The organism is Mesorhizobium temperatum (assembly GCF_002284575.1).
Taxonomy (GTDB): domain Bacteria; phylum Pseudomonadota; class Alphaproteobacteria; order Rhizobiales; family Rhizobiaceae; genus Mesorhizobium; species Mesorhizobium temperatum.
In genome coordinates this window covers 1-113,556 of the sequence record NZ_NPKJ01000048.1, presented here as the reverse complement: position 1 = coordinate 113,556, position 113,556 = coordinate 1, and the positions used below count along the sequence as shown (strand labels likewise).

Here is a 113,556-nt window from a genome sequence, read left to right as displayed (position 1 = left end):
GCGAAACTCGCCCCGGGCAGCGCGACTACGACATCACCAGAAACTTGCTCCGTCAGCTCGATCTTGGCCGTTTCGACCAAAGCGGCCAGCGCGTGCCCGTAACGATGCTCGACGATGTGGATGAAGCGGTCGACCAGGTCGGTGCGTTCCGCCTCGTAGCGGATCTGGCGCAAATGGGTCATCGCCCTGGCGGTGTAGACCAGATTGATGCGTTGCCATGTCGCCAAGTCGATGAAGTAGCTGGCCGGCAAGTTGCGCTTGCCGTCCTTGGTCGGCGAGAGGTAGCCGAGTTGCGGCATCACATGGGTGATGCTCAACAGCCGATCGAAGTCGGTGCCGCCGATGTGGATGCCTCGGCTCGCCAGGATGTCGTCCTTGCGATCGAGGGAGCGGGCGCGCTGCGGCGAGACCCGCACGATCGAGAAGTCGGACGTGCCGCCGCCCATGTCGACGATCAGCGCCAGTTCTTCCCGCGTGACCTTCTGCTCGTAGTCGAGCGCCGCCGCGATCGGCTCGAACTGGAAGGCGATATGCTTGAAGCCTTGGGTGCGGGCCGCGTTTTCGAGTTCACCTTCGGCCTTGGCATCGGCCTCGGCATCGTCGTCGACAAACGGCACGGGACGACCGAGCACCACGCTTTCAACCGTGTCGTCCGCATCCTCTTCCAGCCTTTTCCTGAGATGGCCGACGAACAGACCAATGATTTCGGTGAAGGCGATCGATCGGGACTTGATGCGCGTCTTTTCATGGACAAGCGAACTGCCGAGCACGCTCTTCAGCGAGCGCATCAGGCGACCTTCGATGCTGTCGGTATAGTTGGCGATGGCGCGGCGCCCAAAATAAGTGCGGTTGTCCTCGAAATTGAAGAACACGGCGGTCGGCAGTGTGACCTCGCCGTCTTCCAGCGCCACCAGCCGTGGCTGCCCGTTCCTGACCACGCCCACTGTGGAATTCGAAGTGCCGAAGTCGATACCGCCGAAAGCTGATCGCATCGTGAAGCCTGTATTCTGATTGTGGGGGAGCGACAGCTCGTGTCCGGTCGGTCGGGGTCGCGGTCTAACCCATGAGCCCCAAAAGGGGAACAACCTTTCGCAAGGGGCTAGTCCTTTCGGAAGACCAGTCTTCCTAGCCAGCCGGTCAGCATGGCCAGCGATACAGCGAAGACGCCGTAGAGAAAGGAATAATCGTGGGCAACGCGGAAGATCGACTGTTCGAAACCGGACTTGCGGATTTCGAGCTGGGCGGAGCTTTCCTTGATGAACAGGCCGCTCTTGAACAGGAATGCACGGGCCTTGTGGGTGCCGACTGGAACGTTGGGGGCAAGCCGGACGGTGGCACGGAACAGGTTCTGCGACAGGAACTGCACGCCTCCGACATTCTCGCTGTAGAGGCCGGTCGCCGTTTTGCGCTCGCGCAGCGCCGCGGTGAATTCCTGGATTGTCGCCGGACTGTCGCCATCGTCGGCCGGCTGCATGTAGATGTTGGCGGCGCCGAGCGACAATTGCTTGTAGCTGTTGGGGTCGGTTACGTCCTGCAGCGGTCGCGTCGTCGCCACAGAATAGGACACCGGCACATTCTCGAAGGTCTCGGACTCCAGATTGATCCAGATGCCGAGCACCCGGTCCTTGCGGCGCACGACGACCGGCCGGGCCGGACCTTCAAGCACGACGATGATGTCGTAGCGCCCTTGGCGCGCGACAAGCGGGTCGGCATTTTCCAATGAGCCGAAAATGGTGAGATCGGCACCGGAAAACCCGGCAGTGATTGAGACATGGTCGGTGGACAGGCCGATCTGGATGTTTTCGGTAACCGGCGTCTGCGCTTTTCCCGGTGACGAGGCGGCGAGCAGCGACAGCGAGGCAACGGCCAAGAACGCCCTCAAGCCCGCCATCAGGTCGGATCCACGCCGGATAGGGAATAGAGGTTGGGCGGCGTCACGAATAGGTCGATGGCGAGCCGGATAGCAACCGCCAGCACCAGCAATGCCAGCAGCGCCCTGAGCTGCTCGCCACGCAGCCTTTGGCCGGCCTTGGCGCCGTATTGCGCGCCGGCGACGCCGCCCGCCATCAACAGGAAGGCGAGCATGACGTCGACTGTCTGATTGGTGGTGGCATGGACCAGCGTGGTGTAGGCCGAGGTGAAGATGATCTGGAATAGCGAGGTGCCGATGACGACGTTGGTCGGCACTTTCAAGAGATAGATCAGCGCCGGTACCATGATAAAGCCGCCGCCGACGCCCATGATCGACGACAGGAAACCGATGCCGGCACCGAGGCCGAGCACCGGGATGACGCTGACGAAAAGCTTCGAGGCCCTGAACCGCATCTTCAGCGGCAAGCGGTGGATCCAATTGTGCTGGCCGGATTTCTTCAGCACTGGCGCCGCGCCGCTGCGCGTGGCGCGCAGCGCATTGACGCTCTCGACCAGCATCAGCCCGCCGACGGTGCCGAGCAGCACGACATAGAGCAGCGAGATGAACAGGTCGAGTTGGCCGAGCCGCCGTAAGAAGCCAAAGACAAAGATGCCGCCGGTTGAGCCGACGATGCCGCCTGCCAAAAGCACACCGCCGAGCTTGAAGTCGAGCGTGCCGCGCTTCACGTGCGACAATGCGCCGGAGAAGGAGGAGGCGATAACCTGGTTGGCGCCGGTGGCGACCGCGATCGCCGGCGGTATGTTGTAGAAGATCAGCAGCGGCGTGATAAGGAAGCCGCCGCCCACTCCGAACATGCCCGAAAGGAAACCCACCGCCGCGCCCATGGCCAGCAGCACGAAGATGTTGACGGAAATTTCCGCGATCGGGAGATAGATGCCCACCCGTCAGTCTCGATCAGTTTGCCTCTCGACGAATGCAACCGTTGCGGGCATTTCGCGCCAAGAAGCCTATCTCGTTCTTGCGCCGGCCGGGCGGCGAAGTCAAACCTCGCCACGCCGCCGAAACAAAAAACAACTCAATCAGTTAACAGGCAAATGTGTGGCAAAGGCGTCGCGGAAACGACGCATCTGACGTTATTTGCGCGCAAGCAGCGCCTTGACCAGTTTTTCGTCGAGCGCGCCCGTCGGCTTCAAGTCGTTGTCGGTCTGGAAAGCCATGATGGCATCCTCGGTTTTCTGGCCCATCACGCCGTCGGCATTGCCGGCCTCATAGCCGTTCTTGTTGAGAATGCGCTGGATGTTCTGAACGACCTTCTTCATGTCGACGCTGGCGGTCGTCTGCGGCGTGCCGTCCTGCCATGATTCGGGAATGTCGGCCGAATTGGCCGCAGGATCGAGCGGCTTTGCCTTCCACAGTTCGGCGGCGGCGCGTGCGCGTTCGAGCTGCTCGGGCCTGAGCGCCTTGGCGATCTCGTCGCGCTTTGCCGCCGCATCCTTGTCGCCGGTCTTGGCAACGAGCGCGAACCATTTGTAGGAATCTTCGAGATTCTGCTTCATGCCGACGCCCTTCGCCGCCAGGATGCCGAGATTGAACTGGCTGTCCTTGACACCGAGATCGGCGGCCGCCTGGAACCAGTGCGCGGCCGATTCATTGTCGGTCACGCCGTCCGCAGCCATGGCAAAGAGCACGGCGAGATTGTGCATGGCGCTGGCGTTGCCCTGCTCCGCGGCGAGCTGGTACCAGGTCTTCGCCTTCTTGACGTCGCGCGCGACGCCGGTGCCCTTCTCATAGAAGTTGCCGATGCGGTATTCTGCCGGTGCGAACCCGAGTTCGGCTGATTTCTCGTACCATTTGGCGGCCGCTGCCATGTCTTGCTTGACGCCGCGCGATTCGGCGTAGCGCGAGCCGATCTCGAACAACGCCTTGGCGTCGCCGCCGGCCGCTGCGTCACGCAAGGCAGCCGGGCCGGCATCGGTTGGGATGTCGATCTTGGCAGTGGCCGCCGCCGTCGAAGCATCCGCAGGCGTGACCGTGCCGGTCATCTCCTGGGTCGCGGGGGTGGTGGCCGGCGCTGTGGCCATTGGCTCGGCGTCCGCAACCGTGGGGCCCGCAGGTGTCGACGCTGTCACGTTCGCCGCCGGATCGGTCGGCGCCGTTGGAGTGATGAGCGCAGGAACAGGCTCAGCCTCGGGTCCGGTGTCCATCGGCGTTTCGGGGTCAGACGGCGCGGCGAGGGCGGTCCGTGACGGCATGTCGTCCTCGGCTACCGATTCGGACGGCTCTGCCTGCCGGACGGCGCGGGCTGGCGCGCTGTCCTGTGCTGCAGTTAGCGCGTCCGTCTTCGGCTCGCTGGCTGTACCGGCCGACGCGGTTTCCGCTGGCTGCGCGGCCACGATCGGCGACGCATCGTTGCTCGCCATTTCGACGGGGTCGGAGACAAAGGCCTTGCCCAATTGCAGGCCGGCGAGCGCCAGCATGACTGCGGCGGCTGCCATCAGGATCGGCTTGCGTCGCGCCTTGAGCAGGTCGCCGATCCTGAGCGCCTTCACTGGGCCGCTCATCGTCGATTGCCGCTTGAGAGCGTCGGCTTCGGCAGCGGCCGCTTGCGCCGCGCGTCTGGCTGCGGCGATGAAGTCGGATTTCGATGCATCGGCATTGCCGGCCCTGACCGGCGGTCCGCGTTCGTCGCGCACGCGCTTCATGATGGCGTTGAGGTCGGGTGGGCCGGAGCCGGGCTCCAGCGGCCGGTTGGCAACCTTCGGATCCAGCGGCTCGTCGAGATCGGCGCTCGGTATCTCGACATCAGGCGCCGAGCCGGCAAGCGGTGGAACGTCTGCCTCCTTCTTACCCTTGAAGACGCGCGCCAGTCCGCCGAGCATCGACTTCCGGCCGCCGGGCTGCTCACTTTTCTCCGTCACCGTATCCGAACCAAGCGCCGCCATGGCCGCGGCCGCAGCGGCTTCGGCCGGCGTGCGCGGTTCGCTACGCGAACCTGGCTCATTGCGCATGATAGCAGCGGCGCGGCTGTCAAGGTCGGCCATGTCTCCAGTCAGCGGCAATGGCTGGTCGATATCCATCGACGGCGCGTCCTGGACCGCGATCTTGGAGGCTCGTGCCGCCCGCGCGCGCACCGGCGCAGCAGGCTGCGTGAACTCGCTCGCGGCTTCGGTCGGCTCGCCCGTTTCCAGCGAGCCCAGTCGGTCGACGATCTTGAGCAGCGTGTCGTGGATGGCCTCGAAGGTCCTCGAATTGCGCTCGTCGGAACGGCGCGTCAGTGCTTCGAGCGTCTTCAGATCCTGGGCGAGGCCGGAGACGGCCGCCGTGTTGGCACTGGAGCCGGCCAGCGAACGGACGGCGCTCTCGGCTGCCTCGCGCGCAGCGCTGAGGATGGAATCGCGGGTGTCAGCCAGCGACTTCTCGATTTCGTCGAGACGAGGGCTGATGTCCTCGAATTCCGGCAATGGCGTGCCGGGCTTCGAAAGATGCGCCGACAGACCCGCGACTTGCGCCTCCAGGCTGCGGATCAGGGCCGGGTCGATGCCGGCGACTTGTGCCGCCGATGAATCCAGCCGGCTTGAAATATCTTCGAGGCGGCCTTCCAGGCCACGGATCGCCGCTTCGCTTGCGGAATCGGGAACGCGCGTTTCCATGCGCTGGGCCAGCGCGCTGAAGCGGGCGTCGATGGCGTCCATGATGCCGGCGCCGTCGATCTGCGGCATGCGCTGGTCCAGCCTGTCGACGACTTCGTCCAGCCGGCGCTCAAGATCACGAAACAGCATGTTGCCTTGTTCGATCGCGTCGCCTTGGCGGCGCTCCATCATTCCGGACAGCACGTCGAAACGTTGCTCCAGCCCCTGGAAGATGTAGTCGGCATCCGGCATGGCCGGCGCCCGGTCGATCTTGTCGGCAATGAGCGCGATCTGCTTGTCGAGACGCTCCATCGCCTGCTCCGGCAAATTGGCCCGGCCGGCAAGATCGTCGACCCGGCTCGACAGCATGTTGAGGCGGTCGATGACCTCGCCGCTGGGGTGAACTTGCGTGACTTCCTCGATCTGCTGGGCAAGCGAGGCGATCCGCTTCTCGATGCGTTCGAAGAGTTCGGGGTCGAACGAATTAGCCTGCGCGGCGACGGTGGATGCGACGATAGCGCGGGAAATCTCGTCCAGCCGCTCGTCGATCATACCGAATGTGCTGCTGCCGCGATTGTCCTGCTGCCTGGCGAAATGATCGACGGCGCTGGCAAGCGTGCGGACCTTCTCTTCGATCGACCGCAGCGACAGCGACTCCGGCAAATTGTTGACGGCGTTGCTGATCTGTTCGAGCCGGTCGGTCAGCATCGAAAGACCGGGTGCGTCCGACCGCTTGCGCTGATCGGCATCGACACGATCCTCGAACGCGGTCCAGCGGCGGTCGAAATCGTCCCAGCGGCGGCCGACCGCCTGCACGCTCTCCTCGCGCGCCAGCGTGTCGAGCGCGGCCTTGACCTGCTCCAGTTCGAGCCGGAGCATGTTGACGCTCCTGTCGTCGCTCCTTTCCGCCAGAGTCTGGATAGCGCCGGAAAGCCGCTCGAACTCGACGCCGAGTTCGGCGCTGCCTTTGCCGCCTCCCGATTGACCTCCCGGCTGGGCGCTTGCCTGGAAAGCCCGCTCGATGTCCTTGCGCAGCGCTTCGAATTCGCGCTGCAGGCCGGCGGTCATCTGGTGGCGCAGTTCCTCGCGCAGGCCGCGCAATTCGCCGGCGATCTTGCCAACCACGGCGACGCCGTCTTCTTGGCCGCGCACACGGTCGATATCGCGGGCGATCGCCTGGTAACTCTGGTCTAAGGCAGCCGGCTCCGGGCTTTTCGGTGGCTGCGCCGGGCGCGGATCCTCATAGGGCCGGGCGCTGGCATAGCGCGGCTCCGCGCTCGGCCGGCGCGGATCGGGACGCTCGCTCAGGTCCTCGCGCGTCCGCTCCAGCCGCTGCTCCAGCGTTTCCAGGGAACGGTTGAGCTGTTCAAGCGTGGTGTGCGGCCTGCGCTGCCTGCCGGCGTTGAGTGTATCGAGATAGGACCGCTTGCTGTTCATCGATGCGCCCGTTCAGAATTACTGCTGGCTTATGACCAGTTTCCCAAAGCCCTGCCGGAAACGAAGGCGGCCGCGCGGCTTGCTGCGGTGGAAGACGAGCTTCCCGGGTTTCACCCACGCTCCGAAAAACCGTGAAAAATTCGCTACAGGATAAACACGGGTAACCGACATGCGCACATTTCGCCCAACGTGGTAAACAACGCGTTAACTAAGCTTAAGAAGTTACAACGTTGTTGGCGGGCCGCCTAAGCGCCGCCGGGCCATGCGCTGGCGGATGCGGCAAAAAGTTCCTCCCCCACAACGCCCTTGCTTCGTGAGGCGGCTATCGGTATAGAATTGACGTAAACGTAAAGGTGCACAGACTGTGCCGTTTGCGATTTGTTTGTTGAAACCACGAGTGGAAGCACGCCCCCGCTTCCGCTCAGGCGACGCAAGGTCCGGGACCGCGGCGCCACCAGATGGGGAAAGCCAGTGACCATGAAACTTGTTTCGCCCGGCGAAGCCGCGGCCAATACCAATGACATGTCTGACAAAGCAGGCGAGGATCTTGTCCGCATCGGCGAGATGGCCAAGAAATACGGAGTAACGCTGCGCACGCTGCGTTTCTACGAGGACAAGGGTCTTCTCACTCCGCAGCGCGACGGCTCGACCCGTCTCTACACGCGACGCGACAAGGCGCGGCTGAAGCTGATCCTGCTCGGCCGCAAGGTCGGATTCTCGCTGCGCGACGTCAAGCAGATGATGGATCTGTATGACCCGACTGGCTCCAACACCAAGCAGTTGCGACTGGCGCTCGACAAGTCGGAGAAGCAGCTTGCCCGTCTGCAGAAGCAGCGGGCGCTGATCGACGATGCCATCAACGAGTTGAGCAACTCGATGGCGGCGGTGCGTCAGATGTTGATCGAACGTTCGGCGCCGCAGGCCAGCGCCGCCGGATAATTCGGCCTCGCCGGCTTCCGGTGAACGGCCTTCTGACGAACGAGAGCCGCGTGGCGTTGGCCGCGCGGCTCTTTCTGCCTTCCGGCTGCGTCGGGATGAATACATTTCAATCGTTCCGCACTGGTTTCAATGGTGTAGCGCCGCTACGCTCGCGGGTGAGGCCCCGGGAAAAATTTGCCACATCAAAAATTGACGTTTACGCAAACGTCAACTTTTGCTATCCCGACCTGAACATTGGTCCGCATGCTGTCCCTGATTCATTTTTTGGGGCTTGATTTCGGAGCCAAGGCCGCATGGTGGAGGAAACGCATGCCGATCTACAGGGCGCCGGTCCAGGACACGCTGTTCGTGCTGAACGAGGTACTGGGCTACCAGCGCTATTCCAATCTTCCCGGATTTTCCGACGCGACGCCGGATGTGGTCGAGGCCATCCTCGCCGAAGGCGCCAAGCTCGCCGAAAATGTCATGCAGCCGCTGAACCGCGTCGGCGACATGGAAGGCTGCGTGCGCCATGACGACGGTTCGGTGACGACGCCGAAAGGCTTCAAGGAGGCCTTCGACCAGTATCGCGATGGCGGCTGGATGGGGCTGGCCGCACCCGTCGAATTTGGCGGCCAGGGTCTGCCTTACGCGGTGCATACCGCTGTTTCCGAATATATGGTTTCGGCCAACATGTCGCTGATGATGTATCCCGGCCTGACGCAGGGCGCGATCGCGGCGATCATTACCCATGGCACCGACGAGCAGAAGGCGACATGGCTGCCGAAGCTGGTCGGGGGCATCTGGACCGGCACCATGAACCTGACCGAGCCGCATTGCGGCACCGATCTCGGCCTGCTGCGCACCAAGGCGGTTCCGAATGGCGACGGCACCTACAGGATCTCAGGCCAGAAGATCTTCATCTCGGCCGGCGAGCACGACATGTCGGACAACATCGTCCACCTGGTGCTGGCCCGCATCGAGGGCGCACCGGAAGGCGTGAAGGGTATTTCGCTGTTCATCGTGCCGAAGCTCAAGCTCGATGCATCCGGCCATCCGGGCGAGAAGAACACCGTCTCCTGCGGCTCGATCGAGGAGAAGATGGGCATCCATGGCAATTCGACCTGCGTCATGAACTATGACGAGGCGCAAGGCATGCTGCTCGGCGACGCCAATGGCGGGCTGAAGGCCATGTTCACGATGATGAACGAGGCCCGGCTCGGCGTCGGCCTGCAAGGGCTCTCTCTGTCGGAGGTCGCCTACCAGAACGCTGTGTCCTATGCCAAGGATCGCCTGCAGGGCCGCTCGCTGTCCGGGCCGAAGGCGCCGGACAAGAAGGCCGATCCGATCATCGTCCATCCCGACATCCGCCGCAGCCTGATGACCATGAAGGCCTTCAACGAGGCCGGCCGCGCGCTGGCGCTGTGGACGGCGATCAAGTCGGACATCGCGCACCGTGCCAGTGACGACAAGGACCGCCAGGCCGCCGACGACTACACCGGGCTGATGACGCCGGTGGTCAAGGGCGTGCTCACCGACAAGGGTTTCGACCACGCGGTGATGGCGCAGCAAGTGTTCGGCGGCCACGGCTATATCGAAGAACACGGCATGAGCCAGTTCGTGCGCGATGCCCGCATCGCCATGATCTACGAGGGCGCCAACGGCATCCAGGCGCTCGACCTCGTCGGCCGCAAGCTGGCCTTGAATGGCGGCCGCGCCGTGCAGGCCTTCTTCAAGCAGGTCGGCGAGTTCTGCGAGGAGAACCGCACTGACGAGAAGATGGCGCCCTTTACCAAGGCGCTGAAGAAGGGCCTCAACGATCTGCAGGCGGCGACGATGTGGCTGATGCAGAACGGCATGGCCAAGCCCGACAACGCCGGTGCCGCCTCGACCGACTACATGCATCTCTTCGGCCTGGTGGCGCTGGGCTATATGTGGGCGCAGATGGCCAAGGCAGCCGGGGCGAAATTGGCGAATGACGCCAATGGTTCTTCGGCCTTCTACGACAGCAAGCTGGTGACGGCGCGCTTCTTCATGGAGCGGATCATGCCGGAGACGTCGGCGCACCTCGCCCGCATCTCCAGCGGCGCGGACACGCTAATGGCGCTGCCGGCGGAAGCGTTCTAAGCTCGACGTTCCCCTCCCCCTCGAGGGGAGGGTGGCCCGAAGGGCCGGGAGGGGTCCTGCGTGCAGTGCGCCGACCTCTATTCTGGTGACATGCCTTGGGAGGAGAATAATCGCAATGCCGTGGCATATGGCGCAGGTTGTAAAAGATAACATCGAGCACGCTACCGGCGACCCCACCCGGCCGCTTCGCGGCCACCCTCCCCTCGAGGGGAGCGTTGGTGCGGGAGAAATAGCATGACCAACCCCGCCGAAATCCTCGGCCTCCCCAAACCCGCCTGGGCGGCGGACGAGGTCGGCATGCTCTACGACATGGCGCACCGCTTCATGTCGGAGGAGATCGCGCCGCGCTATGACGAGTTCGAGAAGAACGAGATGGTCGACCGCGAGTGCTGGCTGAAGGCAGGTGCGGCCGGTCTGCTCTGTGCCTCGATGCCGGAGGAATATGGCGGTTCGGGCGGGACATTCGCGCATGAGAGCGCCATCATCGAGGCGATCGGCCATGTCGGCGTCGATGGTTTCGGCATCGGCCTGCATAATTCGATCGTCGCCCCTTACATCCTCCACTACGGCTCGGAGGAGCAGAAGAAGAAATGGCTGCCGAAACTGGCGACCGGCGAGTTGATCGGCGCCATCGCCATGACCGAGCCCGGCGCCGGCTCCGACCTGCAGGGCGTCAAGACGCGAGCCGAGAAGGATGGCAACCAGTATAAGGTCAACGGCTCGAAGACCTTCATCACCAACGGCCAGCTCGCCAATTTCATCATAATCGTCACCAAGACCGATCCGGAGAAGGGCGCCAAGGGCACTTCGCTGATCGTCGTCGAGACCGACGAGGTGGAAGGATTCGAGCGCGGCCGCAACCTCGACAAGATCGGGCTCAAGGCCAACGACACGTCGGAACTGTTCTTCAACGATATGCGCGTGCCGACCTCCAATCTGCTCGGCCACGAGGAAGGCCAGGGCTTCGTCCAGCTGATGCAGCAATTGCCGCAGGAGCGGCTGCAGATCGGCACCGGCGCCATCGCCATGATCGAGCGGGCGCTGGCGCTGACCATCGACTACGTCAAGGAGCGCAAGGCCTTCGGCAAGGCGATTATCGATTTCCAGAACACCCAGTTCAAGCTGGCCGAACTGAAGACCGAGGCGACCATCGGCCGGGTCTTCTACAATGACTGCGTCGCCCGCCATATCAATGGTGGTCTCGACCCGGTGACGGCCTCGATGGCCAAATACTGGCTGTCCGACCTGCAGGGAAAAGTCGTCGACGAGTGCCTTCAATTGCATGGCGGCTATGGCTACATGAATGAGTATCCGATCGCCCGCATGTTCCGCGACGCCCGCGTCCAGCGCATCTACGGCGGCACCAACGAGATCATGAAATTGCTCATTGGACGGAGCCTTTAGGAGGTCGCATGTCGAAGCATTTGGCCGAGCTGCGTTGGAAACCGGGTCCAGGGGACGATTTCCTGTCCGGCCGCTATTCTCGGGTCCATGAATTTCATTTTGATGGCGGCGCCGTCGTCTCCGCTTCCGCATCGCCGACGGTCGTGCCAGCACCTTTTAGCGACGCAAAGAACGTTGATCCGGAAGAACTGTTCGTCGCCTCGCTTTCTTCTTGCCACATGCTCTGGTTCTTGGACTTTGCAAAACGTGCCAAGCTCAATGTTCGATCTTATCACGATGAAGCCGAAGGCCTGATGGCCAAGAATGCTGAAGGGCGCACGGCCATCACACATGTCACCCTTCGCCCGCTCGTCGAATGCGACGCGGACGTAGCTATGATCGAGAGCATTCACCACAAGGCGCACGACGCCTGTTTCATCGCCAATTCGGTGCGGACCGAAGTGGTGGTCGAACCCCGATTCTAGATCACAGGAGATCACCAATGGCCGAAGCTTATGTCTATGACGCCGTGCGCACGCCGCGCGGCAGGGGCAAGAAGGATGGCTCGCTGCACGAGGTGCCGGCAGTACGGCTCGGCGCCAAGGTGCTCGAGGCGATCCGCGACCGCAATGGGCTGGATACCGGCACCGTCGACGACATCATCTTCGGTTGCGTCGACCCGGTCGGCGAGGCGGGGTCTGTCATTCCGCGCGCCGCCGCCTTCGAGGCGGGCTACGACACGAAAGCGCCCGGCATGCAGATCTCGCGCTTCTGCGCCTCGGGGCTGGACGCCATCAATTTCGGTGCAGCCAAGATCGCGCAAGGCGCCGATGAGATTGTCATCGCCGGCGGTGTCGAATCGATGTCGCGCGTCGGCATGGGCGCATCCGGCGGCGCCTGGTTCATGGACCCCTCGGTTGGCCTGCCGGGCTGGTTCGTGCCGCAAGGCATCTCGGCCGATCTGATCGCCACGAAATACGGCTTTTCGCGCGACGACGTCGACGCCTATGCGGTCGAGAGCCAGAAGCGTGCTGCGAAAGCCTGGGGCGAGGGCCGCTTCAAGAATTCGGTGATCTCGATCAAGGATCAGAATGGCCTGACCATCCTCGACCACGATGAGCACATGCGGCCTGCGACCGATATGCAGTCGCTGGCGGCACTCAACCCGTCGTTCGTCATGCCCGGCGAAATGGGCGGCTTCGATGCCGTCGCGGTGCAGAAGCATCCCGAGGTGGAAGAGGTCAACCACGTCCACCACGCCGGCAATTCGTCCGGCATCGTCGACGGCGCGGCGGCCGTTCTGCTCGGCTCGAAGAAGGCCGGAAAGGCGATCGGCCTGAAGCCGCGCGCGCGCATCCGTGCATTCGCCAATATCGGCTCGGAACCGGTGCTGATGCTGACCGGTCCGGTAGACGTGACCGAGAAGCTGCTGAAGCGCGCCAGGATGAAGCTGTCGGACATCGATCTGTTCGAACTCAACGAGGCTTTCGCCTCGGTGGTGCTGCGCTACATGCAGGCTTTCGATATTTCGCATGACAGGATCAACGTCAATGGCGGCGCCATCGCCATGGGCCATCCGCTCGGCGCCACGGGCGCGATGATCTTCGGCACGGTGCTGGACGAACTGGAGCGCCGGAACCTGAATACCGCGCTGGTGACGCTTTGCATCGGCGCAGGCATGGGCACCGCAACGATCATCGAACGCGTCTGACGGGAGAGAGACCGATGAGCTACACCAATTTCACCCTCGACATTGACGCCGATGGCATCGCGCTGATCACCTGGGATATGCCCGACCGGTCGATGAACGTTTTCACCGAAGAGGCGATGCTGGAGCTGAATTCCATCGTCGACAAGGTGGCGAGCGATGCAGCAATCAAAGGCGCGGTCATCACCTCCGGTAAGGATACGTTTTCCGGCGGTGCAGACATCACCATGCTGCAGAAGATGCTGTCGAAGTTCGCAGCCGCCAAAGCCAAGGACCTGGACAAGGCGACCAAGATGCTGTTCGAAAATGCCGGTTATATGACCGGCCTGTTTCGCAAGCTGGAAACCTCGGGCAAGCCGTGGGTATCGGCGATCAACGGCACCTGCATGGGCGGCGCGTTCGAACTGTCGCTCGCTTGCCATGGCCGTGTCGCGGCTGATTCCGACAAGGTCAAGATGGCGCTCCCCGAAGTGAAGATCGGCATCTTCCCGGGTGCCGGCGGCACCCAGCGCGTGCCGCGGCTGACCGACCAGCAGCAGGCGCTGCAGATGCTGACCTCCGGCCAGACGCTGTCACCGCAGAAGGCCAAGTCGATGGGCCTGATCCACGAGATCGCCGAGCCTGCGAAGCTGGTCGAGACCGCCAAGGCAATGATCAAAAATGGCTTAAAGCCGGTGGCGCCGTGGGACGAGAAGGGCTTCAAGCTGCCCGGCGGCCCGATCTATTCGGTGGCCGGCGCCAATCTGTGGCCACCGGCAATCGCCATCCTGCGTCACGAGACCTATGGCAACTATCCGGCTGCCGCCGCCATCTTGAAATGCGTCTATGAAGGCCTGCTGGTGCCGTTCGACACCGCCTTGCGCATCGAGCAGCGTTATTTCACCGAGATCATGCAGACCAGGGAAGCGGCGGCGATGATCCGCTCGCTGTTCGTGTCGTTGCAGGAACTGAACAAGGGTGCACGCCGCCCGGCCGGCGTGCCGGAAACCAAGTTCAAGAAGATCGGCGTGCTCGGCGCCGGTTTCATGGGCGCCGGCATCGCCTATGTTACGGCCAAGGCCGGCATTCCGGTGGTGCTGCTCGACCGCGACACGGAAGCTGCCGCCAAGGGCAAGGCGCATTCGGACAGCCTGATCTCGGATCAGGTCAGGAAGGGCCGCGCCAAGCCGGAGGACAAGGACAGGCTGCTGTCGCTGATCACGCCGACGGCCGACTATGCCGACCTCGCAGGCTGCGACCTGGTGGTCGAGGCGGTGTTCGAGGATTCGGGCGTCAAGAAGGACGCCACCGAAAAGGCGGAGGCCATGCTGAAGCCGGCGGCGGTCTTCGCGTCGAATACGTCCACCATCCCGATCACGTCGCTGGCGAAGAATTCGGCGCGGCCGAAGAATTTCATCGGCATCCATTTCTTCTCGCCGGTCGACAAGATGATGCTGGTCGAGATCATTTTGGGCAAGAAGACGGGCGACAAGGCGCTGGCCACCGCGATCGACTTCGTCCGCGCCATCAAGAAGACGCCGATCGTCGTCAACGACACGCGCGGCTTCTACGTCAACCGCTGCGTGCTGCGCTATATGTCGGAAGCCTACAAGATGCTCATCGAGGGCGTTCCGGCGCCGATGATCGAGAATGCGGCGAAGGCCGCCGGCATGCCGGTCGGTCCTTTGGCGCTCACGGACGAAACGGCGATCGACCTCGCGCAGAAGATCATGAAGCAGACCATGCGCGATCTCGGCGAAAGCGCGGTCGACCCGAAGCAGATGGCGCTGATCAACACGCTGGTCGATACTCATGGCCGCTTTGGCCGCAAGAACGGCAAGGGTTTTTACGACTATCCGCAAAAGCCTGCGAAGAAGAAGTTGTGGCCGGGCCTGAAGGATTTCTATCCGCAGTTGGCGCCTGAAAAGGTCGACTATGAGGAACTGAAGCAGCGGCTCCTGGTCACCATTGCATTGGAGGCGGCCCGGGTGATGGAGGAGGGCATTGTCACCGATCCGCGCGAAGCCGATGTCGGCTCGATCCTCGCCTTCGGCTTCGCGCCCTTTACCGGCGGCGTGCTGTCCTACATCGACGGCATCGGCGCAAAGAAATTCGTCAAGATCGCCAAGGGTCTGCAGAAGAAGTACGGCGCCGAGTTCAAGGCGCCGAAGCTCCTGCTCGACATGGCGGAGAAGGGCGAGACTTTCTACGAACGCTTCGATCCCTATGCCAGGAGAGAGGCCAAGAAGGCGGCGTGACGCCGCCTTCTTGGTGGACAAGATCGCGGCCACCGGTTAGAACAGAGAAGGTATTTTTTCCTGTTCTGAAGGAGAGCAAAAGTGCTCTCGCATGACCGCGTATGGGCCGCCATCGATGCTCTCGCCGAGCGCTATTCGCTCTCGGCCTCGGGGCTGGCGAAGCGCGCGGGCCTCGATTCTACCGCCTTCAACAAGTCGAAGCGGTTGTCCTCGGACGGGCGGCCGCGCTGGCCATCGACCGAGTCGCTGGCCAAGATCATCGAGGCGACGGGCGCCTCGCTCGACGAATTCACGGGACTGGTCGAAGGCCGGGGCAAGCCCGTTCCCGGATCCCTGCCCGCACAGAGGTCTTCGGTGCCGCTGCTCGGCTTCGCCCAGGCCGGCGCCGGCGGCTTCTTCGACGATGCCGGCTTTCCCGCTGGGCAGGGCTGGGACCTGATCGAGCTACCGGCCCGGGCGACCGAAACCTCCTATGCGCTGCAGGTCCAGGGCGATTCCATGCTGCCGCTCTACCGCAACGGCGACGTGCTGATCGTCGAGCCGGGCGCTGCCACCCGCAAGGGCGACCGGGTCGTCGTCAAGACCAATGCCGGTGAGGTGATGGCCAAGGTGCTGGACCGTCAGACGGCGAAGTCGATCATGCTGGTCTCGCTCAATCCTGATCACCCGGACCGCGACATCCCCATGCGCGATGTTGACTGGGTGGCGCGGATTGTCTGGGCAAGCCAGTAAGGCCGCCGGTGCGCCCGCTTCATGCCGCCGCTGCGGTGTTGACGATCCTAGCGATGGGGGCCGCGATCGCCGCCGGTGGCCGCGCCGTGCTGCATAGCGAACACGGTCGCGTCGCAGCTCAGGCGCAGGCCGGCATGGCGGCGCAATCCGAAGTGCCTGCCGCCGCCGCGATTCCTCAGCCCAAGGTGGCAAGGCCGGAGGTGCATTCCAGGGCCATCGATCCTGAGGTCGTCGCGCCGCCGCAGCTTCAGCCCGAAGAGCTTGAACGGGTCGAGCCGCGCGCGCCGCTGAGTGACCTGGCGCTGGCCAGACCGCCCAAACCGCCGAAATTGAAAATGCCCGACGACTGGAACGGGACAAAACTGTTCCAGCCGGTTGCGCCGGCCGCCGGTGTGATCGAGGCCAAGGGCTACTCGGTCGCGATTTCGGGTATCGACATCGTCAGGGAAGACGAGACTTGCGCCGACGGCGGCAAGTCCTGGACGTGTGGCAGCCGGGCGCGAACGGCGTTCCGTGCTTTCCTGCGCGGCCGGGCGGTGGTTTGCGCGGTGCCGCCCGAAGGCGGCCGCGACCTGATCGCCGCTGAATGCCGCGTTGGCAACCAGGATGTCGGTCAGTGGTTGATCGAAAACGGCTGGGCGCGCGCAGCCAAGGGTGGCCCTTACGTCGAGGCCGGCGAGAAGGCGCGTACGGCGAGGAAGGGCATTTTCGGGCCGGCGCCCAGTCTCTCCGGCCTGCCTCCGGCACCAGCCCCTGTCGCGGCAGCGCAGCCGACGCAGCCGATTCTCGATCCGTCGGCGACGGCTACGCCGCCAACCGAGACGACGGCTACGCCGCCAGCTGACCAGCCAGCGCCTTCTGAATGAGCGCGCGCGTTTCTGCGATGCCGTAGAGCGCGGCGAAGGAACCGAAGCGCGGGCCGCGCTCCTGTCCGATCAGCACCTGGTAGATCATCTGGAAGAAGGCGACGGAGACGCCCGGTCCGCCTTCCGGGCTCTGCTTCGAATGGTCCTGATAGCGTTCGATCTTGCGCGCAACGTTGAGGGCGGCATTCTGGATCACCTCGCCATCGGCATCTGGCGGCAACGCGGCGAGCGCCTCGGAGAGTTTCGTCAGCGCCTCGCGCTCGACCGCGTCGGCGGCCCGGTACACCTTGGCCGGCTTCACGAAATCGTCGAAATAGCGGATCGCATACTCGGCCAGCCGGTCGAGCTCGGGATGGGTCTTCGGCGTCACGCCTGATGTGTGGCGCGAAATGAACCCCCACAGCACGTCCTTGTTCTGGGCGTTCGAGGCACTGACCAGATTGAGCAGCAGCGCGAACGACACCGGCAGGTCGATGACAGGCGGGTTACCGTCATGCATATGCCAGACGGGGTTTCCCAGCCGCTCCTTCCACTCCTGCCGGCGATAGGCGGACAGAAAGGCGTAATACTCGTCCACCGCCTTCGGAATGACGTCGAAATAGAGCTTCTTGGCCTGCCGCGGCCGCTGGTACATGTAGAGCTCGAGGCTTTCGGTCGGCGCGTAGGTCAGCCACTCGTCTATGGTCAGTCCGTTGCCCTTCGACTTCGAAATCTTCTGGCCGTTCTCGTCCAGGAACAGCTCATAGACGAAATGCTCGGGCGCGCGCCCGCCCAGGATATTGCAGATACGGTCGTAGATCACCGCATTCGTCTGGTGGTCTTTGCCGAACATTTCGAAATCGACGCCGAGCGCCGCCCAGCGCATGCCGAAATCCGGCTTCCACTGCAACTTCACCCTGCCGCCGGTTATGGGCAGCGTGGTTTCGGTGCCGTCATCATCGAAGGTGATAGTGCCGGCCTTGGCGTCGACATGCTTCATGGGGACGTAAAGCACGCGGCCGCTCTTGGGGGAAATCGGCAAGAACGGGCTGTAGGTCGCCTGACGCTCCTCTCCGAGCGTCGGCAGCATCACGTCCATAATTTTGTCAAAACGTTCGGCAGCACGCAGCAGGACTTCGTCGAAACGGCCAGCCTTGTAGTATTCCGTCGCGCTGGCGAACTCGTAGTCGAAGCCGAACGTGTCCAGGAAACGGCAAAGCATTGCGTTGTTGTGGTCTGCGAAGCTCGCATAGTCGCCGCCGAAAGGATTGGGGACGGATGAGAGCGGCTTGTGCAGGTGCGGCTCGAGTGCGGCGCGATCGGGGACGCTGTCCGGAATCTTGCGCATGCCGTCCATGTCGTCGGAAAAGCACAATATCTTGGTCTTGACCGTGTCCCGGGTGAGGACGCGGAAGGCGTGGCGCACCATCGAGGTGCGTGCGACCTCGCCGAAAGTACCGATGTGCGGCAGCCCCGACGGACCGTAGCCGGTCTCAAACAGGACGGTCTCGGGAAAGTCAGTGCCTTTGTAGCGCTCGACGATCTTCCTGGCTTCCTCGAACGGCCACGCCTTGCTTTCGGCCGCTGCCGCAGGCACCTCGGGATTGAGATCGATGATTTTTGATCCCGCCATGTCACTGTTTTCCAAGTTATTCGCCGGCATCGCCGCAAAAGGGGCCGGAAGAGGTTTTTTCAACCGGTCTCTAGGCGTGCCTGCCGTGGGCGTCAACGATCGCGGCTCTTTTTCCTTGCGGCCTCAGTGCCGCGTTCCTAACTTCGGAGCCCGTTTGAGGAGTTTTTAAATGTCGTTGCCGCCGCATGAAGCCCTGATCTATCTGATGGTCATCACCTCCGCGTCCGATCGCGACATGACCGATGTCGAACTGGCGCGGATCGGCGACGTCGTCCGCTCATGGCCGGTGTTCGAGGATTTCGACCACGACCGGCTGGTCGGCGTCGCCCAGGACTGCCAAAGGATGCTGCACGAAAAGGACGGGCTGGAAGGCGTTTTGGCGCGGGTCGCTGAAGCACTGCCCGAACGCCTGCTTGATACCGCCTATGCCGCAGCCTTCGAGGTTGCGGCCGTCGACCTCGAAATGCGCTTGGAAGAGGTGAGGGTGCTGCAGCTTATCCGTCGCCAACTCGATCTCGACACGCTCACCGTCGCCGCCATCGCCCGCGCCGCCAAGGCCCGCCTGCGCACGTTGACTTGATCCGGGCCCTGAAGGGTCAGAAGAAGCTGACCGGACCGGATCAGAAAAAACTGACCGGACCGGATCAGAAAAAACTGACCGGGAAATAGCGCAAATAAAATTCGGCGAAGATGCCTTTCACTGAGATCTCCTGCAGCGCGTAGTTGAATGCCGCGGCCAGCGCCGGATCGTTGGCCCTGGTGGCGATGGCCATGCCCGAGCCCAGATATTCTGGCGCCAGATAGGGGCCGCCGGCGAAGCGGCAGCATGCTGCGGCATCCGAACCGCCCAGCCAGAAGGCGAAGCGCATGCCGTCGCCGAAGGCGGCGTCGACCTTGCCGGCCTTGAGATCATTATAGAGTTCTTCCGGCCGGTCGAAGGGTACGACCTGAACGGTGCCGAAATAATCGCGCAGCATGCGCTCATGCGCGGAGCCGGCCACCACGCCGACGCGTTTGCCGCGCAGCCTGTCGAAAATCGGTTCCGCGAGCGCCTTTGTCTTCGGCATGATGAAGCGTGCCGGAAACTGCAGGTAGGAACGCGAGAAGGCGTACTTCGACCGCGACTCCGGCGTGGCGGCGATGCCGGCAATGATCGCTTCGCCCTCGCCCTTCTGCAGCGCCCCTTCGAGCTCGGCCCAGGGCAGCGCCTGGATCTGGCATTTTTCCGCGATGCCGAGTTCGGCGCAGATGGCGCGCGCCAGATCGACGTGGAAGCCGGACAGGCGGCCCGCCCCGTCGAGGAAGTTGAACGGCGGGAAATCGGTGGTAGTCAGGAATCTCAGACGCGGCAGCGCGGAAAGGTCAGGCTTCGGCAGCCGCTCTTTGGCATCCCACAGCACCGGCACTTGCGGCTCCGCGGCACGCGCTGCCGTGAGCCACTGTGCCCCCGCCATTGCCAGCATCAAGACGGATATCCACCGAATTGCCACGATCGAGCCCCGCCCTGTCCTGTCCAATGTGGCTTTTGGTACGAAAATGACACAGGCACAACGGTTTTTGATTTCATCACGCCGATTTAGGGTTATGCTTCAGCGAGCTTGCAAACATGTGTGGCGTCGGCTGGAGGGTAGCTGCAAGGCGCTGCAAACAGAGAGGAGCAGGTTTGTAATCCGGGGTCGATGGCAAAGTGCAGGTCAAGCACTGAACCGTTGATCTCAACGCGGAAGGCAACATGGGGTAGATGTTGCGATGGGCCACTTCGATCGTACACTGGAATTCATAGATCAGCTGCAGCACGCCAATACGGCGGCCGCAGTCTGCGAAAAGCTGCTTGGCATAACCTCGGAGTTCGGCCTGACGGCGCTGATGGCCGGAACGGTTCCGCAACCGGGCACGCCAAGAGGCCAACAAAAGGACCATGTGCTGCTTTGCGAGTGGCCGGGAGAATGGCTGGAGCGCTATGTGGCGCGCAACTATGTCGACCACGACCCCGTCGTCAGCCACATGAAGCAGCTTCAGGCGCCGTTCCAGTGGCGGGAGGCGTCCCAGAGCATCCGCATCGACAAGAGCAGCGGCGAAGTGATGGGCGACGCCGGCGAATTCAAGCTGCGCGACGGTTTGGCCTTCCCGCTGGTCACGCTCGATGGCCAGATCGTCATGGTGTCGCTCGGCGGCGAAGCCGTCGAATTGTCTGGCGCCGATTTCGGACTGGTGTCGCTGGCCGCGACCTATGCGATCGGCCGTGCCATGCAACTCCACACGATGGCGGCCCAGACCATCGACCACGTCGAACTGACGCCGCGTGAGCGCGAATGCATGCAATGGGCCGCCGTCGGCAAGTCCGAATGGGAGATTTCACAGATTCTCGGCATTTCGGAACACACGTCAGAGAAACACCTTCTTAACGCCAAAAGCAAACTCGGTGCCGTCAACCGGGTGCAGGCGGTCGCGGAAGCGATAAGGCGCGGCTATATTAGCTAGCTCGGCCGTGCCGGCCTAGAAATTCTTGCCTACGTGATCGCGTAATTTTCTCGGGACAGCCCGGCCGTATCTTCCTATTGAACCTAGGAGACGGCAGATGCTTTTTTCCCTTACCACACAGGAACTTATGGAACGTCCCGACCTTTGGGAGGCCGTTCATCGTTTGCGCTACAAGATTTTCGTCGAGGAGATGGGCTGGACCGACCTGCAGCGCCCCGATGGCCTTGAGATCGATCAGTTCGACCATGACGAGGCGGTGCATCAACTCGTCGTCCGCAATGGCGAGCTCGCCGGTTATCAGCGGATGTTGCCGACAACGCGGGCGCATCTTCTGACCGAGGTGCTGGCGGACCTTTATGAAGGGACGCCGCCGTCCGGCCCGAACGTTTGGGAACTGACCCGCTACGCGGTGGCGCCGGGCTTTCGTGACGGCAAGCGCGGCGTCTCGACGGTCGGCACCGAGCTCATTGCCGGCTTCGTCGAGTGGGGGCTGAAGCGGAACGTCAACCAGGTGATCATCGAGTTCGAGCCGATGTGGGTCCTGCGGGCGCTGCAGTTGCACTTCCTGGCGAAGCCGCTTGGCTACCAGCGCACCTATGGCAACCAGCAGGTCGTCGCCACACTGCTCACCTTCAACGAGCATACGCTTGAGGTGGTGCGTTCGCGTCGCAGTCATTTCGCGCCGGTGCTGGCCAGGGGATATCCCGACAGGCTCGGAATGAGGCAGGCCTCGTGAGAATTGGAGACAGCCATGAACATCCACCCGCAAACAGAGTTTCGGAATCATACACTGATTGTCACGGTGTCGTCGGCAGACGGCCGGCCGGTGCTGGACGGGCGAGCTTATGAAAGCCTGGCCAAGATCTTCCACGAAGCCGCGATCGACGATGATGTGCGCGTCGTGGTGCTGCGCGGCCTCGCCGGCTGCTTCTGCCTCGGCGGCGATTTTTCCGAATTCCTCGACGCCACCAAGCATCAACGATTGATCGCCGCCGTCACCGACATGTTCCGCACGTTGGCGACGTTCCCCAAACCGGTCCTTGCCTGTGTCGACGGCGACGCCGTCGGCGTCGGCTGCACCATCCTGTTCCATTGCGACATGGTGATCGCATCTGATGAAAGCACGTTCCGGGTGCCGTTCGTCGATTTCGGCCTCGTGCCGGACGCGGCGACCAGCATCCTGGCGCCGCAGAAACTCGGTTATGCTGGCGCTTTCCGCTTCTTCTGCCTGGGCGACACGCTCAGTGCCGAGGACGCCAGGTTGCTTGGCCTGGTCACGGAGATCGTGGTGGGCGATGTCGAGGAAGCCGCACTTGGCAGAGCCAGGCAACTCGCCAAGAAGCCGGTCGCCGCACTGCTGCAGACGCGTGATCTGCTCAAGGGCGACACAGGCGCGCTCTGCGATCGCATTGACCAGGAGATTTCGCTGTTTCAGCAGGCTTTGCAGGACGATACCACGCTGCGGCGGCTGCAGCGGATTGCTCGGCTGGCGGCATGAGAAGTCATTCGGCAGAATGACAGGAACTTCTGGAATCGTGCCGCGCGTCCTTGGGGGCGCGCGGCACTGCTTCAGGCCTGTATTCCCAGAAACGAGGGCCCTTCCCCGATGATCTTCTTGTCTTCCTTGCCGATGGCGTCGAGATCGCGGCCGTCATAGGGAAGCGACAACAGGATGCGCCGGATGATGGCAAGTCGCGCGCGCCGCTTGTCGTTGGCACGCACGATGATCCAGGGCGCGAATTCCTCGTGCGTGCGTTCGAACATGAGATCGCGCGCCTTGGTGTAGTCGTCCCATTTGGTGATGCCGGCAATGTCGATCGGCGAGAATTTCCAGCTCTTCAAAGGACTCCAGCGGCGATCGTGAAATCGCTCAAGCTGTGTTTCCCGACCGATGTTTAGCCAGAATTTGAAGAAATGGATGCCCTCGTTGTAGATCATCCGTTCAAAATACGGCGTCTCGTCCAGGAATTTCTCGTGCTGCTCCGGCGTGCAGAAGCTCATGACCGGCTCGACGCCGGCGCGATTATACCAGGAGCGGTCGAAGGTGACGAACTCGCCGGATGTCGGGAAGTGCGCGACATAGCGCTGAAAATACCATTGCCCGAGTTCGGTTGGGCTAGGCTTGGTCAGCGCTACGTTGCGCGCTGTCCTGGGGTTCATGTACTGGCGCAGCGCGAAGATCGTGCCGCCCTTGCCTGCGGCATCGCGTCCTTCGAACAGCGACATCACCCGCTTGCCCGTCGATTGCAGCCATGCCTGCGCCTTGACCAGCTCGATCTGCAGCCACTCGAGTGTCTCGTCATACTCGTCGCTTTTCATTTTCTTGTCGTAGGGGTAGCCGCCGGCGCTCAGCTTGTTGTCTTCGACCCAGTCCGGAAGCTTTGGATCCTCGATGTCGAACTCGCGCTCCTTTCCGTCGATGCGGATCTTCAGCGGACCTGGAACGGGTGCGGCGGCATTTTCCTTGGGGTTTTTCATCGAGACGAACCTTTCCAGCTTCCGGACTCATGCTATTGGGAGCCTTACTGCATCGGCCCGTAAATCGGAATCGATTTTCGGAGAGAACGATGCAGCAGATTAAAAGTGGTAGAGCGTCCTCTGTGCGTCCAAATGGACGCACGGCGCTCTAGCGCCGGTCCAGCGGGAAGTTTCCACCCGGCCGGCCGGGTGGGGCGGAGGCACAGTGCGCGCGAATGGCTGACAATGGCTGACATGGGCGGCGCAGAACAGCGAAGCACGGCGCAAGTGGTCGCCACCCGGTTGTGGAACAGCCGCTGGCTGCTGGCGGCAGGCATCGTCGCGGTCCTGACGGTCTATGGGTTCGCAGACATGTCCGGCTATGTGGTGCTGCTGGCATGTGCCGTGCTGCTGCTTGCCGCCGCGATGCTGCCTGCCGGCGTTGCGCGCCAGTCTGCCGAGGATGCCGCGGCGATCGAGGCGGGCGGGCTGCAACAGCTGTCGGGAGAATACCTCGCGGCGGCCGTTGCCGATCCGCTGATCATCTTCGATCGCACCGCCACGATCGTCCATGCGAACGCCGCCGCCTTCGCCGCCTTCGGCGGCATCGCACCGGGCATGTCGCTGTCGCTGAAATTCCGGGCGCCCGAGATGCAGGCCTTGCTGGACAGTATTTTATCGGGCGCCGCCGCTTCGGATGTCGTTGACTATACCGAAAAGCTGCCGGTCGAACGGGCCTATCGGGTGAGTGCGTCTTCGGTCGGTCACGGCACAGACCTCTATGTGCTGGTCTTCAAGGACCAGAGCGAGGCGCGACGCATCGACCGGATGCGGGCCGACTTCATCGCCAATGCCAGCCATGAACTGCGCACCCCGCTCGCCTCGATCTCCGGTTTCATCGAGACGCTGCGCGGCCCGGCCCGCAACGACCCGGCGGCGCGCGAGCAGTTCCTGCAGATCATGCAGAACCAGACCGGCCGCATGGCGCGCCTGATCGACGACCTGCTGTCGCTGTCGCGACTGGAAATGAAACCTTATCTGAAGCCGGGAACCGAGGTCGATCTCCGCCAGACCCTCGACAGCGTCATCGACTCGCTGGGGCCGCTTGCCGGGGAAAACGGCGTTGCCATAGAGCGGGATTTCGCGGAAGGGCCGCTCAATGTGCCGGGGGATCGCGATGAACTTTTCCAGGTTTTCGAGAATCTGCTGGAAAACGCCTGCAAATACGGACAGTCGGGTGGACGTGTCGTGGTGACGATTGCTCATAGCGATGACGGTCCCGAACCGGGCATCGACATCACCATACGGGACTTCGGTCCCGGCATTCCCGAGGAGCACATCCCGCGCATCACCGAACGCTTCTACCGCGTCGATGTCGAAAACAGCCGGACCCAGAAAGGCACCGGGCTTGGCCTGTCCATCGTCAAGCATATCCTGACGCGCCACAACGCCAGGCTCTCAATCAAGTCGGAGGTCGGCAAGGGCGCAGCTTTCACGGTGCATTTGCCGGCGCACTGACGCCTCACTATCTAAGAACGCGTGGGCCCGAAAACCGGAAGATTTTAGGATGCCGGATGCGTGGATAAGGGACTTAGAGCGTACGCTGTGTCCAAGTGGACGCACGTCGCTCTAACGGTTTCTTTTTTCTGTCATCCGGCTAGCGTATCAGCGGGGATTCGAGGAAACGACTCGGACCAGAAGACCCCGGGAAGGCATCTCTATGCAGTCCGTGCACATCGTCAGCGCCTATGACGAGGAGCTGAAGTATCTGTCGAAGCGCATCGCCGCGATGGGCGGGCATGCCGAACGCATGGTCGAACAGGCGATCGCGGCGCTGGTCAACGCCGACCCCGGCCTTGCCCAGAAGGTCATCCGTGACGATGCCGTTCTGGACGAAGGGCAGCGCGAGATCGACGACAAGGCGATCATTATCATCGCCAAGCGCCAGCCGATGGCGACGGATTTGCGCGAGATCGTCGGCGCGATCCGCATCTCCGCGGACCTCGAACGGGTCGGCGACCTCGGCAAGAATGTCGCCAAGCGCGTGGTTGCCGTCATAGAAGGACGCCAGCCGACCAGTCTGTTCCGCGGCATCGAGGCCTTGGCCGACCTGGCGTTGACGCAGCTCAAGGAAGTGCTCGACGTCTACGCGTCGCGCTCGGTGGAAAAGATCGGCTTCGTGCGTGATCGCGACGATCAGATCGACGCCGTGTACACCTCGCTGTTTCGCGAGTTGCTGACCTACATGATGGAAGATCCGCGCAACATCACGCCTTGCACGCACCTGCTGTTTTGCGCCAAGAATATCGAGCGGATCGGCGACCACGCCACCAATATCGCCGAGACGATCTACTACATCGTCACCGGCGACCAGATGCCGGCCGAGCGGCCGAAGGGCGACAAGACAGACAAGATTGTGCTTGCCGCAACGCTACCGGGGAAGTGAACGGCTGCCTCTCGAACCCATTGCTGATTTAGGCTAAGCTTTACCGAACGTTCCTGATCCTGACCCGAGGCCATGCCTTCAGGAGGTAGCGATGGAAACCGTTCGGAACCTGACGCCGGCCCCGCCGACATCGGCCATCATCGCTTCCAGCGTCTATACCGCCGGCCGGCGTGTCGCCGACATCCCGATCGAGGAAGCTGGCGAATGGGCCAAGAAGCCAGGTCATGTTGTCTGGATCGGCCTGCTGGAGCCGGACCGCAACCTGTTGCTTCGCGTCCAGGCGCAGTTCCACCTGCACGATCTGGCGATCGAGGACGCCGAGCATCCGCATCAGCGGCCGAAGATCGAGCAATATGGCGATGCGTTGTTCATCGTTGCCCGCACGGCTCAACTGATCGACAGGCGCGTCACCTTCGGCGAGACGCATCTGTTCGTCGGCGCCGGCTACATCGTCAGCGTCAGGCACGGTCCGTCGACTTCTTATGCCGCCGTTCGCCAGCATTGGGAAAGTTGCCCGCATTCGCTGGCCAAGGGCGAGGATTTCGTCCTCTATGCCATTCTCGATTTCATCGTCGACAACTACATGCCGGTGCTCGAGCAGATCGAGGACGAGGTCGAGGCGATCGAGGACAGGGTTCTGCTGAAGCCGATGACAGGCTCCGACATAGAGCGGCTCTACATGCTGCGCCGCGATCTCTTGCGCCTGCGCAATGCCGCGCTGCCGCTGGTGGAAGTCTGCCGCCGGCTGACCAGCGCCGACCTGCCGCAGATCCATGCGGCCATGCACCCGCTGTTCCGCGACGTCACCGACCACATCCGCACCGTCCAGGAGAAGATCGACAGCTTGCGGGAGGTGCTCGCCTTTGCCTTCGAGGCGAGCCTCCTGGTTGGCCAGAGCCAGGAAACGGCGATCACCAAGAAGCTCGCCTCATGGGCTGCAATCCTGGCGGTGCCGACGGCGCTCGCAGGCATCTACGGCATGAACTTCAACGACATGCCGGAACTTAGGATGGAATATGGCTACCCGATCGTTCTGGGAGCGATTATTTTGGTCTGCTCGGTTCTCTACTGGCGCTTCCGCAAGAGCGGCTGGCTGTGAAGAAAGCGAATGGCGAATAGGGCAAGAAACGAACTTGCGCCTTTCGCAAAGGCAATTCGCTATTCAGCGACTGCGCCGCCGCTCCGAAGCGGGCTGAAACGCTATGCGAGCGTGGTACTTGCAATAGGGTCCGGTTTCGGCCGCGTCGTTGCCGCAGAAATGGAACTCTTCCGAAAGCGGATCGCCATTCGGCCATTTGCATGTCCGCTCGGTCAACTCGACGAGTTGCAGATGCCGCGAGATCGGCACGACCACGTTCTCGACCGGACGGACGTAATGACGCGCCACCGGTACGGTGTCGAATTGCGCCTGCAGCGCGGTCGCGCCGATCGACGTGGTGATATGCCGCGCAGTGCTTGCCGCCCGCGACACCGATTTCTGGACGCTCGATCCTTGCACGCTCTTCTTCTGGCGTGCCGGCGTGGCGGTCGAGCGTCCGCGGCCCGACAGTTTCAGCCGATGCACCTTGCCGATGACGGCATTGCGGCTGACGCCCCCGAGCTGTGCGGCGATCTGGCTGGCGCTCAGTCCCTCCGACCACAATTTTCTAAGAAGTTCGACCCGCTCGTCAGTCCAATTCATGAGACCGCGCTCCTGCTGAAATGTGCGGCGATCGGAATCCTTCCACGATCCGGCTTCCGCCGGGCAGACACCACATATATCGGGTGATTAGGTCCGCCGCACGAAATCTAGTTATTTCTCGACTACAATTACCTTATGCGCTGACTCGGTGACAAGAGTCTGAGGGCCAACACGAATCGGTTTTTTCGGTTTTCCCCAACTTGCCCGGTCGCTGATGAGCCGGCGTCTCGCTGGAGAGCTTGCCGCGCGTCCTTGCGCGACGTTTTCGTTGACTTCATGGCCGAAAAACACGATAAGCCGCAAAGGCCGCCGCTTTGGCGGCTTTTTGATTTTCCGGTTCCGGAGACGCATATAATGAGCGGTTCGGCGCTTTTCGAGACCTTTACCCGCGCACCCCTGGCCTTCGACCATGGGGAAGGCACTTGGCTGGTCACCGACAAGGGCGAGCGATATCTCGATTTTGGCGGCGGCGTCGCCGTGAATTCGCTGGGCCATAGCCATCCGCATCTGGTCTCGGCACTCACCGAGCAGGCGGCCAAGGTCTGGCATGTCTCCAACCTCTACGAGATTCCGGGGCAGAGCCGTCTGGGCGAGCGGCTGGTCGACGCCACCTTCGCCGACAAGGTGTTCTTCACCAATTCCGGCGCTGAGGCGCTGGAATGCGCCATCAAGACGGCGCGGCGCTACCACTTCGTCAACGGCCATCCCGAGCGCTTTCGCATTATCAGCTTCGAAGGCGCCTTTCATGGCCGCACGCTGGCGACCATCGCCGCCGGCGGCCAGTATAAATACCTGGAAGGCTTCGGACCCAAGGTCGAAGGTTTCGACCAGGTCGGCTTCGACGACATCGACGCCGCCGAAAAGGCGATCACATCAGAGACCGCCGCGATACTGATCGAGCCGGTGCAGGGCGAGGGTGGCATCCGCCCGGTGCCGACGCAGTCGCTGAAGCGGCTGAGGCAGCTCTGCGAACAGCATGGCCTGCTCCTGATCTTCGATGAGGTCCAGTGCGGCATCGGCCGCACCGGAAAACTGTTCGCGCATGAATGGGCTGGCGTCACGCCCGACATCATGGCGGTTGCCAAGGGCATCGGCGGCGGCTTCCCGATGGGCGCCTGTCTCGCCACCGACGAGGCGGCCGTCGGCATGACCGCCGGCGTGCACGGCACGACTTTCGGCGGCAATCCGCTGGCGATGGCGGTCGGCAACGCCGTGCTCGACGTGGTGCTGGAAGACGGCTTCCTGGAGGATGTCCAGCGCAAGGCGTTGCTGCTGAAGCAGGGGCTGGCGGGCATCGCCGACGAGTTTCCTGACATCATCGAAGACATCAGGGGCACCGGCCTGATGCTCGGCCTGAAATGCGCCGCACCCAACACCAAGGTGAACATGGCGTTGCGCGACCAGCATCTGCTTGCGGTTCCGGCCGGCGACAACGTTCTTCGCCTGCTGCCGCCGCTCACCGTCACCGACGCCGAGATCCATGAGGCGCTCGACCGCATCCGTGCCGGCGCCCGGGGCCTGGCCGATGCCATCGCCGCGGCTGCCGCAAAGTAACAGTCGAAAGACCCCAATGAGCCTTCGCCATTTCACTGATCTTTCCGCCGTTTCCGAGGGCGATCTGCGCTTCATGCTGGACGATGCCGTGGTGCGAAAGGCAAGGCTCAAGGCGGGCGAGCGGACAAAACCGCTCGAAGGCAAAGTGCTGGCGATGATCTTCGACAAACCGTCGACGCGCACGCGCGTGTCCTTCGACGTCGGCATGCGCCAGCTCGGCGGCGAGACCATCATGCTGACCGGCACCGAGATGCAGCTCGGCCGCTCCGAAACCATCGCCGACACGGCCAAGGTGCTGTCGCGCTATGTCGATGCGATCATGATCCGAACCACATCGCATGACCGGCTGCTGGAGCTGACCGAGAACGCCACCGTTCCCGTCATCAACGGGCTGACCGACGATACCCACCCCTGCCAACTGATGGCCGACATCATGACCTTCGAGGAGCATCGCGGTCCGGTCGCCGGCAAGACAATCGCCTGGACCGGCGACGGCAACAACGTGCTGCATTCCCTGCTGGAGGCCTCGGCGCGGTTCCGCTTCAACCTCAACATCGCCGTGCCGGAAGGCAGCGAGCCGGCGCAGAAGCATGTCGATTGGTCGACGGCGCATGGCGGCAAGTTGCACTTCACCCGCTCGCCCGAGGAGGCGGTCCACGAGGCCGACTGCGTCGTCACCGACTGCTGGGTGTCGATGGGCCAGGAGCACCGTGCTCGCGGCCACAATGTCTTCTCACCTTACCAGGTCAATGCGGCGCTGATGGCGAAGGCAAAGCCGGACGCATTGTTCATGCACTGCCTGCCGGCGCATCGCGGCGAGGAGGTCACCGACGAAGTCATCGACGGGCCGCATTCGGTAGTGTTCGACGAGGCCGAGAACCGGCTCCACGCCCAGAAGGCGGTTTTGGCCTGGTGTCTGGGCGCTTGATCCGGGCCACCTTGATCCGGCACTGCGTGGTGCCTATCTCAGGCGCATCACGCAAATCGAGCGCGTTTCGACGCATGCGCCCCGGAGGGCGGCATGGCCGCGCCCTGGAGCTTTGTCATGTTGGAAACTCATCAATTGGCTGAACAACAACCCAAACTCGGCGAATTCGGCTACGCCGGCGACGATAATGTCGTGCCCTTCGAGGTCGGCCCGCTCGACGTGCGCGGCCGCACCGTCCAACTCGGGCCGATGCTCGACGCGATCCTCAGCCGTCATGACTATCCCGAGCCGGTCGCTCGCCTCCTGGCGGAAGCCTGCGTGCTGACGGTGCTGCTCGGCACCTCGCTCAAGTTCGAAGGCAAGTTCATCCTGCAGACCCGCACGGACGGACCGGTCGATATGCTGGTGGCGGATTTTTCCACGCCGCATGCGCTACGCGCCTACGCGCGCTTCGACGCCGACCGGCTGGAGGCTCTGAAGTCTGCCGGCGAGACTTCGCAGCAGACGCTGCTCGGCAGCGGTGTCCTGGCGCTGACGATCGACCAGGGCGCCCACACGCAGCGCTATCAGGGCATCGTCCAGCTCGACGGTGAGACGCTGGAGGAGGCCGCGCGCACCTATTTTCGGCAGTCGGAACAGATCCCGACCGACCTCAGGCTCACGGTGGCCAAGCTGTTGACGCCCGGCGTCGGCGGCGCCCGCGAGCAATGGCGTGCCGGTGGCATCCTGGCGCAGTTCCTGCCGCAATCGCCGGACCGCATGCGCGTGCCCGATCTTCCGGGCGGCGACGGCGATCCGCGCCAGGAGATCCACGATCCGGCCGACAATTCCTGGCAGGAACTGCTGGCGTTGCTTGGCACCATTGAGCCGACGGAACTGATCGACCCGACGATCGGCGCCGAGCGGCTGCTTTACCGGCTGTTCCACGAGCACGGCGTGCGCGTCTTCGGCGGCGTACCGGTTGCCGACCAGTGCTCATGCTCCAGGGAGAAGATCCGCGGCATTCTCGGAGGCTTCTCCGCCGACGAGATCAGGGACAGCACCGAGGATGGCGGCATTCACGTCGCCTGCGAATTCTGCTCGAAACAGTATGACTTCGACCCGGCGGAGTTTGCCGCCGCCCAATAACGAGCGTCAGTGCTGCCTATCTGCCCGCTGGCATTCTTCCAATGGAAGTAGGAATCGCCATATACCGAGTGCGGTGCCTTCGCAGAACTTGGGTTCCTCGCCCCACGGAGTGGGGCCACCTCTCCCCTGCTTCGCGAGGGAGAGGAACCCAAGTGAGCGTCAATTGACGGTGCGCCGCGTGCCCGGCAGGTCGAGCGAAAAGGCGGGGATGGCGACATCGAACGTCTCGCCCCGCTTGTTGCGCATCGTGTAGTGGCCGACCATGATGCCGGATGGCGTTGAGAGCGGGCACCCAGACGTGTATTGATAACTGTCGCCGGGGTTGAGTTCGGGCTGGTCGCCGACAACGCCGGCGCCGCGCACTTCCTCGACCCGGCCGGTGCCGTCGGTGATGTGCCAATAGCGTGACAGAAGCTGCACGAATTCATCCGACTGGTTGTCGATGGTCACCTGGTAGCCCCAGACATAGCGGTTCTCCGACGGGTCGGAGCGATCTTCCAGGTAGAACGGCCTGACCTGTACTTCGATGTTGCGCGTAACGGCGCTGTACATAGACTACTCCACAATATGTAGACGAAACTCTCGACGCTCTCCGCAGTTTGGTCAACTGGGGAGCTTTCCGTCGTTGTCCCACTCCTCTCAGCGCAGGTGCCGAAGAACAATGTCATTTAAGTGACACATGACAATGATGGTGTGCAGGGCCGGGCGACTCAGCATTCTGTCGAACTGTTGAAACGGCTTTCATGCGGCCGGTTTTTTCTGGAGTGACCAGATATCGATGGAATTGACAGTCACAGCCGCCTTGCTTTCCACAGCTCTGCTTCTTGTCAATCTCGCCAGCATCCTGCTCGCTTCGTTGAAGCTGAAGCGGCCTGGCAGGATCACGCCGCCAGCCGGCAAGGCGCCGCCGGTGTCGATCGTCGTGCCGTCGCGCGGCGTCGAACCGTTTGCCGAGGAAACGCTCGAGCGCGCCTTCTCTCTCGACTGGCCGCGCTATGAGCTCATCTTCTGCGTCGCCCATGCCGACGACCCGGTGGTCGGGCCGATCACCGACGCGATCGCCCGCTTTCCGGCCGTGCCGGCCCGGCTGCTCGTCGGCGACGACCGCATCAGCGGCAATCCGAAACTCAACAATTGCGTGAAGGGCTGGGAGGCCGCGCGCCACCGCTGGGTCATCCTTGCCGATTCCAACGTCCTGATGCCGAGGGACTATGTCCAGCATCTGATGGCGGTATGGCGGCCGGACACTGGCCTTGTCTGCTCGACGCCGATCGGCTCGCGGCCGGACGGGTTCTGGGCGGAGGTCGAATGCGCTTTCCTCAACACGCTGCAGGCGCGCTGGCAATATACCGGCGAGGCGCTCGGCCTCGGTTTTGCCCAGGGCAAGAGCATGTTGTGGAACAAGCCCATGCTCGACGCCAATTGCGGCATCCGTGCGCTTGCCGCCGAGATTGCCGAGGATGCCGCCGCGACCAAGCTGGTCAACGGGCTTGGACTGCGCGTCAATCTCGTCGCCTCGCCCTTCGAGCAGCCGCTCGGTTTGCGCACATTTGGCGAAATCTGGTCGCGTCAGGCCCGCTGGGCACGCCTGCGTCGCGTCACCTTCCCACTGTTCTTCGCGCCCGAGATCCTGATCGGAGCGGCGCCGCCGCTGGTGCTTGCGCTGGTTGCGGCAGCAGGCGCCGGCTTCAGCCTGTCGGCAACCGCCGTCGCCGTGCTGGTAGTCGCCTATCTCCCGGAATGCGCGCTCGCCTCGGCCAAGGGCTGGCACCTGTCGCTGCGCATGATCCCGGCGATGGTTGCGCGGGACGTGATGCTTCCCGCCATCTGGGTGCGCGGCTGGCTCAGCGGTGCCGTCGACTGGCGCGGCAACACGATGACCATCCACACCAGCGCCGGTGCGGAATTGGAAGAGACCCCGTCGGGCGCCTGACCGCGCTTGGCTTGACGATTCGAGCGAAGCCGTTCGGCGCGTATCTCTATCTGGCGGCTTTCAGTGCCTGGTCGATGTCTTCGACCAGGTCATCTGTGTCCTCCAGGCCGACGGACAGCCTGAGCGTGCCTGGCCCGATGCCGAGTTCGGCACGCGCCTCATCGCTCAGATTCTTGTGCGTCGTCGTCGCCGGATGGGTGATCAGGCTCTTGGCATCGCCGAGATTGTTAGAGATCAGCACGATATCGAGCGCGTTCTGGAAGGCGAAAGCCGCCTGTTTGCCGCCCTTGACGTCGAGGCAGATCAGCGTCGATCCGCCCGACATCTGCTTCTTGACGACCGCCGCCTGCGGGTGATCGGCGCGGCCGGGATAGATGACGCGGGCGATCTCCGGCTGCTCGGCGAGGAAGTCCGCGATCCGGCCGGCACTTTCCGTCTGCTGGCGCACGCGCAGCGGCAGCGTTTCCAGGCCCTTCAGCAGCGTCCAGGCATTGAACGGCGAGAGGCTGGGACCGGTGTGGCGGAAATAGTCGTGCAGGTTCTCGTCGATCCACTTCTTGTCCGACAGGATGACGCCGCCGAGACAGCGCCCCTGGCCGTCGATGTGCTTGGTCGCCGAATAGACGACGATATGGGCGCCGAGCTGCAACGGCTTCTGCTGTAAGGGCGTGGCAAAGACGTTGTCGACGATCAGCCGCGCTCCGATCGAATTCGCAAGTGAGGCGACGGCTGCGATGTCGACGACTTCCAGCGTCGGATTGGTCGGGCTTTCAAGGAAGAACAGCTTCGTGTTGGGCCTGACCGCCTTTTCCCAATTGGCGATTTCGGTGCCGTCGACCAGCGTCGCCTCGATGCCGTATTTCGGCGCCAGCGTTTCGACCACCCAGCGGCAGGAGCCGAACAGCGCGCGCGCCGCCACGATGTGGTCGCCCGCCCGGGCGCTGCACAGCAACGCCGCTGTGACCGCCGCCATGCCGGATGCGGTGGCGCGGGCATCTTCGGCACCTTCCAGCGCACACATACGCTTCTCGAACATGTCGACCGTCGGATTGGCATAGCGCGAATAAATGAAGCCCGGTTCCTCGCCCTTGAAGCGGGCTTCCGCCGCCTGCGCCGTGTCGTAGACATAGCCTTGCGTGAGATACATCGCCTCGGAGGTTTCGCCGAAGCCGGAACGCAGCGTTCCCGCATGCACGAGGGCGGTCTGAGGCTTCCAGTTGCGCTTGTTGCTCGTCATCACCTTGTTCCAAACACCAAAAATGGTCCAAACACAAAAAAACCGGCCGCGAAAGTCGCAACCGGTCCATACGGCCTTTCGGCCCGACGGTCCTTTAGCGACTTGTTTAACGTGGCTGCAAGCCGACCGGCCAAATCACCACGGGATAACGACCCTTTAGACCTGCACCGCGCTTGCGTCAATTGCCGGCATGATTAAGAAGTTTGTACCAGCAGGTTCCGTGGCAAGGACCTGCAACAAAACGAGACCTCGCCCGGCCTTCGAGCGGAGCCAGACTTTGCGGCAGACAGGCATTCTTCCCGATCAGGACATTTCCGCGCTGTTCCAGTCGGGCGCGCTGAAGTCGCCGCGCGCGCTTGATGCCGACCAGGTCCAGCCGGCCAGCCTCGACCTCAGGCTTGGCGACAAGGCCTGGCGGGTGCGCGCCTCCTTCCTTCCCGGCCCCAACCACAGGGTCGCCGAAAAACTCGACCGCCTGAAGCTGCACGAAATCAATCTCGCCGATGGTGCGGTGCTGGAGACGGGCTGCGTCTATATCGTGCCGCTGTTCGAGAGCCTGGCACTTCCGGCAAACATTTCCGCCTCGGCTAATCCAAAGAGCTCGACCGGGCGGCTCGACATCTTCACCCGCGTGATGACCGATCGTGGCCACGAGTTCGACAAGATCGCTGCCGGCTACAACGGCCCGCTCTATCTGGAAGTCAGCCCGCGCACCTTTCCAATCGTCGTCCGTGCCGGCTCGCGGCTGTCGCAGATCAGGTTCCGCACCGGCAATGCGCTTTTGTCCGAAAGTGAGCTGCACGAATTGCACCGTGCCGAGACGCTCGTCGCCACCGAGCCACCCAACATTTCGGGTGGCGGCATCGCGCTGTCGATCGACCTCGATGGCGACAAGGACGGGCTGGTCGGCTACCGCGGCAAGCACCACACCGGCCTGGTCGATGTCGACAAGCGCGCGGCACAGGATGTCGTCGATTTCTGGGAGCCGCTCTACAAGAGCGGCGCCGGCGAACTGGTGCTCGATCCGGACGAATTTTATATCCTCGTCAGCCAGGAGGCGGTGCATGTGCCGCCGCTCTACGCCGCCGAGATGACGCCCTTCGATCCGCTGGTTGGCGAATTCCGTGTTCACTATGCCGGTTTCTTCGATCCGGGCTTCGGCCATTCGGCGGCGGGCGGCACCGGCAGCAGGGCGGTGCTCGAAGTGCGCAGCCACGAAGTGCCGTTCATCCTCGACCACGGCCAGATCGTCGGGCGGCTGGTCTACGAGCACATGCTGAAGCGGCCGCAGGCGCTCTACGGCACTGATCTCGGCTCGAACTACCAGGCACAGGGCCTGAAACTGTCCAAGCATTTCCGCGCCGCGCGCTGATCGCCGATCAAATCAGACTGTGCTTGCCTGACCTTGTGGGCCGTGCTTGGTTGTGCCCAACCGTTAAGGTGGTTGGAACCAAGGGGAACAAGAAATGCAGATTTCAAGATGGATCGCATCGACAGCAGCAGCTGCCATGCTGGTGATGGCTGCCGGGTCCTTGTCGGCGCAAGCACAGGAAAAGTTGAAGATCGCCACCGAAGGCGCCTATCCGCCGTTCAACACCATCACCGCGGATGGCAAGCTCGTCGGCTTCGACATCGACATCGCCAATGCGCTTTGCGCTCAGATGAAGGTCGAATGCGAACTTGTCACGCAGGACTGGGACGGCATGATCCCGGCGCTCCAGGCCAGAAAGTTCGACGCCATCATCGCGTCCATGAGCATCACCGAGGAGCGCAAGAAGCAGGTCTCCTTCACCAACAAATACTATACGACGCCGCTTTCGCTGGTGGCCTTGAAGGACAGCGATATTGCCTCGACCGAACCCGCAGCACTCGCCGGCAAGACAGTCGGCGCGCAGGCTTCGACCACCCAGGCCGACTATGCCCAGGATGTCTATAGCAAGGCCGGCGCCGAGGCGAAGCTCTACCCGACCCAGGAGGAGGCGGTCGCCGACCTGATGAACGGCCGTCTCGATGCCGTCCTTTCAGACAAATTCGTGCTGATGGACTGGATGAAGAAGTCGAGCGACGGCTGCTGCAAGATGGTCGGCGACGTCAAGGGCACCGAGACCGAAGCCGGTATCGCCGTGCGCAAGGAAGACAATGCGCTGCGCGAAAAGCTCAACGCCGCGATCGATGCGATCGTCGCAGACGGCACCTACAAGAAGATCCAGGCCAAATATTTCGATTTCGATATTTATTGAGGCCGGTATGCTTCGCGCGTCCTTCCCTTCTCCCCTTGTGGGAGAAGGTGGATTGGCGCGCAGCGCCAAGACGGTTGAGGGGTGCTGGACGGAGTGATGGGTTGGCGTTCCCTGGAACATCCCTCATCCGACCGAGCTTCGCTCGGCCACCTTCTCCCACAAACAAGGGGAGAAGGAGAGGTGCCACCTTACAGCGCCTTCACCGCCACCGTCACCGGCTGCTCGATTTCAAGCGGGTTGCGTAGCGGCAGGCCGAAATCCTTGGCCTCGATCTCGAACACGTCGCCGGCCGCGGTCCTGATGCCGTCGGCGAAGGACAGTGTCGCCGTGCCGAACATGTGCACATGCACGTCGCCCGGCTGGCGGAAGGCCGAATATTTGAAGTGGTGGTGTTCGAGATTGGCGATGGTGTGCGACATGTTCGCCTCGCCCGACAGGAACGGCTTCTCCCACAGCAGCTCGCCGTCACGGAGGATGCGCGAAGAACCCCTGACGTCGGACGGCAGGTCGCCTATCAAGATCTCCGGCCCGAACGAAGCGTTGCGCAGCTTGGAATGCGCGAGGAAAAGATAATTCACGCGCTCGGTGACATGGTCGGAAAACTCGTTTGACAGTGTGAAGCCGACGCGGAACGGGGCGCCGTCGTCGCCGATGACATAGATGCCGGCGACTTCCGGCTCCTCGCCTGCATCCTCGGCGAAGGCGGGCGACAGAAGCGCCGCACCGGGCGCTACCGCCATGGTGCCGTTGCCCTTGTAGAACCATTCCGGCTGCACGCCGGTCTGGCCCTTGACCGGCTTGCCGCCCTCCAGCCCCATGCGGAACATCTTCATGGAATCGGTGAGCTGCTCCTCGCCGTCGGTGCTGAGCTTCTTGTGCATGGAATCGCGGGTCGCGGCGGAGCCGAGATGTGTCAGCCCTGTGCCGGTGAGGTGGAGATGCGCCGGGTCGGGATGGTTGATTGGCGACAACAGCCGCCCCTTCTTGTAGGCGGCATCGAGGTCGACCGCTTCACCGAAGCCCTTGCGCTCGATGAGGGCGACGAGCCCGGTGCCGGTGCGCGCGGCCTCCATCGCCAGCGAATAGACGCTGCGGGCGCCGTTGATGATCCGGGTCTTGCCGCCGTTGCGGGCAACGACGCGGATGGTCTCTGCGTCGTCAAGGATCTGGGAGATCAGCATGATGTACCCTCTCTCAATTGCCTTTGGCCTGGCTGCCGGGTTGGCAAACTTTGACCAGCGCGGCTCGGATGGTATCCGCGCCACTGGTGAACTCTTCGTCCGGATTGCGCTCGCGGGCCCGGTCCCTGAGGGACTTCTTTGCGCCGCCCGGCAGCGCCGCGATGTGACCCGTGCCTCCTAAAAGCCCGCCGCGTCTGAAAGGCGGCCCGCTTTAATCCTTGTTTTTATGCATGTCGTTGTCCCAACACGCTGCACACGTTTGGCGACATGCATTCGTTCCCTCGCCCTCAAGCCTTGTTCTTGTTGTAGACGTCGAAGACCACGGCGCCGAGCAGCACTAGGCCTTTGACCACCTGTTGCCAATCGACATTGACGCCCATGATCGACATGCCGTTGTTCATGACGCCCATGATGAAACCGCCGACCACCGCGCCAATAACCTGACCGACGCCGCCCATCGCCGAAGCCCCGCCGATGAACACAGCGGCGATGACGTCGAGCTCGCTGCCGAGGCCGGCCGCTGGCACCGCCTGGCCAAGGCGCGCCGCAATGATCAGCCCGCCGAGCGCCGAGAGCACGCCCATATTGATGAACACCATCAGGGTCAGCCGCTCGGTCTTGATACCCGATAGCTGCGCCGCCTTGGCATTGCCGCCCATCGCGTAGATACGGCGGCCGACCGTCATGCGTTTGGTGACGAAGACGAACAGCGCGATCAGCACGCCCATCACCACGAGAACGATCGGCAGGCCTCTGTAGGTGGCGAACTGGTAGACCAGGAACAGCGCCAGAGCGCTGGTCACCAGGGTCTTGACGACGAACAGCGTGAAGGGTTCGGCTTCGTAGCCATGCCGCTCGCGGCTGCGCCGTGCCCTGAGCCCGAAATAGGCATAGGCGAGCACGGCAACGAGGCCGATCACGATCGTCGTCATGTGCAGCGTCAGCCCGCTGCCGACGATGGTCTTGCCGGCGGCGTTCACGACCGGCGGGATCAGTGTCAACGAGCCGATCACGTCCGGAATGAAGCCGGAACTGAGCGCCTTGAAGCCGGCTGGAAGCGGCCCCACGGAAGACCCGCCACCCAGCAGCGCCTGGCAGATGCCGCGGAAGATCAGCATCCCCGCCAGCGTGACGATGAAGCTCGGTATTCGGTGATAGGCGATCCAGTAGCCTTGTCCCGCGCCGATCGCGCCGCCGATGATCAGGCAGATGATCGACACCACCAGCGGATTGCTGAAAGGGCCGAGAGGCCAGATGACCATCATCATCGCCGCCAGCGCGCCGATGAAACCGGCGACGGACCCGACGCTGAGATCGATATGGCCGGAGACGATGACCAGCAGCATGCCCAGCGCCATCACGATGATGAAGCTGTTCTGCTGCACCAGGTTACTCAAGTTCACCGGCTTGAACAGCGTTCCGGACGTCGTGTACTGGAAGAATACCATGATGGCGATAAGCGCCAGGATCAGGCCGTATTCGCGCAGGTTGGTGACCAGCGCCGAGACGGCAACGCGCGGCCCCTGCTGCACATCTTCGGCGACGCCGCTTTTCGGGACGGGAGCGCTTTCGGTGCTCATGATGCTTTTCCTTCTCCGCGAACGATGGCGCGCATAATCTTTTCCTGGCTGGCATCGCTCGCCGCCATTTCGCCGACGATACGTCCTTCGTTCATGACATAGATGCGGTCGGTGATGCCGAGCAGTTCGGGCATCTCCGACGAGATGACGATGATCGCCTTACCCTCCGAGGCGAGACGCGCGATGATCGTGTAGATTTCATACTTGGCACCAACGTCGATGCCGCGCGTCGGCTCGTCGAGGATCAGCACCTCCGGATTGGCGAACAGCCACTTCGACAGCACCACCTTCTGTTGATTGCCGCCCGATAGATTGCCGGTCATCTGGTAAACGCTGGACGAGCGGATGTTGGTCTTGGCCTTGTAGTCGTTGGCGACGGCGAGCTCGCGCATGTCGTCGATCACGCTATGGCGCGACACGCCGGGAAGATTGGCCAGCGTGATGTTGTGCTTGATGTGATCGATCAGGTTGAGACCGTAGGTCTTGCGGTCCTCGGTGACGTAAGCGATGCCGTGTTCCACTGCCTTGCTGACAGAGGAGACATCGATGGGCTTGCCCTTGAGCAGCACCTCGCCCGTGATGCGGCGGCCATAGGAGCGGCCGAACAGGCTCATCGCGAATTCGGTGCGTCCGGCGCCCATCAGCCCGGCGATACCCACCACCTCGCCCTTGCGGACGTCGATGTCGATGCCCTTGATCACTTGCCGCTCGGCATGGATCGGGTGATAGACCGACCAGTTCCTCACCTGGAGTACGATCTCACCGATCTCGGGCTCGCGCGACGGATAACGGTCGTCTAGCGAGCGGCCGACCATCGAGGTGATGATGCGGTCTTCCGAGATGTCTTTCTTAGGCAGCGTCTCGATGGTCCGCCCGTCGCGGATGATCGTCACCTTGTCGGCGACCCGGTTGATCTCGTTGAGCTTGTGCGAGATCAGGATCGAGGTGATGCCCTGCCGCTTGAATTCGAGCAGCAGGTCGAGCAGCGCCTGGCTGTCCTTTTCGGACAGGCTCGCCGTCGGTTCGTCGAGGATCAGCAGCTGCACTTCCTTGCTGAGCGCCTTGGCGATCTCGACCAGTTGCTGCTTGCCGACGCCGATATTGGTGATCAGCGTCTTGGGGTCTTCCTTAAGCCCCACCTTCTTGAGCAGAGCGCTGGTGCGCGTCTCGTTGGCATTCCAGTCGATGACGCCGTATCTGGCATGCTCGTTGCCGAGAAAGATGTTTTCGGCGATCGACAGCATCGGCACCAGCGCGAGTTCCTGGTGGATGATGACGATGCCGCGGCGCTCGCTGTCGTGGATGCCCTTGAAGTGGCACTCATCGCCGCGATAGATGATTTCGCCGTCATAAGTGCCGGATGGATACACGCCCGACAGCACCTTCATCAGCGTCGACTTGCCGGCGCCGTTCTCGCCGACAACGGCGTGAATCTCGCCTTCCTCTACGCTGAGGTTGACATTCGACAGCGCCTTGACGCCGGGAAACGTCTTGGTGATGTCACGCATCTCCAAAATCGTCGAGGCCATCAGGAATACCACTCCTCCGAGGTACCGGAAACTACCGGGGTCGCTCGCTAACCAAAAGGGGTCCTGCGCTGCGCAGGACCCCGGTTTTTACAACTGCGGTTACTTCAGCTCTTCGGCCTTGATGTAGCCGGAATCGACCACCAGAGCCTGGTAGTTCGACTTGTCGACATCATGCGGCGTCAGCAGGATCGAGGGGACGACCTTGACGTCATTGTTGTAGGTCTTGGTGTCGAGGCCGTCCGGCTTGCTGCCCGTGAGCACCTTGTCGACGAGTTCGACCGTCGCCTTGGCGAGTTCGCGGGTGTCCTTGAACACGGTCGAGTACTGCTCGCCGGCGATGATCGCCTTGACCGAAGCGGTCTCGGCATCCTGGCCGGTGACAACGGGCCATGGTTGATCGGGCGTGCCGTAACCAACGGCGCGCAACGAAGCGATGATGCCGCGCGACAGGCCGTCATACGGCGAGAGCACGCCATCGACGCGGCTGCCATCCGAATAGTTGGCGGAGAGCAGATTGTCCATGCGGGCCTGGGCCGTCGCTGCCAGCCAGCGGAGCGTGCCGACCTTGTCCATGCCCATCTGGCCGGACTTCACCACGAGGGTCTTGTCGTCGATCAGCGGTTGCAGAACCGACATTGCGCCGTCGTAGAAGAAGAAGGCGTTGTTGTCGTCCGGCGAGCCGCCGAACAGCTCGACGTTGAACGGACCCTTGTTTTCCGGATAGCCGAGGCCCTTGAGCAGCGATTTGGCCTGGATGACGCCGACGCCGAAATTGTCGAACGTGGTGTAGTAGTCGACATTCGGGGTCTTCTTGATCAGCCGGTCATAGGCGACGACGACGACGCCGGCGTCAGCCGCCTTCTGCAGCGCGTCCGACATCGTGGTGCCGTCGATGGAGGCGATGATCAGTGCCTTCGGGCCTTTGGTGATTTCGTTTTCCAGCTGGCTGAGCTGATTGGGGATATCGTCCTGCGCATATTGCAGGTCGACAGTGTAGCCCAGAGCCTCGAGCTGGGACTTGACGGCGTCGCCGTCGTTGATCCAGCGCTGCGAGGTCTTGGTGGGCATCAGCACGCCGATGAGGCCTTCGCCTGCCTGCACCGGGACCGTCATGGCCGCGATGCTAAGGGCCGCGACGGCGGCCAGTGTCTTGACGATCTTCACATTAACTCTCCCTGGTTGATGGACGCGCACCCTGGGTTTCGTGGGCCGCGCGATCGTGCAGGAGCGCCAAACGCGCCGCTGCCGTCATATCGATCTCCGGTATCCTCCCAATCGGCCCTGAGACTCTGGTTCCAGTCGATGCGATTTTTCTCGCTGGCGACGGTCAAGCTCCAGGACGCGCGGAGGGTGTGGCTCTTTGCCATAACTGTCAAATGCGATCTTTGGTGGTTGCTATACCCAAACTGATATACTGAAAGTGGACAAAAGATCTGGCCGGATTGCCGGCCGGCCACGAGCGAGGAGCAAACGGAGATCATGGCGGCGCTACGGGATCCTACTGGACTTTCAGATGGTTATGGCGAAAGTCCCGGCAGGAGTGAGACCCTGCTGCGCAGCGGCCTCAGTCTGCGCCACATGCGCATGATCGCAGCCCTCGATGACCATGGCCGGGTCAGCGCGGCAGCCCAGGTCATGAACATTTCGCAGCCCGCCGCCTCGCGGATGATCGCCGAGATGGAGGCGGTGCTCGACGTCAAGCTGTGCGAGAGGCTGCCGCGCGGCATCACGCTGACGCCCTATGGCAAGGCGTTGGCGAGGCGCGCGCGTTCGATCCTGCTCGAGATGCGTGAAGTCGACCGCGAGATATCCGAGCTCAAGGCGGGCAAGGGCGGCTCGGTGTTCCTCGGCGCGGTGACGGCTCCCGCGATCGAGCTCGCCGTGCCGGCGATCCGCGAAATCCGGCGTATCTATCCGCGTATCGAGATCACCATGCAGGTCGAGACCTCCAATGTGCTGGCGCGCGAGCTGATCGCCACACGTCACGATTTCATCATCGCGCGCATCCCCGACGACCTCAATCCACGGCTGTTCGAGGCCCGCGTCATCGGCGTCGAAAAAGCCTGCCTGATCGTGCGCCGCGGCCACCCGCTCGCTAAGGGCAAGGCGGTGCGGCTGGAGGAGACCGCCGCCTATGACTGGGTTTTCCAGTCGGGCGGCTCGCCGCTGCGCCAGGCGATGGAAAGCAATTTCCTGAACCGCAACATCGCGCTGCCGGACCGCATCCTCAACACCAGCTCGCTGCTCCTGACCCTGGTCATGGTCGCGCAGTCGGACGCCATCGCGCCGGTGTCGATCCAGGTGGCGAAATTCATCCAGAACCCCGAGGGGCTGGCCGGCGCCATCGACGTCGTCCAGACTGAGTTCGACATCGAGGTCAGGCCCTACAGCCTGATCACCGTAAAAAATCGCGCGCTGTCGCCGGCAGCCAAGATGCTGCACGACTTCATTTTGAGAGAGGTAGGCTGACGGCGTTAAATCAAGCAATCCATTGCCGATCCACTGCATAGCTATCGCACGGCTCCTAGGTCATGTCGCTTCAATTCAGAATATCGCTCGAGCGAAGGAACCACACAGGGCGGTGCCGCGTCATAGAAGCGGGCTCCTGTTGCAGCCCCAGCGAGGCTATCGATGATCAGGCTTCTCCTCGTCTTCGCCGCGACGCTTGCCTTCGCATGCGGCGGGGCGTGGGCGGCCAAGCTGGACCAAACCACCGTCAACCAGGCCCAATTCGCCGCCGGCGAACCGAAGGATGCCGATCCGACCGTGTTGAAGGCGCAGATTCTCTTGGATCGCGCCCGCTTCTCGCCGGGGCTGATCGACGGCCGGCTGTCAGAGAACTTCGCCAAGGCGATCGGCGCCTTTCAGCAGGCGAACGGACTCCCATCCGATGGCAAGCTCACTCCGGAGACCTGGAGCAAGCTCATCGCAACCTCCGCCGGCCCGGTGCTGGTCACCTATGAGGTGACGCGCAAGGATGTGCGCGGACCCTTCACCAGGCGTATCCCGGCTCGCATGGAGAGGATGGCCCGTCTGCCGCGGCTCGGCTATCGCACCGCTGCAGAGAAGCTGGCGGAGCGCTTCCATATCAGCGAACAGTTGCTCAGGATGCTCAATCCGGGCATCGGCTTCAGGAAGGCCGGCACGACCCTGGTGGTGCCTGATGTTGGCCGGGGCGATCCTCCCGCTGCCGTTGCCCGCATCGAGGTCGACAAGGGCGCCCGCCTGGTGCGCGTGCTCGATCCTTCCGGCAAATGGCTCGCAGTCTACCCCGCCTCGATTGGCAGCGATGAAAACCCGGCGCCAAGCGGCATGTCGGAGGTCAAGCGCGTGGTGCGCAACCCCACCTATCACTACGATCCGGACTTCGCTTTCAAGGGGGTCCGGACCAAGCGGCCCTTCACCATCGCTGCCGGACCGAACAATCCCGTGGGATCGGTCTGGATCGATCTCTCCATCGAAAGCTACGGCATCCACGGTACGCCCGACCCGGGCAAGATCGGCACGACCTTCTCGCATGGCTGCATCCGACTGACCAATTGGGATGCCGAAGACCTTGGCTCTATCGTGCAGCCGGGCACGAAAGTCGAGTTCAAGAACGAGATCGCCCATGCCGTCGACGAGCTCGCTCCGTAGCAAAATGATTGGCCAGCAGACCTGCTGTCGCAGGCTATTCCTGTGAACCTTCGAGATCCCAAGTCGAAAGGGATCGGGTCGGGAGTTACAGGCACAAACCCTCGGAGCAAGGTGGAGCGGGTAGCGGGAATCGAACCCGCGCGTTCAGCTTGGGAAGCTGACAAGCTACCATTACATCATACCCGCGCAGCAGCCTCGTTACCACGCAAGCCGGCGTTCGGGCAATGGTTAAGCGTGCGCTCGTGCCTTGCCAGCCGCCCGACTGTTACTCCGTCGTGGCAAGGGCATCGTCTGCGGCAAAAGCCGGCCAGTATTTCGAAATTGCCAGCGTGGCCCCGATTGAGGAGAAATGGCCATAGTCGAAATAGAGGAACTGGCCTGCGTCGGCGTAGGAGCAGCGTCCTGCGCTACAGAGGAAATTGAGCGGATCGATGAAGGTGGCGCCTTTGGTAAATGCGCGCACACGGTTGTTGATGTCGGGATCCATGGCCATTGGCCAGGATGTATCATCGAGATTTTCGCGCTTTGCGAAGAACGCGATTTTCCGAACGTCGGTTATGAACTGTGGAGACTGGCCGATGACAAACACACGCACACCTAGGCCACGAAGCGTATCGATCGTTTGCTGGAGACCGTCGAAACTTCTGGCCTCGTAGTCGGTCCACCGACCGCTGAGTACAACCGTCTTGATGCCGGCGTCCTGGACGATCTTCAGGGCTTGCTGATTGAACCGCATGCAATCTGGGCGTGCATAGGAGAAGTAGGAGAGAATCGGTGGACAGCCTGCGTAGGTATATTCGACGATGTTGGCCTGTAGCTGATTAATGTTGGCGTCCAGGCCTGAAACATAGTGGGCGGCGAACGAGTCGCCCCACAACAATACGGTTGTAGGGAAGCCGCGAGTGCGCGTGCAATCCTCGATATTCCAGCTTTCGATCCGGCTGGAGCCCTCGTTGAAACAGGTGCCATTGCCCCAGTCCCCGACAGGAATCCGCTGTTGGGCATAGTCCGGAAACCTTTGCGGAAAGCCGTTGCCGAGCGCCCCCGCCGCCCCGCCAACGCAAAGAAGAGCGATCGCGCCCGCTGAAAAGGCGAAGATGGGCACCGGGGCGGTGAAGCTCCTTTTCTGCCGAAACGGCTGCTCGATGTACTTCCACGAAAATGCAGCCAATGCGAAGCTTGCAACCGTCATCGCAACGGTCATCGACGGGTCGAGTTTTTGTAACGAAAGATAGTGCGCGAACGCATTGATCGGCCAGTGAACAAGATACAGCGAATAGGAGATGAGGCCGATCCAGACCAGCGGACGAACTTCGAGTATGCGGCTGGCGATCGTCGAGGGGCTATTTTGGCCGACATAGATAAGGAGGGCCGTTCCGAGGCACGGATACAAAGCGTTGTAGCCCGGGAACGGGTCGCTCTCCGAGATCGCAAAGAACCCGATGGCGAGAAGGCCAAATCCGGCCAGCCCGACCAGTTCCATAAGGAACCGGTTGCTCAAGGGCGGGGGCCGTTTCAGCATGAGCACCGCGCCCAGCATGAGTTCCCAGACTCGTGTCGGCAGCAGGTAGAATCCCGCGTTTGGCGCCAGCCATGTCGCCATGACCGCCAGCACGAAGCTGCCGAGAATGATCGGCAGGAGTATCGTCAGCCAGCGCTTGGCAAAATAGCGATAGATCAGGAACATCAGGATTGGGGCAAAGATATAGTACTGCTCCTCGACCGAAAGCGACCAGGTGTGCAACAGCGGTCGGAGCTCGGCATCGATGGAGAAGTAATTTGACGTCTTCCAAAAATAGATGTTCGACCAGAAAGTCGAGGCCGCTATGACGCTGAGACTGAATTCGTGCAGATCTGACGGCAGAAGAATGAACAATGCCGCAATGCAGCTGAGAAGCGTGACAAAGATCAGAGCCGGCAGGATGCGCCGGGCACGGCGCCAATAGAAGCTGATGATCGAAAACTGGCCGCGTTCAAGGTCGTCCAGAAGGCTTCCGGTGATCAGATAGCCGGATATGACGAAGAAGATATCGACGCCGGTAAAGCCGCCTGGAATTGCCGAAATTCCGAAATGGAAGAGTACAACCGGCAGGACCGCAACGGCCCGAAGACCATCGATATCGCGCCTGTACTTCATTCAAGAAGTCCTGTGTTCGCAGGTCACGGCGAAACAGCGCAGTCCGTCCATCACCGGGCGATACGAGTGGGTCTGGCAGATCGATATCAACGGGTCACCCTCTGTCGCCTAATTTTGCTGCACTGCAGCATCGGTGTCAAGACTGGCGAGCAGACAATCCGGCCAACCCGTTGTCCGGGGCAACTGGAGTTGGTGACCGCCTTGATGCCAGCGCGGCAAGTGCGTATTTCTGGACCTGTAACCGAATCTGGAGACACGCCTTGTCCGCACTAACGCGCTTTCTCGGCGATACGCCGCTCCGGGTGCTCCTGAAGCTGTTGGTGTTGTCGTTCCTCGTCGGCCTTGTCATGAACGCATTCGGCTGGTCGCCGATGGATGTGCTCTACGGCATCCGGAATTTCTTCGTCGATCTTTGGAATCTGGGCTTCCGCGCCATTGAGCGTTTCCTTGGCTATATCCTGCTGGGCGCGGCGATCGTCATTCCGGCCTTCATCCTTCTCAGGATCGCCAATTATCGGAAATAGAGCATGATCCCGACCGAAGGTCAGCGTAGCAAAAAGTGGAAACCGGTTTTCGGAAAGGATCATGCCCAAACGATAGGCGCTCAGGCGAAGCCTTCGGCCACTTCGAACAGGATGGCATGGCGCGCGGCGAGGGCCGCTACGTCAGTCGAATAGCCGCCGCCGATAACGCCGCAGACCGGGATGCCGAGCGCGCGAAAATGACGGATCACCATGTCGTCGCGGGCGCGCAGCCCCTCGTCCGACAGCGACAACCTGCCAAGCCGGTCCTCGGCATGAACGTCGACCCCTGCATTGTAGAAAACGATGTCCCAGCGCGCCCTGGCGGTGAGTTCCGGCAGGATGCCGCCCAACCTTTCGAGATAGGCCGCATCGCCGGTGCCATCTGGCAGGGCGATGTCGAGGTCGGAAGCGATCTTGCGCGTCGGATAGTTGCGGTCGCCATGCATGGAAAAGGTGGACACGCGCCGCTCGTCGCCGAGAATATCCGCCGTGCCGTCGCCCTGATGCACGTCGAGATCGACGATCAGGATGTTGCGGGCGGCAGCTTCGGCAAGCAGTACCAGTGAAGCCACCGCAACATCGTTGAAGGTGCAGAAGGCGCCTTGCGCGCGCAGCGCATGATGGCTGCCGCCGGCGGTGTTGCAGGCGATGCCGTCCAGCAACGCCAGCCGCGCCGCCAGCACGGTGCCGCCCGTTGCGAGCTGCGCCCTGAGCGAGACGCGCGGGCTCACCGGAAAGCCGATGTCGCGCTCGATTTTTTCAGGCACTTCGCAGCCCAGCACCTGGTCGACATAGCCGGCGTCATGGGCAAGCTTCAGCCATGATGCCGGCGCCGGTTCGGGCACGTTGAGCGCGGCGGGGCCGGTCAGTCCGCGGGCGCCCAAGGCTTCCATCAGCAGCTTGTATTTGCTCATCGGGAAGCGATGGTTGACGGCGAAGCCGGCGTCGTAGTCGGGATGATGAACGATCTGCAGGGGCATGAGCGGCAGGTGCGCCAGAGGCGGGTTTCGGTTGGCCGTGGCGGGATGAGTGGTTGCGCGGCGTCCGGAAACTGGGCCACATCGGCTGTTCGATCAAGCCGCAAAGGGAAAGCGGATCCTGGATCAGGTGTCAGCAGCGGCCAACGGCCGGTCTTTCGTCGTTACCAATCGCTCGGTGCTCGCCATCGCGGTGCCGATGACGCTTGCCTATCTGACGACGCCGCTGCTCGGCATCGTCGATACCGCGGTGGTCGGGCAGTTGGGCGACGCTGCCCTTCTCGGCGGCCTGGCGGCGGGCGCCCTGGTCTTCGACGTCGTCTTCACCTCCTTCAATTTCCTACGCTCCGGCACCACCGGGCTCGTCGCCCAGGCTGTCGGACGCGACGACGAACTCGAGGAACAGGCGGTTTTCTGGCGCGCCGTGCTGATCGCGGTCGTCACTGGCATCGTGCTTGCCGCACTTGCGCCACTGGTCGCCATCGCCGGACAATGGTTCATGAGCGCCGAGCCGCGCGTCAGCGAGGCGATGGCCGTCTACATCCGCATCAGGCTGCTTGCAGCACCGTTCTCGCTGATCAACTACGCCATCCTCGGCTATGTGCTGGGGCGTGGCGAGGGAGTGCTTGGGCTGATGCTGCAATTGGTGCTGAACGGCATCAACATCGCGCTCTGCATCCTGCTGGGGCTGGAGCTCGGCTGGGGCGTCGCCGGCGTCGCCTGGGCGACCGTCACCGGTGAATTCGTCGCCATGCTGCTTGGCCTGGCGATCATCGGCCGGCGTTTCTGGGCAGCGCCCCGGCTGCCGCGCCATCGCATCCTCGACCTGTCGGCATTCCTGCGCATGATGTCGCTCAACCGTGACATCATGATCCGGTCGTTTTCGCTGCTCGCCGCTTTCGCGCTGTTCACCCGCCAGGGCGCACAATTCGGCACGGTGACGCTGGCCGCCAACGCGGTGCTGATGAACTTCTTCCTCATCGCCGGCTATTTCCTCGACGGTTTCGCCACGGCAGCCGAACAGCTCGCCGGGCGTGCCGTGGGCGCGCGTGCCGCGATGCAATTCCGGCAGGCGGTGCGGCTGACCCTGTTCTGGGGCTTAGGGCTGGCGGCCACGGCGACGCTTGTCCTTTTGCTGGGCGGTACTGATCTGGTCGCCCTGATCACGACGTCACAAGATGTTCGCGCCGTTGCCGACATCTATCTGCCCTGGGCGGCGTTCACCGCACTCAGCGGCGTGCTGGCGTTTCAGATGGATGGCGTCTTCATCGGCGCGACCTGGTCGCGCGACATGCGCAACATGATGCTCTTGTCGTTCCTCGTCTTCAGCGCGGCCTTGCTCATCCTGGCGCCAGCCTTCGGCAATCACGGCCTGTGGGCGGCGCTGCACGTCTTCCTGCTGGTGCGCGGCTTCAGCCTGCTTGCCATTTTGCGCTTGCGGATGCGGACGGCGTTTTAGAGCGACTTCGGGTCAGAGCGGCTTGGACGACCATTGATCGAGGCTGCTATCGCGCAACTCGCGCAGCGACTTGAGCCGTTGCATATCCGCAAAACGCGCCATCCCCGCAAGAATGCGGCCCGGCAGTGCCGGCCCGGCATAGATCATGCCGGTGTAGAGCTGGACGAGATCGGCGCCGGCGCGGATCTTTTCAAGTGCCGTATCTGCAGAATCGACGCCGCCGACGCCGATGATGGCGCGGTCCGGGCCAAGCAGTTTCCGCATCTTTGCCAGCACGATGGTCGAGCGCTCGAACAACGGTTTTCCCGAAAGCCCGCCTGTCTCGCCGGCAAAATCGGTGCTGCGCAGCCCCGGCCGCGCGATGGTGGTGTTGGAGACGATGACACCGTTTATTGCCTTCTCGGTGACCTCGGCGGCGATATCCTCCAACTCGGCCTCGACCAGGTCCGGCGCGATCTTGAGGAAGACGGGCCGCTGCGCTGCAGCTGCCGTACGTGCGGCCATGACGCGCGACAGGAGTTCGCCGAGCTGTTCGCGCGCCTGCATGTTGCGCAGGCCCGGCGTGTTCGGCGATGAAATGTTGACCGTCAGATAGCTGGCGTAGGGTGCAAACCTGACAACGCCTCGTTCATAGTCACCGACGCGGTCGGTGCTGTCCTTGTTGGCACCGATATTGACGCCGACGATGCCGGCGCGGCCCTTGCGGGCGGCAAGCCGTTGTTCGGCGGCCTCGTGGCCCTCATTGTTGAAGCCCAGCCGGTTGATCACCGCTTCGTCCGATGTCAGCCGGAAAATGCGCGGCTTCGGGTTGCCGGCCTGCGGCAGCGGCGTGATCGTGCCGACCTCGGTAAAGCCAAAGCCGAGGCCAAGCAGCGCATCGGGAACCTCGGCGTTCTTGTCGTAACCGGCAGCCATGCCGAGCGGATTGGGGAAATCGATGCCGCAGACGCTGACTTTCAGCCTTTCGTCGAGCACAGGGCGCCGGGCGACCGGCAGCCCGCATTTCAGCGCGGCGATCGACAGGCCGTGGGCGGCCTCCGGATCGAATGCAAACAGGAACCTCTGGCCGAGCCGGTCGAGCACGCTCATTCGGCCTCCAGCGCCGGGAATTGGTGCAGGCCATCGGTGCCGAGCGGCAACGGTTGCACCCAGACGACGGCGTTGAGGTCGAGCGGGCCGTAAAGATGCGGGAACAGCGCGCCGCCGCGCGAGACCTCGTATTTCAGCACATCACCGAGTTTGGCGCCATCGACGGCGACCAGCAGCAGCCCGGTCTGGCCGGCAAAGTGTTTGGCCGCCGTTTCCCTGGCCTGGCCGGCGGTGGAAAAATGAATGAAGCCGTCGGCGACATCGATCGGCGCGCCGGCGAAGCTGCCATTTCTTTCGGCCTCGCGCCACAACCGTTCGGGCACTATCTTGTAGATAATCTGAGACATGGTTGCGCTATAGTCCGAACCAGCCATACGGGAAAGAGCGGGCCAGGGTTCTTCCCCATTTCCGGCGCAAACATGCGATAAATTGCACTTACTGGCCCATGGAGGACAATATGCGTCCGCAGCACGTCTTGATCCCTGCCGCCCTCATGTCGCTCGTCGCGGTATCAGCTTTTTCCGAGGAAGCCGACCGCTACCGGATGGAAAAATCGGCCACCGGCTATGTCCGCATGGACACGCAGACCGGTGCGATGTCGATCTGCGAGGAGGCTTCCGGCCAGCTCGTCTGCAAGATGGCGGCCGATGAACGCGCCGCCTTCCAGGACGAGATCGACCGGCTGCAAAATTCGGTGAAGGCGCTCGACCAGCGCGTCGTCAAGCTCGAGAACTCGCTTGCCGCCCGCTTTGAGTCGACATTGCCCAGCGAGGAGGATTTCAACAAGACGATGAGCTATATGGAGCGCTTCCTGCGCAGCTTCATCGGCATCGTCAAGGACATGGAAAAGGACAGCGGCGAGGATGCCGCCAGGCCCAATCCGCAAAAAACCTGAGCACCGTTCACCGGGGAAACCCGGCACATAGCCTTTGCCGCTTGAAAACGGCTGATATCGCCGCATAATCGTTCGACTGATCCCGTAAGAAGCAGACAATTCATCAATGGGATTCGGGGAGGGACTTGTGCCGTCGGGCTACACTTTCGTCATCGCTGACGATCATCCGCTTTTTCGCGGTGCGCTGAGAGAGGCGCTTGCCGGCATCGGCAACGTCGCCGGCATTCACGAGGCCGGCGATTTCGAAAGCGCCAAGGCGCTGGTCGTGGCCAATGAGGACGTCGATCTGGTGCTGCTCGACCTGTCGATGCCGGGCGCTAGCGGCCTTTCCGGCCTGATCTCGCTGCGCGGCATCCATCCGACGGTGCCACTGGTGGTGGTGTCGGCACATGACGATCCGGTGACCATCCGACGCGCGCTCGACCTCGGCGCTTCCGGTTTCATCTCCAAATCGGCCAGCATGGAGGAGATCCGCAGTGCCGTGCAGTCGGTGCTTGCCGGCGACATCGCTGCGCCCGCCGGCATCGATCTCGGCGTCGAGCGCGATCCCGAGATCTCCGATCTGATCAAGCGGCTGCAGACGCTGACGCCGCAGCAGACGCGCGTGCTCGGCATGTTGGCGGAAGGGCTGCTCAACAAGCAGATCGCCTACGAACTCGGTGTCTCCGAAGCAACGATCAAGGCGCATGTCTCGGCCATTCTGCAGAAGCTTGGCGTCGACAGCCGCACCCAGGCGGTGATCCTGCTGTCCAAGATCGGCAGCGATCCGCTGCCGGCAGCCAGCTGACCTAGAGCATTTGCCGCAAAGTGGAATCACTTGGCGTTGCAGAAATGCGGCTAAAACAAACAGATAGAGCGGGATCCCCAGTTCAATTTGAACGCACCCCGCTCTATAGGCTTCGCGCTGATCGTGTTCAGCGGCCGAGCCCCCAAAGGTGTGGATTCAGTTCGAAGCTCTTGATCAGCATCTCGGTGAGAACCCGTACTTTCCGCGCGGGATGCTGACCAGGCGGGCGGATGACATACGCGCCTGCCGAAGGTGGTGGATAGCGTGTCATAATGGGAACGAGCGCTCCGGAGGTCACATAGTCATACGTGATGCAATCGGGGAGCCAAGCGATGCCGAGCCCTGCCACTGCGGCGGCGGCAAGCGCCGTAGCGTTGTCGGCCTTGAACCTGCCCTGCGGCTGAACCGTGACGATCTTGTCGCCATCCATGAACTGCCAGGCTTCCGTCCCCTGCATGAGTGCCTGATGGGTGACGAGCTCATCTGGCGTCTGAGGTGAACCGCGCGTTTTGATATAATCCGGGCTTGCGACGAGCTTTCCATAGATCGGTCCGATGCGCTTCGCGATCAGGTTGGAGTCCTGAAGGTACCCGACCCGGATCGCGCAGTCGAAACCCTCTGCGATGAGATCAACGAAGCGATCGCTGTAGGAGGTATGGATCTGGAGCTGAGGGTGCTGATGCGCCATTTCCGCAAGCACGGGGGCGAAGTGGGTCGGGCCGAAAGAAAGCGGCATGGCAACTCTCAGGCGGCCGCGCAGATCACCGGTTGGGAGGATCGTTTCCCTGGCCGTGTCGATCTCGGCGCTGGCTCGGGCCGCATAATCCCTGAACGTGATCCCCGCTTCCGTAAGCGCGGCGCCGCGGGTCGTTCGTGCAAGAAGCTGAACGCCGAGTTCTGCTTCGATCCGGAAAAGCCGCCGACTGACGATTGACTTGGAGACGCCGAGCCGGCGCCCGGCGGCCGATACACCCCCTGCATCGGCCACTGCGACGAATGTCTGTAGATCTTCGATGTCCAATTCGGCGTTCCTCGTTTCGCGACACAGCTTGCCTGACTATGGCACTACCGCATCACCAAGAGGAACAGAAAATTGCGTCCAGGCAACGTCGCCTGCTGGCGCATGTCTCCCGTGAACCCATTGCCGTCCATAGCGGCAGAGAAAGGAAGTCTTGATGACCCCTCGTAACGGCCTTGATTCGCTTCTTCGTCCTGAAGACTCGGTCCTCGTTCTGATCGACCACCAGCCCTATCAGCTCACAAACGTGAACAGCCACGAACCGCAGATGGTGGTCAACAATGCGACGGCTCTGGCGAAGGCCGCCAAGGCCTTCGGCGTGCCCACGATTCTGACGAGCGTGATCGCTGATCGGGGCGGCCTCCTCTTCCCCCAGATCACCGATGTGTTTCCTGGACAGAAGGTGATCGATCGGACGTTCATCAACACCTGGGAGGATGAGAAGGTCGTGGACGCGGTCAAGGCCACCGGCCGCAAGCAGCTTATCATCGCCGGCCTGTGGACCGAGATCTGCGTTGCTATGCCGACGATCCAGGCTCTCGGCGAAGGCTGGGACGTGACGGTCGTCACCGATGCGTCAGGCGCCGTTTCGGTCGAGGCCCACGAGGTCGCGATCCAGCGCATGATCGCGGCCGGCGCGAACATGATGACCTGGCTGGCGGTGGCTTCGGAATGGCAGCGCGACTGGGCCCGCACAGAGCATGCCGCCGAGCTTTCGGAGCTGCTTGTGCAGCATGCCGCCGGCAGCGGCATCGCGTTCCTGTGGGAGCAGCAGCTGCTCAGCACGCCGGTGCCAAGCGCCGCCGAGGGCTAACCTGAATAGGGATGACGAGCATTCAGAACGATGCGTCGCAAGGAAGTTGAACACGCATCGGGCCTCGTCATCCCACGCTGCTGGTCGGTTCTTGTCATCTCAGAAATAGAAGCAATGAACGGAAAAGCTGAACCCGTTGGCCCCGGCTGGCCTGAAATCGTCGTGGGTCTCGTCTGCCCCTCTCCGTTCTGGCGATAGGCGGGGGTCATCCCGCTCTAGGCATCCGGGTTCAACATGAAGAGTATGACCGTTACTCTGCCGCCGACGCCAGCGGCCTGACCCTGGCCATCATCGAGCGCAGCACCGCCGGCTTCAGCGGCTTGTTGATCACCGGCACGTCGAGCCTGCCGGCGCTGGCGCGCACCTCGCTCGAGCGGTCGGCGGTGACCAGCACGGCCGGCATGTCCTGGCCGTGGATCGCGCGCAGTTTGGCGATCGCATCAAGGCCGGTCTCGCCGTCGAGATGGTAGTCGGCAAGCACGATGTCGGGTCTACGCATGCCGGATCGCTCGAGATCCCCCGAGCCGGCAAGCGTGTCGACGCTGCAGCCCCAGCCTTCGAGCAGCAGCCGCATGCCGTCGAGGATGCGGGCATCGTTGTCGATACAGAGCACGCGTAGCCCGGCAAGCGAAGCAGCAGTGCGGACCGGCGTCTTCGCCTCGACCTCGCGCCGCGGCTGCTGCACTGCCGCGATCGGCAGGATGACGGAAAAGCGCGTGCCCTTGCCCGGGTTTGAAAAGATCTGGAGTTCGAGGCGCAAGACGCGAGCGATGCGGTCGACGATGGAAAGGCCGAGCCCGAGGCCGTCAGCTTCGCGCGCACCCTCGTCGAGCCGGGTGAATTCGTGAAAAACCGTGTTTAGCTTGTCGCCGGCAATGCCGATGCCGGTATCGATCACCTGTATCTCGACCAGTTCGCCGCGCCGCCGCACACCGACCAAGACGCGGCCGCGGCGCGTGTATTTGATGGCGTTGGACACCAGGTTCTGGATCAGGCGGCGTAGCAGATTGCGATCCGTCATCACGCTGAGTGACGAGGGCATGATCGTCAGGCCGAGCTTCCTCTCGGCGGCAAGCGGCTGGAAGTCGTTGCCGATCTGCCGCAGCAGCTCGTCCAGGCTGAAGACGGTGTCGTCCGGTTTCATCGCGCCGGCATCGAGGCGGGAGATGTCGAGCACCGCGCCGAGAATGGTCTCGACCGATTCCAGCGAAGATTCGATGTTGTTTGCGGCCTTGCCGGTCGGGCCCTTGCCGGCCTTTTCGATCAGCGACGAGCAATAGAGGCGGGCGGCGTTCAGAGGCTGCAGGATATCGTGGCCGGCGGCGGCAAGGAACCGCGTCTTGCCGAGATTGGCCTCCTCGGCCAGCATCTGCGCCTGTGCCAGTTCCTCGTTGACGCGGGTCAGTTCGACGGTGCGGTCCTTGACGCGTTGTTCCAGCGATTCATTGGCGCGCTTGAGCGCCAGATCCTGCTCGACGCGTCCTGAGATGTCGGCATAGGTGGCGACGATGCCTCCATCAGGCATTGGGTTGGAGCGCAATTCCAGGATGCGGCCGCTGGTCTTCAGCTCCATCTGCCAGGGGCTGACGAAGCTGGTGAGGCGGTTGAGCATCGCCACCCGCTGGTCGGCCGGAATGTCGCCGCGCTCGGCCAGGTGACGCAGGATGCGGTCGAGCGAGACGCCGACCTGGCCCATCTCGTCGGGCAGGTCGAACAGCGCCCGATACTGGCGATTCCAGCAGATCAGCCGGAAATCTCTATCGAAGACGGTGATGCCTTGTTCCATCTGGTCGAGCGCGATCTGCAGCAGGTCGCGGTTGTGCTGCAGCGCCTCGGTGGCGTCGTCGAGCAGGCGGAAGGCGTCCTTGGATTCGCGATCGTTGCGGCGCAGCAGCAGCGACAGGATCAGCCGCGCCGAGGAGGAGCCGACGGCACTCGCCAGAAGCTGCTCGGAGAAGCGGATGACGTCCATGCTGGCTTGTTCATTGCCGTGCAGCGAAGCGCCGCTGCTCTCTTCAAACGACTGGAAGGACCGCTCGGTGCGTTCGACGCCAAGATAGCGCGCGATGGTGTCCTTGAGGTCGTTGACGGTGACGGTGGTGCGGAAGCGGCGCAGGCTCGGCATCGGGCTCGCCTCGCGCGGCACGAAGATCGACGCCTGGATGCGTTCCAGCGGCACCGATGCGCGCGACAGCGAGCCGAGCACGAAGAACAGCGTGTTGATCGACAGGCTCCACAAGACGCCGTGGTTCAGCGGCTCGGCGATGGTGCCGAACAGCGCTTGCGGCCGCAATGCCTCGAAGCCGAACAGGCCGTGGACGACAATGCCGGTGTCGGACGCGGCGAGCGAAGGAAGCAGCAGCGTGTAGCTCCAGACGACGATGCCGGCGACCATGCCGAGTGCCGCACCCCTGCCGTTGGCGCCGCGCCAGATCAACCCGCCGATCAGGGCCGGCGCGAACTGCGCGATCGCGGCGAACGACATCAGGCCGATCGAGGAGAGCCGCGCGCTGTCGGTGCTCTCGCGATAGTAGAGGAAGGCGACGAACAGCATGATGAAGATCGCCGCCCGCCGCACGTTAAGGATGAGCGTCGACCAGTCCTCGTTCTCGGACGTCGTGGTCTTGAGCAGGCGGCGCACAAACAGCGGAATGACGAGGTCGTTGGAGATCATGATCGACAGCGCGACGCTTTCGACGATCACCATCGCGGTCGCCGCCGACAGGCCGCCGATGAACGCCGCCATGGCCAACACATCGTGACCGCTGAGCAGCGGCAGCGACAGGACGTAGAGATCGCTGCTGGTTTTAGTGCCGACCAGCGCCAGGCCGGCGAGCGCGATCGGCAGCACGAAAAGGTTGATCGCCACCAGATAGAGCGGAAACACCCACGTCGCGGTGCGCAATTCGGCCTCGCTGCGGTTCTCGACGATGGTGACGTAGAACTGGCGCGGCAGCATGATGATGGCGAAACCGCTCAAACATGTCAGCACCAGCCAGGTGGCGAGCGACGTGCGGTAGCCCATTGCTTGCTGAACTTGCGAATTCTCGGCGAGCTTGTCGACCATATCGCTCGGGCCGCCGAAGATCAGGAACGTCACCATCAGGCCGATCGCCAGAAAGGCGGCGAGCTTGACCACGGTTTCCACCGCTACCGCCAGCACCAGCCCATCCTGGTGCTCGGTGGCGTCGGCGTGGCGCGTGCCGAACAGCACCGCAAACAGCGCAAGGAGCATTGCGACGACCAGCGAGATGTCGCTGACGAAGGGATCGAACGAAGGTGGCGAGCCGGTATAATGCTCGACCATCAGGCTGACCGAACCGGAAATCGCCTTCAACTGCAGCGCCATGTAAGGCACCGCGCCGACCGTCGCGATCAGCGTGGCAATCGCTGCTACGGCGAAACTCTTGCCGTAGCGGGCGCCGAGGAAGTCGGCGATCGAGGTGATCTTCTCTGTCTTGGCTAGCCTGACGATGCGCCGAAGCAGCGGAAAGCCGAATACGAACACCAGCACCGGGCCGATATAAATGCCGAGGAATTCGAGGCCGCGCTCGGAGGAAAGGCCGACCGAACCGAAGAAGGTCCAGGAGGTGCAGTAGATCGCCAGGCTGAGCGCATAGATGAAGGGCCGGGCCCGGTCAGGCTCGGATGTCGTTGAGCGCCGGTCGCCGAGGCTGGCGATGACGAACAGCAACGTCACATAAGCGATCGCGATGATGACGATGAACCAGCCCTGCACGGCCCGATAATCCTCCCTTGCCGGTTTTGCATCCGGCCCGCTGAGACGCAATCACAGCTTGGCGATCAAGTCCATCGCGGCTTTCGGCGCAGGATGGCTGCGGTTTCGGGAATTTTGGCCTGCGGAAACGGTCTTTTGTCCATGCTGCAACCGCAGGTTTTTGCTATTGTGCCAGTGGAGCCAACGAGCGGGCGAGGGCGGCGGCCTGGCCCGTCAGAACAAGGAGGGTCGAATGCTGAAAGAATTCCAGGAATTCATTTCCCGGGGTAATGTCATGGACCTGGCCGTCGCCGTCATTATCGGCGCTGCCTTCAGCAAGATCGTCGATTCACTGGTCAGTGACATTATCATGCCGATAATCGGGGCGATTTTCGGCGGACTCGACTTCAACAACTATTTCCTGCCCTTGTCCTCAGCAGTCAACGCCACATCGCTGGCGGACGCCAAGAAGCAGGGCGCAGTCTTCGCCTATGGCAGTTTCATCACCGTCGCGCTGAATTTCATCATCCTCGCCTTCATCATCTTCCTGATGGTCAAGGCGGTGAACAATCTCCGCAAGCGTCTGGAGCGTGAGAAGCCAGCTGCGCCTGCGGCCGCTCCGCCGGCCGATGTTGCGCTGCTCACCGAAATTCGCGATCTCCTCGCCAGGAAATAGCGTAGGGCAAGATCTCTGGACCAAAACCTCGGCTGTTCGCGGCCGGGGTTTTCTATTTTCGCCTGTCGTAGAACACGCTAGCAGTCCAGAAGACGAAAACGGATTTATCCATGACCCTGATCGAGAATTTGCGCGCCGAGGCCCGGGCCGCGCCGGAAAGCGGCATTGTCGCCGTCATGAACCGCGGCCGCGACCGCGACGGCATGATCCCGCTCTGGGCCGGCGAGGGCGACCTGCCGACGCCCGCCTTCATCACCGATGCCGCTGCCCGGGCGCTGGCCGGCGGCGAGACCTTCTATACCTGGCAGAAAGGCATCCCCGAACTGAGGCAGGCGCTCGCCCGCTATTACGTCAGGCATTTCGGCAAGAGTTTCGCCGAGGAAGAATTCATCGTCACCGGCTCGGGCATGCATGCCATCCAGCTGGCAATCGATGCCGTCGCCGGGAAGGGGGACGAGCTCGTCTATCTGTCGCCGGCCTGGCCGAATTTCGCCGCAGCCGCCGGCGTGGCGGGCGCCGTCCCGGTCGCTGTCACGCTCGACCAGTCCGGCAATGGCTGGTCCTGCGACGTCGGCAAGATCGAGGCGGCGATCACGCCAAGGACAAAGGCGCTGTTCGTCAACACACCCTCCAACCCGACCGGCTGGACCGCCGACAGGGAGACGCTGCAGGCGATCCTCGACCTTGCCCGCGAAAGGGGCCTGTGGATCATCGCAGACGAGATCTATTCGTTGTTCCACTACGGTGATAGTCGCGCGCCGTCCTTCATCGACATCATGGCCGACGAGGATCGCATTCTGTTCGTCAACAGTTTTTCCAAGAACTGGGCGATGACCGGCTGGCGGGTCGGCTGGATCAAGACCCATCCCTCGCTGCAGCAGGTGTTCGAGAACCTGGTCCAGTATTCGACCTCCGGCGTTGCCCAGTTCATGCAGCGCGGCGCCGTCGTCGCGCTCGACGAAGGCGATGCCTTCATCGTCGAGCAGGTGGAGCGGGCGAGGGCGGCGCGTGACCTGGTCTGCGGCATCCTGGCTGCGACCGGGAGGGCACGCTTCACCGTGCCGCAGGGCGCGTTCTATCTGTTCTTCGCGGTCGACGGCATCACCGATTCACGCGCCGCCGCATTCGACATCGTCGACCGCGCCAATGTCGGTCTGGCGCCCGGAACCGCATTCGGTCCCGGCGGCGAAGCCTTCCTCAGGCTGTGCTTCCACCGCCGCCTCGACCAGCTCGAGGAAGCCGCGCATCGGCTGGCGAAGTGGATGAAGAGTGTGTGAGAGTCAGGTCCGCCCGAGCCGAATACGGACGCGCAAGCAACTTGGATCGCTTCACTCCTCGGCCACTGCCACCCCATCATGCCGTGACCTTCGAATGCCGCGGCGTCGAAGAACAAGGCGGCACCGGGAGCGGAGACCGCCATCATGCCCTCGGCTGAAGATCAGCCGCCGGACTTCGGCACCAGCAGCGGAATGACGCGGTCGCTTTCCCTCACGGCCGGCCGGCCCGCAGAACCGTAAGAGATACCCAAAGCATCCCAGGTCTCGACCAGAGCGTCCTGAAGTTCCGCGATCAGTTGATCCGAATGGAATGGCGTCGGTGTGATCCGCAGCCGTTCGGTGCCGCGCGGCACGGTCGGGTAGTTGATCGGCTGGATATAGATGCCGTGGACACCGAGCAGGCGGTCGCTGGCCATCTTGCAGAGCTCGGGATCGCCGACGAGCAGAGGCACGATGTGGGTAGCGGAGTCCATCACCGGCAGGCCGGCGGCGGTAAGAACCTGCTTGGTCCGCGTCGCCTGGCGCAGCTGCGCGTCGCGTTCGGCCTGCGAGCGCTTCAGATGGCGGATCGACGTGGTCGCCGCGGCGGCGATGGCCGGCGGCAGCGCCGTGGTGAAGATGAAGCCCGGCGCATAGGAGCGCACGGCGTCGATCACCGCGCTTGTGCCGGTGATATAGCCGCCGAGCGTGCCGAACGCCTTGGCCAGCGTGCCTTCGATGATGTCGATGCGGTCGGCCAGCCCTTCGCGCTCGGTGATGCCGCCGCCGCGCGGTCCGTACATGCCGACGGCATGGACCTCGTCGATATAGGTCATGGCGTTGTAGCGCTCGGCAAGATCGACGATCTGCTTGATCGGCGCGATGTCGCCATCCATCGAATAGACGCTCTCGAAGACGATCAGCTTGGCGCGTTCGCGGCCCGCCGCCTGCAGCAGGCTTTCCAGATGCGCAACGTCGTTGTGGCGGAAAATCTTCTTCTCGGCGCCCGAACGCCGCACGCCTTCGATCATCGAGGCGTGGTTCAACTCGTCCGAGACGATCAGGCAGTTGGGCAGAAGCCGCGCAATGGTCGAGATCGAGGCTTCGTTGGAGACGAAGCCGGAGGTGAAGACGAGTGCGGCTTCCTTGTCGTGCAGGTCGGCCAGTTCCAGCTCGAGCTCGACCAGCGGGTTGCTGGTGCCGGAGATGTTGCGGGTGCCACCGGCGCCAGATCCCATCTTGCCGGCGGCGTTCTGCATCGCGGCGATGACGTCTGGATGCTGGCCCATGCCGAGATAGTCGTTGGAGCACCAGACGGTGATTTCCTGGGCGCGGCCGTTGGCGCGCCAGATGGCGCGTGGGAATTTCCCCACGATGCGCTCCAGGTCGGCAAAGATGCGATAGCGACGCTCTGCGTGGAGCTGGTCGATCGCGTCTTCGAAGAACCGCTGATAGTTCATTTCGGCTTCCCAATTTTTGCGTGGGATCATAATCATTGCCCTATTCGACGTCTACTTGGCCTTTTTGGTCAAAATGCCACGCCCCAAGCCTGTTCCTAACGGCCACGGATCATGGCCTATTCCCTTGATGTGGATCAATTTTGTTTCAGGACGATGCCACGCGCCGATGAGACCGGTTACCGCAGACACTGATGGTACTAATGGCCTAGTGGCAGGCTTTCCAGTAAGGCGGGGTTGAGACAGTTTCCGACAAATCTTGAGCAGCGAGGACACGGATGACGGTTTTGGTGACAGGCGGTGCCGGCTATATCGGCAGCCATATGGTCTGGGAGTTGTTGGACGCGGGCGACAGCGTCGTCGTCCTAGACCGGCTTTCGACCGGCTTCGAGTGGGCGGTGGCACCAGAGGCAAAGCTCGTCGTTGGCGATGTCGCCGACAAGGAATTGGTCGCTTCGATCATCCGCGACAACAAGGTCGACGCGATCATCCATTTCGCCGGCTCCATAGTGGTTCCCGAATCGGTCGCCGACCCGCTCGGCTACTACGAGAACAACACCTGCAAGACGCGCACGCTGATCGAGACCGCGGTGCGCGAAGGCGTGCCCAATTTCATCTTTTCCTCGACCGCCGCCGTCTATGGCGGCGCCGGGCTGGAGCCGGTGCGCGAGGATGCCCGCCTTGCACCGGAATCGCCCTACGGCCTGTCGAAGCTGATGAGCGAATGGATGCTGCGCGACGCCGCAATTGCCTATGGCTTGCGCTATACGGCGCTGCGCTACTTCAACGTCGCCGGCGCCGATCCGAAGGGCCGCACCGGCCAGTCGACGCCGGGCGCCACGCATCTGATCAAGGTCGCCGCCGAGACGGCGCTCGGCAAGCGACCGTTCATGCAGGTGTTCGGCACCGACTATCCGACACCGGACGGCACCTGCATGCGCGACTACATCCATGTCAGCGATCTGGCGGCGGCACATCGGCTGGCGCTGGAACGGCTGCGCGCCGGCGGGACAAGCCTCGTCGCCAATTGCGGCTACAGCCACGGCTATTCGGTGCTCGAGGTGATCGACAGCGTGCGGCGCGTCTTTGGCCATGATTTCGACGTGCGGATCGGCGAACGCCGTCCGGGCGACGCCGCTGCGGTGGTTGCCAACTCGGAGCTGGCGCGCAGCGAACTCGGTTGGACCCCGCAGCACGACGACCTCGACCAGATTGTCGCCGACGCGCTGGCCTGGGAGCGCATCCTGACCGGCAAGAATTCGGCTCGGAGCTGAAGTCCCGGTTTTTCCTCCGTGGGCTCGTAGATCGAACGTAGAAGCGCTATTGAAGGAGCTGCGCGGCTGAAACGTGGAGGCGTTTCGGCCGTATTTGATCCTTTGGGGGCGGCATGAAGATATTGGTCCTTGGCGCTGGCGTCGTCGGCATGGCGGCGGCCTACTATCTGGCGAGCGACGGCCACGAGGTGACCGTGATCGAGCGCCATCCGGCAGTGGCGCGCGGCACCAGCCAATCGAATGCCGGCCTTGTGTCACCCGGCGACGCCACCGCCTGGGCCTCGCCCGCTGCGCTGAAGACGTTCCTGCGCGCGCTCTACAACCATGATCTCGGCATCAAGGTGCGGCTGCGCTTCGATCCCTATTTCTTCGCCTGGAGCCTGCGCTTCCTGCGCCAGTGCACGCAAGCGCGCCTGCGCGCCAACACCGACATCAAGCTGCGCCTGGCGCTCTATTCGCGCGACTGCATCAATGCCATCTCGGCCGACACCGGCATTCACTATGACGAGCGCAAGAAGGGCATTCTCTATTTCTTCCGCTCGCAGCAGAGTTTTGATACCGGCACCGACAATTACCGCTATCTCGCCGAGCACGGCCTGCCGATCGAGATCGTCGGCCGCGACCGGCTGGTCGAGCTCGAGCCCGGCCTTGCCGGGGCCAGGGACAGAATAGCCGGCGGCGTCTATTCGCCGATCGATCAGACCGGCGACTCCAGCCTATTTACCCGAAACCTCGCCGCCCATGCCGCCGAGAAACTCAGCGTCCAATTCCTCTACGGCACGATGGTCGAAGGCCTCGACATCGAAGGCGATCGGGTGCGCGCGGTGATGACCTCGGCCGGTCCGATAACAAGCGACGCCGTGGTCATCTCGATGGGACCGGAAAGCGGCCTGCTCGGCCGCCGCTACGGCATCGACCTGCCGGTCTATCCGGTGAAGGGCTACACCGCGACCGTGCCGCTGCAGGACGAGAGCAAGGGTCCGACAATGGGCGGCGCCGACGAGGATCAGCTCATCGCCTATTCCAGGCTCGGCAACCGGCTGCGGCTCGCCTCCACGGCCGAGTTCAGCGGTTTCGACCGCAGCCACAAGCCGAGCGATTTCGCCGCCATGTTCAGGACCGGCAAGGAGCTTTTCCCGGGCGCCTTCGACGAGAAGAAGGCCGAGCTCTGGGCCGGCTTGCGGCCGATGATGCCGAACTCGGTGCCGGTCATCGGCCAGGCGCGCTACAGCAATCTCTACCTCGACACCGGCCACGGCCATGTCGGCTGGACAATGGCCTGCGGTTCCGGAAAATTCCTTGCCGATGTGGTCGCCGGCCGCAAGCCGGAGATCGACCCGCAAGGGCTGGTCTACGTCAATTGAGGGGGAATTAACCGTCGTGTCGGCACCGGGTCCATTCGCCCAGCACCCACTCGGCAAGCCAGCCGCATTCAAGCTCGCCAATCTGCGTCAGATTATCGTGCCTGACGGTGAGATGCCTGAAGCCGACAATTTCGAAATCTCCGCAGTCTGCGGGATGGTCGTGCTCGCCACAGGTTAGTTGCCACTCCCCATCGAGATGACGAATGACCAATGTGACTGGCCTCTCTGAGCGAAAGACGTGCCCACATACAAGAGCCCTTGTTTCCGGCATGAACACGACCCATTCGGATTGATATTAATTCTCGCCAGCTACGATACCGAGAAGATAAATGCGCCTAGTACCGTGCACAATTTCTGAGAAAAAAATGTCCGGACCGCAAGTCGCCATCGACCTTGGCCGTATCGAGCGCAATGCACGCACGATCGTCGACCGCTGCGCCCTGTCCGGCATCAAGGTCTTCGGCGTCACCAAGGGCACTTGCGGCATGCCGCAGGTGGCGCGCGCCATGCTGCGCGGCGGCGTCGCCGGCATCGCCGAATCGCGCTTCGAAAACATCCGCCGGCTGCGCGACAGCGGCATCAATGCGCTGATCATGCTGCTGCGCAGTCCGCCGATGGCACGCATCGAGGAGGTGGTGCGCACCGTCGATATCAGCCTGCAGTCCGAGCTCGCCACCATTCGCGAGCTATCGCGCATCGCCGAACGCATGGGCCGCGTCCACGACATCATGCTGATGATCGATCTCGGCGATCTCAGGGAAGGCATCTGGCCGAACGATCTCATCCCGACAGTCGAGCAGATACTGGCGCTCAGGGGCGTTCGCATCGCCGGCATCGGCACCAATCTCGGCTGCTTCGGCGCCATCATGCCGACGGAGGAAAATCTCGGGCAACTCGTCGCCCATGCCTACAAGACCGAGCGCCTGTCCGGTGCAAGGCTGGACTGGATCTCGGGCGGCGCGTCATCGTCGCTGACGCTGCTGCTTGAAGGCAGGCTGCCCGCCGGCATCAACAATCTGCGGGTCGGCGAGGCAATCCTGCAGGGCGGCGTCGAAACCTTCCGCGAGACGCCGTGGGCCGAACTGGAACCCGATGCCTGCCGTCTGACCAGCGACATCATCGAGGTCAAGCTGAAGCCGTCGCGGCCGATCGGCCAATCCGGCTACGACGCTTTCGGCAACCAGCCGGTGTTTCCCGACGAGGGCGACAGGTTGCGCGCCATCGCCAATATCGGCCGCGAGGACGTGTTGATCGAAGGTTTGACGCCGATTGCCAAGGGCGTGCGGGTGCTCGGCGCCTCCAGCGATCATCTGCTTCTCGACGTGACCGACGCCGAGCCGCCACCCGCCGTCGGCGACCGTGTCGCCTTCCGCATGAGCTATGGCGCCATGCTGCTGGCGATGACCTCGGAATATGTCGAAAAGGCCCCGATGCACGACGTCGAGGATTTTTCCGGCCGCAAGATGGTGTCGATATCAGCCGAACCGGCCGCCGCCGGCATTCTGGCCAGGGAAGCGACCGGCGCCCGGCTGGAGGCGATGAATTTCGATGTGGTCGAGCTGGCCGATATCGAGCGGCCCCCGTCCGGCCTGGTCCGGCTCACTGCCGGGAGTGACCGGCGCATCGCCCACAAGGCGCTGACGACGACCGCGCGGGCGACGCACTCCTTCGGCCTGATCTGGATCGATTCCATCGCCGCGCTGATGCCCGAAGACGAGGACGGCATCGACCTGCCGGAAGCCTCGGTGCTGGCGCGGGCGCTCGGCCTCGACCACAAGCCCGGCGCGCTGCAGCCGCAGCTGTCGCCGGAAAACGTCGTCATCGTCGGGCTTCGGCATGCTGATCCGGCCGAGGCCCGGGTACTGAAGGATTCGCGCGTCTCCGCCTTCACCATGACCGACATCGACGCCATGGGCATGCGCGACCTGATGCACGAGGCGATCCGCATCGCCACCTCCGGCACGCAAGGCTTCCATGTCAGCTATTCCCCTGATGTGACCGAATTCGCCGGCTGGGCGGCGGGCTCCGGCGGCATCACGGTGCGCGAAACGCATCAGGCGATGGAGGCCATCGCTTTGTCCGGCGGGCTGTTGTCGATGGATGTTTCCGGCCTGACATCAGGTTTGGAACCGCGGATTGCAACAGACACCGTCAACTTCGTCATGTCGGCTTTTGGCAAGCGGATTTTGTGATCAGCCCGCGCGTCGACCCCAGGCAATCGTTTCAGGTCTGCGCTGCCCCTCACCCCCGGCCCTCTCCCCGTGAAAAACGGGGAGAGGGGGGTCGCCGGCGTTGCGGCCAAGCCCCTTCTCCCCGTCCTTCACGGGGAGAAGGTCCCGGCAGGGGGTTGAGGGGCGGTGCCGACATCGACAATTGATCGCCTCTAGTGCATTTCGCGCAAAAGTGCCCAGCGGTTTTGCGATAACGACACGCATAAAAACAAGAACTTAAAGCGCGTCGCAGGCGTCGCATTGCGTCGCATGAATCTATTCAAACGCGACGCGCTTTAGACGCCATCATTTGCCTGAGGCGATTGCCCTCCTGCGTCGACCGCCGCACGCCATGAACGCGCATAATCCGCCCAGGCTGGGTCGGCCGGCGGCTCGAACTTTTCGCTCTTGCCCTGGGCCGTTCCTTGGTCCGACGCTAGCAAGGCGGCGCCAATGCTGGTGCCGGTCGCTGCCTCGGACGCTATGACGGCCCGCGCCGTGGCCGCTGCTAGCATGCGCGTGAAAAGCCGGTTGCGGGCGAACGGGCCTTCGACGATGGTCGGGCCATCGGCGCCGATCAGATCGAGGCAGGTCGCGGTCATCAGCGCCAGGTAGAATGAGACGGTGGCAAAGCGCTGGCCATTATTGATGCCGTCGGCGTTGAGCCACGCGGCGGTGTGATGCGGAAACGGCCCCGAACCCTGTTGGGTCGAAGGCAGCAGGGACGTCTTCCGCGCGAGCACTGTGGCGATATCCCCTTCGGTCCAGTCTTCCGATTGGCCTTCCGTTAGCAGCGAAAACTCGCGGCCGCCCATGAAACGCGCCGAGGGCACGGGATCACCGAGCGCGTTGACGTTGACCAATGTGTCGCGGGCCGGGTCGAGCCCGATCTTGTTGCCGCCGACCGCCATCGACACCACCCAGGTGCCGGTCGAGACTACGGAGAAAGGCGGTCTCGCCGACAGGAGATGCGGCAGCAGCGAGGCGTTGGAATCGTGCAGGCCGCACAACACCGGCGTTTGCGGATCGAGCCCGGTTAGCTTGGCAAGGGCGGGCAGGATCGGGCCGAGGCGATCCTTCGCCGGCCGCACGGGCGCCATCAGCCGGCGCCACTCCATTTTGTCGACCAGCGACGAAAAATCCGCTTTCCAGGGGTCCCACAGATCCGTGTGGCAGCCCAGCGAGGTCACCTCATTGGCGGCGACGCCGGTCAGGCGCAAGGCCCAGTATTGCGGGTACATCAGCATCGCGGCGGCCTTGGCGAACTCCGCCGGAAAGCGCTTCTGCTGCCAGAAGAATTGCGCGCCGAGGTTGAGGCCGATCGGCAGGCGCGGCGTGCCCGTCTCGGCGAAGGCCGGACGGATCGCGTCATAGTCCTTGGCAACGGCGTCGGGCCCGGTAAATTCATAGTCGAGCACCGGTAGCGCCAGCTCGCCGGCTGCGTCCAGCAGCACGCCCGTCGCGCCATGGGTGGTGATCGATATCGCATCGATGCGCTGTTCGCGATTGATCCCGGCGAGACTGTCGAGGATGAACGACCACAGAAGCTCGACATCGTGGTGCGGGTAGAGACCGTCGGCGACGGGCGCGTTCGCCATGCGGCGCAGCGCGACTTCGCGCATATCAGCGAGATCGACCAGCGCCACCTTGGCATTGGTCTTGCCGATATCGATGACGGCGACGTGGCGGGTCATTCCATATGGAACATGGTTTCCAGCGGCACCACCACCGGCTCGTTATCAGGCTTGGTCTCCATGATGTCGGCCATCTCGGCCCACCAGCGCTGCATCACCGGGTGCTTCGGCAATTCGTCCATGCCGTGGTCGTCACGGCGCCACAGCACGCCGAACAGTATGTTAGTCTCTTCGTCGAGATGGATCGAATAGTCGGAAACGCCGGCCTGTTTCAGCAGTGAGACCAGCGACGGCCAGATGTCGTCATGGCGCCTTATGTATTCGGCCTTCATGTCGGGATTGAGCTTCATCTTGAACGCGTATTTTTCGGGCATCAGGTGAAGCGCTCCCGACGCACCCGCCGCCAGACGATCGGCAGCGCGATGACGATGATCAGCAGCAGCCCGATGAAGATCGACATGACGATCCCTGGCACATTGAGCAGCCCCAAGCCAAAAGTCACCAGCCCCATGATGAAGGCCGCCAGCACCACGCCCAGAATGCTGCCGGCGCCGCCCAGGATGCTGACGCCGCCGAGCACCACCATGGTGATGACTTCCAATTCGTAGCCTTGCGCGATCGATGGCCGGGTCGAGCCGAGCCGCGAGGTGATCAGCACCGAGGCGATGCCCGCCATCAGCCCGGTCAGGCAGAACAGGATGAACTTGACGCGGCCGACACGCACGCCGGAAAACTGCGCTGCTACCGGGTTGTTGCCGATGGCGAAGACACGGCGGCCGAAGCTCGTCCGGTGCAATAGGAACCAGTAGATGACCGCCGCGACGAGGAACAGCGCCAGTTCGAACGATACCACCCACCAGACATAGCCCTGGCCGAAGAAGGCGAAGCTCGAGGGATAGCCCTTGTAGGCCTGGTCGCCGAGGATGATGAAGGCGATGCCGCGAAACACGCTCATCGTGCCGATGGTGACGACGATCGACGGCAGGCCGAGCCTGGTGACGAGCAGCCCGTTGAAGGCGCCGCAGCCAAGCCCGACCAGGATACCGATCGCCACCAGCACCGGCGTGCCGGCGCCGGCCTGCACTGCCATGCCCATCATCGTCGAGGCCAGCGCAATGATGGCGGCGACCGAGAGGTCTATCTCGCCGGAAATGATCAGCAGCGCCATGGCGAACGCGATCAGCGCCTTTTCGGTGAAGTTGAAGGTCAGGTCCGACAGCGACCACGCGTCGAGGAAATAGGGCGAGGCGAAGCTGTTGACGGCGAAGATGGCGACCGCCACCGCGACCAGCAGCGCCTCCCAGGAGAAGATCGCCGAGCTGAACGGCTTGTCGAGCCGGTCGGGAATGTGGCGTGGGGCAGGGGTGTCGGTCATGCCGCTTCCGCCTTCTTGAGAATGATGCGGCCTTGCCGGCGTTCGCCGCGCGCGTTGAGCACCACGGCAAGGATGATGGCGCTGCCCGAAATTGCCATCTGCCAGAAGGGTGAGATGTTGATCACCGGCAGCGCGTTGGAGATGATGCCGAGGAACAGCGCGCCGAGCACCGCGCCGCCGACCGAGCCGATGCCCCCGGCGATCGAGATGCCGCCTATGACGCAGGCGGCGATGATGTTCAGCTCGTAGCCATTGGCGACCTCGACCGAGGCGATGACGTAGCGCGAGATCCAGAGATAGCCGCAGAGACCGGCGGCCATCCCCGAAATGCAGAAGACGATGAACTTGGTCCGGCCGACGTCGATGCCGGCATAGACCGACGCGGTCGGGTTGACGCCGATGGCGTAGATCGAGCGGCCGAGTGCGGTGCGCGTCATCAAGAGGAAGAACAAAGCGATGACCAGTATGGCGATCCACGACAGGACTGGGGTGCCGAGAAAGGCCGCGCGCTGCAGGCCGATGAAATCAGGGCTCATCTGGTCGGCATTGACCCAGGCGCCTCCTGATATGACGAAGGTGGCGCCGCGGTAGATGGTGAGCGTGCCGAGCGTCACCACGATCGACGGGATATTCAGCCGCCACACCAGCAGGCCGTTGATTGCGCCCAGCACCAGTCCGACCAGAAGCGTGATGAAGATCAGCAGCGGGATCGGGATTGCCGGATGCGCAGCGTTCAGCATCGCCACCACCATGCCGGTGAAGCAGAGATTGGACGCCATCGACAGGTCGATCGAGCGGGTCAGGATCACCACCATCTGCCCCAGCGCCAGGATCATCAGGATCGAAGTGTCGTTGAACACCTGGCGCAGATTGGCCGGATTGGCAAAACCCGGAAAGCGCATCGAGATCAGCCCGATCAGCACGACGATGGCCGCGAGCAGCCAGACTTCGCGGTATTTGAGAAGAACCTTCATGCTGCGATCCCCGCTGCCGTCTTGACCAGCGTTTCGGCGTCGAGCCCCTTGTTGTCATAGACCGAGGCGACGCGGCCCTCGCGCATGACGACGACGCGGTCGGACATGCCGAGGATCTCGGGCAGTTCGGACGACACCATGATCACCGACAGGCCTTGCGCGACCAGCTCGGCCATGAAGCCATGCACGGCGGCTTTCGAGCCGATGTCGATGCCTTTGGTCGGCTCGTCGAGGATGATCACCTTGGGTGCGGTCGCCAGCCATTTGGCGATGACGATCTTCTGCTGGTTGCCGCCCGACAGCGTGCCGACGTCCTGGCTCAGCGAGGAGGCGCGCAAATCGAGCCGCTCGGTGTAGGAACGGGCCAGCGCGAACTCCTCCGCCAGCCGCAGCATGCCTGACTTGGACGTACGCTTGAGCGAGGGCAGCGAGATGTTCTGGAAGATCGGCAGGCCGATCACCACGCCTTGCTTGCCGCGTTCTTCCGGCACATAGACGATGCCGGCATCGATCGAATCCGCCGCCGATTTCGGCGCGATCTGTTTGCCTTCCAGGGCGATCGTGCCGCCGCTGGTGCGGGTGATGCCTGATATTGCCTGCATCACTTCGCTGCGGCCGGCGCCGACAAGACCATAGAAGCCGAGGATTTCGCCTCTATGCAGCTCGAAGCCGATGTCATCGAACTCGGTCGGATGCGACAGGCCGGAGACAGTGAGCACCGGCGCGCCGATCTCGGCCTTGCGCTGCGGAAAAATGTGATCGACGGCGCGGCCGACCATCATGCGCACGATCTGGCCCTGGCCGGCATCCCTGATCAGGCCTTCGCCGACCATCTCGCCGTCGCGGAACACGGTGTAGCGGTCGGCGATGCGGTAGATCTCGTCGAACTTGTGGCTGATGAACAGGATCGCCTTGCCTTCGCTCTTGAGGAATTCGATGAGCAGGAAAAGCTCCTCGATCTCCTTCAGCGAGAGCGCTGCGGTCGGCTCGTCCATGATGACGATCTGGGCATCGATTGACATGGCGCGGGCGACTGCGACGAGGTGCTTGTTGGCGATACCGAGATCCTTCAGCCGCGCGTCGGCGTCGATGTGGCCGGCACCCATGGTGTTCAACACTTCACGGGCGTCCTTGCGCATGGTGCGCCAGTCGATGGTGCCGAAGCGCGATCGCGGCGCATGGCCGAGAAAGATGTTCTCGGCCACCGTCAGATCGTCGAACAGCACGGTTTCCTGATGGATGGCGGTGATGCCGTGCCCGAAGGCGGCATGCGCGCTGGGCAAGGTGACGGCCTGGCCGTCGATGCTGACGGTGCCCGCATCGGGCTGGTAGATGCCGGTCATGATCTTGACCAGCGTCGACTTGCCGGCGCCGTTCTCGCCGATCAGCGCGGTGACCTGGCCGGGATAAAGCGACAGGCTGACATCATGCAGCGCGCGCACGCCGGGAAAACTCTTCGAAATGCCGGACAAGATCAGGCGTGGAGCCACCTCACCCTCCCCCTTGTGGGGAGGGTCGCGAACGAAGTGAGCGGGGTGGGGGTCTACTAGCATATTTGGTCCTGGTGTATTGAGATGTCGCCACCCCACCCCGTCTCGCCTGCATCGCTTCGCGAAGCTGCCTCGCCGACCCTCCCCACAAGGGGGAGGGTGCAAGCGCTCCAGGATCAATAGATCTTGGAGAACTCTTCGATGTTCGACTTGTCGAACTTGAAGGGCGGAGCCATCGCGGCCGAGTTGGTGTCGTCGAGCGTGACCTTGCCGACGCGGCCGATCGACAGCGTCGCACCCGGCTTGGCTTCTTCCTTCTTCACCGCCAGATCATGGGCGAGGTAGACGGCCGAGTAGCCGAGGTCGATCGGGTTCCACAGCGCGACCGCTTGGCTGGCGCCATTGTCGATGAACTTCTTGAACTCCGACGGCAGCGCCAGGCCGGTGACGTTGACCTTGCCGATCAGGCCTTGGTCGGTCACCACCTGCGCGGCGGCCACGACGCCGACCGTGGTCGGTGCGATGATCGCCTTGAGGTTCGGATAGGATTTTAGCAGGCCCTTGGCCTCGTCCGTGCTCTTGGCCGAGTCGTCGTCGCCATAGACGGTGGCGACGAGATTGATCTTGGGGAATTTCTCCGGCAGCACCTTCTTGGCCGCGTCGATCCAGGCATTCTGGTTGGTCGCGGTCGACGAAGCCGACAGGATGGCGACATCGCCGCCTTCCGGCAGGTAGTCGGCGGCAAGCTTGATGATCGTCTCGCCGATCAGGTTGGTGTCCGAGGGGTTGAGGTGGAGCTGGCGGCCTTCCGGAGCGACGCCCGAATCCCACGAGATGACGGTGATGCCGCGATCCATCGCCTTCTTCAGCGCCGGCACCAGCGCGTCGGCGTCATTGGCCGAAATGGCGATGGCATCGACCTTCTGGGCGATCAACGAATTGATCACCTCGATCTGGGCTTCGGCGGTGGCCTTGGTCGGGCCGGTGTAGATGATGTCGACGCCGCCGAGTTCCTTGGCCGCCTCTTCGGCGCCCTTGTTGGCGGCATCGAAGAAGCCGTTGCCAAGCGACTTGACCACCAGCGCGATCTTGACGTTCTCGGCATAGGCGGCATTCACGAACATGGCGGCGGAGAACGCCGCCGTAATCATCAATTTCTTCAAAAAGCTCATCGAATATCCTCCCTTGAGCGTTGCATTCCATCGCCGCTGCGGGCGTCTCAGGCCTGCAGCGAAGATTCTTCCTTATTGCCTAGCGTTGTGCGGGCGACGACCAGCGTCACACCAGCGGCCTCCAACATCTTGGCCTCGCGGTCCTCGATGCCGTCGTCGGTGATGACGGTCGCGATGCGCGACAGGCCGCACAGGATCAGGCTCGAGCGTTTGCGGAATTTCGACGAGTCGACCAGCACCACCAATTCGTCGGCTTGATCGATCAGTTTCCGCTCGGCCTGGATCAGCAGTGGGTCGCCTTCCATCAGGCCGAGCGGCCCGAGCCCTTGCGCGCCCATGAACATGCGACGCGCATAGAAATTGCGCGTCACGTCATTCTCGAAGGGCGACAGGATGATGTTCTGCTCGCGGTAGATGGTGCCGCCCGACAGCATCACCGTGTTCTTGGAGTGCTTGAGCAGGTGCTCGGCGATCGGAAAGGAATTGGTGAAGATCGGCATGCGGCGGCCAGTCAGGAAATGCACCATCTGGAAAGTGGTGGTGCCGCCATTGATGATGATCGGCTCGCCATCCTTGCAGAGTTCCACGGCGTCACGCGCGATCGCCCGCTTCTGCGAAGCGTTGATCGTCTCGTTGACGGAAAAGGGCCGGCCGGCAAGACCGATGAATTGCGGTGGGGTGATCGCTTCGGCGCCGCCACGCACGCGGCGCAGGCGCTTTTGCACATGCAATGCGGCGATGTCGCGCCGGATCGTCGCCTCGGACGAGTCTGTCAGGTCGACCATCTCCTGCACCGTCACCACAGGCTTTTCCTGGACGGCGGACAAAATGATCCTGTGGCGCTCTTTTTCGTGCATGGTTCCTCCCTGCCAGCACATCTAGGCACTCAAAACGCGCAGTGTCAATCATTTCCGATCAGATAAATCCATTGTGCAGTGCAATATGATCGATGTTGATCGTTTGTGATTGACAACGCCGCCGCTTGCGTAGAAATTCGGACCAAAGGGGTCGCGCCGTTTTGCGCGTCTCACGTCACGGGAGGATTACCTATGCTCGACAAGCGCTCCGGCACGCGCCTCGCCAATCTTTGGAATGAGGCGAAAGCCCTGGGGATGAGCGAGCCGGAACGTCTCGTCTATCGCTCGAATGTTCTCGGCTCCGACAAGCGCGTCACCAACTATGGCGGCGGCAACACCTCTTCCAAGATCTGGCAAAAGGATCCGCTCACCGGCGAGAGCGTGGAAGTGCTGTGGGTCAAGGGCTCGGGCGGCGACAGCGCCTCGATCAAGCTCGACGGCTTCGCCACGCTCTACATGGACAAGCTGCGCGCGCTGAAGGGTCTCTATCGCGGTCTCGAGCATGAGGACGAGATGGTCGGCTATTTGCCCCATTGCACCTTTAATCTTAATCCACGCGCGGCCTCGATCGACACGCCGCTGCACGCCTTCGTGCCGAAGCCTCATGTCGACCACATGCATCCCGACGCCATCATCGCGATTGCCGCCGCCAAGGATTCGAAGGCGCTGACCAAGGAGATCTTCGGCGACGCGATCGGCTGGCTGCCATGGAAGCGTCCGGGGTTCGAACTCGGCTTGTGGCTGGAAAAATTCTGCCTCGAGAACCCTGAGGCCAAGGGCGTTGTGCTGGCAAGCCATGGCCTGTTCACCTGGGGCGACACCCCTCGCGAATGCTACGAGACGACGATCTCGGTGATCAACCAGGCGATCGAGTGGTTCGAGCGCAAGTCTGAAGGCAAGCCGATCTTCGGCGGCGAAGTCGTAAAATCGCTTGACGCGCCGGCGCGTCGCGCCGTGGCGGCAAGACTGATGCCGAGGGTCCGCGGCCTGATCTCGGAGAAAAGCCACAAGCTTGGCCATTTCGACGATTCGCCTGCCGTGCTCGAATTCGTCAATTCGAAGGATTTGCGTCCGCTGGCGGCGCTCGGCACGTCCTGCCCGGATCATTTTCTGCGCACCAAGATCCGGCCGCTGGTCATCGAGTTCGACCCCAAGGCCCCCGATGTCGATGCCGTCATTGCCCGTCTCGCCGACGACTTGGCGGAGTATCGCGTCGGCTATCAGGCCTATTATAACAGGTGTAAGCATGCGGATTCGCCACCGGTGCGTGATCCGAACGCCGTGGTCTATCTGATGCCCGGCGTCGGCATGTTCACCTTCGCCGCCGACAAGGCGACGGCGCGCATCTCGGGCGAATTCTACGTCAACGCCATCAATGTCATGCGCGGCGCCTCGACGGTGTCGACCTATGTCGGCCTGCCCGAGCAGGAAGCCTTCGACATCGAGTACTGGCTGCTCGAAGAGGCAAAGCTGCAGCGCCTGCCGAAGCCGAAGGCTCTTGCCGGCCAGATCGCGCTGGTCACCGGCGGCGCCGGCGGCATCGGCCGGGCGACGGCCAACCGGCTGCTGCGCGAAGGCGCCTGCGTCGTGCTGGCCGATATCGACGAGACCGCACTTGCCAGCGCCAATGACGAGCTTGCCAAAGCCTATGGCAAGGATTTCGTGCGGCCGCTGGTCATCAATGTCACCGCTGAGGACCAGGTGATCTCCGGCTTCGCCGAGACGGCGGTCGAGTTCGGCGGCATCGATATTCTGGTGTCGAATGCCGGCCTGGCAACCTCGGCGCCGATCGAGGAGACGACGCTGGCGCTGTGGAACAAGAACATGGACATCTTGTCGACCGGCTATTTCCTCGTTTCGCGGGAAGCATTCCGGCTGTTCCGGGCGCAGAAGATTGGCGGCAACGTCGTCTTCGTCGCCTCCAAGAACGGTCTTGCCGCATCGCCCAATGCCGCAGCCTATTGCACGGCCAAGGCCGCCGAAATCCACCTGGCACGCTGTCTGGCGCTGGAGGGCGCGGAAGCGCAGATCAGGGTCAATGTCGTCAATCCCGACGCCGTGCTGCGCGGCTCGAAGATCTGGACCGGCGAGTGGAAGGAACAGCGCGCCGCCGCCTACAAGATGTCGACCGATGACCTCGAGGAGCACTACCGCTCGCGCTCGATGCTGAAGCGTTCGGTATTCCCCGAGGACATCGCCGAGGCGATCTATTTCTTCGCTTCCGACATGTCGGCCAAGTCGACCGGCAACATCGTCAATGTCGACGCCGGCAACGCCCAGAGTTTTACGCGATAATAGTTTGAAGGCGGCGCTGCCCCTCACCCTTACCCTCTCCCCGCAAGGACGGGGAGAGGGGGTCGCCAATGCCGGAGCGCTTCCCTTCTCCCCGTCTCTATACGGGGAGAAGGTTCCGGCAGGCGGATGAGGGGCAGCGCCAACCGAACGCATTTGGGAGGAAACGCAGTGTCCGAAACCATCATCTCAGCCGAGATCGTTGACAAGGACAATGCCGCGCGCAAGGCCGATCTCGAGCGTGACTACGACTCGCTCGGCGAACGCCTCGACCGGCGCGGCATCGCTATCGACGCTATCAGCGATAAGGTCGAAAAATTCGCTGTGGCGATCCCGTCCTGGGGCGTCGGCACCGGCGGCACCCGCTTTGCCCGCTTTCCCGGCGCCGGCGAGCCGCGCGATATCTTCGATAAGATCGAGGATTGCGCCGTCATCCGGCAGTTGACGCAGGCGACGCGGACCGTCTCGCTGCACATTCCGTGGGACAAGGCCGATCCGAACCGGCTGAAGCAGGCCGCGTCCCGCTTCGGCCTCGGCTTCGACGCCATCAACTCAAACACCTTCTCCGACGCCAGGGACCAAAAACTGTCCTACAAATTCGGCTCGCTGTCGCATGCCGATGCCGCAACGCGCCGGCAGGCGGTCGAGCACAACCTCGAATGCATCGAGATCGGCAAGACGCTGGGATCGAAGGCACTGACCGTATGGATCGGCGACGGCTCGAATTTCCCCGGTCAGGTCAATTTCGCCAAGGCGTTCGAACGCTATCTCGACGCGATGAAGGAGATCTACGCCGGACTGCCGGACGACTGGAAGCTGTTCACCGAACACAAGATGTACGAGCCGGCCTTCTATTCGACGGTCGTGCAGGACTGGGGCACCAACTACATGATTGCCACGGAACTCGGCGACAAGGCGTTCTGCCTGGTCGACCTCGGCCATCATGCGCCAAACGTCAACATCGAGATGATCGTGTCGCGGCTGATCCAGTTCAAGAAACTCGGCGGCTTCCATTTCAACGATTCGAAATATGGCGACGACGATCTCGACGCCGGCTCCATAGATCCCTACCGGCTGTTCCTCGTCTTCAACGAACTGGTCGATGCCGAGCTTTCCGGCGCTGAAGGTTTTGATCCGGCTCACATGCTCGACCAGAGCCACAACGTCACCGACCCGATAGAAAGCCTGATGCTGTCGGCAGTCGAGGTGCAGCGCGCCTATGCGCAGGCGCTGCTGGTCGACCGCAAGGCACTGGAAGCCTATCAGGACGCCAATGACGCGCTGATGGCGACGCAGACGCTGAAAGCCGCCTATCGCACCGACGTCGAGCCGATCCTCGCCATGGCGCGGCTGAACACGGGCGGCGCCATCGATCCGGTCGCCGCCTACCGCGCCGCCGGCTACCGGGCCAAGGTCGCGGCGGAACGGCCGCCGGTTGCCGGTGGCAGCGGCGGGATTGTTTGATATCGGCCTGAAATGAAAAAACCCGCCTGAGGCGGGTCGCGGCGCAAATCAACACTATGAGTAACCAATAGCATAACTGCCGGCACAAAGCAAGAACAAAATAGGCTGTGCCAAGCAGTACAGGGAGGGGCGCGAAGGATCGCGGCTTCATTCCAGCTTGGGTTCCTCGCCCCACGAAAGTGGGGAGAGGTGGCTCGGCGAAGCCGAGACGGAGAGGGGACTGCACCTTACGAAAGCCCCCTCTCCGGCCGCTTCGCGGCCACCTCTCCCCGCTTCGCGGCGGGCGAGGAACCCAGGTCTTGAGAGTTCGTGGAAGGTGCAAGCCTCGCCGAATCTTCATTATTGTCAGTAGACTCAACCTCACCAAGCGGCTTTTCTAGGCGCATCCCACCCCTCGGAGAACGGCCATGCACCGCCGCACCCTAATCGCGATCAGTCTTTCCCTCACCTTGACCTTTGCGCCGCTGGTGGCCGCATTCGCCGCCTCGCCGCAGCCGGCGAAGGGCGAGCGTGGCATGGTGGTGACCGCCCAGCATCTTGCGTCGCAAGTCGGCGTCGAGGTGCTGAAGAAGGGTGGCAACGCGGTCGATGCGGCGGTCGCCGTCGGCTATGCGCTGGCTGTGGTCTACCCGAACGCCGGCAATATCGGCGGTGGCGGGTTCATGACCATCCGCTTCAAGGACGGCCGCTCGACGTTCCTCGATTTCCGCGAGCGCGCGCCGCTCGCCTCGACGAAAACCATGTATCTCGACAAGGATGGCAAGCCGGTGAAAGGTGCCAGCCTCGACGGCTATCTCGCGGTCGGCGTGCCGGGCTCGGTGGCCGGCTTCGAGACGGCGAGGGAAAAATACGGCACGCTGACGCGGCAGGACTTGATGGCGCCGGCAATCCGCTATGCCAGGGACGGCTTCGTGCTGGAGCAGGGCGATGTCGCCTCGCTCGAAGGCGGCGCCGCGCGGCTGGCCAAGGACCCGGCCGCGGCCGCCATCTTCCTGAAGCCGGGCGGCAAGCCTTATGCCATCGGCGAGCGCCTTGTCCAGGCCGATCTCGCCGCCTCGCTCTCGGCCATTTCGGAGCGAGGCCGCGACGCCTTCTACAAAGGGCCGATCGCCGACGGCATCGTCAAGGCGAGCGCGGAGAAGGGCGGCATTCTGGCCAAGGCGGATTTCGAGACCTACGCGGTTCGCGAACTCGAGCCGGTGACCTGCAACTACCGCGGCTATGAGATCACCTCCTCGCCGCCGCCGAGCTCGGGCGGCGTCATCATCTGCGAGATCCTCAACGTGCTGGAATTCTATCCGCTGTCCTATCTCGGCGCCGGTTCCGCCGAAACCGTTAAAGTCATGGTCGAGGCGATGCGCCATGCCTATGTCGACCGCAATTCGGCGCTCGGCGATCCCGACTTCGTCGACAATCCGGTCGAAAAGCTGCTGGACAAGAAGTATGCGAAGGAAATCCGCGAAAAGATCGATCCGTTCCGGGCCGGCGTGTCGCAGGAATTGATGCCGAAGGGTTTTGGCGAGAGCCAGGAGACGACGCATTATTCGATCGTCGACAATGACGGCAACGCCGTCGCGGTGACCTATACGCTGAACGGTTCGTTCGGCGCCGGCGTCGTCGCCGACGGCACCGGCATCCTGCTCAACAACGAGATGGACGATTTCACCCAGAAACCGGGCGTGCCCAATCTCTACGGCCTGGTCCAGGGCGAGGCGAATGCGATCGAGCCGAGGAAGACGCCGCTGTCGTCGATGAGCCCGACCATCGTCGCCAAAGACGGCAAGCCGTTCATGGTCATCGGCAGCCCCGGCGGCTCGCGCATCATCACCATCACGCTGGAAGCGATCGTCAATGTCGTCGATCACGGCATGAACATCCAGGAGGCGATCGACGCGCCGCGCATCCACCACCAGTGGCTGCCCGACACGGTCTATATCGAACCGTTCGGCCTGTCGCCCGATACCGAAAAACTGCTTGCCGGCATCGGCTACCACCTCGATGTCACCGATGCGACCTGGGGTCAGGCGGCCGGCATCCTGGTCGGCGGCAAGAGCCTGGCCGAGATCGAGAAGGGAGGCGGCGCCCGCTACAACGGCGCTATCGACAGCCGCGCCGCGTCCGGCGAGGCGATCGGATATTAATTTCGTTCGGTCAGATGACCAGCGTGATGGTGGACGCAATCAGCATCACGGCTGCGATGCCGACGAACAAGGCATAGATACGCGGCCGATCGAGCAGAAGCGCATTTCCCGATATCCACGCCGCGGTGGCGCCGCCAAGCGCGTACAGGAAGCCGTTACGGTGCCCCAAGGCCAGGGTTGCGGCCATCAAGCCGCCAATGATGAGAGCGCCGAAAACGATGATCACGGCGACCGCGTATTTCTCGAAATCGTTGCTGGCCACCCCCGGACCCATCACGTTCAACGTCGTCAGGTCGTCCGGGTCGAAGGGACTGGCCGACCCATATTCGTCTTGACCGGCAGGCTCGTGCATCATTCATTCTCCTTGAAGCGGCAACAAATCATCAAGCCTTGCCGAGTGCAACCGGGTCGCGACGCGTTCAATGCGATCGGCACGGTCTTCAACACTTTCTGGCCGCGGCTTGCTAGCGGTTTTTTTGGATTTATGTCGGGTGGTGCTGCCGTTCCAGGCGATCTGTCGGACTGGAATGCCAGTTGGGGCATTTCGACCTGAAAGTCACGCCGCTCTGGAGGCGCATTCGAAGCGCTGCCCCTGGCTTCGGCCTGCAAGCTTCGCGCTCGCAGGGCGTGCTTGACGATACCGATGGCGAAGATTGGGTCGGTGGCGAAGATTGGGTCGGTGGTGAAGGTTGGCCGGCGCCACTTTTGGGGGGGCGTTGGGGTAGATTGCCTGATGGGCGCCGGCCAAGCGGAAATCAGGTCCGCCGCAAGCAAATATAGCAGGAATGGCGCGGTATGGCAGTGGTGTGATCGCGGAAGATGGTTCGCGCTTTCCCTGTGCGGTGTCCCATTATGGGTCAAACCGTCTGGCACCTGAATTGCACCGTAAGCAATGCCGGGCAACGGCCCGGAAGTTGTCCCCGGATATGGGGCCTCGCCGCTTCGCAAATGGAGCGGCGGGCCTTTTTGGCTAGAGCATCGGACCCAAAAGTGGGTACCGGTTGTCGCGGCGTTTCGCAGCACGCCGAGATTTTTAGGCGGCGGGAGCCGGCGGCAGTTCGAACAGGTTGGCGCCATTCTCCTGGCCTCGCTCGACATAGCCGATTATCCGGAACCATTTTGCGACGTCCGGTCTCTGGAGCCAGCTGCGCGAGTGAATGGGGAGGTTGCCGGCGAGCGCCTGGATATGGCGAATATGCCGCTTGCAGAAGCGAACGGTCGCGGCGCTGAAGAAATCCTCCTGCGCGGCGAACAGCGTATCAGCAGCGTCGCTATTCTCGTGCCACGCGATGAGCGCGACGGTTTTTTCGCCCTGCACGAGCGCATGAGCACGGCCTTCTTTCAAGTTCATCATCAGATTGTCGTAGGCGATCTTGCTGTCCTTGCCGGCCGCGACGTACTCGTCCGATATCCGCTTGGACAGATCACTGAAAACATTTTCCAGATCTCCAACCGTTGCTGCGCGTGCTCTCATTTCGCCTCCTAGAGCCCCAGCAGGCAGTTTGCCCTAAGGATAGGGGATCACCAAGCAAATCAAATCCGTCATCCGCCCAATGCGAGCAAAGGTGTTTCGCCGGGGGAGAACGCTGCGCGGCATGCCGTGACACCGACGGGCTGATCCCTGCCAACTGATTAGCAAAGTCGGCGGCCATGGCATAAGCTGCTGAAATTGCCAGGTGCCCTTGAAGTGGATTCGAACAACCGACATGCGGATTTTCAGTCCGCTGTCGATGGTTGAAATCGTTGAGCTTTTTAGCTCCATGTCGCGTTCATGTCGCGTCAGGCCAAAAGTGCCCGTTCGGCCGCAGCCAGTTCCTCGGCATGATCGCCGCGCGGGAACAAGTTGCCCGTAGACGTCCATTGTCATCATGATAGAGGAATGGCCGAGCCGTTCCTGAACCACCTTGGGTGGCAGGCCCAGGCCACCATCGGCAACGCGATTGATGCGGCGCCGTTCTCCAATCCGGGCGAGGCCTATTTCGCTACTCGCAACGCCGCCGGACTGCAGCACGTCGGCCGATGACGCCAATAGCCCTCAGTGCGTGGTGACGCCGACCCCAGGGCAGGTGACGCCCACAGGAACCTTTTTGGCGCTGGCGGGACAGCGCGCCCCTCTTCCGTCGTGCCGTCAAAAAAAGCCGCCGGGCGAAACCCGGCGGCTTGATCGTTCGACTGGGTCGTTTCAGCCGCGATCGGCTTTACGGCGCCGGAGCCGGCTTGGCGGCCACCTGGTCGATCTTGTCGGCAAGCACACCCTTGGCCCAGTCCGTGACCTCGGCGTCGACGGGCTTGTTGGCCATGTCGGCAAGTGCCGCGTCGAGCGATGCATCGTCGGTGCCGACAGCGGCCTGGTCGGCAGCCGTCTGGGCCGCGGCAGCCGCTGCTTCGGCATCCGAGACCGTGGTTTCCTGGGCCGCGACCTGCGCTTCCAGATCCGCGATCTGTCCCGGCAGGGCCGCCTGTTCCTCGGGCGTCATGGCTGAAATCTGGTCAGGCGTAAGCCCGTTCAACGTGTCGAGCTGCGCGTTCAGGGCATCCAATTGGGCCTGAGCGTCGACCGCCGCCGCGGCCGCCTTGTCAGCCGCGGCCTGTGCGTTCTGGGCGTTCGCGGACGCCACCGCAAAGGCCTGTACGGCAGCGAACTTCTTGCTCTTGGAGTTCATGTACGCGTTGACGTTGCGCTGCAGCGAGTTCAACCGGCCGAGCTTGGCACGGATATTCTTTCCCTTGGACACAGAGGCGGTCTGCTCAGCGTCGTCAACGCTTGCAACAGTCTCCGTTTCGGCCTTGGCCACCTGCCCCTTGGCTGACGCCGACTTGCCATGCGAACCGCTATTGCCGGAATTGCCGCCAGCATTGCCGTTGCCGCCGCCGCCGTTACCGTTGCCGCCACCATGGCCGTTGCCGCCACCATGGCCGTTACCGCCACCATGGCCGTTACCGCCTGCACCGGCCAGCGCCGGAGATGCCAGAAGCGCGAAAACGGCAAACGCGGCGAAAAGAGTCTTTCGGGATGTCATGATTCCTCCTTTTGAATCGCACCTCCGCATATAACTGCCAAATATAACGAAGAGCTAATTTATATCTGAGAAACTTTATGCAAATGCGAAAGTCCGGCGGGTTGCGACGCCGACCTGCACCGAGGCCCTCGAAATTCCCCCGGGCAGAACTGTCTCAATCAAAGCCAAAAAGACCCTAACCGTTTGTCTTTTGCTAAATTCCGGATGGAAGACCGTTCTTGGATTGCGCTAGAGCGGATGCAGGATATCGGCACCCGCCTGTTCGTCGAACAGAACCGCGCAGCCGCGCTTGAGTGCCACCGCCGAAAGGGCGTTCGCCATCGCATCATCCGGCGATACAAAATCCACCGGTCAGCACCCTCAACTCTTCCACCGCCCTGCTCATCGAGCGGCGACCCTCTCACAACGTCTGGTGCGTGGTCGCGTGACAATCGCCATCCGCCCGGCCTAGTGGCGATGATACGCCAGAACTGTACTGCCGCGTGGCGACTTGTGGCGATCAGATAAGGTGAACCCGGCATCCCCGATTAGAGACTGAAGGCGGATGTCGTCTTCGTCGGGAACTCGCGCCACGATCGTCTGTGCGCGGTTGATAATGTCGATGAAGATGCGATCGGCCTCCTCCTGACCCAACCCCCTGCGGACATGCTGGTACACAGCGAGAAGAAGCACGATATCGTAACGGTCATTTAGAACAGATTGAAGCTTTCGACTCCCAAGGCTCATGGTGTCAAATCGACTTTCTACGTTCGATCCTAGAAAGATGGAACGCGCCACGCGGGTGTGTGGCTTCAGAATGTCAATGCCGTGGATGTAGGCCGGTCTGCGTTTGGCGATTTCATAAGCGACGATGCCCATATTGCAGCCAACATCAAGGATCGTCTTACCGGAGTAGTTTACCCCGCATGAAAATAATCCATCGAGCCGATCGTCCCACGTTCCTGCGCTATATTTCTTGTGCGATTTCCAAAAAGGCACGACTATCCTTCCGTGTCCTGGACCAAAGTCGAATTTTATCTGCGCCCGCTAGCATTTTCCGGCAAAGTCCAACGAAACGTCTGTCGGACGGTTAAGCAATTGCCGTGGAAAATGGTGCCCAGAGGCGGAATCAAAGCATGGGTAATTGTGCTTGTTTTTCAGTTCGTTCGGTTGCCACTCGGTCTTCCTGGTACCAACGTTTATTCCAACAAAATTTTTCTGTGGATAGGTTCGGTTGCTTGGTGAACTCCCGACGACTGCCGACTCATGGCTGATCGGACCGTGTATCTCGACGATCTTTGCGTCGGAAAGGAGGCATTCCGCACGGCCGAATTCGAAAATGGGGGCATCTTGATGCCGTACCGGAGTTCGACGCGCTTATTGGCGTCGCGGCCGAGGAGGCCACTTGGAAGCTGGCCGCCCTCGACAGCAGGAAGTCAGTTCCGGCGATATCCCCGACTAAGCGATCGTATTCAGCCTCCGAACGCCCATAGGCTCCGTTCGCGCGTTCCATAAGGTCCGTCGCGGTCCCGAATGGTGACTTCGCCACGCCGCGAGCGGATAAGCCCGCGCCCTTCCAGCACGCCCATTCAGCCCAGGAGGCCGGCAGCGCGGTTGGCAGCTTAAATTGAAAAGCCCCGCGGTTCTCCGCGGTTCGTGCGCCCTCGAGCCGAGGCAGAGAATGTTGGGGCAGGGTGCATTGGCGGAGGGAGAGGACCTGAAATCCAACCTTCTCCACCGGCGAGCCGCACAACCTGCCCGCACGGGCAAAAAGGACGTTCGCAAGTGCGGTCATCCGCGTCGCCGGTCCCGCCAATCAATTTGAGACGGCAATTGAGAGCGACAACCCACCGAGCTTTACAGCCAAAAGGAAAGTCGGCGGCCCATCCTTCAATGAGCATTGCCTGAACCCGCCGACCTGCGGATTGCAGTGGCCCCGCAATTCGCAGCTTTGCCGGAGGCGTGCCGTCTAGCAATGTAGGCGTGTACCGTTCCAGGTGCAGGAGTTTTCAGGTCTTCTGCCTTAAACCTCTCGGCCAGCGCTCACGCCACCTGTGCTGCCTACAAAGTTCCGCTGAACAGCGCAGCCGGGACGAGTTTCCGGATTCATTCCCCCCATCGGCGATTTGCAGATGTCGGTCATTGGGCGAGCGCGGCCGGGGTCACCACTACTTCGTCCATGAAATCGATCGCCGCAGCGGCGATGGGATCGCCGACGACAAGCGCATCGCCATTCCGCAGGATCTCGAAATCGATGGCCGGCAGGCCGATCGATTGGCCCACCGAGATGACCATGCGCTGCCCCGGCCCAAGGGTGGAAATGAAGCGGATTGGCAGCTCGTCTGCGCTCGAAGCCAGCGTCGCGACGACTCGATAACCAGACTGCTCGACCGTGTAATAGATAACGCCGTGGAAGGCAGGTAAATGAATGCTGTGTCCGCTGCCCGGCGCCAGCTCGGCCGCCGCGGAGGTGCCTGCCAAGAAAAGGCCGGATAATGCAAAAGCTGTCAAAAGCCGGATCATTGTCATTTCTCCTCTAGCAGGATTCCCGAACACTTCGGCTGCAGCTGCCACGCAGGTGATCTGCGGCGGCCTGGCCCGATGCTGCGTTCCGAACGGTTCCGGTTGCCTTGTCGATTCTGACTGACAGGCATCTGTGATTTTCCTCACGGAAGGACGCGCCGGCTCTGCTTTCAGCTCTAATGTGCAGCGCTCGTCTTCAACAGTTCATCCGAATGGAACTTCCTGGAATTCTCTGGATCTGGCTGGAAGTTGCTGCCAATTGCACGGCCTTTCATCCGTTATGTCGGCGAAGGGAGCAGGGATTCGAGCTTATGCCGAGTTTGCGACCCCGTAGGGACGCCTGCGAAGGACGAGCGGCCTAGCGGCTGCCACATTCGCGATTTAGCGCGCTCCGCCTGCGGGCGACCTCCAGTCGCGAAGGGCAGTCGCGTTCTGGTTCGCGTGTGAACCATTAGGGCCGGCGGGACGTTTCTCTGCGAGTTCAACATCATTGACGGCACGACCGTGGAGGATTCGAAGCATCAGCCTGCGTTGCGGAAACAAGACACGCCCGGTGCCTTGGCGAACTTTCCTTATGACCGAATGACTGTCGAACGATTTCGGGAGGCTTTTCCGCGAGCAAGGTGGAGCGACCAGCGCAGGAGCTGGTTTGTACCAGGCAAGACGGCAGCCCGCCGGGTCGACCGTTGGCTGGCGCGTGAGGCCGAGTTGCTGGCGATCCACGGCGATAGCAAGGGGCGCGACGCCTTCGCTTTCGATCCGATCTCCAGTCCCTATCTCGAGGTTGCCGACGACTTGCGCATTCGGACACCCTATTCGAAGACCCTCCTTCGGGAACTACACGAAATTCCCTGGGCAAGTTGGGACGATGAACTTCGGGCGTGGCGCGTGCCGTTTCGGTCCTATGAGGAACTGCGGCGCCGGTGGCCGACAATCGAAGAGGCTGCCCGACGTAGCGAGCCCGAGGAAAGGAAGCGATGGCGCGAGGCGGAGAAGGACTCGGAAGCTCAAAGAACCGCGCGGTTGCGATATGCAGAACGCCGACGCCATCGCTATCCGCTGCCAGCTGAAGACTTGCCTCCGATGGGCCGTCCCGTCGCAACAGAGCAGTACGGTGTTGTCGTCTTTACCGATGTGTCAGGTGAACTCGCCGAGCTGTCGGCATTGACTGCTTTCTACCCACACGCGATGCGGGCAGACTTCGACTTCGTGTGGCGAACGTGGCGCTTGGCGACGCTGACGGAACTCATCAGGACATGGCCCGCTCGTCGTGAGGCCGGCGAAATGGAGCATTCCCGCGGCTGGTGGCAGCCGACGCTTACCGAACTGAGAGTTGCTCGTCGAAACGCGCGCATGATCGAGCGTCGAAGGCGAAACCGCGATCTCAGAAGGTCATGAGCCTCGGACCGCGACTCGATCGGCCCGCTCTCTCCGCCAGAGGCGCGGGCTTTCATTTGTTCGGCCGATGCGGCGGTCCGCTGGCGGGAGATTGAAAATCTGCGCTGATCTATCCAGTACAGCGATGGGCTGCCTGAGACAGCCGGCGATTACCTTTCGGATGCCCTAAGGCTTCGCGCCGCCTCATCGAGTGCCAGCGGATCGTCACCGAGGCGGTCGATGAGGTCTTGAGCTTGGTCGCCGGTGATGCCTGTTCTCATCGCCAGCGCTTCCGCTGCCTCAACATCCGATTGACCAGCGGCGCGCTTGCCTTTCTTCCCTCGGCTTTGGGTCTGCGCGGGAGCTGGTACGTCGGTACCAGATATTGCCGGTGGACGAGCACCAAGCGAGCGGTCTTCGTTCTCGATTTCTAAGGTCGCCTGAGTCCAATGGTGCTCGTGCAGACCGTGCGTCTGGCCTTCTCGTTCCCAGATCTCATATGCGCGGCGCCGAATGCGTTCATGTTTGTCGTCTGACATGGTCGTTCCTCCTTGTGGGTTTTCACCCAACGCGAAGGAGCGTCGGAACGATCCGACCCGACACGCGGATTTCGGACAAAAGAGGGACCCGAAGGCTGGCCTCCAGAGGACCGTTCCTGCCGCATTTGCGATGCTGCGATGCGTTGGGTGGCCCGGAGCAAATCCTCGTGCGCTGCTCGGGAGCAACACCACGAGGGAACGCGACGGGCTCTCCAATCGTTGACGGCTTTTGATCGAGCCGCCACGATGCCATCCACCTCGATACGCAAAACGGAATACGATCCGGAGCGTAAAGTCCTTTCGGTGTGGTTCGTCGCCAGCGGCAAGCGGTACGAGTTTGAGGACGTGCCGCCAGGGACCTTCGCCGCGTTCAAAGCCGCCTTTGCCAAGGGCCGCTATTTCAACGATCACATCCGCAATCGCTTTCGGCACCGTGTGGTTACGACCGGCGACGATGCCGGATGACATCCTATTGACCAGGCCCGTCATTCCACCAGGCTGGTGGCGACGCTATGACGTGGTAGAAGACCCGCCCGACGACTCCGGCAAACGATCGCGAATGGCTTCCTCGGTTCTTTTTGCGGTCGATTTCACAACTTTGCCGACCTTGCCTGCTAGCGTGTCGGCATCTCCACCCGAGCCTTGCCGGTCGGCCTCTTCCTTGACCGTTTCGTAGGCCTCGGCGGCAACTTGCTTTGCTTGCTCCAGGCCCGTCTCGAAAACCTCCTCCGCACTGTCGCGAATTTTGTCGCGGTAGGCGCCAAGTTGCTCGTCCTCTGTGGCTGTGTGGGGCAGCATCACCCCGATGGCAGTGCCCAGCGCAAGGCCGACTGCGGCGATAGCCAGCGGTTCGCGCTCGAAGAGGTCTTGTGCCGATTGGCGCGTCCGAGCCGCTATCTCGCTGGCGCTTGAGCCGAGCTGTCCGGCGGTTTTTGTCATCCTCTCCTTGGCGCCCGTTACAGCGTTTGCTGCAGCTTCGGCCGCGCCGCTTGTTGCTGATGTAACCGAACCGGCGGTATCGGAGAGCATCGCCCCGATTCCGGACCCTTCGTTTCCCTGGCTGAAATCATCGCTGCGCAGGTCGGAGAAAGCGCCAGGAGCCGTGCCTGTCCGATAACCAGCGGCAGCTGAGTTGGTTGCCGACGTGCCGTCGCCGAGCATCAGCCAGGCCAGGCCGGCTCCAATCAACGTCAGTGGCAACGGGTTGTCCCTGACTTGCGACTTGAGGTTGCCTAGCATGGCGGATCCCTCGCCGCCGGCGAACATTCCGGTAAATTCGTCGATCAATTGACCCGGTGTCATCTTGCTGCGGATCGAATCGGCGGTGTCTGCTACTTTGGCCCGGGCGATGTCGGCATCGCGTTCAAGCTCGGCTGCGGATTTGTCGCTCATCTTATTTGATCCTTGATCACGCGCGCGTCGCGCTTGAGTTGGTCTTGTGTGCGATCGGGCGTCAGCTCGGAAGGAGCCATGCTTTTCGTGCCAGAGCGCAAGAGAATGATTCCCAGTATCGCGACGACGATCCCGACCAGCAGCGAGGACCATCCCGCTCCCAGGCCGGCACTCGCCAGGGCGATTACGAGTGCTTGCAAAAGCACCATCAAGGCCGCGAGAAGGCATATGGCGCCGGCCAGAACCTCGGCGGCGCCTGCGCCGGCCTTGCTGATTTTTTCCGACATTTCGGCCCGCAACAGCCTACTTTCGGTTTGAAGCAGGGTTGTGACCTGCTGTGCCAGATCGCTGACGAGGGTTGCGAGGCCGCGACTTTCCTGATTGTTGGTCATGGGTTCTGCTCCAGGCTTGCGCCGGCCCAGTCGTCACCGGCCAAGTCATCGCCGGCCGTGTCGTCTCTGGGCTGGTTGAAGCGGGGCGGCGTAGTGTCAGGGACCTCTGCCGATCGCAATCCGGACTCATCCGATTTCGAAGCCATTTCGGAAGGCCGATCAGTTCCCGATCGACGCTGTGTTTCGGTCGGGGCAGATGGCGGCGGGCTCTTGATAAGCCGCCCCAGCGCCAAGCCTGCTAATACAGAGCCGGCGATCAGCGCCCCTGAGTTTTCGCGGCCGAACGACCGCATCTCGCCAAGAACATCTTCGAATGGTTTGTCCTTCAGCGAAGATGAAAGGCGTTCAAGTGCGCCGGCGGCATCGAGGGTGAACTTCGAAGCGGTCCGTTGATCATTGTTGGCCAGATGCTCGCTTGCTGCTCGCAACGCGCCGCTAAAGGCCTTTAGGTTGGAGGTGATATCGCGCTGTGTTCCCTCGGCCTTGTCGAACAACGCCTGCTTCGCTTCCGCAGCGTAATCGCCCGCCTTCCTGGTGAGTTCATCGCGAGCGTCATGTAGCGCCTCTGTCGCGGTCTGCGTTTCCTGCTGGAACCGCTCGGACAGTTCGCTTTTGGCTGTTTCGAAATCGGCCGGCTTACGGCCCTGATCGTCTTCGCGCTGCATGGTATCTCCTAATGGAATCCGAGGAAGGAGAGGATCGCAAGCACGACAACGACAAGGCCGATGAGATAAATGACACTGTTCATGGTGGCAATCTCCTCCATTGCCTAGCGAACTTGCCTACGGCAAACAGGTTCCAACATTTCCAGCTAAATTAGCGATAATGAAGTCGGCACCCTAACCGGCGAGCCCCGCATGGACTTCTATCGGCAGACGTGGAGTTTGCGGCTCAGGTAATGGCGAAGGCTGCTGTCATACCTGCCGGTTCCCGAGGCACCGGACAAGCGCTTTGGATCAAGCCGGACATCATGGCCCGTGCGACGCCCCCCGGGGGCGAGGAAGATCTAAGGCACGCTTCGAATTCTGGGATGCGACCCCGCAAGAATTGGAAACGATAGGGCGCACCGTTACTCGCCAGCCCTCTCGTCATTCGCGCATCGGCTCAGCCGTTCGACCGGTTCGATGATGGCTTTGGCAAGGGCTTCCCCCTCGTGAACGGGCTGGGAACCGTCCCTCATCCAGTATCTTCAGCACGGTCATGGCGGTCACCACCTCATCGCCGATGTTGATGTCCGCAATTTCCCACGCCATGCAGAGATTGTGCCGCCTTGGCCAAGGGCTGCTACTTCAATGATCGCTTCCGCTACCGTCTGATTCACCGATAACGATGCTTGATGACCCTGCTCAACCGTCTTCCTGTTTCCGCTCCCGCTGGGCCTCGATCTCTTCCGGTTCCTTGTTGTCGATTCTTGCGGTCTCGCTGTCAGCTTCACCTACCGCGCGAACCAATTCGTCCAGTTTAGCGTGCAGCGCCTGTGTATCGCGATGCTCGGCACGCTGGATGAATAGGGTCATCGCCCAGGTCGCCAGTGTCGCGATGGCATGCCAATCCACGCTGCGCCGATCGAAGATGAGCCAGAGGCCGGCGTAGGCGAAGAAGATCAGAAACGCCTGCGGGCGCGATGTCAGCGTGCCAATATGTGTGATGGCGCTCCTGACCTGATTGCTTGTCATTGCAGCGGTCTCCTGTGTCCGGTCAAGAATCGAGTTTGAGCGGCTCGTGCCCCGGTTGGTCATCCCAGATGACTTGCCGCAGGTCGCGCGCATCTACCGGTTGGCCAAGTCGTGCACGGATAGAAGTGGTCGCCCTCATGTTCGACCTGTTTGCCGTGTCGCTTGCCGGTAATCGACGGCCCGAGTTGAGATAGCTTTGTCATGACGGATTGAACGCGGTCCAGCGCGCTTTGTTGCGTGAGGGCGTGCGGGCTTTTGGAGTGCTCAGCGGTCAACGGGAGCAACAAGAGCGGCGGGGCTGGGCCTGACCGGCCCCCTTTTGCGACGCCGGCTGAGGCGAATTACAAGCCGCTTCATGCATCCCCTAGTCGCCAGATCGGGCGAGCCTAGACTCGATTGCGTGCGTAAACGAATGAGTGCCGGCACGGCTAGGCTTGCGTTCATTGCCCCTATGGAGAATCCGCCCCAAGATGACGGATGGATGCACGAGGTCAAGTTTGACCGGTATCGTTCGCAGATCGTCATCGATAACGCCGATACTTTGCATTCTCATTCGCCGCGGTCTGATTGGATGATGAAGTATCAAGACCTTGTCGGGGCGGGGGGCCACCACCCAAGGGGTATGAAGCGGCCGGCAACGCAATGGTCAAGCCAGGGCTGATCGGCCGCGTGAAGCCCTTGCGTGGCGAGGAAGACCTTCGCCATGCATCTCTGCAGGATTTTTGGGACGAAGGCTGAGCGGAACAAGCAGCCGCCTGCGGAATTGTGTCGGTACAGCGGAGACTAATCTTCATGGCCGAAGAATCGAAGCAAGGATCTCGATTTGCGAAACATCTCGGACACGATCACTCGTTTGACCGCAGTGCGGGGTCGATCGGGCCTTTACCCAAAACGCCACGACGGTCGGTTGTCGGACGTGACAGAGTTCGGGTCCAACCCCGGCGGGTTGAAGGCGCGCTTCTACGCTCCCGCAAATCTGCCGCACGGAGCCGCTTTGGTCGTCGTCATGCATGGCTGCACACAGACTGCAGATGGCTACGATCGGGGATCTGGATGGTCGCAACTGGCTGAGCAGGAAGGGTTCGCGGTCCTGTTTCCCGAGCAGCAACGCGCCAACAACGCAAATCTCTGTTTCAACTGGTTTGTCCCAGGAGACATCCGACGCGACAGCGGGGAAGCGCTATCGATACGCCAGATGGTTGAGGCGCTGGTCGTCGCGCACAAGATCGATCGAGAGCGCATCTTTGTTACGGGGCTTTCCGCGGGAGGCGCCATGACGTCCGTGATGCTCGCTGCCTATCCGGATGTGTTCGCCGGCGGCGCGATCATCGCTGGCCTTGCCTATGGCAGTGCGACGACGATTCCCGAGGCCTTCGACCGTATGCGCGGCCATGGCGGCCCGTCTGAACAGGAACTGCCACGGCTTGTGCGTGCCGCCTCATCACACAAAGGTCCGTGGCCGACAATATCGATCTGGCACGGGACAGCGGACAACACCGTTGTCCCTTTCAACGCAGATGCAATCCTGGTGCAATGGCAAGGCGTTCATTCCATAGACGCTAACCCAAAACGCTCGGAAACCGTCGATGGGCATATGCGGCAGGTCTGGTGCGACACGAGCGGGAGAGAGCTGATCGAAAAATTCAGCATCACGGGCATGGGCCATGGCGCACCACTGAAGACGCCCGGCGACAATGGCCTCGGCAGCGCGGGGCCTTTCATGCTGGATGTAGGGATATCCTCGACCCGCCATATCGCTTGCTTCTGGGGCATTATGGAGACAGGAGCGCAAGGCTCAAGGACAAAGATCTCCGCCGATGGCGCAACCCTTTCTGGAACCATACTCCCAGCCGGCCGCGAAACGGAGGAAAAACCGCGGGCGGACCACGTTGTCGCGGCAAGAAAGACCCTGCCGCTCAATGCGGTTGGTTCGCAAGCCGATGTTACGAAAGTCATCGAGGACGCGCTGCGAGCGGCTGGCTTGATGCGGTAGGAGGGATCCAGCGGCCGCAAAGTCAACTCTGAGGACTATGAAGAGGGAGAGAATTCCCGCTGCCTTTCGGCAGCGGGGTTCCTCGATCACAGGCGGTTGCCGTCACGGGCACGGTCGCGCTCGATCTCGTCGGGGGTATAGTCTTCCGCATCGGCGTCGAATCCGGTCCAACCACCCGCCTCGTAGTCCCTGCGACGTTCGGCTACATCGACCGATCTGGATTGACTGAGGATCTGCTCGACGCTCGGCACGAGCTCGTCCGCGACTTTGGCCGTGACCAGGGTCCCGCCACGTCGGATGCCCTCTGCGTAAACATGTGCATCGCTTTCCGGCACGCCGGAATCCGTAAGGGCGCCGATGATCCCGCCGGCGGCACCGCCGACGGCAGCTCCGGCAAGTGCACCTACGGCGGTGGCCGCAAGCCAGCCAGCCGCCACGACCGGTCCGACGCCAGGAATGGCCATGATGCCCAACCCCGTCAGCAACCCGCCGGTACCGCCTACCACCGCTCCTATCCCGGCGCCACCGGCGGCATCTTCAGCGGCTTCCGAGCGATCATCATCATACCAGTCGCTCGAATTGTTGGCGACGATGCTGATATCCGAATGCGGGATTCCCGTTGCTTCCAATTCGCCGACCGCATTGGATGCGTCGTCATAGTTATCGAACAGTCCAGTTACTGTTTTCATTTGATCTCTCCTTGGTTTTGTTAGTTATTGCCGACAACGATGTTGCCCTGATAGTCGAGCGCTATGGGGATGTTTTTCCCATCCTTGCTCGCCTGGCCGCGCCAAATGCCCTGGTCGTCCTTGATGAGCTTGGATACGTTCGAGTAGCCTGCATCCTCAATTCGGTCCTTGGCTTGGTCTTCGGTGAAGCTGTTCGCACCGGGTTCCGGGGCGGATGGACTTGGAGTATCGGTCGTTTTGACAGCCGGCGTTGTTGAGTTCGCTGCTGACGAAGAATCCGTGCCGATGGTTGTGGCGATCTTTTCGATCATCTCCTTGTGCATTTTGAGTGTCGGCAACATCTCCTGTGCGAACGCCTTAAGCGGCCCGTTGTCGCCGTCCTTCGCATATGACTCGAACAAGGAAACTGCGTCGGCATGCGCACTGCGCTGCATATCGACGTAAGGCTGATCGAGCGGCGCCTTGCCGTCTTGAAGCTTCTGCAACTCGGACCTATGGGGGGCATCCAGGTCGACGGGAAGCTGCAGCTTCTGCTCGCCGGCGATGGACTGCAGCTTGGCGTTGGCTGCATTGTGATCTTCGATCATCTTTTGTGCGAATTCTTTGACATTCTGGTCGGTTACCTTGTCCTGAGCGATCTTGCTTGAGTCGACTTCGAATTTGCCGCCGACAGCGGCCTTGTCGACGAAGTCCTGCGCGGTATCCGCAGCGAAAGCGGGCATCGCGAGGACTAGGGAGACAGCAGCGAGCGAGGCGAATAGGTGTCGCGTTTTCATGGATTTGTCCTTGTTAGTGCACGAGTGTGCGATGAATCCTAACAAGCCCATGATCGCTTTGTTCCGGCGCGAAAGAGATATGTCTGAGCGTCTGAATCGTAGGGCAGAATTCTCAACCGCGCGACGAGGGCAATGAGCCAAGCCCAGTCGCAAAGCAAAAGAGAACGCTCGAACCGAGGGGACTCAGCCTCTACCTGCGAACTGTCTCCGGACCTCGAGCATCCACGGGGAGGCGAGGTGTTTCTTGTTCATTGCGCGTCGCGGCAACGGCCGCAACGAACGCCTTCGCCGCCGCGTCACACATAGTCCGCGAAGGCCCGTTAGAATAGAGAATGACCTTCGCAGCTTTCAGTGAGAGACCATGCTTTTGCGCGAAGAATTCAACCTCATACGAGTGGTTCTCGGAGGCGGGGTCGGGATTGCTTTTGATCTTGCCCATACGGGCCGTGTACGCGGATATACGAACCCAGCCTATATCAAATGTTAGTGCCGGAACCGAATCGGCGCAGCAATATTAGAGCGTCATGAGCACGCGCGGCGCTGATTTTCTATATCGCTGGATTTCTACGCATATGCCTGAGGGCGCGATCGGTGATCCAGTGTTGGTAGTAACCGACTTGGCTGATAGCGCCATGAAGGCCTCCGCGGATGCACAAGGCATCGCCAGCGGCGACATCGACGAAGAGATCGGAAGCGTTTACGAAGTGATTATCCATGCCTTGCAACGTCGACGTGGGGGACGAGCAGATTGAGGGCACGCACAGGGACAGCGCCGTTACCTTCTGGAAATCTGACAAACACCAGCGAAGTATTCACCGCGGCTCCCGCACCATGCTGAGATAGGTTGGATCGAATTCGGCGATTTCCTGCAGTCGGTGCCAGTTCAAAATGGTCACAGTGTAGTTCGCCCAGCTTATCACCCCAACTTTACGCAACGCGCCGATCACCCGGTTCATATGAACAACAGACAGGCCAAGCACGTCGGCCAGCTCGGCCTGTGACAGTGGCAGGTGGAAACTCATGCCGCTGGTGCGCTTCACGACCTGCAGGCGCACGAAAAGCTCGCAGACAAGGTGAGCAAGATGCGCTGTCTTCGACCGCCGCCCCATGGCCACGATCCACTCGCGGTGGATCGCGCCGTCTACAAGAGTATCAAGCCACAACAGCCGGGTCAGATGTGGAGCTTCCTCTGTGATGACCCGCAGCCGGCTATGCTCTGCGATAATCACTCGACAGGGCGACAACGCCACTATGCCGTGGTCCATCGTTTTCAGAAGGAATGCGTGAAGGTCGACAAAATCGCCCGGCACCTGCAATGAGGTGAATTGCCGCCCGCCGTCCTCGAGCACTTTATAGCGGGCGGCCAGACCCTCAAGAATCAACGTGCTGTTGGTTGGCCTGGATCCCTCCGAAACCAGGTCCTGTCCGGTCGAAAAATCCTTCTCGAACGACATGGCGCCGGCCAACAAAGCCTTTTCCGCATCGGAGAGGGCATCGTGCTGGCCGAGGTTGAGATATAGGGACTCAAGCATCCTAGCCTCCAGCAATCGCGCCTGAACGCCGATCGCCGAGGGTTATTTGGAAGCGCACTGCGCGGCTTCGGACCTCTAGGCCTTCGGAAGATGGCGGACACTAACAATTGTTACAATGCACCCCATCATACTGAAATGCCATCGCTGCGGAACAATGGCGATCAACCCGAATTAGAACACGATGATAGCGTCGGGTTTTCCGAAGATGCAGCGCTTCTATTTTGACGTCTACGACTCGGATGGTCCAGAGACGGACACCGAGGGGCAATTGTTAGAGACGCCCGAACGAGCGAGAACAGAGGCGCTTCGGATATTGCACGACATCGCACACGACGAGATGCCGGATGTCAATCTTGTGACGATCACAGTCAAAATCCGAACCGACGGTGATCGGCAAATTTTCGAGGCGTCACTCACCCTGACATCAGATTGGAGTCGTTAGACATACCAACGGTAGTCGGGAGCACGCGCAGCTAGGCTCGCGCCTAGTTCGATTCGCTCAAAGAATCCAATATGCGGAGACCGGAACTCGGCTTCCGGGGTTTAAGCAGACGTTGCTGCCGCGCCGCCTTCTCAAACGCAATGAAGGCGATATCCGGCGTACAGGTTCCTTCCCTTGCTGAGACGAGAAGGCGAGCAGCCTCCCTGTAGACGTCTGCCTCTTTGTTCGGCCATTGCCCAGCCAATGCTAGCTCAGCCTCGGTGATCGATGACACCTGCATCAAGCGTCCATCTACAAAGCGGATCAAGAGCGGTAGAAACTTACCCATCGTGCGCGAACCCCGTTTTGCGAGATCGGCATAACGCGACCGTCGCGAAGTGGTTGCATCCTTGCGTGAGCCTGCAAACAGAACTCGAAGACGTGACCGCGCATGCGATACGGAGTGGCCGCATTCGGGTCTCGTCGTTCTCTCACGCTTGCGCTGTTGCTTACCGGCGGCATCTCGAATGGTCACGGCCCACAGCGTTTGCACGCAATACGGCCCGTCAAGCGGACGGGCCGTATTTTCACCTCGTCTCTTAGAATATCAGGTAGAATATCAGGACTTCCCGCCCTTCCGGCCCGCCTCCGAAGCACGCTCAGGATCATTGGCGAAGTTTCCGCTTGCCGCCCCGTGTCCGAACCAGTCACATCCCACACGACAGAAATCTTGCCTGCATTGCCACTAAGGACGCCATATTTAGCCGAGTTGGTGGCGAGTTCGTGAAAGGCAATGCCAAGATATTGAACGGCATTGGGACTTGGCTGCGTGCGACGCGGCTTGTCGGCTTCGCCTTCAACATGGCACGCGCGACTTCAATGCCACGTCTCGCTACACAGCACGGCGGACCTGCTGAGCCTCACGCGCTCGGTCGGGCAGCAAAGTCATTTCATATTGGTTGCCGGGGCCGGCCCGCAGAAGTTCGAATTCGCCACGCTGTCCGTCAATCACCAAGTCAAGGAATAGATTGGCCACTGGGAACGAGCTAAGCGAGTCGGCACATTGCAACAACAATTGTCCGCCATCCGGAAATTGGCACCGAAGGCGGACTGGGGAGGCCGATAAGGCGGAGTGGCTGGAGCTGTTGTCTTCAATTCGTATTGCCGCCCATGCGTTGCTTGTGGCCAGCAGGTGTTGGACCTTGGCTGGCCGCGCGGCGCATACGGTCAGCCTGCGGATGGTGCAGCATTCCTCGACGATCGAAATCAAGCGGCCGAAGCCGACAAGCAAGATTGGGCGTCCGTCCGTCGCCGGAGTTGGTTCCGGTCGCCACCATCCTGGCCGATCGAGGACAGGATGATCGAACGATCCCTGCTGCGCGAGTTCGGCAATTGCCTTCGCGACCGCAGTGGGTCGCGGTGTGTCGCCGCGTATGTCGAATGCGCCACTCTCGTAATGTGCGTCCCGCCTCACCAGCATTGAGTTCCAGTCGACTGCGCCAAACAGCGACCATGCGGTTACCGCTCGAACGTCGACGCCACTGCCCTTTGCCGCCTGGCCTGCTCGCCATCCTTCAACGAGCCAACGCAATTGTTCGTCGCGCGTCGAGCCATTGTGCAGTTCGGTCACGGCGATCGGCAGCTGGTAGCGGTCCCAAAGTTCGTCGATCCGAGACTTCAGGCCTGTATCATCGCGGATGTGAGAGCGAACGGCCGCGATGTCGACATAGACGTCAATGCCGTTGCCGCCGATCTGTTCGTCGGGATATCGTTCGACCCGATCATCAAGCATCCGGTCACTGGTCAGATAATAGTCAATGCCGATCATGTCCGGCGGGCACGGTTCGGCCGCCAGCTCGGCCAAATGGTTACGATCAACTCCGGCGTCGAGCAGCCGTTTATGGAACAAATGTTGGCGGTCGACGCGGCCGGTCAGCAAGTCCAGCGCCAGCCAACGGCGCTCGTTTTCATGGTCGGCTTGGTAGGCGAGGCGCGCGGTCGCAAAAACACGCCCGATATCCTCCGTCTGCACCAGCCGAGCCGCCGGTGTATACTTGCGGATCGCTTTCATGGCCTGTGCAATCGCAAGGCAATGTGCCACCGTGAGCTGCAGGCAGCGTGCCTCGTTGTTGCCATGCGGATTCCATAGGCTGTAGAGTCCGCTAATTCGTGCAGTGGTCAGCGGCTCGTTGACGGGTGTGAACAAGTCGATCCAAGGATACCGCTGTGCAACACGCCCGGCGTAAAGTGCTAGCAGAGCCGGAAAATCCGGATCGAGCACATGGACCGGAGGTGGACCGCTGCCATGGTGCACAAGGCCGACGATCGGCCTTATGCCAAGTTCACGTAGGCGCTGCAAACGCATATCCGGCCAGCTCCAGTCGTAGCAGCCCGGTGTGCGTTCGACCATTTCCCATAGCACTGGGTATCGGAGCGTTGTGATGCCCAACTCGGCGATCAGGTCTAGGTCGGCGATCCGGTGGATGTGGCCGGTGTCTACTAGCTGGTTACGCGTTTTCTCCTGAATGCGGACGATACTGCATTCCACGCCACCCCACATCTCAAGTGCATCATTCACTCAGCTGCCTCGCGCTGCACCGGCATCTGCGCACCAGTCGTCGACGGCAAACTTTTTTGAATGCGCGCGAAGGTCGCCAAAGCCTGACCGACGACCTGATCCATGTTGTAATAGCGGTATGTCGCCAAGCGTCCGACGAACCAGACATCGGGGCACTCCGCAGCCAGCGCTTCGTAGCGTTTGTACAGCGCCTCGTTTTCCGCCCGCGGCACAGGGTAGTAAGGATCACCGATGTCGGTTGGGTACTCGTACGTCAGGCTGGTTTTCGGACTCCGCTGGCCCGTCAGATGCTTGTACTCTGTGATGCGGGTGTAGTCTTCCGTTTGAGGATAATTTACGACGGCGACTGGTTGAAACTGCTCGCGGTCAAGCGTCACGTGCTCGAACCGCAGCGAGCGGTAAGGCAGAGGCCCAAGCCTCCAATCGAAATATTCGTCTACCGGCCCGGTAAAGATCATTCGGCGAAACGGAATGCTGTCGCAGATTTCCCTGTAATCGGTTTGCAGCATGACTTTGATTTTGGGATTGTCGAGCATGCGCTGAAACATACGTGTGTAGCCGCCAGCAGGCATTTTCTGAAATGTGTCGCCGAAATAGCGATCGTCACGATCGGTGCGAGTCGGGACCCGAGCCGTCACTGACTTGGCCAATTGTGACGGGTCCACACCCCACTGCTTCCTGGTGTAACCGCGAAAGAATTTTTCGTAGAGTTCCCGGCCGACGGTGCTTACAACCACGTCTTCAGCGGTTCGGATTTCGTCCACCGTTTCTCGGCGAGACGCGAAGAACTGCTCCAACTGTTCGGACGTCAAATCGAGATCATACAATTTGTTGATGGTGTCGAGATTGATCGGAATAGGCAACAACTTCCCATCGACCGAGGATAGTACGCGATGCTCATATGACCGCCACGCCGTGAAACGCGAGAGATAGTCGACGATCGACTGGGCGTTTGTGTGGAAGATGTGAGGCCCATAGCGATGAATCAGGATACCGGCCTCATTATAGCAATCATAGGCGTTGCCGCCGACATGGCTCCGTCTATCAATGAGTAGAACGCTTTCATTTCGCTGCGATGCAATGCGCTCTGCGAGCACGCTGCCGGCGAAACCAGCACCGACGATCAGCCAGTCGAACATGTTACGCACTCCGCCGGAACGGCAATATGTTCCTGGTCGAGCGGGCGTGCTCGATATGAACCGCCATCGCGCTCCAGGTTTTCTCCCACGACATGTCGAGGAGATAGGCATCGACTTGCGGCCACAGACGGTCGCGAGGCCGCGCCAAAACCGACCGAAGCTTGGCCTCGACATCGTCTGCATCCACGATTTCAACAAGACCTTCAGCGCCATAGGTTCGTACGACGTCCACGATTGCTGTTGAGACAAGAGGGACGCCTGCCGCAAGGAATTCTGGGGTTTTCGTTGGACTGATGTAACGGGTAGCCGCATTGAGTGCGAACGGCATCCATCCCGCGTCCCAATGCCTGAGGTAGCGCGGCAGATCAGCGTAATCTCTGCTACCTAGCCAATGCAGATTTTCTGCCCGCGGTAGACCCTTGGGATCGATCTTGACCACCGGACCAACCATGACGAACTGGATGTCCGTCATTTTCATCGCCGTCTGCGCCACAAGGTCCGCGTCCAGCCTTTCGTCGATCACGCCGAAATATCCGACTCTGGGATGAGGTATCTCTTCCTGGTCAACCGGGTCCGCTCCACCACCCCTCGCCTGATGAAAGTGCGTAAAGTCGATGCTGCTCGGAAACGGAAAGATGGATCGATGCAGGCTCCGTTTGGCCTCGTAGAGGCTCTGGCCGCCAGTAAACACGACATCAGCGCGCTCCAATAGCCGCCGTTCCATCTGGACGAGCTCGGGCGGTGCGTCCTTGAAAGCTGAAAGCTCATCCATGCAATCGTAGACGCATACATCACAAAGAATATGGTCACTGAACCGCAACGCCATCGGGGTGTAGTACCAGGTAGTCAGCCCTTCTTGAGGCGTGGCGGCAACTATAGTGTCCAGGAATCTTCGCTGGGCTGCATCTGCAGCCTGCTGGGTGGTCCCGACGGGAAGGACCGGTGTTACGACTCGGATGGATTGCGAGACGTCGTTCGATCGCATGAACGCTTGGGGCACCACTTCAAAAAGCGGCTCCTCGAAGTAAATTATATTGTTCGCCTTCGAAGCAAGAATAAGTATATGCTGAGGACGTTGGTGCACAAAATTCCAGCGCAAATGCGAAAAACACAAAATCGTTGGCGCCTCTACTATCGCGCGCCTCTGGGTTCCGACAGCGATTTCCATTTTCGGTCCTTTTATTGCGATCTCGATGCGTGCGTACAACAAATGTTAATCCACGCATCGAGATGTGATTGGTTACTGTGGCCCTAACTTTCCTGCGCGCATCTCGTTCCGGTGGAAATCCGATTCAGTGCCACCGTCGGATCACGGCTTCCAGGAACGGTTGGGAAGGGAAAGAAACTCGATTGCCGTAGCGCGCCGCCGCCTATCGAGCGGCGCGCGCGACAATTGTTAATCCTGGGTTAATCAACGCTGCTACAAAATTAAAAATCGATGAAACGATTCGGCGCGTCGCAGAGAATGACGCGGGAATTGGTTGCTGGAGGGATCGATGTCGATCAAATTTGAAACGAACGTCTTCCCGTTGTTTCATCCAGCCGCTGTTGATGATGTGAAGGATCCCTGTCCGGTGTTTGACGGGAATCTTTGGCACATGTTCGGCTCGAGCGGCACCGTCACCAGCGAAAGTTGGAGGATTCTCCATGCCACGGCTCCTGACCTTTACGGCCCGTGGCTAGAGCATGAGCCGACCGTTTTGCCGGTAAGCGGATCAGGCGTGGCAGCGCCGGGAGTGATTCATGAGAGCGGCGTCTTTCATATGTTCATCCAGACGGAATTCATGAAATCCGGCGGTCGCTGTGAGCATGTTGTTTCGAACGATGGTTTTCAGTGGGTGGTTCTCAACTCAGCGATTGTCGCCTTGCCAGATACCGATGAAGACGGGATTTACGACCCGCATCCGGCGATAATTGGCGGCAAGCGTTACATCGTCTACTCAGGCATGCCAAAATTTACAAAAGTGCCGCAGCCAGACATTTATCTTGTCCGCAGCCAGTCTGACTCATGGTTCGGACCATGGAAGCGAGTAGGCAAGATACTCGACCATATGGACTTGCCTCACCACAATTCGCGCCAGCACCCAGACTATGAATGGGGCATCGAAGGGGCCCAACTGGTTGAGCTACCGGACGGCCGTATCCTTCTAAACGCCACCTGCTTTCTTCCGGATGGCCCCCGCGGCAGCCGGCAGCGTGTTTTCTTCGCCATCGCTGATCGGGTCGAAGGTCCGTATCTAACCGTTGGGCCGGTGCTCGACCCCGGCGAGCCTGGCGAAAATGGACATTCGACGGTTATGATCGAAGGACGTCAGCTGATGTTATTCTATCAGTGCCGTCGTGAAGCGACGAACCACCGCTGGCGCTACGGGATCGCTAAATGCGATTTACATGGAGAAGTTCTATCGCAAGTCGCGTGACCTATCTTGAGCTCAATGCCCCTCGCTTCCCCTCTTCGCGATCGTTGCGATGATTGGCGATAGGCTCACAAACCTGCGTGGTCGATAGCCCGAGCCTACTGGGTAATTGAGCAACCTCATACTTTCGGTCGCCGGCAACGCGATTTCTATGCTGGGAGCCTAGCTGTTATCGTCACTCGTTGATTTCTTCTTCGCTGCGTTTGGGTTCTGACCAGTGGTGGCCGTTGTCTTAGCGTCCTTCGAATGGGCCGCTATCGCAGGGCCGGCACCCGTGGCCTGACGCATGTCGCCGCTCCGCTGTTTGTCGGCTTGCTTCTTACCGACAAGGCCAGAGAAGTATTTGCCAAAAAAGCCCATCTCGTTCTCCTTTGTGTTGGCACAGCATGGAGTGCCAGCCCATGATTTGTGGTGTGGAGCGAGCCCTGGTGATCGACCACCAGGGCTCTGGGCAGGACAGGAATGAGGGAAAACCTGCCGGCCCTATGCGGCTTCTGCCGCTACGTTGACCGCGGACTCGGCAAGTTCGGTCAGAGCTGCGTCGGTCTCCTTTTCCTCGCTGAGCGTCAAGTCGAGGAGATTGACCGCCTCGGTAAGTCCGAGTTCGGACGCCCAGGTCCGCAGCGTGCCGTAGCGCGAGATTTCGTAATGCTCGACAGCCTGTGCCGCCGCCAGCAGGCCCGCGTCAAGCGATGGCGAGCCGTTATACTCTTCCATTATCTCGGCACCTTCCTCGGTGATACCCATGATGGCAGCACAGGTCTTGCCGACTGGCTTCTTGCCAATAGCCTCGAAAACTCCCTCCAGACGAGTTACGTGCTCCTCAGTCTGGCCGCGGTGCTTTTCGAATGCTGCTTTGAGCTCACTGCTCTGTGCCGCCTTGGCCATCTTTGGCAGGGTCGCTAGAATCTTCTTCTCGGCGAAATAGATGTCTTTCAGCGTGTCGTGAAAAAGGTCGTTGAGACCCTTCGATGATACCTTGGTCGTCGCCATAGCGTTTTCCTTTTTGTTGTTGTTGCGGCCTCGTCGCGCACGAGACGCCGGTTAACAGTCGCTCGGCACTCTTGTTCCCCTCGGAAGTAAATTTAGGCCTCGTGCAGTTGAATCTCCTCGTAGGTGCACTTCGCCACTATGTCGCCGTGAGAGTCACGCGCCCTCACGGCCCATCCGACTGGCGCTTCCCCTTGTCAAGCGCGTCCTTCCAAAGATCCTTGGCCGAGCGGTTTACCTCATCCTGAACTGCTTGCAGACTTGGTAACGAGATGCCCGGCATCAATCGGATGATGCCGTTGTCCTGATATTCGAAGGTGTAGATTTCAGCTTCGCTGTGTTCGGGTGCCGCCGAACCGAATTCGGGTCGGTTGAAGGCCACGACCTGAACAAGCATCTGCTTGGCAGTTTCGATTAGTTCACTGTCGTCTTTGGCCACATATCCAACGGCCATCGTTACACTGACGGCTTCGCCGCCTTCGCCCAGAAATTCGACCACATGGTTCGAAGCGTTTCGACGCACAACCGCGTTCACGAGTTCCATTCCGCGACCTCCTAATTTGCTCTGTGAGCCCATGTGCAAGCCGAGAAGATGTTCCTTTGCGAAATGAAATTCGGCAGCACCTATCTTGAGTGGCCGCACCCACGTTAATGGGGATCCAACAATCGCTAGCGGGAACTAGGGGTGACTGGCCCTAATGACGACAGCGCTGGTGTTGTTGTCCATCTTCTAAATGGAGCGAGACGATGGCTGACCATAACAATGCTCGGGAAACCGGCGCTACCAAATATCCAGCGAAGAGGGTGCTGATCCCTCTGACCGATTTTCTCAGGATGCCGCTGGAAACGGAGGCCGCGCAACGGAATTGGGTTGACGAGGCGCCGAGGCCAGGTGAACGACAAGACGCACCAGTCCGATGGCCAAAACATGACGATTCCCCCTGATGCTCCTAAGCCTCGCGAGTAGCGCGGGTCGCATCCATGCTTTGCATGTTGTTGTGCGCTTCTACTTTGGCGCGAATGGCGGTGTCCGGTGAAACGCGCGGCCGTTTTAGGCCGCGCCAAGAAATCAGCGCGAAGCTTTGTAGAGCTTGGCTGCAATTTCCATCATTTCTTCGGGTGCATAGTCTGGAGTGAAGGCAGAAGGCACGCCGCTTAATTGGTGTATCTTACCTCCATCAGGCATACCTTCGATGACTTCAAGCTCGCCGGGCGGGTCACCGGGAAGCGCCGTTTCGCCCTGTCCCCATATTCCGGCAATGTCCTTGTAGTCCTCCGGACTGAATGTATAGAGCCGTCGGTGCGAACCCTCATCAAGGTATTTCTGGCACTCCGGAATGTTTCCGAGATAGATGTTTGGAGTCGGCAGCATCTTCTCGATTTCAACGCCTGTCAGGTTCTTGATTGCCAGCGCATAGGCGTGCGCGTGAACCGAACCCCGCACGAGGAGATAGCCGCAAACCTCACGGCCGGTCGGATCAGTTAGGGACTCGTAGACCCGCAGCTTGTGCAGTCGGGCCCCGCATTCCAGGTGGAAATTATGGAGCAGATCAACGATGACATTTCCCGTCGTCGTGACAAAATCCATGTTCCAGGACGAACCGTTACTGTTCATCGGCATGGCCCCGCCGGCATTGGAGAAGAATGCCCCAGCCAGGCGAATGTCCTTCATTGCCTCATAAGGTGCGCCTGAGATGTCCCCGCCGTCCTTCTCATCCGCGCCTTCGAGGTCAGGGCCGTTGTTCAGCATGGCAACGCCGTTACTGACGAGCTCGACGTGACCAAGCTCCTCTGCGGTTATTGCTGCCACCAGGCCGTAAAAGGGCTTGAGCTTCGACTTGCTACGAAAATTGAAGCTTTGGAACAGGTAGTTTCCCAGGGTCGACATTTCACCGTATTTGCCCCCGAGCAATTCTTGCAGGGCGGCACCCGCGTTGGGATCCACCTGGGTAGGAGCGGGTAGTTCAATCTGTAACTTGTCCACGCGCAAAAACATTTGGAGCTTCCTTTGATTAGAGTTCAGTGAAGCCCAACTTCCCCGCATGAGAGTTGTTCCGCAGCCGTCGCGGCGAAAGGTCGATTACAAATTGACGAATTCTGACTAGCAGTTCTGCAAAGATTCGACGCTAAATTCGGCATCGGCCAGGCCGGCTAGGAGCGTACAGAAGGAGGCCGCGCCAAGCTTCTTCGCAAATACGCGTGACGCCGGGATACTACATCAAATGCAAATGACCGACGGGCATTTAGGGCCCACGGTGGATGAGTCGCTGGCAAATCGAACGGGCGCCGGTGCTTGAGAGTGAACATCGTACTCCCGCCCTTAAAAGGAGTTCCGCGATGGACAAACGCGAGGAATGCGCCGCCGTTTCTGCTCATGACTATTCGGTCATCAAGGGTGCCTTCAAGGCTATGGTGGCTGAAGGGCTGCCTGAACATGTGTGGGCCGAAGTTGCCGAGAGAATGGTTGGCGATTTGACCAGGTCGATCAACATTGATCCCGAGCTAGTCATGAGGATAATCCGCAGATGACTCAACGGCGCGTCGACAAGGAGAAGTTTGAGCGGGCCGACCGCGAGGCGAAGCTCGCGCTCGAGACAGAGCGGCGTCATCGTGAAGCGAAAACCGCGCGTCTTCGTGAGCAGCGGCTCGCTGCCGGAATGGCGAATGCCAACCCAGAGCGAAGCTACTCGCCGAAGCTCTCATCGTAGGCAAATTTGAACACTTAGCCTTACCGTTCGTCGACAACCTGAACCAATGACTTTGCGAGTGTCGGACGACAAGCGCGCGGCCAGTAATTTTTCTTAGCGCGTCGAGCGCAGTTGGACTATGACGACGACCCCTCGGCTCAACTGTGCCATCTACACTCGCAAATCGACCGAAGAGGGATTGGAACAGGAGTTCAATTCGCTCGATGCGCAGCGCGAAGCTTGTGCGGCCTTCTGACGGATTTTTCCAAGATCGTTGAGATCTTCGATGGCAGCTCCGTCTCCTTCGTTTCGGTCCCACGCAGCGATTCAACACCACGACCTCGATGGGCAGGCTCACCCTCAACATGCTTTTGTCGTTCGCTCAATTCGAGCGAGAGGTCACAGCAGAGCGTATCCGCGACAAGATCGCCGCGTCAAAGAAGAAAGGCATGTGGATGGGCGGCGTGGTGCCTCTGGGCTATCGCGTCGACAATCGTAAGCTGGTGATCGAAGCACAAACAGCCAGACATCTGTTCGCCCGCTATCTCACACTGAAGTCGGTCCGGGATCTTGTCGACGAGGCTGCGAGTGAGGGGCTCTCGACGCGGTCGCGACAACGCAAAGACGAATCAGTTGCCGTCACCATGCCGTTTGGTCGCGGGAACCTTTACCACCCTCTTTCGAACCCGATCTACATCGGCAGGATCAGGCACAAGGATCAGGTTTACGATGGAGAGCACGAGCCGATCGTCACGTCAGCCACGTTCGAAGAGGCCCAGACACTTCTCGCCGCTCAGGCGCCGCGGCGGCGAAGCATTTCCAATATAACGCAACCTCATCTGCTCACCGGTTTGTTCTCGCAGACCGATGCTGCGATCGGTGTCCTCCGATCAGCCCGCGTCCGCTTCCAGAGGCGCGGCTTTCTTTCCATAGGCCGTTACCGGTTTAGCCTTTCGACGGTCTCAATGATTGCCTTCGCGAGTGCTTCGCCCTCGTGGATAGGCTCGGGCCAGTCCGGGGTCATGCCTTCCAACGGGCCGAAGGCTCAGCCCACGTTGTCCGTGCTGTTCGGATCGATCTTCGTCAGTCGCTCTCTGGCATCGATCACGCGCCTTTGCTCGGCCCTTATCCGGCCGCACAACGCGAGATTAAGGGCGACGCCACCGTCCTCGTCCAGCAACTCATTCGCGCGCTTCAGAGAGTTCTCGGCTCGTTTTACACCCTGTCTGGCCTTGGCCACTTCGAGGCGATAAATTTCAAACATTTTCCCGCGTCCTTTGCGGTTGCGGTCCCTTCGATAGTAGTTAACCGGCGTCGATCCCATTTGTTCCGGCCGCGCCGGTCGGACGGTCGACCTAGTGGCCGGGTGCCAATGCCGACGGCCCGGCGAGTTCACCTGACACATCGGCAAATACCACAATGCTGTACTGCTCTGTTGCGACGGCGCGCCGTCCGGACTGCTTGGCTGCGGCATGTCGTTCGGACTCTGCCGGATTCGCGGAACGTTTTCGGCCGACGACCATTCCTGGATATCACCTCCTGGATATCACCGAGGCTTGGCGGCGGGTCTTTTCCAACAAAGGAGGTTGCCATGAAAGTCAGCAACTGCATGACGAATGATGTCCAGATCGCCAACCCGGATCAGACGATCCGATGTTGCGAACGTTCGACATCTGCCATTGGCCATTGCGCGCTGTGCGAACGCCGCGGTTGGTCAAGGCGATCGCCAGTCCCCGTAGGCTGGTAACGCCAGAGCGCCGAATGGACATGATGATCGGCAGCACGGTCTGGGCAAATCTGTCAGCCTCCCGGATCGAGTTCTTCCGACCTCTCGCTGCAGCTTCCGCTGTGTTGGTCGGATTGCCGAGCTTCATTCCATTGGTCTTGCGCGAGGCGAGGGCGGCTTTGGTGCGCTCCGAGATCAATCGCCGTTCTTTCTCGGCCAAGGCGGCGTAAAGATGCAGCATGAACGGGTCGGCATCAGCGCCGAGTTCTGCGACGATGAACGGCACCCGCTGCACCATCAGTCCGGCAATGAAGGCGACATCGCGCGAAAGGCGATCGAGCTTGGCCACAACGACCGGGCATTTGAGCTGCCGGGCAAGGGCGAGGGCGGCTGCGAGGACAAGGCGATTTTCGGCGATGGCGACCTTGGCGAGGTTCGCGCGTCGATCTCGGACTGCAATTCCGAGATTGAGCTTATCGAAAAGGCGATCGAGGGCGCCGAAACACGCCGCGCCAAGGCTGCTCAAGACGAGGCCGCAATCGATATCGAAGCGCTTGGCAAGGATGCCAAGGCAAAGGCCGCTGACCTCTCGAAGCGCTGGAAAAAGGTGTATGGCCTCATTGAGCAGGCACGGGCCGAATTGTTCGAATGCGATGCTCTCAGGCGGTCCCTGATCGCGACCGACGGCGAATTCGAGAAGGCCAAGCGGCCCGATCTGCGCATCAACCTGACGACCCTTCGCCGTAAGGCGATGGCCGGCCCACGGGCGTCTATCCCCGCACGGTTGAGCCGGCCTGCTATCCAGGCTGACACGCTGGTGTTGTCGTTTCTCAGCCTTGGCGGGCCGCTCGACAACCGAGCCGGCGTTCGCGCTCAAACCAAGGGTGTCCCGTCCAACGCCGATTACCGGCATCAACAGGCGGGAAACTGATCATGCAGGCCAATGGCTTCCAGTTCTGCGGGAATTGCCTCGGCGACATGTTCCGGACGGGAGCGATGTCCAGGTCGACCCGGCGCTGGAGATTCGCCCGCGTTCGTAACCGGAACATTAGTAGGTTCTAATGATTTTCTGTGAGCAGTGGGCGCTCCCGGCTTGCCCGCTGCAGATCGGGCCCCAACCCGATCGAGCCCGCGCTCTCCGCCAGAGGCGCGGGCTTCCGATGTCGAGGGGCTAGCGCAGGTTAGCGTCCGCCTGCTTGGAGCCTACTTGCGCACAAGCCAGTCCAGCGCTTCTGAATCGACATGCTCGTGGTCGGTCAACTCGCGCACCAGAAGCATGGCGTGTGACCGCCATCGGTACTCGGGGATACTCTCATCGATGACCGATTTTTTGAAGGCGTTTCGCAGGACATCGCATTCGAAAGCCGATATCCGAAAGTCTGAATGGTCTTCTGCCATTTCAGTTTCTCCCAAGGGCGGAAGCACCGAAGTTGGCTACCAAGCGTCCGAGTGCCGCAAAAGGCGGACGACTTGCACACTGTACGCCTTTAATGATCATTAGCGAGTCATTTAGCGACGGAACCATAGCCGGATGGTCGCGTTGCCGCTGCTAGATGGATTTGCAAATGGCCGACGTGCCGCACAAAACACCCAGCGGGCCTGACAACTTGATCGTTCGGCGCTTGGTCAAAGAGGCGCATATAACCGAAGAGCAGGCTCGCGATCTTATCGCCTTGTTGGGGTACAACTGGGCGTCGCTTATGCGAGAAGCCCGCTTTCTGACCAGGAAACGCTAGTCGCAAGGTGCCGGTCGGCATAGGCGAGCCGTTTGACGTTCATCGGTTCAGCCTTTCCACCGTCTCAATTATGGACTTCGCAAGAGCCTCGCCCTCGTGGATCGGCTCGGGGCCGTATAGCAACAAAACTGCTTCCTCGCTCGGCAGCACGCCGACAGGGCATGTCTGTTCAATAGCCATGCGCACTAGCTTGAGACCGGCCCGTTCATTGCGGTCTTTTGCGGCATTCTCTCGGATGCGATCGCGGAGTTTCTCGGCAAATCCTGTTCCGGCTCGCCCATTTGATCCTCCTGTCTGCTCAAACGGATCAAGCGCAACGTTAGTCCATGCGGTTTTGTTGCCCGCACCGTTTGTTTCTGGAACCTAATATAACCAGAAGGATTGAATGGCGGTCTCGTGAGTGCCGTTCATGCGTTTGAAGTTTGTCGAGCCGTTGATGCCGACGTTGGTGGACAAGCCTCCAGAAGGAGGCGACTGGATCCACGAGGTCAAGTTCGACGGCTACTGCTCGCAGATCATCATCGACGAAGCCGGCACGCGCATCTTCACGCGCAACGGGATGGACTGGACGGCGAAGTATCCCGATTTGGTCGAGACGGCCAAAGGGCTCGTTGTCGAAAGCGCCATCATCGACGGGGAGATTATCGTTCCGAATGAAGCTGGTCTCGCCGATTTCGCTGCTTTGCGGAGGGCGATTACCCGTCGCCAGCATGACCTCTATTTCGTCGCCTTCGATCTCCTGCAGAGAACACGGTCCGTATTGAGTCCCTTCCGTTCTCCAGAGCCGAGGAGGTAGCGGGGCTCCCCATCTTTATCCAGCAACAGCCGCCTGACGCCGTAGGGCAGGGGCCCGCCCTGGCTGAATCTAAGGCGCGCCTGCTGCAGATGCGCTCTAGAGACTTTTGCAGAAAGCTCGCGGCCGTTTCATGTTGTTGAGGATGGCTGACACCATGCTGCCGTCGTTCTCGAACTGCTCGGCGCAATACTCCACCGCGACGCCTGCATCACGACAGAGAAACTCGTAGTGCGCGGATTGGTCCGTGTCCGGAAAGCGGCCCCAGCGGCTGACGTCCAGAACGAGAATCGCCGAGAAGGTCTTTTGGCCGGTCACGACATCGGCGAGCAACTGCTTGAGTCCGTCCCGGCCCCTTATGCTCAGACCACTCTTTCCACTGTCTTGGTAGGTCTGGACTATGGTGTACCCGCGCCGCCCGGCGTACTCGGCGATGGCCATCGCCTGGTTTCCAAGGGAATAACGTTGATGTTCCGTGGACATGCGAATGTACTGCGCCGCTCGGATGCGGGGCGCTGTCTGCAACTCAAGATTCATGATGTCTCCCTGGTATTTTGACCAATCCCAGAGACACGAAATATCTTTCAGAAGCCTATCGGCGTTCCGGCCGATTTCATTTCAGCCGCGATGGAGTTGAGAGCGTCCTCCGTTGCGGGCTCCAGCGGCACGCCGGAGACGTTTCGAAGCATCAATGCAGCGCGCCGCAGGATGATCTGCAGATCCGCGCGTGACATGTCCGCGATGCGATCGGCGGCGCTTTCAAGCTCTTCGGCAATGGATAAGCGCGTCATTGATAACCCGTTCAGTCCGAGGGCGAGCGTCGGTGCAGATTTTCAGGCTTAACGACGCTCATCTTCCCTTGGTCGGCAAGCTCGTTCAGCCATCGTATCCGCTCGTTGAAGAGCTTATCGATGTCGGCGTGAGTGTGGACAATCGTGATGCCACATACCGGACAACCGAAGATCAGGTTATCCCGGAGCCATCTGATCCGGCCGGCTTAGGAGTAAAATACCAGCCATCGATGCACTTCGTGATTTGCTCGCAGCGCAGTTGTTGCGAATTGCGGACAGATGGCTGGGCAATCGATCGAGGCCCTAGAGCTGGCAGAAATGAGACAGCCAGACGCCGCCTGACAGCCCGCGAACAGCCAGCCCGCTGCCTCACGGTGGCGGGCTTTTTTCGCCGAGGAACCTTACGCCGCGGCTGGCCGTTGAGGCCCACCAAAGGAGATCACAATGGTCGACGACACGAACGAAGCCGCAACGCCGAGGAATACGCAACGCGAAGCTCAGAAAGACTTGGAGAAGCAGGTTGCGCAACTGAAGCGCGAGATCAACAAGATCAATCGGACGCTGGCGGAGCGCGCTGAAGAGGTGGTCGAGGAAGCCACTGGTTGGTATGAGAGCGCGGCCGATAGCGCGTCTCGCACAACGCAAGCACTTCGCAACAGGGCGTCTACGGCTTCCGGTGTCGTTCAAGAAAATCCTGGCACGGTATCGTCAGCCTTCATACTGGGCGCGGCTGTAGGCTTGCTGTTGGGCCTCGTTCTTGTGGCCGGCGACCAGCGCCGGGATCGCTGGTTCTAACACGCCCAAATGAGGGCCAGAGCCCGCTGCCTCACGGCAGCGGGCTTTTTCTTACCTGTCCCAGCAGGCATTCTTCAAGAGCAAGCTCTCGGAGCGCCGTTCCTCCTTGTCTGGGAACGGCGATTGAAATTCACGGATGACGCGCTGCTCGGTCTCCTTTGACATCTGGAGACGAGAATCCTGCGGATGCCCTACAATTTCCTTCTCTGGACGTAGCTGGTCAGACATGGTCGACCTCTCTATTCAGGTGTTCGGGATAGTAGTGCTTACGCTTTATCCAACGGAAATTCTCAAAGCGGGTAATGGTTGCGACGTCAATGTCGCCGGACACATATTCAGGCACTGCGCGGAACCGAAAAACCTTTTTTGTCATATCAGCCAAGAACTCGGTCAAATCGATGGCATCTTGAATGGGCATGACCGCAGACACGAGGGGCAGGTAAAGTTCGGGGGCGACGTTCTCGTAGACGCCAGGATGGCTGTCCGGAGTAACGCCATTTTCCATCAATACTTGTTGCCTGTTCAGAAACACATATTATGCAAGCAAATCAATGGCATCTGGCGGAGGGAGAGGACCTGATATCCAATCTTCTCCAGTCGGCTGAGTAATATTAGCGGCCGTTGCGTTAGCCGCGCTCGCGGTCGCCAGCATCGTTCCACATATCAATCCCGAGAAGGATTCTGAGCGGGGCATTCAGGGCTTGGAGACGCATCTCGCCCGCGCCAGCTGGATGACGACACACGGCTATCGATATATTATTGCGGGCGCGGCTCCGCACTGAATCAGCCCCATAGGCATCAGAAGGAACTGCTTTGATCGAGGCGCGGCAAGTGCGGTCACGCCCCCGTTTCAATTGGTCGGTCGGTCGGTTCTTCCCGCTCGGAAGTTCCTGCCAAATATCGCTGTGTTGCGCCCCAGCACCGCACCCAATTCGGTACGATTTCGCGCGTCGGTTGCATTCCGGCCTCGGACACGTTATTGTTGGTTCCTTGCGTTCCCGGGGGGGAAGGTGGATGAGCATCGTCCAAAGGGTCGGTCCAGTTCTAGATCAGGCGATTGCCGCAATCCTCAACAGGGTGGACCGGGCGGACACCGTCTCGGTCAAAGCCGCATTAAACCACGTTCGGCAGTCTGCCCCTGATTTGACCGCATGCGACGACCATCTAACCGAGGCTATCGTTGAAGTCGCTGCTGCCCTGGGCCTGTTCGTGGCTTTCGATAATCGCGAGGAGCCGGTCATCAAAGCCCGCGCTCGGTGAACGCTTGATCGCCCCGTCGCGCTCTAAGGTGCAGCGGGCTTTTTTGTTTCCGTATGGAACACTGGCACGGGCAAGACGTTCGCCTCTTGCAGTAATATTTTCCTGTGCACATAGGAATGCTGCGAGATCGGATTGTCCCCTCCGACCAGCCCGCGTCCTTCCCCTCCGGGGGCGCGGGCGTCGTCGTTCTTGGAACCGAGACGATCAAGGCTCGTCGGACGTGCAGCCCCTGCGTGTTGGCACCGAGCGAAGGCGTGTTCAGCCTCGATCGCATCGGGCAGCGGCGCTCTGAATTCACGATGATGATGCAACCACCGCCGTGTCTTCGCGTTTAACCGCCTTCAATCCTGGTGAGCGACAAAAATGACGGCGTTTGTCCCGATTACAATCTACCTGAATCACAGGCCGATGGTGGTCGCGTCGATAGCCGACGCTGCGAAAGCGCTTCAGCAACCATGGCCATCCATGGACAAGCCGTCCCGACTTGAAGCAATCCGAATGATCGAGGAATGCCTGGCCGGATATTGCAGCCAACAAGCTGCGTTCGCTGCCTTCGAGGCGGCCGCAACTGAACAGGGACTTCTTAAGCAAAAGCCTCCAAGCGTAGGCCTCAAGAAATTCGACGGGGTTGCTGAAGATCTGATGTGAGGTGATGCCGCCCCTCGCCGGATCGTGTCCCAGGGAGTGGTGTAGCTGACGGCTTGGTCGCCGCGCTCTCCGGCATGGGGGCCGGGCTGATCAGCGTGCC

105 protein-coding genes, 1 tRNA gene, 4 pseudogenes and 1 riboswitch (1 of these 111 only partly in view) are annotated in these 113,556 nt (G+C 61.5%); of the genes and pseudogenes, 52 read left to right on the top strand and 58 right to left on the bottom strand.

From position 1 onward, the window contains the following. From CIT26_RS16520 to CIT26_RS16505, 4 genes are all read right to left on the bottom strand, one after another. Window positions 1-992, bottom strand: the 5' portion of a protein-coding gene (locus tag CIT26_RS16520; protein ID WP_095493562.1) for an Hsp70 family protein. It extends 265 nt beyond the left edge of the window; 992 of the gene's 1,257 nt are visible here — the first part of the coding sequence; the start codon lies at window positions 990-992; the stop codon falls past the left edge of the window. A gap of 107 nt (window positions 993-1,099) precedes the next feature. Continuing rightward, window positions 1,100-1,891: a TIGR02186 family protein gene (locus tag CIT26_RS16515; RefSeq protein ID WP_095493561.1), complete on the bottom strand. Its 792-nt coding sequence runs from the start codon at window positions 1,889-1,891 to the stop codon at window positions 1,100-1,102. After that, entirely contained in the window at window positions 1,891-2,814 is a 924-nt protein-coding gene (locus tag CIT26_RS16510; protein ID WP_095493560.1) for a sulfite exporter TauE/SafE family protein, read from the bottom strand. Before CIT26_RS16510 ends, CIT26_RS16515 begins: the two co-directional genes overlap by 1 nt. Window positions 2,815-3,006: 192 nt before the next feature. Then, complete coding sequence (locus tag CIT26_RS16505; RefSeq protein ID WP_095493559.1) at window positions 3,007-6,939, bottom strand: peptidoglycan-binding protein; 3,933 nt, start codon at window positions 6,937-6,939, stop codon at window positions 3,007-3,009. Between the two features lie 477 nt (window positions 6,940-7,416). Between CIT26_RS16505 and CIT26_RS16500 the strand changes: the two genes are divergently transcribed. From CIT26_RS16500 to CIT26_RS16465, 8 genes are all read left to right on the top strand, one after another. Then, window positions 7,417-7,878, top strand: coding sequence for a MerR family transcriptional regulator (locus CIT26_RS16500; protein WP_095493558.1), 462 nt, complete (start codon window positions 7,417-7,419; stop codon window positions 7,876-7,878). Window positions 7,879-8,187: 309 nt separating this feature from the next. Next, on the top strand, window positions 8,188-9,984 hold the full coding sequence (locus CIT26_RS16495; RefSeq protein ID WP_095493714.1) for an acyl-CoA dehydrogenase: 1,797 nt from the start codon (window positions 8,188-8,190) through the stop codon (window positions 9,982-9,984). A gap of 234 nt (window positions 9,985-10,218) precedes the next feature. Then, on the top strand, window positions 10,219-11,388 hold the full coding sequence (locus CIT26_RS16490) for an acyl-CoA dehydrogenase family protein (RefSeq protein ID WP_095493557.1): 1,170 nt from the start codon (window positions 10,219-10,221) through the stop codon (window positions 11,386-11,388). 8 nt (window positions 11,389-11,396) lie between these two features. Further along, window positions 11,397-11,852: an OsmC family protein gene (locus CIT26_RS16485; RefSeq protein WP_095493556.1), complete on the top strand. Its 456-nt coding sequence runs from the start codon at window positions 11,397-11,399 to the stop codon at window positions 11,850-11,852. A 17-nt stretch (window positions 11,853-11,869) separates the two neighbouring features. After that, window positions 11,870-13,078: an acetyl-CoA C-acetyltransferase gene (locus CIT26_RS16480; protein WP_095493555.1), complete on the top strand. Its 1,209-nt coding sequence runs from the start codon at window positions 11,870-11,872 to the stop codon at window positions 13,076-13,078. 14 nt (window positions 13,079-13,092) lie between these two features. After that, complete coding sequence (locus CIT26_RS16475) at window positions 13,093-15,312, top strand: 3-hydroxyacyl-CoA dehydrogenase NAD-binding domain-containing protein (RefSeq protein ID WP_095493554.1); 2,220 nt, start codon at window positions 13,093-13,095, stop codon at window positions 15,310-15,312. Window positions 15,313-15,393: 81 nt separating this feature from the next. Beyond that, window positions 15,394-16,044, top strand: coding sequence for a S24 family peptidase (locus CIT26_RS16470; RefSeq protein ID WP_095493553.1), 651 nt, complete (start codon window positions 15,394-15,396; stop codon window positions 16,042-16,044). Between the two features lie 8 nt (window positions 16,045-16,052). After that, the gene (locus tag CIT26_RS16465; protein ID WP_095493552.1) at window positions 16,053-16,910 is read left to right on the top strand and encodes a thermonuclease family protein; all 858 of its coding nucleotides are present in this window, start codon (window positions 16,053-16,055) and stop codon (window positions 16,908-16,910) included. Here CIT26_RS16465 and CIT26_RS16460 read toward each other — a convergent pair. Next, window positions 16,873-18,522 (bottom strand): lysine--tRNA ligase, encoded by a 1,650-nt coding sequence (locus CIT26_RS16460; RefSeq protein ID WP_095493551.1) that lies wholly within the window; start codon window positions 18,520-18,522, stop codon window positions 16,873-16,875. The two genes, CIT26_RS16465 and CIT26_RS16460, sit on opposite strands and share 38 nt — an antisense overlap. A gap of 169 nt (window positions 18,523-18,691) precedes the next feature. On the opposite strand from CIT26_RS16460, the gene CIT26_RS16455 reads away from it, so the two are divergent. Continuing rightward, window positions 18,692-19,102 carry a tellurite resistance TerB family protein gene (locus CIT26_RS16455; RefSeq protein WP_167391428.1) on the top strand — a complete coding sequence of 137 codons (411 nt, stop codon included), beginning with the start codon at window positions 18,692-18,694 and terminating at the stop codon, window positions 19,100-19,102. Window positions 19,103-19,166: 64 nt separating this feature from the next. Here CIT26_RS16455 and CIT26_RS16450 read toward each other — a convergent pair whose 3' ends face one another. Further along, a complete protein-coding gene (locus CIT26_RS16450) occupies window positions 19,167-19,985 on the bottom strand; it encodes an ABC transporter substrate-binding protein (RefSeq protein ID WP_095493550.1) in 819 nt (272 codons plus the stop codon). Between the two features lie 286 nt (window positions 19,986-20,271). Here CIT26_RS16450 and CIT26_RS16445 point away from each other — a divergent pair, with 286 nt between their 5' ends. From CIT26_RS16445 to CIT26_RS16435, 3 genes are all read left to right on the top strand, one after another. Continuing rightward, complete coding sequence (locus CIT26_RS16445; RefSeq protein ID WP_095493549.1) at window positions 20,272-21,003, top strand: helix-turn-helix transcriptional regulator; 732 nt, start codon at window positions 20,272-20,274, stop codon at window positions 21,001-21,003. A 97-nt stretch (window positions 21,004-21,100) separates the two neighbouring features. Next, a complete protein-coding gene (locus tag CIT26_RS16440; protein ID WP_095493548.1) occupies window positions 21,101-21,739 on the top strand; it encodes an acyl-homoserine-lactone synthase in 639 nt (212 codons plus the stop codon). Window positions 21,740-21,754: 15 nt separating this feature from the next. Next, the gene (locus tag CIT26_RS16435; protein WP_095493547.1) at window positions 21,755-22,501 is read left to right on the top strand and encodes an enoyl-CoA hydratase-related protein; all 747 of its coding nucleotides are present in this window, start codon (window positions 21,755-21,757) and stop codon (window positions 22,499-22,501) included. A gap of 71 nt (window positions 22,502-22,572) precedes the next feature. On the opposite strand, the gene ppk2 is transcribed toward CIT26_RS16435, so the two are convergent. After that, the gene (gene ppk2, locus CIT26_RS16430) at window positions 22,573-23,481 is read right to left on the bottom strand and encodes a polyphosphate kinase 2 (RefSeq protein WP_095493546.1); all 909 of its coding nucleotides are present in this window, start codon (window positions 23,479-23,481) and stop codon (window positions 22,573-22,575) included. A gap of 225 nt (window positions 23,482-23,706) precedes the next feature. On the opposite strand from ppk2, the gene CIT26_RS16425 reads away from it, so the two are divergent. The 3 genes from CIT26_RS16425 (at window position 23,707) to CIT26_RS16415 (ending at window position 27,005) form a co-directional block, all read left to right on the top strand. Continuing rightward, entirely contained in the window at window positions 23,707-24,978 is a 1,272-nt protein-coding gene (locus CIT26_RS16425; RefSeq protein ID WP_095493545.1) for a sensor histidine kinase, read from the top strand. A 202-nt stretch (window positions 24,979-25,180) separates the two neighbouring features. Continuing rightward, complete coding sequence (gene phoU, locus CIT26_RS16420; RefSeq protein ID WP_095493544.1) at window positions 25,181-25,906, top strand: phosphate signaling complex protein PhoU; 726 nt, start codon at window positions 25,181-25,183, stop codon at window positions 25,904-25,906. A 91-nt stretch (window positions 25,907-25,997) separates the two neighbouring features. Further along, entirely contained in the window at window positions 25,998-27,005 is a 1,008-nt protein-coding gene (locus CIT26_RS16415) for a magnesium and cobalt transport protein CorA (protein ID WP_095493543.1), read from the top strand. A 63-nt stretch (window positions 27,006-27,068) separates the two neighbouring features. Here the strand turns inward: CIT26_RS16415 and CIT26_RS16410 are convergent, their stop codons facing one another. Next, a complete protein-coding gene (locus CIT26_RS16410; protein ID WP_095493542.1) occupies window positions 27,069-27,587 on the bottom strand; it encodes a GcrA family cell cycle regulator in 519 nt (172 codons plus the stop codon). A gap of 354 nt (window positions 27,588-27,941) precedes the next feature. On the opposite strand from CIT26_RS16410, the gene CIT26_RS16405 reads away from it, so the two are divergent. From CIT26_RS16405 to CIT26_RS16395, 3 genes are all read left to right on the top strand, one after another. Next, a complete protein-coding gene (locus CIT26_RS16405) occupies window positions 27,942-29,141 on the top strand; it encodes an aspartate aminotransferase family protein (RefSeq protein ID WP_095493712.1) in 1,200 nt (399 codons plus the stop codon). Window positions 29,142-29,157: 16 nt separating this feature from the next. Continuing rightward, the gene (gene argF, locus CIT26_RS16400) at window positions 29,158-30,069 is read left to right on the top strand and encodes an ornithine carbamoyltransferase (protein WP_095493541.1); all 912 of its coding nucleotides are present in this window, start codon (window positions 29,158-29,160) and stop codon (window positions 30,067-30,069) included. Window positions 30,070-30,162: 93 nt separating this feature from the next. Next, entirely contained in the window at window positions 30,163-31,197 is a 1,035-nt protein-coding gene (locus CIT26_RS16395) for an Hsp33 family molecular chaperone (RefSeq protein ID WP_095493540.1), read from the top strand. Between the two features lie 159 nt (window positions 31,198-31,356). Here CIT26_RS16395 and apaG read toward each other — a convergent pair whose 3' ends face one another. Continuing rightward, window positions 31,357-31,749 (bottom strand): Co2+/Mg2+ efflux protein ApaG, encoded by a 393-nt coding sequence (gene apaG, locus CIT26_RS16390; RefSeq protein WP_065005838.1) that lies wholly within the window; start codon window positions 31,747-31,749, stop codon window positions 31,357-31,359. A 226-nt stretch (window positions 31,750-31,975) separates the two neighbouring features. On the opposite strand from apaG, the gene CIT26_RS16385 reads away from it, so the two are divergent. Next, entirely contained in the window at window positions 31,976-33,130 is a 1,155-nt protein-coding gene (locus CIT26_RS16385; RefSeq protein WP_095493539.1) for a ceramide glucosyltransferase, read from the top strand. A gap of 46 nt (window positions 33,131-33,176) precedes the next feature. Here CIT26_RS16385 and CIT26_RS16380 read toward each other — a convergent pair whose 3' ends face one another. Continuing rightward, window positions 33,177-34,367 carry an O-succinylhomoserine sulfhydrylase gene (locus CIT26_RS16380; protein WP_095493538.1) on the bottom strand — a complete coding sequence of 397 codons (1,191 nt, stop codon included), beginning with the start codon at window positions 34,365-34,367 and terminating at the stop codon, window positions 33,177-33,179. Between the two features lie 74 nt (window positions 34,368-34,441). After that, window positions 34,442-34,519: riboswitch (SAM riboswitch) on the bottom strand. 125 nt (window positions 34,520-34,644) lie between these two features. On the opposite strand from CIT26_RS16380, the gene CIT26_RS16375 reads away from it, so the two are divergent. Together CIT26_RS16375 and CIT26_RS16370 are read left to right on the top strand one after the other, a co-directional pair. After that, on the top strand, window positions 34,645-35,739 hold the full coding sequence (locus CIT26_RS16375) for a 2'-deoxycytidine 5'-triphosphate deaminase (RefSeq protein WP_095493537.1): 1,095 nt from the start codon (window positions 34,645-34,647) through the stop codon (window positions 35,737-35,739). A gap of 94 nt (window positions 35,740-35,833) precedes the next feature. Continuing rightward, window positions 35,834-36,607, top strand: coding sequence for an ABC transporter substrate-binding protein (locus tag CIT26_RS16370; RefSeq protein ID WP_095493536.1), 774 nt, complete (start codon window positions 35,834-35,836; stop codon window positions 36,605-36,607). A 188-nt stretch (window positions 36,608-36,795) separates the two neighbouring features. Here CIT26_RS16370 and araD1 read toward each other — a convergent pair whose 3' ends face one another. After that, window positions 36,796-37,788: an AraD1 family protein gene (araD1, locus tag CIT26_RS16365; protein ID WP_095493535.1), complete on the bottom strand. Its 993-nt coding sequence runs from the start codon at window positions 37,786-37,788 to the stop codon at window positions 36,796-36,798. Between araD1 and CIT26_RS16360 the strand changes: the two genes are divergently transcribed. Further along, window positions 37,787-37,969: a hypothetical protein gene (locus CIT26_RS16360; protein WP_095493534.1), complete on the top strand. Its 183-nt coding sequence runs from the start codon at window positions 37,787-37,789 to the stop codon at window positions 37,967-37,969. The genes araD1 and CIT26_RS16360 overlap by 2 nt on opposite strands. Window positions 37,970-38,075: 106 nt before the next feature. Here CIT26_RS16360 and mmsB read toward each other — a convergent pair whose 3' ends face one another. The 3 genes from mmsB to chvE all read right to left on the bottom strand — a co-directional run bounded on the left by mmsB (window position 38,076) and on the right by chvE (window position 42,061). After that, window positions 38,076-39,368 (bottom strand): multiple monosaccharide ABC transporter permease, encoded by a 1,293-nt coding sequence (mmsB, locus tag CIT26_RS16355; RefSeq protein WP_029356823.1) that lies wholly within the window; start codon window positions 39,366-39,368, stop codon window positions 38,076-38,078. Continuing rightward, on the bottom strand, window positions 39,365-40,897 hold the full coding sequence (mmsA, locus tag CIT26_RS16350; protein WP_095493533.1) for a multiple monosaccharide ABC transporter ATP-binding protein: 1,533 nt from the start codon (window positions 40,895-40,897) through the stop codon (window positions 39,365-39,367). The genes mmsB and mmsA overlap by 4 nt, the downstream gene beginning before the upstream one ends. A 99-nt stretch (window positions 40,898-40,996) precedes the next feature. Further along, window positions 40,997-42,061, bottom strand: coding sequence for a multiple monosaccharide ABC transporter substrate-binding protein (gene chvE / locus CIT26_RS16345; protein WP_095493532.1), 1,065 nt, complete (start codon window positions 42,059-42,061; stop codon window positions 40,997-40,999). Window positions 42,062-42,376: 315 nt separating this feature from the next. Between chvE and CIT26_RS16340 the strand changes: the two genes are divergently transcribed. Then, window positions 42,377-43,366 carry a LysR family transcriptional regulator gene (locus tag CIT26_RS16340; protein ID WP_095493531.1) on the top strand — a complete coding sequence of 330 codons (990 nt, stop codon included), beginning with the start codon at window positions 42,377-42,379 and terminating at the stop codon, window positions 43,364-43,366. A 162-nt stretch (window positions 43,367-43,528) separates the two neighbouring features. Beyond that, complete coding sequence (locus CIT26_RS16335) at window positions 43,529-44,533, top strand: L,D-transpeptidase family protein (protein WP_095493530.1); 1,005 nt, start codon at window positions 43,529-43,531, stop codon at window positions 44,531-44,533. 112 nt (window positions 44,534-44,645) lie between these two features. Here CIT26_RS16335 and CIT26_RS16330 read toward each other — a convergent pair. Both CIT26_RS16330 and CIT26_RS16325 read right to left on the bottom strand, forming a co-directional pair. Next, a tRNA-Gly gene (locus tag CIT26_RS16330) sits at window positions 44,646-44,719 on the bottom strand. A gap of 79 nt (window positions 44,720-44,798) precedes the next feature. After that, entirely contained in the window at window positions 44,799-46,670 is a 1,872-nt protein-coding gene (locus CIT26_RS16325) for an acyltransferase family protein (RefSeq protein WP_095493529.1), read from the bottom strand. A 260-nt stretch (window positions 46,671-46,930) separates the two neighbouring features. Here CIT26_RS16325 and CIT26_RS16320 point away from each other — a divergent pair, with 260 nt between their 5' ends. Next, entirely contained in the window at window positions 46,931-47,194 is a 264-nt protein-coding gene (locus CIT26_RS16320; protein ID WP_095493528.1) for a DUF6460 domain-containing protein, read from the top strand. An 80-nt stretch (window positions 47,195-47,274) separates the two neighbouring features. Here CIT26_RS16320 and CIT26_RS16315 read toward each other — a convergent pair whose 3' ends face one another. Then, entirely contained in the window at window positions 47,275-48,174 is a 900-nt protein-coding gene (locus CIT26_RS16315) for a histone deacetylase family protein (protein ID WP_095493527.1), read from the bottom strand. Between the two features lie 118 nt (window positions 48,175-48,292). Here CIT26_RS16315 and CIT26_RS16310 point away from each other — a divergent pair, with 118 nt between their 5' ends. After that, window positions 48,293-49,630: an MATE family efflux transporter gene (locus CIT26_RS16310; RefSeq protein WP_095493711.1), complete on the top strand. Its 1,338-nt coding sequence runs from the start codon at window positions 48,293-48,295 to the stop codon at window positions 49,628-49,630. A 12-nt stretch (window positions 49,631-49,642) separates the two neighbouring features. Here the strand turns inward: CIT26_RS16310 and CIT26_RS16305 are convergent, their stop codons facing one another. Further along, on the bottom strand, window positions 49,643-50,719 hold the full coding sequence (locus tag CIT26_RS16305) for a quinone-dependent dihydroorotate dehydrogenase (RefSeq protein WP_095493526.1): 1,077 nt from the start codon (window positions 50,717-50,719) through the stop codon (window positions 49,643-49,645). Beyond that, window positions 50,716-51,066: a DUF952 domain-containing protein gene (locus CIT26_RS16300; protein WP_167391425.1), complete on the bottom strand. Its 351-nt coding sequence runs from the start codon at window positions 51,064-51,066 to the stop codon at window positions 50,716-50,718. Before CIT26_RS16300 ends, CIT26_RS16305 begins: the two co-directional genes overlap by 4 nt. 110 nt (window positions 51,067-51,176) lie before the next feature. Here CIT26_RS16300 and CIT26_RS16295 point away from each other — a divergent pair, with 110 nt between their 5' ends. Next, on the top strand, window positions 51,177-51,614 hold the full coding sequence (locus CIT26_RS16295) for a hypothetical protein (RefSeq protein ID WP_095493524.1): 438 nt from the start codon (window positions 51,177-51,179) through the stop codon (window positions 51,612-51,614). A 127-nt stretch (window positions 51,615-51,741) separates the two neighbouring features. After that, window positions 51,742-52,401 carry a response regulator transcription factor gene (locus CIT26_RS16290; protein ID WP_095493710.1) on the top strand — a complete coding sequence of 220 codons (660 nt, stop codon included), beginning with the start codon at window positions 51,742-51,744 and terminating at the stop codon, window positions 52,399-52,401. Between the two features lie 127 nt (window positions 52,402-52,528). On the opposite strand, the gene CIT26_RS16285 is transcribed toward CIT26_RS16290, so the two are convergent. Continuing rightward, entirely contained in the window at window positions 52,529-53,422 is an 894-nt protein-coding gene (locus tag CIT26_RS16285; RefSeq protein WP_095493523.1) for a LysR family transcriptional regulator, read from the bottom strand. A gap of 154 nt (window positions 53,423-53,576) precedes the next feature. Here CIT26_RS16285 and CIT26_RS16280 point away from each other — a divergent pair, with 154 nt between their 5' ends. Further along, window positions 53,577-54,233 (top strand): hydrolase, encoded by a 657-nt coding sequence (locus tag CIT26_RS16280; RefSeq protein ID WP_095493522.1) that lies wholly within the window; start codon window positions 53,577-53,579, stop codon window positions 54,231-54,233. A gap of 250 nt (window positions 54,234-54,483) precedes the next feature. Here the strand turns inward: CIT26_RS16280 and CIT26_RS16275 are convergent, their stop codons facing one another. Then, complete coding sequence (locus tag CIT26_RS16275; protein ID WP_095493521.1) at window positions 54,484-57,972, bottom strand: PAS domain-containing hybrid sensor histidine kinase/response regulator; 3,489 nt, start codon at window positions 57,970-57,972, stop codon at window positions 54,484-54,486. Window positions 57,973-58,204: 232 nt separating this feature from the next. Between CIT26_RS16275 and mscL the strand changes: the two genes are divergently transcribed. After that, window positions 58,205-58,627: a large conductance mechanosensitive channel protein MscL gene (mscL, locus tag CIT26_RS16270; protein ID WP_095493520.1), complete on the top strand. Its 423-nt coding sequence runs from the start codon at window positions 58,205-58,207 to the stop codon at window positions 58,625-58,627. A 110-nt stretch (window positions 58,628-58,737) separates the two neighbouring features. Next, window positions 58,738-59,904: a pyridoxal phosphate-dependent aminotransferase gene (locus CIT26_RS16265; protein WP_095493519.1), complete on the top strand. Its 1,167-nt coding sequence runs from the start codon at window positions 58,738-58,740 to the stop codon at window positions 59,902-59,904. 161 nt (window positions 59,905-60,065) lie between these two features. Here the strand turns inward: CIT26_RS16265 and hemA are convergent, their stop codons facing one another. Beyond that, the gene (gene hemA, locus CIT26_RS16260) at window positions 60,066-61,343 is read right to left on the bottom strand and encodes a 5-aminolevulinate synthase (RefSeq protein ID WP_095493709.1); all 1,278 of its coding nucleotides are present in this window, start codon (window positions 61,341-61,343) and stop codon (window positions 60,066-60,068) included. Between the two features lie 275 nt (window positions 61,344-61,618). On the opposite strand from hemA, the gene galE reads away from it, so the two are divergent. The 4 genes from galE (at window position 61,619) to CIT26_RS16245 (ending at window position 66,170) form a co-directional block, all read left to right on the top strand. Then, a complete protein-coding gene (gene galE / locus CIT26_RS16255; RefSeq protein ID WP_095493518.1) occupies window positions 61,619-62,614 on the top strand; it encodes a UDP-glucose 4-epimerase GalE in 996 nt (331 codons plus the stop codon). 113 nt (window positions 62,615-62,727) lie between these two features. After that, window positions 62,728-63,978 (top strand): D-amino acid dehydrogenase, encoded by a 1,251-nt coding sequence (locus CIT26_RS16250; RefSeq protein ID WP_095493517.1) that lies wholly within the window; start codon window positions 62,728-62,730, stop codon window positions 63,976-63,978. A 16-nt stretch (window positions 63,979-63,994) separates the two neighbouring features. Then, a complete protein-coding gene (locus tag CIT26_RS36625) occupies window positions 63,995-64,156 on the top strand; it encodes a hypothetical protein (protein WP_167391424.1) in 162 nt (53 codons plus the stop codon). Window positions 64,157-64,343: 187 nt separating this feature from the next. Beyond that, window positions 64,344-66,170 carry an alanine racemase gene (locus tag CIT26_RS16245; protein ID WP_095493516.1) on the top strand — a complete coding sequence of 609 codons (1,827 nt, stop codon included), beginning with the start codon at window positions 64,344-64,346 and terminating at the stop codon, window positions 66,168-66,170. A gap of 314 nt (window positions 66,171-66,484) precedes the next feature. Here the strand turns inward: CIT26_RS16245 and CIT26_RS16240 are convergent, their stop codons facing one another. From CIT26_RS16240 to CIT26_RS16210, 7 genes are all read right to left on the bottom strand, one after another. Next, window positions 66,485-67,882, bottom strand: coding sequence for an FGGY-family carbohydrate kinase (locus CIT26_RS16240; protein ID WP_095493515.1), 1,398 nt, complete (start codon window positions 67,880-67,882; stop codon window positions 66,485-66,487). Then, window positions 67,879-68,196 carry an L-rhamnose mutarotase gene (gene rhaM, locus CIT26_RS16235; protein ID WP_095493514.1) on the bottom strand — a complete coding sequence of 106 codons (318 nt, stop codon included), beginning with the start codon at window positions 68,194-68,196 and terminating at the stop codon, window positions 67,879-67,881. Before rhaM ends, CIT26_RS16240 begins: the two co-directional genes overlap by 4 nt. Continuing rightward, the gene (locus CIT26_RS16230) at window positions 68,196-69,197 is read right to left on the bottom strand and encodes an ABC transporter permease (RefSeq protein ID WP_095493513.1); all 1,002 of its coding nucleotides are present in this window, start codon (window positions 69,195-69,197) and stop codon (window positions 68,196-68,198) included. The genes rhaM and CIT26_RS16230 overlap by 1 nt, the downstream gene beginning before the upstream one ends. Beyond that, window positions 69,194-70,171: an ABC transporter permease gene (locus CIT26_RS16225; protein WP_095493512.1), complete on the bottom strand. Its 978-nt coding sequence runs from the start codon at window positions 70,169-70,171 to the stop codon at window positions 69,194-69,196. Before CIT26_RS16225 ends, CIT26_RS16230 begins: the two co-directional genes overlap by 4 nt. Continuing rightward, on the bottom strand, window positions 70,168-71,661 hold the full coding sequence (locus CIT26_RS16220) for a sugar ABC transporter ATP-binding protein (protein ID WP_095493511.1): 1,494 nt from the start codon (window positions 71,659-71,661) through the stop codon (window positions 70,168-70,170). The genes CIT26_RS16225 and CIT26_RS16220 overlap by 4 nt, the downstream gene beginning before the upstream one ends. 176 nt (window positions 71,662-71,837) lie before the next feature. Further along, the gene (gene rhaS / locus CIT26_RS16215; RefSeq protein WP_095493510.1) at window positions 71,838-72,833 is read right to left on the bottom strand and encodes a rhamnose ABC transporter substrate-binding protein; all 996 of its coding nucleotides are present in this window, start codon (window positions 72,831-72,833) and stop codon (window positions 71,838-71,840) included. A 47-nt stretch (window positions 72,834-72,880) separates the two neighbouring features. Further along, window positions 72,881-73,690 (bottom strand): DeoR/GlpR family DNA-binding transcription regulator, encoded by an 810-nt coding sequence (locus CIT26_RS16210; protein ID WP_095493509.1) that lies wholly within the window; start codon window positions 73,688-73,690, stop codon window positions 72,881-72,883. Window positions 73,691-73,882: 192 nt separating this feature from the next. Here CIT26_RS16210 and CIT26_RS16205 point away from each other — a divergent pair, with 192 nt between their 5' ends. The 3 genes from CIT26_RS16205 (at window position 73,883) to ggt (ending at window position 79,587) form a co-directional block, all read left to right on the top strand. Next, window positions 73,883-75,985 carry a bifunctional rhamnulose-1-phosphate aldolase/short-chain dehydrogenase gene (locus CIT26_RS16205; RefSeq protein WP_095493508.1) on the top strand — a complete coding sequence of 701 codons (2,103 nt, stop codon included), beginning with the start codon at window positions 73,883-73,885 and terminating at the stop codon, window positions 75,983-75,985. Between the two features lie 168 nt (window positions 75,986-76,153). Then, the gene (rhaI, locus tag CIT26_RS16200; RefSeq protein WP_167391423.1) at window positions 76,154-77,446 is read left to right on the top strand and encodes an L-rhamnose catabolism isomerase; all 1,293 of its coding nucleotides are present in this window, start codon (window positions 76,154-76,156) and stop codon (window positions 77,444-77,446) included. Between the two features lie 407 nt (window positions 77,447-77,853). Continuing rightward, window positions 77,854-79,587 carry a gamma-glutamyltransferase gene (gene ggt, locus CIT26_RS16195; RefSeq protein WP_095493506.1) on the top strand — a complete coding sequence of 578 codons (1,734 nt, stop codon included), beginning with the start codon at window positions 77,854-77,856 and terminating at the stop codon, window positions 79,585-79,587. A 10-nt stretch (window positions 79,588-79,597) separates the two neighbouring features. On the opposite strand, the gene CIT26_RS16190 is transcribed toward ggt, so the two are convergent. The 3 genes and pseudogenes from CIT26_RS16190 to CIT26_RS37660 form a co-directional block, all read right to left on the bottom strand. After that, window positions 79,598-79,942, bottom strand: a complete 345-nt coding sequence (locus tag CIT26_RS16190; RefSeq protein ID WP_167378701.1) for a hypothetical protein — start codon at window positions 79,940-79,942, stop codon at window positions 79,598-79,600. 678 nt (window positions 79,943-80,620) lie between these two features. After that, a complete protein-coding gene (locus CIT26_RS16185; RefSeq protein ID WP_095493505.1) occupies window positions 80,621-81,061 on the bottom strand; it encodes a hypothetical protein in 441 nt (146 codons plus the stop codon). Window positions 81,062-81,366: 305 nt separating this feature from the next. Next, window positions 81,367-81,532: pseudogene (locus CIT26_RS37660) on the bottom strand (site-specific integrase); the annotation flags it as partial. Between CIT26_RS37660 and CIT26_RS36620 the strand changes: the two are divergent. Continuing rightward, entirely contained in the window at window positions 81,467-81,610 is a 144-nt protein-coding gene (locus CIT26_RS36620; RefSeq protein ID WP_167391422.1) for a hypothetical protein, read from the top strand. The pseudogene CIT26_RS37660 and the gene CIT26_RS36620 overlap by 66 nt on opposite strands. 175 nt (window positions 81,611-81,785) lie before the next feature. Here CIT26_RS36620 and CIT26_RS16175 read toward each other — a convergent pair whose 3' ends face one another. The 3 genes from CIT26_RS16175 to CIT26_RS16160 all read right to left on the bottom strand — a co-directional run bounded on the left by CIT26_RS16175 (window position 81,786) and on the right by CIT26_RS16160 (window position 85,109). Then, a complete protein-coding gene (locus CIT26_RS16175; RefSeq protein WP_095493504.1) occupies window positions 81,786-82,607 on the bottom strand; it encodes a hypothetical protein in 822 nt (273 codons plus the stop codon). A 447-nt stretch (window positions 82,608-83,054) separates the two neighbouring features. Next, window positions 83,055-83,585 (bottom strand): class I SAM-dependent methyltransferase, encoded by a 531-nt coding sequence (locus CIT26_RS16165; RefSeq protein WP_095493503.1) that lies wholly within the window; start codon window positions 83,583-83,585, stop codon window positions 83,055-83,057. 1,140 nt (window positions 83,586-84,725) lie between these two features. Beyond that, window positions 84,726-85,109, bottom strand: coding sequence for a hypothetical protein (locus CIT26_RS16160; RefSeq protein ID WP_206072773.1), 384 nt, complete (start codon window positions 85,107-85,109; stop codon window positions 84,726-84,728). 486 nt (window positions 85,110-85,595) lie between these two features. Here CIT26_RS16160 and CIT26_RS16155 point away from each other — a divergent pair, with 486 nt between their 5' ends. After that, window positions 85,596-86,507 (top strand): hypothetical protein, encoded by a 912-nt coding sequence (locus CIT26_RS16155; protein WP_425350353.1) that lies wholly within the window; start codon window positions 85,596-85,598, stop codon window positions 86,505-86,507. A 149-nt stretch (window positions 86,508-86,656) separates the two neighbouring features. Here CIT26_RS16155 and CIT26_RS16150 read toward each other — a convergent pair whose 3' ends face one another. Continuing rightward, window positions 86,657-87,025 carry a DUF2934 domain-containing protein gene (locus CIT26_RS16150; protein ID WP_095493501.1) on the bottom strand — a complete coding sequence of 123 codons (369 nt, stop codon included), beginning with the start codon at window positions 87,023-87,025 and terminating at the stop codon, window positions 86,657-86,659. A gap of 246 nt (window positions 87,026-87,271) precedes the next feature. On the opposite strand from CIT26_RS16150, the gene CIT26_RS16145 reads away from it, so the two are divergent. Beyond that, the gene (locus CIT26_RS16145) at window positions 87,272-87,490 is read left to right on the top strand and encodes a KTSC domain-containing protein (protein ID WP_095493708.1); all 219 of its coding nucleotides are present in this window, start codon (window positions 87,272-87,274) and stop codon (window positions 87,488-87,490) included. Between the two features lie 45 nt (window positions 87,491-87,535). Here the strand turns inward: CIT26_RS16145 and CIT26_RS16140 are convergent, their stop codons facing one another. From CIT26_RS16140 to CIT26_RS16125, 4 genes are all read right to left on the bottom strand, one after another. Continuing rightward, window positions 87,536-88,417, bottom strand: coding sequence for a hypothetical protein (locus tag CIT26_RS16140; RefSeq protein ID WP_095493500.1), 882 nt, complete (start codon window positions 88,415-88,417; stop codon window positions 87,536-87,538). Then, on the bottom strand, window positions 88,414-88,809 hold the full coding sequence (locus CIT26_RS16135) for a phage holin family protein (RefSeq protein WP_095493499.1): 396 nt from the start codon (window positions 88,807-88,809) through the stop codon (window positions 88,414-88,416). Before CIT26_RS16135 ends, CIT26_RS16140 begins: the two co-directional genes overlap by 4 nt. Beyond that, window positions 88,806-89,303, bottom strand: coding sequence for a hypothetical protein (locus tag CIT26_RS16130; RefSeq protein WP_245319452.1), 498 nt, complete (start codon window positions 89,301-89,303; stop codon window positions 88,806-88,808). Before CIT26_RS16130 ends, CIT26_RS16135 begins: the two co-directional genes overlap by 4 nt. An 852-nt stretch (window positions 89,304-90,155) precedes the next feature. Then, a complete protein-coding gene (locus tag CIT26_RS16125) occupies window positions 90,156-90,485 on the bottom strand; it encodes a low affinity iron permease family protein (RefSeq protein WP_095493497.1) in 330 nt (109 codons plus the stop codon). Between the two features lie 823 nt (window positions 90,486-91,308). Between CIT26_RS16125 and CIT26_RS16110 the strand changes: the two genes are divergently transcribed. Then, window positions 91,309-92,478 (top strand): extracellular catalytic domain type 1 short-chain-length polyhydroxyalkanoate depolymerase, encoded by a 1,170-nt coding sequence (locus CIT26_RS16110; RefSeq protein ID WP_095493496.1) that lies wholly within the window; start codon window positions 91,309-91,311, stop codon window positions 92,476-92,478. An 86-nt stretch (window positions 92,479-92,564) separates the two neighbouring features. Here the strand turns inward: CIT26_RS16110 and CIT26_RS16105 are convergent, their stop codons facing one another. Both CIT26_RS16105 and CIT26_RS16100 read right to left on the bottom strand, forming a co-directional pair. After that, complete coding sequence (locus CIT26_RS16105; RefSeq protein WP_095493495.1) at window positions 92,565-93,167, bottom strand: hypothetical protein; 603 nt, start codon at window positions 93,165-93,167, stop codon at window positions 92,565-92,567. Between the two features lie 20 nt (window positions 93,168-93,187). After that, window positions 93,188-93,943, bottom strand: coding sequence for a DUF4142 domain-containing protein (locus CIT26_RS16100; protein WP_095493494.1), 756 nt, complete (start codon window positions 93,941-93,943; stop codon window positions 93,188-93,190). 524 nt (window positions 93,944-94,467) lie between these two features. Between CIT26_RS16100 and CIT26_RS16090 the strand changes: the two genes are divergently transcribed. After that, a complete protein-coding gene (locus tag CIT26_RS16090; RefSeq protein WP_095493493.1) occupies window positions 94,468-94,695 on the top strand; it encodes a DUF768 domain-containing protein in 228 nt (75 codons plus the stop codon). 60 nt (window positions 94,696-94,755) lie between these two features. On the opposite strand, the gene CIT26_RS16085 is transcribed toward CIT26_RS16090, so the two are convergent. Further along, a complete protein-coding gene (locus tag CIT26_RS16085) occupies window positions 94,756-95,475 on the bottom strand; it encodes a Crp/Fnr family transcriptional regulator (protein WP_077383388.1) in 720 nt (239 codons plus the stop codon). 181 nt (window positions 95,476-95,656) lie between these two features. Between CIT26_RS16085 and CIT26_RS38795 the strand changes: the two genes are divergently transcribed. Continuing rightward, window positions 95,657-95,917, top strand: a complete 261-nt coding sequence (locus CIT26_RS38795; RefSeq protein WP_425350351.1) for a DUF6894 family protein — start codon at window positions 95,657-95,659, stop codon at window positions 95,915-95,917. A gap of 43 nt (window positions 95,918-95,960) precedes the next feature. On the opposite strand, the gene CIT26_RS16075 is transcribed toward CIT26_RS38795, so the two are convergent. The 6 genes and pseudogenes from CIT26_RS16075 to CIT26_RS16055 all read right to left on the bottom strand — a co-directional run bounded on the left by CIT26_RS16075 (window position 95,961) and on the right by CIT26_RS16055 (window position 100,820). Then, a complete protein-coding gene (locus CIT26_RS16075; protein ID WP_095493492.1) occupies window positions 95,961-96,245 on the bottom strand; it encodes a DUF982 domain-containing protein in 285 nt (94 codons plus the stop codon). Window positions 96,246-96,515: 270 nt separating this feature from the next. Continuing rightward, window positions 96,516-96,614, bottom strand: a complete 99-nt coding sequence (locus CIT26_RS38790; protein ID WP_095493491.1) for a con-10 family general stress protein — start codon at window positions 96,612-96,614, stop codon at window positions 96,516-96,518. Continuing rightward, window positions 96,599-96,718: pseudogene (locus CIT26_RS37655) on the bottom strand (histidine kinase); the annotation flags it as partial. The gene CIT26_RS38790 and the pseudogene CIT26_RS37655, both read right to left, overlap by 16 nt. A gap of 70 nt (window positions 96,719-96,788) precedes the next feature. Beyond that, window positions 96,789-98,474: a family 1 glycosylhydrolase gene (locus tag CIT26_RS16065; RefSeq protein WP_095493490.1), complete on the bottom strand. Its 1,686-nt coding sequence runs from the start codon at window positions 98,472-98,474 to the stop codon at window positions 96,789-96,791. Further along, window positions 98,471-99,613 (bottom strand): UDP-galactopyranose mutase, encoded by a 1,143-nt coding sequence (glf, locus tag CIT26_RS16060; RefSeq protein WP_095493489.1) that lies wholly within the window; start codon window positions 99,611-99,613, stop codon window positions 98,471-98,473. Before glf ends, CIT26_RS16065 begins: the two co-directional genes overlap by 4 nt. Window position 99,614: 1 nt before the next feature. Further along, window positions 99,615-100,820 carry a glycosyltransferase family protein gene (locus tag CIT26_RS16055; RefSeq protein ID WP_245319451.1) on the bottom strand — a complete coding sequence of 402 codons (1,206 nt, stop codon included), beginning with the start codon at window positions 100,818-100,820 and terminating at the stop codon, window positions 99,615-99,617. A 289-nt stretch (window positions 100,821-101,109) separates the two neighbouring features. Here CIT26_RS16055 and CIT26_RS16050 point away from each other — a divergent pair, with 289 nt between their 5' ends. Continuing rightward, window positions 101,110-102,033, top strand: a complete 924-nt coding sequence (locus tag CIT26_RS16050; protein ID WP_095493487.1) for a glycoside hydrolase family protein — start codon at window positions 101,110-101,112, stop codon at window positions 102,031-102,033. A gap of 159 nt (window positions 102,034-102,192) precedes the next feature. Here CIT26_RS16050 and CIT26_RS16045 read toward each other — a convergent pair whose 3' ends face one another. The 4 genes from CIT26_RS16045 to CIT26_RS16025 all read right to left on the bottom strand — a co-directional run bounded on the left by CIT26_RS16045 (window position 102,193) and on the right by CIT26_RS16025 (window position 105,016). After that, window positions 102,193-102,390, bottom strand: a complete 198-nt coding sequence (locus tag CIT26_RS16045; protein ID WP_095493486.1) for a hypothetical protein — start codon at window positions 102,388-102,390, stop codon at window positions 102,193-102,195. A gap of 123 nt (window positions 102,391-102,513) precedes the next feature. Continuing rightward, the gene (locus CIT26_RS16040; protein ID WP_095493485.1) at window positions 102,514-103,023 is read right to left on the bottom strand and encodes a YciE/YciF ferroxidase family protein; all 510 of its coding nucleotides are present in this window, start codon (window positions 103,021-103,023) and stop codon (window positions 102,514-102,516) included. A 163-nt stretch (window positions 103,024-103,186) separates the two neighbouring features. Beyond that, complete coding sequence (locus CIT26_RS16035) at window positions 103,187-103,564, bottom strand: hypothetical protein (RefSeq protein WP_245319450.1); 378 nt, start codon at window positions 103,562-103,564, stop codon at window positions 103,187-103,189. 525 nt (window positions 103,565-104,089) lie between these two features. After that, window positions 104,090-105,016: a manganese catalase family protein gene (locus CIT26_RS16025; RefSeq protein ID WP_095493484.1), complete on the bottom strand. Its 927-nt coding sequence runs from the start codon at window positions 105,014-105,016 to the stop codon at window positions 104,090-104,092. Window positions 105,017-105,357: 341 nt separating this feature from the next. Here CIT26_RS16025 and CIT26_RS16020 point away from each other — a divergent pair, with 341 nt between their 5' ends. The 3 genes and pseudogenes from CIT26_RS16020 to CIT26_RS16010 all read left to right on the top strand — a co-directional run. Next, the gene (locus CIT26_RS16020; RefSeq protein ID WP_095493483.1) at window positions 105,358-105,549 is read left to right on the top strand and encodes a hypothetical protein; all 192 of its coding nucleotides are present in this window, start codon (window positions 105,358-105,360) and stop codon (window positions 105,547-105,549) included. Then, a complete protein-coding gene (locus CIT26_RS16015) occupies window positions 105,546-105,728 on the top strand; it encodes a hypothetical protein (protein WP_095493482.1) in 183 nt (60 codons plus the stop codon). The genes CIT26_RS16020 and CIT26_RS16015 overlap by 4 nt, the downstream gene beginning before the upstream one ends. A 118-nt stretch (window positions 105,729-105,846) precedes the next feature. Continuing rightward, window positions 105,847-106,438: pseudogene (locus CIT26_RS16010) on the top strand (recombinase family protein); the annotation flags it as partial. Between the two features lie 867 nt (window positions 106,439-107,305). Here the strand turns inward: CIT26_RS16010 and CIT26_RS37650 are convergent. Both CIT26_RS37650 and CIT26_RS15990 read right to left on the bottom strand, forming a co-directional pair. Further along, a complete protein-coding gene (locus tag CIT26_RS37650; RefSeq protein ID WP_245319457.1) occupies window positions 107,306-108,346 on the bottom strand; it encodes a recombinase family protein in 1,041 nt (346 codons plus the stop codon). A gap of 290 nt (window positions 108,347-108,636) precedes the next feature. Continuing rightward, a complete protein-coding gene (locus CIT26_RS15990) occupies window positions 108,637-108,831 on the bottom strand; it encodes a hypothetical protein (RefSeq protein WP_095493480.1) in 195 nt (64 codons plus the stop codon). A 747-nt stretch (window positions 108,832-109,578) separates the two neighbouring features. Between CIT26_RS15990 and CIT26_RS15975 the strand changes: the two genes are divergently transcribed. After that, window positions 109,579-109,965, top strand: coding sequence for an ATP-dependent DNA ligase (locus tag CIT26_RS15975; protein WP_095493477.1), 387 nt, complete (start codon window positions 109,579-109,581; stop codon window positions 109,963-109,965). 96 nt (window positions 109,966-110,061) lie between these two features. Here the strand turns inward: CIT26_RS15975 and CIT26_RS15970 are convergent, their stop codons facing one another. Continuing rightward, a complete protein-coding gene (locus tag CIT26_RS15970) occupies window positions 110,062-110,499 on the bottom strand; it encodes a recombinase family protein (RefSeq protein ID WP_206072772.1) in 438 nt (145 codons plus the stop codon). A gap of 74 nt (window positions 110,500-110,573) precedes the next feature. Further along, a pseudogene (locus tag CIT26_RS15965) lies at window positions 110,574-110,753 on the bottom strand (hypothetical protein); the annotation flags it as partial. 444 nt (window positions 110,754-111,197) lie between these two features. Here CIT26_RS15965 and CIT26_RS15960 point away from each other — a divergent pair. Further along, on the top strand, window positions 111,198-111,548 hold the full coding sequence (locus tag CIT26_RS15960) for a hypothetical protein (protein WP_095493476.1): 351 nt from the start codon (window positions 111,198-111,200) through the stop codon (window positions 111,546-111,548). A 220-nt stretch (window positions 111,549-111,768) separates the two neighbouring features. On the opposite strand, the gene CIT26_RS15955 is transcribed toward CIT26_RS15960, so the two are convergent. Then, window positions 111,769-112,053 carry a hypothetical protein gene (locus CIT26_RS15955; protein WP_095493475.1) on the bottom strand — a complete coding sequence of 95 codons (285 nt, stop codon included), beginning with the start codon at window positions 112,051-112,053 and terminating at the stop codon, window positions 111,769-111,771. A gap of 509 nt (window positions 112,054-112,562) precedes the next feature. On the opposite strand from CIT26_RS15955, the gene CIT26_RS15950 reads away from it, so the two are divergent. Continuing rightward, window positions 112,563-112,808 carry a hypothetical protein gene (locus tag CIT26_RS15950; protein ID WP_095493474.1) on the top strand — a complete coding sequence of 82 codons (246 nt, stop codon included), beginning with the start codon at window positions 112,563-112,565 and terminating at the stop codon, window positions 112,806-112,808. Between the two features lie 363 nt (window positions 112,809-113,171). Beyond that, on the top strand, window positions 113,172-113,456 hold the full coding sequence (locus tag CIT26_RS15945; RefSeq protein ID WP_095493473.1) for a DUF982 domain-containing protein: 285 nt from the start codon (window positions 113,172-113,174) through the stop codon (window positions 113,454-113,456). The last annotated feature ends 100 nt before the right edge of the window (window positions 113,457-113,556 follow it).

Bases quoted from the DNA above. Each gene is read 5' to 3' on its own strand.
- CIT26_RS16515 (WP_095493561.1), bottom strand. From the start codon at position 1,891: ATGGCGGGCTTGAGGGCGTTCTTGGCCGTTGCCTCGCTGTCGCTGCTC.
- CIT26_RS16505 (WP_095493559.1), bottom strand. From the start codon at position 6,939: ATGAACAGCAAGCGGTCCTATCTCGATACACTCAACGCCGGCAGGCAG.
- CIT26_RS16500 (WP_095493558.1), top strand. From the start codon at position 7,417: ATGAAACTTGTTTCGCCCGGCGAAGCCGCGGCCAATACCAATGACATG.
- CIT26_RS16495 (WP_095493714.1), top strand. From the start codon at position 8,188: ATGCCGATCTACAGGGCGCCGGTCCAGGACACGCTGTTCGTGCTGAAC.
- CIT26_RS16490 (WP_095493557.1), top strand. From the start codon at position 10,219: ATGACCAACCCCGCCGAAATCCTCGGCCTCCCCAAACCCGCCTGGGCG.
- CIT26_RS16485 (WP_095493556.1), top strand. From the start codon at position 11,397: ATGTCGAAGCATTTGGCCGAGCTGCGTTGGAAACCGGGTCCAGGGGAC.
- CIT26_RS16480 (WP_095493555.1), top strand. From the start codon at position 11,870: ATGGCCGAAGCTTATGTCTATGACGCCGTGCGCACGCCGCGCGGCAGG.
- CIT26_RS16475 (WP_095493554.1), top strand. From the start codon at position 13,093: ATGAGCTACACCAATTTCACCCTCGACATTGACGCCGATGGCATCGCG.
- CIT26_RS16460 (WP_095493551.1), bottom strand. From the start codon at position 18,522: ATGGCGGGATCAAAAATCATCGATCTCAATCCCGAGGTGCCTGCGGCA.
- CIT26_RS16455 (WP_167391428.1), top strand. From the start codon at position 18,692: ATGTCGTTGCCGCCGCATGAAGCCCTGATCTATCTGATGGTCATCACC.
- CIT26_RS16450 (WP_095493550.1), bottom strand. From the start codon at position 19,985: ATGCTGGCAATGGCGGGGGCACAGTGGCTCACGGCAGCGCGTGCCGCG.
- CIT26_RS16445 (WP_095493549.1), top strand. From the start codon at position 20,272: ATGGGCCACTTCGATCGTACACTGGAATTCATAGATCAGCTGCAGCAC.
- CIT26_RS16440 (WP_095493548.1), top strand. From the start codon at position 21,101: ATGCTTTTTTCCCTTACCACACAGGAACTTATGGAACGTCCCGACCTT.
- CIT26_RS16435 (WP_095493547.1), top strand. From the start codon at position 21,755: ATGAACATCCACCCGCAAACAGAGTTTCGGAATCATACACTGATTGTC.
- ppk2 (WP_095493546.1), bottom strand. From the start codon at position 23,481: ATGAAAAACCCCAAGGAAAATGCCGCCGCACCCGTTCCAGGTCCGCTG.
- CIT26_RS16425 (WP_095493545.1), top strand. From the start codon at position 23,707: ATGGCTGACATGGGCGGCGCAGAACAGCGAAGCACGGCGCAAGTGGTC.
- phoU (WP_095493544.1), top strand. From the start codon at position 25,181: ATGCAGTCCGTGCACATCGTCAGCGCCTATGACGAGGAGCTGAAGTAT.
- CIT26_RS16415 (WP_095493543.1), top strand. From the start codon at position 25,998: ATGGAAACCGTTCGGAACCTGACGCCGGCCCCGCCGACATCGGCCATC.
- CIT26_RS16410 (WP_095493542.1), bottom strand. From the start codon at position 27,587: ATGAATTGGACTGACGAGCGGGTCGAACTTCTTAGAAAATTGTGGTCG.
- CIT26_RS16405 (WP_095493712.1), top strand. From the start codon at position 27,942: ATGAGCGGTTCGGCGCTTTTCGAGACCTTTACCCGCGCACCCCTGGCC.
- argF (WP_095493541.1), top strand. From the start codon at position 29,158: ATGAGCCTTCGCCATTTCACTGATCTTTCCGCCGTTTCCGAGGGCGAT.
- CIT26_RS16395 (WP_095493540.1), top strand. From the start codon at position 30,163: ATGGCCGCGCCCTGGAGCTTTGTCATGTTGGAAACTCATCAATTGGCT.
- apaG (WP_065005838.1), bottom strand. From the start codon at position 31,749: ATGTACAGCGCCGTTACGCGCAACATCGAAGTACAGGTCAGGCCGTTC.
- CIT26_RS16385 (WP_095493539.1), top strand. From the start codon at position 31,976: ATGGAATTGACAGTCACAGCCGCCTTGCTTTCCACAGCTCTGCTTCTT.
- CIT26_RS16380 (WP_095493538.1), bottom strand. From the start codon at position 34,367: ATGACGAGCAACAAGCGCAACTGGAAGCCTCAGACCGCCCTCGTGCAT.
- CIT26_RS16370 (WP_095493536.1), top strand. From the start codon at position 35,834: ATGCAGATTTCAAGATGGATCGCATCGACAGCAGCAGCTGCCATGCTG.
- CIT26_RS16360 (WP_095493534.1), top strand. From the start codon at position 37,787: ATGATGTACCCTCTCTCAATTGCCTTTGGCCTGGCTGCCGGGTTGGCA.
- araD1 (WP_095493535.1), bottom strand. From the start codon at position 37,788: ATGCTGATCTCCCAGATCCTTGACGACGCAGAGACCATCCGCGTCGTT.
- mmsB (WP_029356823.1), bottom strand. From the start codon at position 39,368: ATGAGCACCGAAAGCGCTCCCGTCCCGAAAAGCGGCGTCGCCGAAGAT.
- mmsA (WP_095493533.1), bottom strand. From the start codon at position 40,897: ATGGCCTCGACGATTTTGGAGATGCGTGACATCACCAAGACGTTTCCC.
- CIT26_RS16340 (WP_095493531.1), top strand. From the start codon at position 42,377: ATGGCGGCGCTACGGGATCCTACTGGACTTTCAGATGGTTATGGCGAA.
- CIT26_RS16335 (WP_095493530.1), top strand. From the start codon at position 43,529: ATGATCAGGCTTCTCCTCGTCTTCGCCGCGACGCTTGCCTTCGCATGC.
- CIT26_RS16325 (WP_095493529.1), bottom strand. From the start codon at position 46,670: ATGAAGTACAGGCGCGATATCGATGGTCTTCGGGCCGTTGCGGTCCTG.
- CIT26_RS16315 (WP_095493527.1), bottom strand. From the start codon at position 48,174: ATGCCCCTGCAGATCGTTCATCATCCCGACTACGACGCCGGCTTCGCC.
- CIT26_RS16305 (WP_095493526.1), bottom strand. From the start codon at position 50,719: ATGAGCGTGCTCGACCGGCTCGGCCAGAGGTTCCTGTTTGCATTCGAT.
- CIT26_RS16300 (WP_167391425.1), bottom strand. From the start codon at position 51,066: ATGTCTCAGATTATCTACAAGATAGTGCCCGAACGGTTGTGGCGCGAG.
- CIT26_RS16295 (WP_095493524.1), top strand. From the start codon at position 51,177: ATGCGTCCGCAGCACGTCTTGATCCCTGCCGCCCTCATGTCGCTCGTC.
- CIT26_RS16280 (WP_095493522.1), top strand. From the start codon at position 53,577: ATGACCCCTCGTAACGGCCTTGATTCGCTTCTTCGTCCTGAAGACTCG.
- mscL (WP_095493520.1), top strand. From the start codon at position 58,205: ATGCTGAAAGAATTCCAGGAATTCATTTCCCGGGGTAATGTCATGGAC.
- CIT26_RS16265 (WP_095493519.1), top strand. From the start codon at position 58,738: ATGACCCTGATCGAGAATTTGCGCGCCGAGGCCCGGGCCGCGCCGGAA.
- hemA (WP_095493709.1), bottom strand. From the start codon at position 61,343: ATGAACTATCAGCGGTTCTTCGAAGACGCGATCGACCAGCTCCACGCA.
- galE (WP_095493518.1), top strand. From the start codon at position 61,619: ATGACGGTTTTGGTGACAGGCGGTGCCGGCTATATCGGCAGCCATATG.
- CIT26_RS16250 (WP_095493517.1), top strand. From the start codon at position 62,728: ATGAAGATATTGGTCCTTGGCGCTGGCGTCGTCGGCATGGCGGCGGCC.
- CIT26_RS16245 (WP_095493516.1), top strand. From the start codon at position 64,344: ATGTCCGGACCGCAAGTCGCCATCGACCTTGGCCGTATCGAGCGCAAT.
- CIT26_RS16240 (WP_095493515.1), bottom strand. From the start codon at position 67,882: ATGACCCGCCACGTCGCCGTCATCGATATCGGCAAGACCAATGCCAAG.
- rhaM (WP_095493514.1), bottom strand. From the start codon at position 68,196: ATGCCCGAAAAATACGCGTTCAAGATGAAGCTCAATCCCGACATGAAG.
- CIT26_RS16230 (WP_095493513.1), bottom strand. From the start codon at position 69,197: ATGACCGACACCCCTGCCCCACGCCACATTCCCGACCGGCTCGACAAG.
- CIT26_RS16225 (WP_095493512.1), bottom strand. From the start codon at position 70,171: ATGAAGGTTCTTCTCAAATACCGCGAAGTCTGGCTGCTCGCGGCCATC.
- rhaS (WP_095493510.1), bottom strand. From the start codon at position 72,833: ATGAGCTTTTTGAAGAAATTGATGATTACGGCGGCGTTCTCCGCCGCC.
- CIT26_RS16210 (WP_095493509.1), bottom strand. From the start codon at position 73,690: ATGCACGAAAAAGAGCGCCACAGGATCATTTTGTCCGCCGTCCAGGAA.
- CIT26_RS16205 (WP_095493508.1), top strand. From the start codon at position 73,883: ATGCTCGACAAGCGCTCCGGCACGCGCCTCGCCAATCTTTGGAATGAG.
- ggt (WP_095493506.1), top strand. From the start codon at position 77,854: ATGCACCGCCGCACCCTAATCGCGATCAGTCTTTCCCTCACCTTGACC.
- CIT26_RS16190 (WP_167378701.1), bottom strand. From the start codon at position 79,942: ATGATGCACGAGCCTGCCGGTCAAGACGAATATGGGTCGGCCAGTCCC.
- CIT26_RS16185 (WP_095493505.1), bottom strand. From the start codon at position 81,061: ATGAGAGCACGCGCAGCAACGGTTGGAGATCTGGAAAATGTTTTCAGT.
- CIT26_RS36620 (WP_167391422.1), top strand. From the start codon at position 81,467: ATGGCCGAGCCGTTCCTGAACCACCTTGGGTGGCAGGCCCAGGCCACC.
- CIT26_RS16175 (WP_095493504.1), bottom strand. From the start codon at position 82,607: ATGACATCCCGAAAGACTCTTTTCGCCGCGTTTGCCGTTTTCGCGCTT.
- CIT26_RS16160 (WP_206072773.1), bottom strand. From the start codon at position 85,109: ATGATCCGGCTTTTGACAGCTTTTGCATTATCCGGCCTTTTCTTGGCA.
- CIT26_RS16150 (WP_095493501.1), bottom strand. From the start codon at position 87,025: ATGTCAGACGACAAACATGAACGCATTCGGCGCCGCGCATATGAGATC.
- CIT26_RS16145 (WP_095493708.1), top strand. From the start codon at position 87,272: ATGCCATCCACCTCGATACGCAAAACGGAATACGATCCGGAGCGTAAA.
- CIT26_RS16140 (WP_095493500.1), bottom strand. From the start codon at position 88,417: ATGAGCGACAAATCCGCAGCCGAGCTTGAACGCGATGCCGACATCGCC.
- CIT26_RS16135 (WP_095493499.1), bottom strand. From the start codon at position 88,809: ATGACCAACAATCAGGAAAGTCGCGGCCTCGCAACCCTCGTCAGCGAT.
- CIT26_RS16125 (WP_095493497.1), bottom strand. From the start codon at position 90,485: ATGACAAGCAATCAGGTCAGGAGCGCCATCACACATATTGGCACGCTG.
- CIT26_RS16105 (WP_095493495.1), bottom strand. From the start codon at position 93,167: ATGAAAACAGTAACTGGACTGTTCGATAACTATGACGACGCATCCAAT.
- CIT26_RS16100 (WP_095493494.1), bottom strand. From the start codon at position 93,943: ATGAAAACGCGACACCTATTCGCCTCGCTCGCTGCTGTCTCCCTAGTC.
- CIT26_RS16090 (WP_095493493.1), top strand. From the start codon at position 94,468: ATGAGCACGCGCGGCGCTGATTTTCTATATCGCTGGATTTCTACGCAT.
- CIT26_RS16085 (WP_077383388.1), bottom strand. From the start codon at position 95,475: ATGCTTGAGTCCCTATATCTCAACCTCGGCCAGCACGATGCCCTCTCC.
- CIT26_RS38795 (WP_425350351.1), top strand. From the start codon at position 95,657: ATGATAGCGTCGGGTTTTCCGAAGATGCAGCGCTTCTATTTTGACGTC.
- CIT26_RS16075 (WP_095493492.1), bottom strand. From the start codon at position 96,245: ATGGGTAAGTTTCTACCGCTCTTGATCCGCTTTGTAGATGGACGCTTG.
- glf (WP_095493489.1), bottom strand. From the start codon at position 99,613: ATGTTCGACTGGCTGATCGTCGGTGCTGGTTTCGCCGGCAGCGTGCTC.
- CIT26_RS16050 (WP_095493487.1), top strand. From the start codon at position 101,110: ATGTCGATCAAATTTGAAACGAACGTCTTCCCGTTGTTTCATCCAGCC.
- CIT26_RS16045 (WP_095493486.1), bottom strand. From the start codon at position 102,390: ATGGGCTTTTTTGGCAAATACTTCTCTGGCCTTGTCGGTAAGAAGCAA.
- CIT26_RS16040 (WP_095493485.1), bottom strand. From the start codon at position 103,023: ATGGCGACGACCAAGGTATCATCGAAGGGTCTCAACGACCTTTTTCAC.
- CIT26_RS16035 (WP_245319450.1), bottom strand. From the start codon at position 103,564: ATGGAACTCGTGAACGCGGTTGTGCGTCGAAACGCTTCGAACCATGTG.
- CIT26_RS16025 (WP_095493484.1), bottom strand. From the start codon at position 105,016: ATGTTTTTGCGCGTGGACAAGTTACAGATTGAACTACCCGCTCCTACC.
- CIT26_RS16020 (WP_095493483.1), top strand. From the start codon at position 105,358: ATGGACAAACGCGAGGAATGCGCCGCCGTTTCTGCTCATGACTATTCG.
- CIT26_RS16015 (WP_095493482.1), top strand. From the start codon at position 105,546: ATGACTCAACGGCGCGTCGACAAGGAGAAGTTTGAGCGGGCCGACCGC.
- CIT26_RS37650 (WP_245319457.1), bottom strand. From the start codon at position 108,346: ATGCCGGTAATCGGCGTTGGACGGGACACCCTTGGTTTGAGCGCGAAC.
- CIT26_RS15990 (WP_095493480.1), bottom strand. From the start codon at position 108,831: ATGGCAGAAGACCATTCAGACTTTCGGATATCGGCTTTCGAATGCGAT.
- CIT26_RS15975 (WP_095493477.1), top strand. From the start codon at position 109,579: ATGCGTTTGAAGTTTGTCGAGCCGTTGATGCCGACGTTGGTGGACAAG.
- CIT26_RS15970 (WP_206072772.1), bottom strand. From the start codon at position 110,499: ATGAATCTTGAGTTGCAGACAGCGCCCCGCATCCGAGCGGCGCAGTAC.
- CIT26_RS15960 (WP_095493476.1), top strand. From the start codon at position 111,198: ATGGTCGACGACACGAACGAAGCCGCAACGCCGAGGAATACGCAACGC.
- CIT26_RS15955 (WP_095493475.1), bottom strand. From the start codon at position 112,053: ATGGAAAATGGCGTTACTCCGGACAGCCATCCTGGCGTCTACGAGAAC.
- CIT26_RS15950 (WP_095493474.1), top strand. From the start codon at position 112,563: ATGAGCATCGTCCAAAGGGTCGGTCCAGTTCTAGATCAGGCGATTGCC.
- CIT26_RS15945 (WP_095493473.1), top strand. From the start codon at position 113,172: ATGACGGCGTTTGTCCCGATTACAATCTACCTGAATCACAGGCCGATG.